Source organism: Actinomycetota bacterium (assembly GCA_023488435.1).
GTDB lineage: Bacteria > Actinomycetota > Coriobacteriia > Anaerosomatales > UBA912 > UBA912.
This window is the reverse complement of sequence record JAMDCK010000059.1, coordinates 1-88,814: the sequence shown is the minus strand read 5'-3', so window position 1 is coordinate 88,814 and position 88,814 is coordinate 1. Positions and strand designations below refer to the sequence as shown.

Below are 88,814 nucleotides of genomic sequence, written 5' to 3'. Positions count from 1 at the left end.
GTAGAGGGTTTAGAAAATCTGAGAGCTGCTCGAGGCCGGAGCGTTAGAAGGCAACCATAGCGAAATCGTCGGTCCAAGTCCGAGCGACGCAGACTTAGAGCTCGTCCCTGATAGTGCATATGGTGGAGCCTAGGGGGATCGAACCCCTGACCTCTTGGCTGCCAGCCAAGCGCTCTCCCAGCTGAGCTAAGGCCCCATCATCTAAAATGCAACGTGCGCTAGTATACCAAGCTTTATCGCCAGGTCAAATCATCCTCCCGTATGGCCCGCTGGCTGAAACAATCGGCTCAAGTAATCGGTCACTCTGACTGTTTGAGCATAGCGACGCTTGGTCCCTCAATCCCTGATTGGTGGATGACCTCTCCCCTTCTTAGTTTTGCGATGGAGACAAACTCCGACGAGATCATCCCCAGAAGAATTAGACCGGCCCCGAGGATTCCAATGCTGGTGAAAGTGTCACCAGCGAACCACCCGAAAAGACCCCCCAGTGCGGGTTCACAGATAAGGATAAGGGCCGTTCTGGCAGGTGAAATATGTCTCTGGGCGTATGTTTGCACTGCGAACGCCACAGCGGAGGCCAGAATGCCTGTAAACAGGATCGCTACCCAAACGGATGTACCACTAGGAATGGAAAGAGGATCGACAGCAAGGGCTAGCACGGAACAGATAGCGGCAGTGGTTACCAGTTGTACGAGAGTTAGTGGTGCTACCTCGTGCCGCCTCCCAAGACCACCTAGAACAATCATGTGACCGGAGTACGCGAAGGCTGAGAGCAGCACACGAGTGTCCCCTGAACCCCACTGCCCCGTACCGCCTCCTGACAAGAGCCACAACCCGCCGACAGCGAGTAAGGCTCCAACAATGACCATGAAGCCTGGAATCCTTCGGAGAATGAGGGCTTGCAGTATTGGGGTAATTATCACGAACATCCCAGTGATGAACGCGGCTCTGCTAGCAGTGGTCTGCTCTAGGCCCCATGTCTGGAAAATGAATCCCAAGCAGAGGAATATACCCGCAAGAACCCCAACCCCCAAGGTATCACGCCGCAATGTAGTGATAGCTTTGGGGAATATCAGCGCAAAGACTGCGACGGCAATCCAAAATCTCCAACTGAGGAACGAAAAGGTCGGGTATGTCGCAATGGCATCTTTGACAATGACAAAGGTGCCGGCCCAAATAGCGGCCACGGCTACCAATCCGATGGTTGGGACGATTCGAGGGTGAGTAAGTGTCACTGATCGATTTGCTCGGGAACCGCGTTGCTTTGGGGAACCTCAACTCTTTCTGCGTCGCCCCACAACTTCTCGAGACGATAGAATTCGCGCTCATCCGGCTGGAAGATATGAACAACGACCTCGGCGAAGTCCAAGAGGATCCATCGCCCTTCGGCTTCGCCCTCTCTGCCGATGGGCTTCATGCGCACCTCGGTGAGCAGGGCCTTCTCGATTTCCTCGGCGATCACTTTGACCTGTCGATCATTGCGGCCAGTGCAGATGACGAAGTAGTCGGTGATCACGAGCTGCTCGGCAACGCGCATCACTACGATATCTTCTGCCTTCTTTTCGCCTGCAGCTTGTGCAGCGAGTACGGCTATCTCTCTTGTGTCCAGTTGTAGCTCCTATTCTTTGGGACCGAGGCGCAAAGCTATTCGGTAATCGAACATTATGGAGTCGATTCTGTGGGCGGATTGTAGTCCTGACCGATGATGATAATCACATCTGCGATACGCTGATCGGCCCTCTGGTCGACAACCTGTCCGACACCAAGGACGGAAGCGATCTCCTCTCCTGCCGTTAGCGGGCCGGACTGTACGATTATCTTCGTAAGCTCGTAGTCGAATCGATCTGCGTTCTTGGTGTCGATGACACGGAACCCCTCGCGGATGAGTTGCTGCGCCGCCTCCCCGCCAATACCCGGGAGGCCAGCACCATTGTAGATGATGACTCTGGTAGGAGCATCTTCCTCGGTGAAGGCGACTCCCCACCAGGTCTGGACTAGATCTGCAATCTCGTCTCTCTGAGGCTCGAAGTAAGTGTCTTGCCCAAGTGTGATCGGCTTGACGGGCATCGGGACCACGGCGACGTTCTCAGTCGGGGTTGCCTCGAAAGTGGAAAGGAGTGCACCCAGCGCCTGTTCGTCGAAATTCTCTTCCTTGATTGCCCCCACAGCACCCGAGAAGGATTGATCACGAACGATGGATTGGTACGTGCCTTCGTCAACGGTGATGTAGTACATGAAAGGCACGCCGAAAAAGTTCGAGAAGGCGTCAAGGGTGACATCGGAGCCTGTATCCCACGAAGCCGCCACTTTGTCGAAGCCTACACCTGGGATCTCTATGAAAGTTGCATCTGGGATAGCAATCGCATATATCGATTCCCTTGGGTGGTCAATCCTGACTGCCAGAAATCCGATTGCGACACCGGATTGGTCTTTTGCCACGACGAGGATGTTGTCGCGAGCCTTGTCCTGGCGCGACTCGGGAGTTTGGGCGGTGCCCGCCGCATGAATCGCCAGCTGTCGAGCTGCAGCATTAATGCCGACCGCAACCACCCACAAGGCCCCGATCGCAAACACTGCGACGAGCGCAATTACGGCGGAAGCACTGATGAGGCCGGTTACCCGACGCTTGGCGGCTGTCGTAGCTGCGCTTATGCTGCGACGAACACGGTGATTTCGAATCGCTGTTCTTGCTTTCTTATTGTTTCCGGTCGCTCGCCTAGAAGTGCGCCATCCGGAGGGCATGGTGGGTTCGGTGTGGGATTCTGTTGAGCGGCGCACCTTCCGATTTCTTCGGCTATTGTTCATGAGCGTATGACTCCGCCGAAATCCGATCCACAATGCTGTTCCACGAGTCTACAGTCACAGGATGCAGGTGTTGTTTGCGCTCAATGAGCTCGAAGAATGTTGCAGCGTACGCCGAAGAATACAGTTCGAAAAGAGTCCCCCTGCCGACCGATTCACGCAGGCGTTGGGCGCGCTGGCATCGTCGGCCAGGTTCGATCATGTCTGCTACGTAGACGATCATGTCAGCATCTGTCATCTCTGGTGATCCCAAAGTGTGCGCTTGAATAGAACGCAAAACGTCCTCGCCAATCCAAGGAAAGGTGGCCCGCAACTCCACCACGCCTACCTGAGCGTGCAGCAGATGTGGGGCCATCAGGTCCACAGCGTCTACGGGAATGCCGCACTCCTTTGCACGCGCTAGAAGCGTCGTGTCATCGACGGCCCTGGACCAATCATGCAAAAGTCCTGCAAGCATCACTGGCTCTGGATCAACCCCGTAAACAAGTGCAAGATCCTTTGCGCAGCTCGATGTGCCTGCGCAGTGAGCGTAGATGCCTGCTGGCATGTGCCCCTGCGCGATTTCTCGCACTGTCTGCCAGTCCACTCCGGTCATTTCAGTATACCCTCTGATAGAGTCCGTATTTGTGGATGTAGGCTACGACAGGCTCAGGAGTCAGGTAACGTATCGGCCTGCGGGAACCTACTCGTTCGCGGATATCAGTTGAGCTGATGGCCAAGGCCGGTACCTCGATAAACTCAACCGACAGGTGGGCTAATGACTCCGCATGCTCCTCGATAGCCGCACTGATGTCATATCCGGGCCTGGTCGCCGATATGAAGGTACACAGACCCCGGAATCGATCTGCATCCTTCCAAGTTGCTATCTCCCAGACTGCATCGGCTCCAGTAATGAAGTAGATCTCGACTTTAGGCCCGAATGAATCTTTCAGAGCCAGGATGGTATCGATGGTGTACGTGAGCCCAGCCCGATCGATCTCAAGTCTCGAAACGTCGAAGTCAGGATTGGCGGAGGTCGCTATGACGGTCATGAGGTAGCGATGCTCCGCCGAGGTCACGCTGACTTCGGTTTTGCGAGCAGGACTACCCGTGGGCATGAAGATTACTTTGTCGAGGTTGTACTGTACCAAAGCTTCGTCGGCGGTCACCAGGTGCCCAAAGTGTATCGGATCGAAAGTGCCGCCCATTATGCCCAGGCGCATCGGCTTTCTCACTGTCTTATCTGCCCGCTGCCATAGCCCACGTACTTAGCAGAGGTCAGGGCTGCAAGACCCATCGGACCTCTGGCATGGAGCTTCTGGGTTGATATCCCGATCTCCGCCCCAAGCCCGAATTCTCCCCCATCAGTGAACCTCGTTGAGGCATTGACGTACACGGCGGCTGCATCCACCTCGCTCACGAACCGTTGGGCTGCAGCATAGTCCTCAGTAACGATGGCTTCAGAGTGTCGAGTGCCGTAGGTGTTGATGTGGGAGATGGCCTCCCCCAGTCCAGACACCACCTTAACCGACAGCTTCAAGTCTAGGTATTCAGTTCCCCAGTCAGCCTCTGATGCTGGCTCTATCCGCATGACTGCACCCAGCGCACGCGATTGCTCATCGGCAAATATCGTGACGCCGTGCTCTTCGAGCTCCTTTAGGATCGGCGGGAGAACCGCTTTATAGCAGGACTCATCGACTAGCAGGGATTCGGCTGCATTACATACTCCAGGCCTCTGGACCTTTGCATTCAGGACAATTCTTTTGGCCATCTCGGCATCAGCGGTTCCGTGAATGTAGATGTGGCAATTTCCGGTTCCCGTCTCAATTACAGGAATCTGGGAGTTCTCCACTACGCTACGTATGAGACCAGCGCCACCACGTGGTATCAGCACGTCGATGTAATCATGCAAAGTCATCAGCTCTTCGGCGGCTTCTCTCTCCACCGACTCGATGGACGAAATGGCGCCCTGAGGCAAACCGAGGGCCATTGCTGCATTGGCAAGAATCTTGGTTAGCGCCATGTTGGAGTTGTGCGCAAGAGAACCGCCACGCAAAATGACCGCGTTGCCAGTCTTGATGCATAATCCAGCTGCGTCGGCGGTGACGTTGGGGCGGGCCTCGTAGATCATCGCCACGACACCGAGAGGCACTCTGAGCTTGACCAAGCGAATTCCATTGGGAAGCGTGCTGCCCTCCAGAACCTCACCAATCGGGTCTGGCAAAAGAGACAGGGCTTTGAGCGATTCGGATACGGACTTTAGGCGAACGGCATTGAGCTCGAGCCGGTCCAGCAGTGCTGGCGGCGTACCCTTGATCCGGGCGGCGTCGAGATCAAGCGCATTGGCGGCCAGGATCTCGTCTTGGTTGTGGGTCAGAGCGTGGGCCATGCCTAGCAAGGCATGGTTTCTAAGTTCCGACGATGTGGTTGCCAGGAAACGTGCGGCCTTTTGCGCCTGTATCGCCTGTGCGGTGATCTCCGACATTCTGCTTGGTTCCTTCCTCGACGGCTGTGCTACTGTCAGAAAACTACCAGATGATCCCTGTGTACGACTTCTTTTCCGGCAACCGATGGTCGTGCATGGAGTATCTCGGCTGACTTCAAACCCTTGACCGCATCGAGATCCACCGACGACATTCGAGTCAACCCTTGGGCGAGCAAGTTGCCTAGGCTGTCCTTCAATATTACCGTATCCCCTACCGAGAAACTTCCCTCAATGCTCACAACCCCAGCCGGTAGGAGCGATGATCCCTTGCCAACTATCGCCTGTCGGGCTCCGTCATCGATGATGATGGCTCCTGAAGGGGAGCCGGCCATAGCGATCCAGAGCTTGCGTGCACTGATCGTTTCCCCATCCGCTGCGAACCGCGTTCCTACTGCCTCGCCTTGAGCAGCCGCAACGATGACTCCGGGCCTGCGGCCATCGCACACCACCAGGGGTATACCCGCTCGCATGAGTAACTTCGCGGCCTTGACCTTGGTCGCCATTCCTCCGGAACCGATTGAGGTTCCTGCCCCTCCCGCACACTCAAGTACAGAATCAGTGATCTCATCGACATCAGTGAGTAATTCCGCCTCCGAATCAGTGCGTGGATCGGATGTGTACAATCCCTCTATGTCAGTGAGGAACAGGACCAGCTCGGCCTTGATCATGACGGCTACTAGAGCGGCAAGTGTGTCATTGTCGCCGAAGCGGATCTCCTCGACAGCGATCGAATCGTTCTCGTTGACTACGGGAACAACCCCCAGGGAGATGAGTCGGTCGAACGTGTTCTTGGCATTCAGGTATGAAGGCCTATGCGCTGTATCCCGGCGGGTCAGAAGAATCTGCCCGATCGGCATGTCGTAGGACTCGAACATATCGGAGTATTGTTGAAGGATGCGCACCTGACCGATGCTGGCGGCCGCCTGCAAAGAGGGCATATCTGAGGGCCGGGAATCCAGGCCGAGCGCCTCTATGCCGGCGGCAATCGCACCGCTCGAGACCAGCACCGGACTCCATCCAGATCCTACTAACGATGCGAGTGCATCAACTAGGGTCCGGATGTAGTCGACATCCAATCCTCCTGTGGGCGAGGTCAATGTCGATGAGCCTACCTTGATTACGATCCGCCTAGTCTCAGTCACTCACATCGCCCCCGATGTCCGAGAATTCGAACACAGCCCCAGCGATGTAGATCTCATCTCCCTCAACGGCTCCGGCCTCTTTGAGGGCCGCCTCAACACCCGCTTTGACAAGTCGTCTTTGCAGGAAGGCAAGAGCTTCGGCGTTGTTGAGTTCCGTCATGATGACCATGCGTTCGATGCCTTTACCCTCGACACGGAATCCTTCGTTCTCTCGGCGCACTTGGTACCTATAGTCAGTATTGGGTTCGAAGACATATCTAGCCTGCGATTCCGCCGTCAACTCGATAGAAGCTGTACGAATCTGATGAATTCGCTCACCCAAATGCAATATCAGGGACTCTATACCGCTGCCGGTGAGAGCCGATATCTCGAAATACCGAACGTCTCTTTGTTCGGCGAGTCGGCGTAGAGCTTCGGCCCTTGAAGCAGTTTCAGGCATGTCGGCCTTATTCCCGATCAAGATGTAGGGGCGCTCCGACAGCTCCGGACAGTGCGCAGCAAGCTCGTTTTCAATTATCCGGACGTCATCGATTGGATCACGGTCCTCATAGCCACCCGTTAGGTCGACTACATGAAGCAGAAAGGCAGCGCGCTCCACATGCCGTAGAAATTTGTGACCTAGGCCCTTTCCGTCACTGGCGCCCTCAATCAATCCGGGGACATCGGCAACCACGAAAGAATGGTCTCCGGCGCTGACAACGCCAAGGTTCGGGACAATTGTAGTGAAGGGGTAGTCAGCGATTTTGGGCCTAGCAGCACTCATCTTGGAGATGATGGAGGACTTCCCGACATTGGGTAATCCGATTAGGGCCGCATCCGCCATGAGCTTGAGCTCTAGCTCAATCCATCTCTCTTCACCTGGTTCACCAAGCTCCGCAAAAGCGGGTGCCCGCTTGGTCGGAGTGACGAAGCATGTGTTGCCTCTGCCACCTTTCCCACCTCGGGCGACCACTATTCGACTTCCATGTACTGCCAAGTCTTTGACGAGTTCACCGGAGGCAACGTCCCTTACTACCGTACCGACCGGAACCCTAAGGACCAGATCATCGCCGGACGCTCCATCCAGGTTAGAGCCCTTACCGTGTCGTCCGCGGGTAGCTTTGTGATGACGGCGAAAGTGATACTCGAGCAGAGTGGTGATGGCGGCATCGGCTTGGACGATTACGTCGCCTCCCATTCCTCCATCGCCACCGTCTGGCCCGCCCTTAGGGACATGGGCCTCTCGGCGAAAAGAGCAGCAACCCGCACCCCCATTCCCGGCGGTCACCTGGATCTTTACCTGGTCGACGAACATGTTATCTGGCAACTCACTCAACCTTTCGCAAGAAACAAAGGAGGCCCCCCGTTTGAAAGATGGCGGAGGGCCCCTGGTCCTTCATCGATTATCGGTTCTTATGTCTATCCCGCAACAGGGTCGATATGAACTCGACGCTTGAGGCCGCGGGAGAAGCGAACGACGCCGTCTGTCCTTGCGAAAAGCGTGTCATCACTGCCACGCCCGACGTTTTCGCCTGGATGGATACGGGTTCCACGCTGGCGTACGAGAATCGATCCAGCCGTGACCACCTGCCCGTCGAAACGCTTGACACCGAGGCGCTTCGCCTTGGAGTCACGACCATTCTTCGTGCTTCCCATTCCCTTTTTATGTGCCATGGATTCTCAGCCTACTTTCAATAATTCGACAGACCAATGCTTGAATGGTTGCTTTATCAGCCAGAGGCCTTCTTCGAGTGCACGCCGCAGAAGTCCGATCCGTCCTTCGCCTTGTTCGAGCAAGGTTCGCCGCTGGACTTTTGGGCCTTACATGGAGCAGGAGTGGTAGCGTCTACCGACGCAGTTTCAACCGCAACGGACACGACCTCTGTGGGCGACTCGGAAACCTTCTCGACCTTGGCCTTCGCCTTTGGCTTCGATGCTGGCGCCCCTATACTGATGTCAGTAATGAGGAGACGCGACTGAAGCTGCCTATGGCCCTTGAGGCGCTTATACCCTTTGCGCTTCTTGAACTTGAATACGACTACTTTGTCACCGGCGAAGTGCTCGATGACCTGAGCTGTGACGGTTGCCGAGGACAGCGCCTGCGCTCCAGTACAAATGCTCTCGCCGTCAACGGCGAACAATACCTCTAGGTCGACGGCCTCTCCAACAGGTGCGTCAATCTTCTCGACGACAACCTGGGCGCCTTCGGTGACCTTGACTTGCTTCCCACCAGTAGAAACTACAGCATACATACTTGTAGGCCTTTCTTATTAGCTAAATGCACAAGAGGTGATGGTACCAGCCGAGATCGAAGTAGTCAAACAGAAGCTGCTCACAATCTTGGAGGAATTCACGCATCACGTCGACTCCCCTCGAGCAGGATCTTGACGTCCACTGGCCCACAGGATTCATCGGGTACAACTGTAACATAGCGACCCGTAGTCGACCGCATTCTTGGGACAAGGTTGGTGCCAGGTGCCATCAGCATTCGATATGTCTCGGGATTTACAGCGACCAGATACGCGGTGGCCTTGCCTTGGCGGATAGCGGATTTGATCGCTCTTTCGACGGAGATGCGTCGGGTTAGCGTCGAGGGGATCCTTCCTCGGCCATCACAGCACGAACACTGCTCGGTGAGGGAGGTATTGGCCCCCTCTGAAAAGGGCCTTCGAGTGACCTCGAGTAAGCCGAATCTGCTGAGTTCTCCAATCTTGTGGCGAGCCCGATCCCGCTCCATCGCTTCGGCGAACCTTCGGACGATTTCATTACGGTGGTAGGATTCGCCCATATCGATGAAATCGATTACCACGATTCCACCTATGTCGCGCAGCCTCAATTGACGGGCGATCTCCAATGTCGCCTCGGAGTTGGTCTGGAAGACGGTTTCTTCAAGATCATGTCTGCCAACGAATTTGCCGGTGTTCACGTCAATGACAGTGAGTGCCTCAGTGTGGTCTATGCAAATGTACCCTCCGCTCGGAAGATCGATAGATCTAGCAAGCATATTCTGGAGTTCAAATTCGATACCGAACGATTCGAACAGAGTTCGACGACCGTCCTTGTGTAGGTGTACCTTGCCGATAGGCTTGGAGGATGATCTTTTGAGGAATGAGACGACTTTTGCATGTACCGACTTGTCATCTACCACAAGCCTCTTGAAGTCGTCGCTGAAGACGTCGCGAACCAACCTGAGTGCGAGATCGATTTCTGTGTAGATGACCTCAGGCGCCAGTCCTTCTTCTGCCTGACGACTGACCCGTTTCCACAGCCTGAGCAAGAACTCAAGGTCAGAGAGAATATCCTTCTCGCTGATGTCTTGAGCGGCAGTTCTGATGATTGCCCCAACATCCGCAGAAAGATGCGGAGCGATAACCTCTTGGAGTCGAGCACACTCTTCCTTGTCAAGCTTCTTCGAGACGCCGATGGTGGCCGCGAATGGAGTCAGAACGAGGAATCGCCCAGGAAAGGTGATCTCTGCAGTAACGCGACAGCCTTTGGTACCAATCGGGTCTTTCGTGACCTGGACCATGATCGGCTGGTCTAACCTGAGCAGCGATTGAATCTCACGCTTTGCCCCAACGGTGCCAATCAGTTGTGCAGGGATGTCGTCAACGTGAAGAAAGGCATTCTTCTCCAAGCCTATATCGATGAAAGCGGATTGCATCCCTGGCAGCACATCACGCACCAGCCCGAGATAAACATTCCCTACCACCGAGCGCTTGGGTCTTTCGAAGTAGACCTCGGCAAGTGATCCGTTTTCAAGAATGGCGACGCGGGACTCGAGCGCGTCGTATGAGATCAACATCTCGCGAACTATTTCCCCCATGTCAGGGCACTCCTGTCAAATTGGGCGCTTTAGCAGACCTGACTTCGATTCAACCAGGGTATCTAAGCGCATCACCGATTTGACGGCGGCAGAGCGATCGTGACGATGTAGGGCTTCAGCTATCAGAGCCTCGGGCCTCAATGAACCTGCGGACCCCATACGAATCGAGAGTCCGACAGAAACCGAGTCCTGCGAATCTTGCCTGACTACGGCCTCCTTCGGGAGGCATGTCATCAGGTCGTAAACCTTTGTCCTGCCTTTTTGCTTGATAGTGACGCTACCCTCATCGATAAGTTCGTCTAGCGCCGTACGGACCAGCTCCTCTGTTGCTCCACCTCCAGTCACAAGAACCTCGTATACGCCGATAGTGCATTGAGCCGAAAGCGAAGAGTCCTTCATGTGGACATACTTAGCCTCCGATGGACTCAATTCTTCAGCCAAGCTGGATTGTACGACATCCAGGGCAGTGTCGGTGGGTACATATCGCCGAAGCCATACATCCACATACTCGCGCATCCCGCCTGTGCCCACAGGCAATGCCGGACCAAAAGCAAGCTTCATCCTTGGGTTGTAGCCCTGGGTCAAGCTGAACTCGATGCCGGATCGCCGGATTCCACGTTCAATTGCATGGGCATACTCCAAATGCGACAAGAACCTAAGCCTGTTTCTCTTGCCGCAACAGAGTCGAAGACGAAATTCACCGGAGGCCATCGCGGCTCCCCGCCAATAAGATCGACCAGCCGGGACGATTCGATGAACAAACCCCGCAGCCTGTGCAACTTACGAAAGAGCAATCTGCAGTGGTGGTTGCCTCACCGCAGCGCATCCACTCAGCCCACAGATAGTCGTCACTTACTCCGGATGAAATATGGGCCCACGGCAAGAGTTCGTCTTTTTCGAAATTCAGCTGCGCTGAAGCATCCAAGGAGGTCCCATGGTGCTCAAAAGCCTCGACCCAGGGCGTCAGTGTGAATCGCTCGCTCCAAGTGTCGAAGAGTGACCCGTTGGCCCATGCGCGCTCAATGACTTTAGACATCCCGGCATCGCCACGAGCTAATGCGGCCTCGAGAGTCGAGACATCGGCGTCGTGCCAAGATAGATCTACGCCCTTTCTGGGCATCGCTTCCCTCAGGACTTGTTGTCTGCGAACGATCTCCGAACGAGATATTTGGCCGATCCACTGGAATGGAGTATGAGCCTTGCTCACGAGTACCGAGACCGAGACCGCGATGATGATGGATCCTCGCTGCTGTGGTGGAGTCGAAGCACGTGCCTTGGCAAGCACCTTTGCCACCAGTTCCCCGATTCCGACAATGTCATCATCGGTCTCGAAGGGCAGACCGATCATGAAGTACAGCTTGACCCGCCGCTTCCCGCCGAGAAAAGCTCGCTCCACTGCCTCGAGGAGGGAGTGTTCCGTGACGTTCTTGTTGATGACATCACGCATACGCTGTGTGCCGGCCTCCGGAGCCAGAGTCAGTCCCGTCGATCTGCCCGATGTGGCCGTGAGAAGGGATTGTCTAACCGCATCTGCATCAGCTCGCAGGCTGGGCAAGGAGATTGACGTGCCCGAGTCTTTGAAGATGCGTATCAGCCGTCTGATTATCTGGTCAATCTGTGAGTGGTCCGTAGTGGAGAGAGAGGTGAGTGAGACTTCATCGTATCCGGTGCATCGAATAGCTTCTGCGACTTCTCTAACTATCGAGTCCTGATCCCGCTCTCTTACCGGGCGATAAACCATGCCGGCTTGGCAAAAGCGACATCCTCTAGTGCAACCGCGCATGACCTCTACAGTAACGCGATCGTGCACTGCATCCATGTACGGAACAATCCTGCAACCCGAGGAGCGCGGAAATTCCTCCACGGGTGCAATTCGTTTACGGATTCGTGGGCCGTCATCAGATGCCGGTTCTCGATGAGAGGATCCTGCTCCCGCCGACTGCCGTCGTGGGCTGTGGATGCCGGGTACATAGACTCCCGGGATTCCAGCAAGCATCACAAGAATGGTCTGGCGGGAAGCTTTCTCGGACAAAGCGGCTCTATGTGCCGCTATTAGCTCTCCTATGGCTTCCTCGGCTTCGCCAATCACGAAGGCGTCGAAGAACTCGGCCATCGGTTCAGGGTTATACGCACATGGGCCGCCGCCGATGACAATCGGGTGCCGAGCCCCGCGCTCAGCTGCCCTTAGCGGGATGCGCGCAAGGTCGAGGATCTCGAGGATGTTGGTATAGGTCAACTCGTACTGCAGTGTGATGCCGATCAGGTCGAAATCGATGAGCGGCTTGAATGACTCTAGCGAAAACAACGGAATATCGGCTGCTCGCATAGCCTGGATCATATCCACCCATGGCAAATAGGCGCGTTCGGCTACACAATCTGGGAGTGAGTTGATCCGTTCGTACAAGATGGCCAGCGCCTGGTTCGCAATCCCGATTTCATAGACGTCCGGGTACACGAGAGCACATCTATAGTCAGCATCCGGATGATGGACCGCACCGAATTCCGAATCGATGTAGCGTGACGGTCTTTCAACATTAGCAAGTAACGGCTGAATCCTAGATTCCAGGTCACTCACCGGAATTTGGCCCCTTAGCAGGACCGGCGGTGCGAGTCAATATCTCATCGACTCGGCGACTTACGCTCGGATTGTCGCTCGTGCCTTCGAAGTAGCGAATAGCGGCGTACCCTATAGCCAACGTGCCCGCATACGCAATGCCACTCTTCATGGCCCATCCAAGTGCGGGAATCAAACCAACGACCTGTCTGGCAGCTGCACGCATCACTACTGCGCCACCAAGGACACCAAGGATCTCTCTGACCCTTGCTAGTCCGATGTCCTCACCATATGTCGCAGCGATTTGCAATACCATTTTGGCCTGATTAGCGGTCATCACCGGCATGTCGGCGCCCGGGATGATCACCACGCCGCCGACAATAGCATTCTGGACCGCAGTACTACGGATGTACTCCGTTGCAACGGCCCTCCGAGCGAAGGGTAGATTGTGAGCGAGCACCAGCCTCTTGGCTGGTAGCGCGTCTGAGAGCCACCCGGCGAGCTCTTGGTCGAACAGCGCAGCTGGGTCGTCACCCAGAACAAGGATATCGCTATCGATTCCCTGGACATCTTTGGTGGTCACAAGACAGGTGGCAGAATCCGAGAGGCGGACATGTGGAATCCCCCTTGATTGGGCAGCCCCTAGTAGGGATTGCATTTCTTCGGACCCGGATCCAACAATTGCGACAAGGGCGTCAGCCTGAGAATGAAGGACAGGCAACTGGCCAGGTTCAACTACTTGAATCACCACCTGCGCCGACGCCGTCGGGACGAAGAGTCTTTGTGCCTCACTAATGAGTATGTCTGCGGCATCGTAATCGATCGCGACCTGGAGAGTCAGATCCCTCCTGCGCTCCCTTTGAAGGTCGAGACCGCTTCGCGAAACATCAAGAATCTTACCGGGCAATCCCATGAAGGCCCCCTTCGGCCAAGATCAAGCACCATACCTGCGCGACCATATCGATAACAGCATACCAACAGCAGCGAAATTCACTATCATGAAGGAAGAACCGAAGCTCATGAATGGCAACGGCAGTCCGGTAATCGGCATCAGGCCGATCGACATGCCGATGTTCTGAAGGATCTGGAACGTCCACATGCTGACTATTCCTGCAGCTATAAGTGTGCCGAACAGGTCTCTGGACTGGCTTGCGATGTTGAGGGCAGTTAGCAGAAGCATGAGATACAGGAGCAGCAAACCAATCGCGCCGATGAATCCGAGTTCCTCGCCGAGCACGGCGAATATGAAGTCGGTGTGCCGCTCTGGAAGGAAATTAAGGTTGCCCTGGGTTCCTGTACCCAACCCGTTTCCTGCAATTCCGCCAGAGCCCACCGCGATCTTTGATTGAGCAAGATTGTACCCTGCTCCTCGGGGATCCAACTCGGGATTAACGAACACCAACAATCGATTCTTCTGATACTCCTGGAGTAGCCCGGCCTGCAAAACACCCGCTACCGCAACGATTCCCACCAATGCGATGACCAAGAAGAGTCTCGGCTTGAGACCTCCGACCATCAGCATACCTAGAGTTATCGCCACAAATACGAGCCCGGTCCCCAAGTCCGGCTGAAGCATGATCGCAGCCAGCGGGACAAGCAAAAATGCGAACACTTTGACCATGTCCTTCGATTTGTCGATCACGCCAGCATAGCGGCCAATGACTATCGCCATGATCACGATAGTGACCAATTTCGCTGGTTCAGAGGGCTGAAAGAGTCTGAAGCCTGCGACTTGAAGCCACGCTGTAGCTCCGCCGGCCTCGGCTCCAATCCCTGGAATCCTGGGGGAGATGATCAATAATAGATTGAACAGCATCAACGGCCCAAGCCACCCATGCAGGCTGCGATAGTCGAAACGCATAGCCACCACTAGGAAAACAAGCCCCAGAAGAACGCCGACAAGATGTCTTTGAATCATGGCGTCACCAGCAGTCATGCCCGACGTCGCCGAGCGCACCACGATTGCGCCGTAGATAGTCAGGGAAACAACAGCGGCTAGCAGGGGCCAATTGAAGTACCGGGTGATGTGCATCTTCTCACTGCGGACCATGTGTCACCTCGACTGATCGACTGCGGTGACGCGTTCAATTGGTATGTCGAATGCTGCCGAGAAAATCTCTCTAGCAGCTGGGGCGGCTATTGCACCGCCACCGCCGGCCTGCTCTACCACGATCGAAAGCGCATATCGCGGTTGATCCGCGGGGGCAAAGGCAGCGAACCAAGAGAAGTTGTCTTTGTTCGCAACCTGCGCGGTACCGGTCTTCCCCGCAACAGTAATGGGAAAGTTTCGGAAAGCCCCTTTTGCGGTTCCCTCAACGGTCACATCCAGTAGCATCCTAGATAGATTCTCCAGGTGCACGTCGGATGTGCTCGCCTCGAAGGCCACTGCTTGCTCCCCTTGGACAACGGACTCTCCGCGAGAATCGAGGACTTCCCTGAGTATGGTTGGACGCATCACGACCCCGCCATTTGCGATTCCGGCGTACAGCGATGCAATCTGCAAGGGGGTGGCAAGGACATCACCCTGTCCGATAGAGAGATCGACCGCTTCTCCAGGTAGCCACGTCTGGAACTCTGGGAAGTCCCGGTTCATCTCGGCTTTCCATTCAGGGTCAGGAATTCTGCCTGCAACCTCACCAGGAAGATTGATTCCCGTGAGCTGACCAAGTCCCCACTGGCGAGCATACTCTTGGAGGGAGTTGTCATCGCGCTTGTAAAACTCATATCCGATGTTGTAGAAGACCACATTGCAGCTGTCGATCATGCCTCCCGCAAGAGTGCGCACGCCATGCCCCGAGCGATCCCAACAGAATTTGGGCCACCGCTCACCCATTCCAATCCATCTTCCTTGGCAAACGTACCGTCGACTGTAATCGGTTACCTCATTAGCCAGGCCGGCCATTGCGGTGATGACCTTGAACGTCGAAGCTGGTGGGTACAACCCTGACAAGGCTCGGTTCGTGAGGGGATATCCACTACCCTCAGCGGTCAACATGCGCCAATTCTCCTTAGATATGCCACCAATGAACAGGGTTGGGTCGTAGGAAGGCAGGCTTGCCATTGCCACAACCTCGCCCGTCTCCACGTCGAGAACCACCGCAGAAGCGGCTGAAGCCGCGGTGTAGCCGTCCGACCTGGCCACTTCCATCGCGCGCACTAGCGCATCCTCGGCGGCTCTTTGGACATCCAAATCAAGCGATAGGACAACATCACGGCCCGGTACAGGCGGAACTTCCTTGAGTACAGTGCTGATCCGGCCAGAGGCATCGACTTCTACTCGTCTGTATCCCTTGTCGCCACGGAGCACCGACTCAAATTGGAATTCGGCGCCGCTCTTTCCAACCAGATCTCCGAAAACGTACTCGCCCTCAGGAGCAGCAGCGAGTCGCTCTTCTGAGATCTCACCGGTATACCCCAGCACATGTGCAGCAAGTACACCACCCGGATAGGCCCGGACTGGAATCACCTGTACGTCAACCCCGGGGTAACTGGCTTGGTTCTCAGACAGGTAAGCCACAGTCTCCCGACTTACGTCGACTGCAAGGACACGGGGTGTCAATGGAGCTTCCCTAACAGATTCAACCCGATCCTTGAGCTCCTGGACGGGGATACCGAGCACTCTTGAGAGGGACGCCAAAAGCTCGTCGTCGGACCGAATCGAACGATTTCCGACAACCGCCAACGACGGGCGGTTCGTCACGAGCGGCCTACCGTCACGATCGAGTATGCGGCCTCTAGGTGCAGCGATAGGTATCTCTCTGATGCGATTGCTCTCAGCGCGTGCCGCGTACTCCTCGCCCGACAGAACCTGCAAGCTCCAGAGTCTAAGCGAGAGTACCACCACAATTGCGACTATTAACGCCGAGAACAGCGTCAGTCGTCCGCTGGTATCCTTGAATCTATATGCCATCAAGTCGATCTCTCTAGAATCGGTCGTAGTCGAATGCCTCGCACAATGACGACATCGCAATCAAGCCCAGGTGTCGCCCCCGGCTCATCTTCCGATCCTGCGAAATGTCTGCACTGTGCGATCCTGCCGCAAGAAGTGGGCCAATATCGGAAATATGCCGACAGCGATAGCCCCGTTATACGCCGCTGTCGGCAGAACGACATCCGTCAAAGTTGGCAGGAAAGCAATCCCCTCGCCGAGCAGGAGCAAGGTGACTGCATAGAGCAACTCGGCGACGAGACTGGAGACCGCAACTATTACTACAGGCAGCTTCCACCCTTCAGCAAAAGTATTATGCCGCAAAGCACCAGCCATGGCACCGGCAACACAGAATGACAGCGCGGACACCCCAATCGGACCGCTGCCGATAAAGTCAAATATCAATCCGCACGTGAATCCGATGATGGCGCCTTGTCGCGACCCTCGAAGCAAAGCGATAGCCGCCATGAGGACAAAAACGATATTCGGAACGATCCCGAAGATACCCAGCTGTGGAGCGATGGCGATCTGGAGGAGGAAAGCGACTACGAGCACGCCGACTGTTCCGGCGTTTTGACTCATTGGGCAGCCCCCTCTTGAATCGGAACGCCCCGGCTCATCAAGACGACGACATTCTCAACGGCGCGAACGTCTACCAAAGGCTCGACTGTAATCGACTGGAACAGGTCTCCGCGCCTCACTTCGAACTCACCTACAGATCCAATCAGCAGACCTTTCGGGTACATCCCGCCTATACCAGAAGTGAGTACGGGCTCACCGGCAGTGACCGTGGTGTCTAGACTCACAAAGTCCATTGTGAGTCGTCCATCGGTAGACCCTGCGACAATACCCTCTTGCCGCGTGGACTGGAGGATCGCTGCAACACCACTTTTCTGGTCAGTGATGAGGCGGACCCGGGAGCTTCTGTCATTGACCTCGAATACATGCCCGAGAAGACCTTCGGGCGCCAGAACAGGCATCCCTGCTTCCAGGCCATCTTCACTACCCCGATCGATAGTCAGCACAGCTTCCCAAGTACTGACCTGCCTTCCGATGATTCGGGCCCCAATCGTATCCAGGTCCTCTTTTGCAACAAATTCCAAAAGTCGTGTAAGACGTTGATTCTCCCTCCGCTCCTCCTCGAGTAAGGCGACCTGGGCGCGCAATGCGGTGTTCTGTGCCTCCAGGGCCGCAAGGTCCGCCGGCCTTGAGGTTAGGCCAGAGAACCATCGAGAAGCAGACCGGACGGGCGAGAACATCCAGCTACCGGCAGCCGCAATAGGAGTAACTACAACTTGGACGCCTTGCCGAATCGATCCGAATGCGCTTTCTTCTCCGCCGCGATGATCGATAGAGGTGATGAGCATGGAAGCGATGATAAGGCCACCGATAAGAACCTTGTCGGTGATTCTAGGCTTGGTGCTGGAAATCTTCACGGACCGACTTGGCTTCCTAACGTGTGGTGGTCAAGACCTTCTTGAGGGCGTCTATCTCCTCAAGTGCCATGGCCGATCCATCAACAACATTGGTGAGTGCGTTTTCAGATACATGAACTGGCATACCTGTTTCGCTGCGAAGGCGCTCATCGAGGCCTTTTAGTAACGAGCCTCCGCCGGTCAGGACGATACCGTATTCCATGAGATCACTGGCAAGCTCAGGAGGAGTTCGCTCTAAAGTGCCTTTGACAGCATCTATGATCGCAACAACCGGTTCTTCCAGCGCCTCTCTGATCTCCTCTGACTCCATGGTGACATTCTTTGGGAGACCTGTGAGAAGATCACGACCGCGAATCTCGACATCGATCTCCTCAAGCATCGGCCAGGCGCTTCCGATCTCAAACTTGATCTCTTCTGCTGTTCTCTCCCCTATAAGCACGTTGTAAGTGCGCTTGACGTGGTTGATTATGGCCTCATCAAATTCATCGCCCGCTATGCGAATCGACCGGGCAACAACTATTCCCCCCAGTGAGATGACGGCGACCTCAGTTGTGCCGCCGCCAATATCGACAACCATATTGCCGGTCGGCTCCTGAATCGGCAGTCCTGCACCGATGGCCGCAGCCATCGGCTCTTCGATAAGAAAGGCTTGTCTTGCGCCCGCTTGCATGGTTGCCTCAAAAACCGCTCGTTTCTCAACTTCGGTGACACCAGATGGAACACACACAACCACGCGGGGCTTGGGTTGCCATGGGAATCTCTTCACCCTGGTCTGGTTGATGAAATACCGCAACATCGCTTCAGTGACATCGAAGTCTGCAATGACGCCATCTTTGAGTGGGCGGATAGCTACGATACTGCCGGGGGTGCGACCCAGCATTCGCTTGGCCTCCATTCCGACTGCCAGCACCCTTTTAGTATCCTTTTCTACAGCGACAACAGAGGGTTCCGTGAGAACGATTCCTTTGCCTCTGACCGATACCAAAGTGTTCGCTGTACCGAGGTCGACGGCCATATCGCAGCCGATGGAGTTGAAGAGTATATCGATAAGCGACACAGTCGCTTTCACTTCCTTTCGTTGCCCAGCAATAAAATGCGCTCCCCCGTCCGAAAAACGTCGTCGGAGAAGAGAGTCGCATCAGCAATAACGCCTCATGGGGATGCGTCGCGAACCTAGTTTAGCACAGCGTCGACCAACTTCATCAACGATAGGACAACATCTAGCAGCCAGAATCCGCTGTGGCTATATGAGGCCAGACTCCTTGAGGCTTGCGAACTCGCCCCCATCACCGATGCATCAAATTCATCGCCCGCTATGCGAATCGACCGGGCAACAACTATTCCCCCCAGTGAGATGACGGCGACCTCAGTTGTGCCGCCGCCAATATCGACAACCATATTGCCGGTCGGCTCCTGAATCGGCAGTCCTGCACCGATGGCCGCAGCCATCGGCTCTTCGATAAGAAAGGCTTGTCTTGCGCCCGCTTGCATGGTTGCCTCAAAAACCGCTCGTTTCTCAACTTCGGTGACACCAGATGGAACACACACAACCACGCGGGGCTTGGGTTGCCATGGGAATCTCTTCACCCTGGTCTGGTTGATGAAATACCGCAACATCGCTTCAGTGACATCGAAGTCTGCAATGACGCCATCTTTGAGTGGGCGGATAGCTACGATACTGCCGGGGGTGCGACCCAGCATTCGCTTGGCCTCCATTCCGACTGCCAGCACCCTTTTAGTATCCTTTTCTACAGCGACAACAGAGGGTTCCGTGAGAACGATTCCTTTGCCTCTGACCGATACCAAAGTGTTCGCTGTACCGAGGTCGACGGCCATATCGCAGCCGATGGAGTTGAAGAGTATATCGATAAGCGACACAGTCGCTTTCACTTCCTTTCGTTGCCCAGCAATAAAATGCGCTCCCCCGTCCGAAAAACGTCGTCGGAGAAGAGAGTCGCATCAGCAATAACGCCTCATGGGGATGCGTCGCGAACCTAGTTTAGCACAGCGTCGACCAACTTCATCAACGATAGGACAACATCTAGCAGCCAGAATCCGCTGTGGCTATATGAGGCCAGACTCCTTGAGGCTTGCGAACTCGCCCCCATCACCGATGATGACATGGTCAAGAAGCTCGATACCTAGCAAATCGCCTGCCTTCGTCAATCGATGTGTCAGTTGAATGTCTGCGCCTGAGGGAGTTGGGTCTCCGCTTGGATGGTTGTGTACGACTACGATTGATGCAGCCGAAGCCCGCACAGCGAACTTGAACAACTCTCTTGGATGGACGATGGATGCGTTCAAACTACCGACGGAAACCTCCTGCATCTTGAGCAAATGGTTCTTTGTTCCCAGCGCCAAGGTGCAGAATCGTTCACGATCGCTACCCCGAAGAAGCGGCCAGCAGTAGTCGAAGACGTCCCGTGGGGTCGAGATCACTGGCTTGTTTCCCTGTCTCCAGGCCCCTGTCCGGCGACTCATTTCCAAGCAAGCCAAGAATCTTGCTGCCTTCGCAGGTCCGATTCCCGGCAAGCAAGTCAGGTCTTCTGCACATATCTGCCAGAGTAAATCCGGTGTAGGGTATGCGCTAATCAATGTGTCGACAACATTGGGATCAGTGCTCCCTAGCATCACTGAAATCAGTCCAGCGTCGCTGACCGCCCCTGGATACCCCTCTACCAGATGAGACTCAGCCGATCCTTCTCCCCAAATCAAACGTAGCGTCACTCCACATCCTCCTACCTTGCGATAAATCTACCGACATTGCCTGTGAGGGGATGTGCCTTAGGAGAGAGCGAGCAATCAGAGCAGTGATGAAACCTGTAGCTAACGATGCTCCCAGCAAGTAGGGCATAAACATGAAGGCAACGGGATTGCCGATCAGAAGTCCGACAGCACCCAGTTGGCCCAGTACATGAGCGGCAGATCCAGCAACGGAGCAGCCCACTATCGAGAATCGATCATTCAGTGACCACATGACGGCCATCGAAAGATATGCCGCAAGACCGCCTACTGCAGCAAGGTAAAGTCCGGGGCCAAAAACGGATCCAGTGGCCATGGCGACCAACAGAATTTTCCCGACAGTCACAATTCCCGCACCGGTCCGCCCGATCAACGGAAAAGCCAACAATATCGCCACATTTGCGATACCGAGTCGAAATCCTGGTACTCCTGCGGATGGCAACACGGTTGATTCAACCAACCCAAGACAGAGGGCAAACGCTACGAGCGCACCGGCCATTACGAGGGTGTGGGGTCGACTACCGAGAGACAGCATCAAAACCACCCTGCGAATCTACGAGAAATGCGGCGACACCATTGGGGGCGCATACGATTGGATTGGCGGCAGACAGCACGCCCACTTCGAGGCAAAGTTGGTCACCACAGCTTGAGGACACTACCCTGATGCCCTCATCGGTGGCCTCCAATACAACTGCGCCTATGCTTCCCTGGATATCGACACGTCGACCGGGGTCCCATGGAAGCTCAAGGGAATCATTGCCGTAAGGCGATGTCAGTGCGACGACGTCGCCGGACATCTGACCCGCCATAACATGAGTCATCGGAATTGAGACAACAGTGAGAGTAGCTAGCAAAATGATTAACATCATATCGGCTCGCGTCATGATCGAATCGAGCTCCCGGGACCATCCGCATAGCTTTCCGAAGCTACCGGTCCCAATCCATCGAACATGAGCCAATCGGTCGGCGAGTTCCTGTTCGCATGATCGATGCACCTCCGAGGACACACTTGTACGCAATCCTCGCAGCCGTTGCACAGCCGATAGTCAATAGCGGCCAACCCCTGACGAACTTCGATTGCATTCGTTGTGCAGACCTTCGCACACTTGCCACACCCAATGCAGCACTTGCTGCATTGGTCCTTTCTCTCCCGCACATTGTCCGTAGCACAGCATCTGATTACTACAGCGTTTTCGGCGTCCATCATCTTCAGTAAACCACTATGCGAGCGGGGGCACTCAGCAATGCAGACTCCACAACCGGTGCACTTTTGGGGGTCTACGACCGGAAGTCCTCGATGATCGAGTACGATTGCATCGAAGGGGCAGGCCTTTACACAATCTCCACGCCCAAGACATCCCGAGACACAATGCAGGTCTCCGCCAGCCACACGAACAACCGCGTTACAAGAAGACAGTCCAGCGTAAGAAAAACGGCGCTTCGCGTTTGTGCCTCCCCCACACGAGCGTGCACTGACTTGCACTGCGACCTCACATTTCTCGACACCAAGCGCGCTTGCTAGGGCGTCAGCAACCCCTTGACCCCCAGCAGTGCACAAGGTGATGGGCGCCTTTGAATCGACAACCTGTTCGGCGGCGAGAAAACAGGATGGATTTCCACATGCGCCGCAGTTGGCCCCCGGCAATACCGAAAGCACCTTCTCAATCCGCGGATCCGCTTCTACCGAAAACCGCTTCGATGCAATCACAAGCATTCCTGATGCCAGTAGGCCTACAAAACTGAGTGCGCCTGCCGCTTTCAGTATGAGCGAGTAGTCCACGGGTGCCCCAATCACAAGCCGAAAAGTCCTGCCAAGCCCACATACCCGAAGGATAGGAGGCCGGCGGTAATGAACGATATTGGTGCCCCCTTCATGAAAAGCGGGACTGGCGCAACATCTAGCCGCTCACGTAGGGCGGCGAAGGAAATGAGAGCGAACCCGAAACCCAATGCTACCCCAAACGTATAAACCACTGTTTCGGGAAAGGTGAAAGTGTAGTCAATATTCATCTTGAAGAATCCGGGCCTCACCGATTCTGTGGCTGTCGCAAGCACAGCACAGTTAGTGGTTATGAGGGGAAGGTAGATTCCCAGGGCCCTGTGTAGGGCAGGAATCGTTTTCTTCAAATAGAGCTCAACGAATTGAACCAGCGAGGCAATCACCAAGATGAACACTGGGATATACAGAAAGTTGCCAACACCCAGCGGAACCAGAAGCCAGTTCCAAAAGATCCATGTAGCGATCGAGGCGAGCATCATCACGAAGATCACCGCACTGGCCATTCCAACCGAAGCCTTCATCGAACCAGACACACCAAAAAACGGACAGAGACCGACAAAGCGTGTAAGAAGGATGTTATTGACCAGTGCGCCGCCCACAATGAGTAACGCGAAATGAGTGAACATCTCAGTCATCTCGCTCCACCGCCTTCGGACATCGTGCACGACGGTACAGGGTGAGTGGTCCGCGAGTTTAGCTTACGATTGATGGCTGATATACCGGCTATGATGAACCCAAAAACGATGAACGCTCCCGGAAACAACATCACCACACCTGGAGCACGATACCACTCGGGAAGCTCGATCAACGTCGCCTCCATGAAAACGATTTGTCCGCTCCCCACCAGCTCACGTATCCCAGCAAGCAGGAGAATGGCCGCTGCGAACCCCAGCCCCATCCCTAGACCATCTGCCAGCGCGAGCTTTGGAGGATTATGGTACGCAAAGGCCTCTGCTCGTCCAAGAATGAGACAGTTGACTACTATCAAGGGAATCCAAACACCGAGAAACCGATAGATATCCGGAAGGTACGCCTGAAGGGTCAGATCGACTATCGTTACGAACGAGGCGATTACCACTATGAAGACTGGGATTCGGACCAATTCAGGAATGGCGCTTCGCATCAATGAAATCAGGACACTTGAAGTAGTAAGTACGAACATAACGCTGAGTGCCAAGAAGAAGGTGCCGTCAAGTTTGGTGGATACTGCGAGTGTCGGACATAGCCCGATCATCAACACGACCAAGGGGTTATCCAAACTGAGGCCGCGCCTGAAAACCGCAACCCATTCGCTCATCTTCCTTCACCCCCTTCATCTTCAACTCCCTGCAAAACGCCATCGTAGACATTGATCGCAGCGACGATGCCGTCTCGGACTGCATCCGCCGACTTGGTCGCCCCCGTAATCGTGTCGTAAGCATCGAGATCTGCCGACAATTCTGCTGGACTCCAACCAATGAACTGCTCTCCGAACCACTGCTCCGTGATGATCTTGGTCCCCAATCCCGGTGTTTCTCTATGTTGAACGATATTGACGCCAGCGACTTTCCCATCTCTATCCAGTCCTACCACCATATGTACGGGGCCACCATACCCTCTCGGTGACAAGCGAATGGCGAACCCGACGAACGCGTCATCGGCGCCATACGCCCTCCAAGCCCCAGTTACCGGAGTCTTGTCTGCGTGTTCTTCGGCTTTAGCCAAGATGTCGTCCTCGAGTCTCTCGAATCTCTCACCAGAAGCGAGTACAGCTGAGAGGGCCCTCTGTTCCGCGATTCGCTCCTGGGCTGCGATCCTGTCCCTAGTCGCCTCATAAGTGAAAGCGAGAGCAGTGGCGGAAAGCAGGCAGGTGATGAAAACGGTTGCTACCATTCTTATGGGCGTCGAAGGTGCCCTACCCATTCCTTTTCCTCCATCCGAAGACGCGCGGGGCAGTCAATCTGTCAATGAGTGGGACCAAGCCGTTCATGAAGAGTATCGCCCATGTGGTCGCTTCGGGCCCGGGACCATAGAGTCGGGCTACTATATTGATCAGGCCACAGCCGCATCCGAAGAGTAATCGTCCGAGTTTGGTCATCGGCGATGTGACATAGTCTGTGGCCATAAAGAAGGCTCCAAGGAGAAGTCCTCCGGCCAACACATGGAATATCGGATCGACTCCGAGCACCCAGGACAAGAGCGCCGCCGTTCCTATGTAGCCCGTTGGAATGCGCCAGTCGATAATCCTCATGGCAATAAGGACAAAGCCACCTAAAATCAATAGGGCTGCCGATATCTCCCCAAGCGAGCCCTCAAGGTTGCGAAAGAGAAGCGGTGCGTAGTGTTGACTCGATTCGAAGCCATAGGCCCCTGATGCGGCTTTGTCGGCGGCCGCAATTGCGAGTCTGGTCGCGCCGGTGATGGCGTCATGACCTTCAGGGGCAGGGACGTCGATACCCCTATACCAACCCCCGGGCACAGTCTGTTCAGACAAGACGCCGGTCCACGATATCGCGACGAACGCCTTGCCCACCAGCGCAGGATTGAACAGATTCCACCCCAAGCCCCCGAACAGCATCTTTCCAAGACAGATTGCGACGATACCGCCCGCGACGGCAATCCAGAGGGGGGTACGTGGGGGCATCGTCAGAGCCAGAAGCAAGCCTGTGAGTAGGGCGCTCCCGTCCGTGATAGTCTGCGGTTTTCGGGCAATCCAGTTCCATAACGCCTCACTGCCAACCGAAGAGGCTATACACGCAACCAGTACACCAACTGCCAACATCCCCATGTTCATGACAACCCATATGGTGACCGGCAAAAGCGTTGCAATGACTATGAACATGATCTTAGGACACGAAACCGCTTGCGCGACATGTGGAGACGAAGCGACGTGCCAGGTCCGAATACCTGGATCGGCACTCATGCTTCCACTCCCTTGGCTAGCAAGACCTGCTTGGCTCGCCGAATCAGCTGAATCAGAGGCCTTCGAGTAGGACAAACCGTCTCGCAGCAGCCGCACTCGATGCAGCTCAACGGCACGAATCGTTGGATCCCGTCCCAGTCTGCCCGGTTGGCATGGATGCCGATGGCGTAGGGCTGCAGACGCATCGGACAAGCATCGACACACCTAGAGCACCTGATGCATGGTTGATCCGAATGAATCGCGGGTGGAAGATCGGCCTGCGTCAGCGCGACTAGACCGGATGTTCCTTTGACCACCGGAAGATCAAGGTCGGCCACCGCAGTCCCAGTCATAGGGCCGCCAGCGATGATGCGGCAGACCCCCGCGCTCAAGCCGCCCGCTTCGGAAAGTAGATGGCTTATGGGGGTGCCGACGAGGGCTAGGAAGTTGGACGGGTTGGCGACTTGACCGGAAATGGTTACAACGCGCTCGATTAACGGTTTCCCAAGTTGTACCGCATCAGCAATCGCAGCGGCTGTACCAACGTTATGGACCAAAACGCCCACCGACGCAGGTAGCCTGCCATGAGGAACCTCTTCGCGGGTGATCGAGTAGATCAATTGCTTCTCCGCACCCTGAGGGTACCTCGCGGGGAAGACAATTATCTCGACGTCGGGCTGATTATGTTGCGCTAGTGCCTCACGAGCCTCGGGCTTGTCGTCCTCTAAGGCGATGACGACCCTCTGCGCACCCATCGCCTTGCCCAGTATCCGCGCCCCCGCCAAAATGCGAGCTGGCGATTCACGCATCAGCCGATCATCGCAAGTGAGGTAGGGCTCGCACTCGCACCCGTTGACGATGACTGTGTGGATGGGCTTTCCATGTGAGCGGTGCAATTTGACGCTCGATGGAAACGCGCCGCCACCCATACCGACTATCCCTGCCATGCGAACCGTCTCCGAGACATCGTCTGAAGGGTCGATCCTGACGAAGGATGTCCAGTCCTGCTCAGCACGTGGGGCGATCTCACATACCGCCCCTCGTGCACCTGACACCAGACGCATGTCATACACACCTGTGACCTCGCCGTCCACAGGCGAGTGCACAGGTGCAGAGATCGAACCCTGGGCTTCGCCGATGACCTGCCCGCGTAGGACGGTATCTCCCGAGGAAACCACTGGGATCGCCTGGGCACCAACGTGCTGACTTAGGGGCACGTGGAGTCTTGGGGGCAAAGCGGGTCGCCTGATACCCGACTCCCGCGACCCAGTCTTTTTACTGGATGGGTGTATCCCGCCGAAGAAGCCTCTGTTTCGCATTATGACCCTACCCGATCATCAGGACAGCCCATACCGATAATCACTAAGGTTCTATCAGGTCAGGGGTAATTCCTGCACGCATCAGAGAACGGTTTGGCAACCCCTCCGACATCGTAGCCCCAATCAGCGACAGCTTCCGGCGAAAAATATATCGATCTCCCTCGCAGCGGCCTCAGGTGAGTCCGATCCGTGAACCACGTTTGCGTCGACTTCGAGTCCGAAATCACCGCGAATTGTTCCAGGGGCTGCATCCCGAGGATTGGTTGCGCCCATGAGTTTACGACATACCATTACCGCATCAGGTCCCGACAACACCATCTTCACAACTGGGCCGGACATGATGTACTCGATCAAGCCGGGATAGAATGACTTGCCCTTATGCTCCTCGTAGTTCGCTTCGGCCTGAGCCAGTTCGAGGCGGCCTAGCTCAAGTCTCTCGATTACGAGCCCTGTATTCTCAAAGCGCTGGATGATTGGGGCGATAAGACCCCTCGCTACAGCGTCCGGCTTTATCATGATGTATGTCCTCTGGTTCAACACTACTCCTCTCGTCAGTGAGTCCACTATGTCCGAAACCTGCCTGCGGCCTACTGCCGATCAGCAGGGGTACTCCACCTGTTTGCGATACCGCTGACCCTCCAGCCGACACCCTCTCTGAGCATCGTGATCTCGTACCTCAGGGGCTCCCCACTCCGAGGAGTGACCGTGATCTTGACGTACGACCGAGCGGCTGAGCGTTCAAGCTCCTGGATCGTATGCCCCTGAATAGGAGGCAGCTTCGCCATCTCTTCAGCTACATCAGCCGATGGTACCGCAACCCAATAGCCTTCAACAGGGAGTCCCTCGGCGTGAGCCTCCAACATCCCACCCACCGTCATTATCTGAGTCGGAAAGCCATATCCAGCAAAGTAGAGAGCTGCAGCAAGTCCGGCGACAACAACGATGATGCTGACAATCGTGACCACTCTTCGCCAAGGTCCGTTCTCACCTGCCTTCTCATTTCGCTTGCGCTTCGACTCCGCTCTGTCCATCAACTTCATCTCTTCGTCTGTTCGAGCGAAAAAGGCCGAAACGTCGCCTTCGGCGGTCTCGGCGCCATCCTCCTCATCGCCGACGATCGGTAGTGAATCGAGGGGTGCAGAACCAGCTTGGGAGGGTAGGTCAGCCGCATCGAGGGGCCCCGTGACTTGAGCGGAGGCAGCCACGGGATCGAGCTCACCAGTTCGCCAGCCCTCAACTATCTCTCGCTTGGGGATCGCATCTTCTTCGAGGACGGCTCTACTGTTCTCCATGGCAGCGAGCGCAGCAGGCCCCAGCTTGAACGAGTGTAGCTCAACGGCCTTTTCGAACGACTTGAGGGCGTCTTTGTGCTCACCAAGCGCTGAGAAGGCCATTCCTAGATTTGCTAACGCTTTGCCGCGGCTTGAGTAAGTGTCGAAGCCTAGTGCCGCCTTATATGCTTCTGCAGCATCAGCGGGTCGACCGAGCGCCATGAAGCACAAGCCGAGGTTGTTGAGCGCCTTACCTGGATCAGGATTATCGGCATCCAAGGCAGCCTGGCGATAAGAGACTGCCGCCTCCTCAACCTTGCCCATTTGCAACAATGCGGCAGCCATTCCTTGGAGGGCCCGATACTGCTGCGTGTAGCCAACGTCCGCCAGTGCCTCGCGGAAACATGTCACAGCCTGCTGGTAGTCTCCTTGGGCAGAGTGCGCCGTGGCCAGATTAGCGTGGACAGCCCCGGTCTTCATGTAGGTCTCGTCACGCAGCGCATGGCCATAGACTGTAATGGCGTCGGTGTAGCGGCGAAGTTTAAGGAGCGAGTTGCCTGCCATGTGATAGGCGAGGCCATTTCCTTCAATCCCTCTGCCTGCTGCGGCCAAGAATCCCTTGGCTGCCGCACGGTAGTCCTTCTCGTTATAGTGCTTCAGCGCTTCGTTGTAGCGGACTTCATCCACAGATGCTCCCAGTTCACTTGGTGGCATTCTCGATGACTACGGAGCGCATGACATCGCCCTTTGTGATAGCACGAACGACTTCCATACCCTCGATAACCTGCCCAAAGACCGTATACTGCCCGTCGAGGAACGATTGGGGGCCCAAGCAGATGAAGAACTGGGACCCAGCGGAATCAACATCCTGTGACCTGGCCATCGACAAAGTGCCGTCAAGGTGGGGCAGCTCATTGAACTCCGCCGCCACTCTGTAGCCGGGTCCACCTGTGCCGACTCTGGGATCGTCGGTCCTGGAGAGCGGATCCCCTCCCTGAATCACGAATCCGGGTTCCACCCTGTGAAACTTCGTGCCGTCATAAAAACCACTCTGGGCGAGCTCTATGAAGGACGCGACGTGGTTTGGAGCATGCTCGGAGTGCAGGTCTATTCTGATGACGCCCTTGTCCGTGGTGATCACGGCTATCTCTGTGCCGTTTGGAATGTACGTTGGAGTGAACAACGGTGTCTCCTCTACTTGGGTCGGGACTTCCTCTGCCGGAGTCTGGGCTTGCTGGTTGGCTGATGTGTCGGTTGAATCGGTCGGACCACTTGCGCAACCTTGAAGCAATAGAACCATCGCTACAAGCACCATCGTCAATGCGATCGGTAGAATCCGCCTTGCATTCATCTTCATGTCTGCTCCGATTTCGTCTTACGACTCAACACCACACCACTGGCCACGCCTAGGCGGGGACTTGAGCCATTCTAACAGTGTGAACCTGTTCAGATAAGGAGTATGCTGACGTTGTCTGCATTTTGTTCGGTTTTCGGTCGACCGCAAGCTCGCCGAAGGCGTGCTTGCCGCCACTACGCTCTGAGGAGGAGATGCAGTTGAAAGCGGTAGACACCGACATGATCCGAAATGTTGTCTTGCTTGGCCATGGGGGGGCAGGAAAGACTTCTCTTGCAGAAGCCATGCTTCATCTCGCAGGAACCACGAAGCGACTGGGTAGCGTCTCGGACGGCAACTCATGTCTCGATTTCGAAGCCGAAGAGATCAAACGTAAGATTTCCATCAACCTTTCGCTTGCCCAACTGGTGCACAAAGGCATCAAGATCAATGTGATAGACACGCCGGGATACGCGGACTTCATCGGAGATGCGATTGCCGGCATAGAAGCCGCCGAAATGGCATTGTTCGTAGTTGATGCGGTCGCCGGGCCACAAGTCCAGACCGAACGTCTCTGGCAGATAGCCGAAGATATGGGAATCGCCAAAGCGGTCTTCATCAACCGCCTGGACAAGGAGAACGCAGACTTCGATTCAGCAATGGACGCTATCAGGACCAAGTTCGGCCACCGTGTCGGTCCTGTTCAGATACCCATTGGTCATGCAGCTGAATTCTATGGGGTCATCGATATCATAAGGATGAAGTCCTACCATCACTCCGCCGAAGCCGAGGAAGTCACCGACATCCCCGCCGAATATATCGAGGCCGCTGAGGCAGCCCGCGACACACTGTGCGAGCTCGTAGCCGAAGCCGATGACGAACTCATGGAGAAGTACCTCGAGGGGGATCGTCTCTCGCAACAGGAGCTGGAGAGCCTACTGGACAAGGCGATCGCAAAGGGCATATTCATCCCTGTCTTCATCGGTTCTGCAATCACCCTCCAAGGCATAGAGGACTTGATGGATGAGATCGTCACGTTCTTCCCCAAGCCCACCGCACACGGACCACTACACACTTCCGATGGTGCGCAGATCCCTATCTGCGCGGACGGTGAAGTCACCGCTCATGTGTTCAAGTCACTCTCCGACCCTTACGTGGGGCGCCTCTCTTTGCTCAAAATCGTCTCGGGCAAGCTGGTCCCTGGAATGGAGTTGCTGAACTCGAGAACCGGCAAGAAGGAGCGCGTCGCCCACGTATTCAGGATGACCGGCAAGGAAACCGTGGATGTTGATGCGGCGTTCGCAGGCGATGTCGCGGTTCTAGCCAAGCTCTCTGACACCAGGACCAACGACACTCTGTCTCTATCCGGCACGATCGCCTTCAACCCGCTGCCTCTCCCCGACCCACTGTATCCAGTGGCACTTGTCGCCAAAACCAAAGCCGACGAAGACAAACTCGGCACCGCTTTGAGAGCGGTCGCGGATGAAGATCCGTCGCTCACACTTGTCAGGGACGAGGAGACCCATCAGACAGTGATGTATTCTCTTGGCGCAACCGCGATCGATGTACTGCTTTGTCGACTCCATGACAGATACCATGTTGACGCGGAGGTAGCCGACCTCAGATTGCCCTACAGAGAGACGATCCTCAAGACCTCCCAGGCCCAAGGCCGCCACAAGAAGCAGACCGGCGGCTCCGGACAGTTCGCTGACTGCTGGCTCAGGCTCGAGCCCAACCCCGGCGGGGGCTACGAATTCATCGACGAAATCGTCGGCGGGCGAATTCCTCGGCAGTTCATACCAGCCGTAGATAAGGGCGTCCAATCGACGATGGCCGAAGGGGTGCTCGCTGGATACCCCGTGGTCGATGTCAAAGTGGCAGTCTTCGACGGCAGCTATCACAGCGTCGACTCGAACGAGATGGCGTTTCGCACAGCCGCTCGCATCGGATTCCGGGCCGCCGCCGCGAAGGCCGACATGGTGTTGCTCGAGCCCATCGCGACAATGACCATAACCGTACCCGACGAGTATTCAGGGGCGGTGATGGGCGACATCTCTTCTATCCGAGGAAGAATCTTGGGAATGGACTCCCCAAGGCCCGGCTACCAAGCGATCAAGGCGCAGGCTCCATACGCCGAGGTCGTCCACTACTCGCAGACACTGAGGTCGATCACCAGCGGTACGGGTCAGTATTCGATCACCGTCGACACGTATGAGCAGGTCCCACACGAGATCGCATCCAAGATCATTGAGAAGTACAACAAGGAGCGAGCGGAAGGTCACTGACGACCTAGCTGGGCCTGCACAAGGCCGGTCGCGAAAGGAAATGAGAAATCGATGGTGCCCTCTGCAGGACTCGAACCTGCGGCCTTCTGCTCCGGAGGCAGACGCTCTATCCGCTGAGCTAAGAGGGCTCATTGATGCGAAACGCTCACGCAGAGTATCATACTCATCGAGTGCGTTCTAGTTGCGGTGTGTCCGTCAGTTCGTCGGTGCAGTCACAGGAGTCATCTGCTTGAATCCGGGCCGGATGTTGCTCATACTCAATCCAGCTGCCAATCATGGCAGGGGTCTCAAACTGCTGCCTGTAATCGAGCGCCTGCTTCACGATCAGGATTTTTCGGTTCAACTCACCACCGGAGTCGGACACGCGAAGACTCTCGCTGCACAAGCCGCCGGTCACGACATCGTCGTCGCAGTAGGCGGTGACGGTACCGTCCATGAGGTCGTCAATGGACTCATGCAAATCGATGCGCCGACACGGCCGGCGCTGGGAATCCTTCCGATCGGTTCAGGTAACGACACATGTCGTACCCTAGGCATCCCCAAGGGGCTCACTTCGGCAATCATGGTGCTACGCTCCGGAGTCCGCAGGCGATACGATCTAGGTCGCTGTAACGACATGTACTTCAACAACAGCTTCGCGATAGGGCTGGATGCCGAGGTGACCGCAAAAGCCGTCGAGTTCAAGGCCACTACTCCCCTATCTGGCCTCCCCTTGTACCTATTATCGCTGGTCTACATCCTCTTCAAGCAACTCAAAAGTTATCGGTTCACATTGACTGTGGATTCCCGGGAGTCAAGTGAAGTCGAGATCCTCCTGATGGCCGTGACCAACGGTCCTACTTACGGCGGCGGTTTTGCAATCACGCCCGACTCCATACCCGATGACGGCCTCTTCGACACCTGCACCATCGCCCCTCTGTCGCTTCTTCAGACCCTGATCAGACTACCATTCGTGGTTGTGGGCAAGCACACCAAGATGGCTCCCGTGACGATGAGTCGGCATCAGTCCATTGTCATAGATAGCCCGACGCCTTTGCCGGCTCAGATCGATGGCGAAGTGTTCTTGCGGCGCAGCTACACAATCACCATGCTGCCTTCAGCGATTGAATACATCGTTCCCCTGGCAGGCGTAGAGTGACCGACTACGTGGCTTGGCTACCTTTCATTCTATTGCTGACACTCGTGGCCTCCTACATGATCGGCAGTATCCCGTTCGCATATATCATCGTCCGTCGAGTCACAGGGCAAGACGTCTCAGAGCGGGGATCGGGTAACGTCGGAGCGATGAACGTACGTCGCTCAACCGGATCATGGGGGTGGTTCTCTGCCGCTATGATCTCAGACGCGCTCAAGGGATTCGCTCCTGTGGCTCTCGCCAAACTGGTGGCCATCAGTCTTGCCGGAAGCACAGGCTCTTTCTTCGCCCCATGGACGCAGCACATGGAGGCGATTAATCCGGGTGTCTCGGAAGGTGTTGTCTGGGCCTTGATTGGGCTGGTGGCGTTGCCGATGCTTGCTGTTGCGGGATCGGTGCTAGGCCACAACTACTCGCTTTGGTTCGCGCTCATCAAGCGGCGTTTCGGGCGTACCGGCAAGGGGCTTGCGACCGGCGGCGGCGCGTTACTCGCCTATGACTGGCGTTACTTCGCCTTGGTGTTGGTTGTGGGCTTACTGACTATCGCTGTGACGCGCTACATGATGGCAGGCCAAGTTGCTGCTGCAGTGACTCTGCCCGCCTCGGCTCTCCTCCTAGGTTCGGCGGACTGGGTCTTTGCGGCTAGCATGGGGGCCGTAGTCTACGCTGCACATCATCGCCGGTTCATCGGACTGCTCAGCGGAAATGAACCTAGGCTCTACGTGAACGATGACTCCGGCCCCCGAGGCTAACCCTAAAATATCAACTACATGGAGATTGCGCCTGCTGGGCAAGCGTCGACGCAGATTCCACATTCTGTACAGTCATCCTCGCGGGCCAGAACTGCAACCGCGTCCATGTCATAGCAGCCCATCGGGCAATCATCGACACAGATACCACAGGAGGTACATAGGCTCGCATCAACCACGGGTAGCGCCATCTACATCAGCTCCATTCAATAGTCCGGACCAAGATCGGAAGTATCATAACACGGCTCTATCGAACATTCGCGAGTACTCGCGGGGATCAAAGAAGCAGTACGGATAGCGCCGGTCACTGAGGATTGCTGCCTTCGTCGCTCTTGCGCGAAGACCAGCCAGCTGATCTTCGACTGCGGTTACCTCATCTTGCAATGACGCCCGGAGTAGCTCATTTATGTGACGGATACGTTCCCCGAGCAAAGCCTTGTCGGCACCTGGCTTCGCTATCTCACTAACCATGCGGAGTTTCTGGCTGACCAGCTCCAATGCGGCGGTCCCGGGTACGTGATCGGGGTCGAGGAGCATGGCGGACAGCGCTCTCTCGGGACGGCGCGTTAGCGTCTTCAGACGGTCTTCGGCAGCGGAGATCTTCTGTTCCAGTTCTGGCTCGCCACAGACGAAAGGCGAGGGTGCGGGGACGCTGGTCACAGCAAAGTGCGGTGAATCCACTCCGTAGAATCGCCGAATGATCGCATTAGTCACTGAGTCGTAGCGAGCACCGCCGGTGCCGTGGATGAACATGTCGGCAAGGAGGAGACGAGTGTACATGGTGATGATGAGGGCTTTGGGCACAAGTTTCACGTGCTCCAGTTGGAGTTTGAGCACATCGGTAGCGATGGGCATCACGTGGGCGCCGCCCTCCTCCTGTGTGAAAAGCTCGATCGCTCCCCCGCTCCGGCGGACGAACGTGCGTTGGCGCACCCCGCCCACCAGAAGCCAAAACGGCAGCTCTACCCCATTCTCATCTCGCCGAAGATCGGGTACTGGCTGTGCGGCGGAGCGAACCTTGTGAGTGCCGCGAAATACCGCGAGCTCTTGGTTGTACACCGCGGCGAACTCGTCCGCTCGGGTGAGTATGTCAGCCGCGAAGCTCCTGAAGGAAAGCGTCTCCGAGAGCGCGGTCACCGGTAGCTGAAGATAGTTCAGTCCGGCCGACGTCTCAAAGTGGCGTCTCGTGAATGACATCAACTCCGCAAGGTTTTCGGCAAGTGGTAAAGCGATCATAAGCGCCGATAGGAAGGCCTCGAAGTTCAACCGGGCTTCCGAGTGCGGCAGCTCTCCCAGAGCCGAAAGAACCTCAGCGCCGAAGGATTCGACCTGTACATGGGCGGGAGTTGGAACCGCAGCGAAGTACCCATTTGGATTACCAGGTGACAGGACGACGGATTCGATACTCGGCCGCCCGCCTAACGATGGGACGTCGACAGCGATGGGTCCGGCTCGGTCCGAATCGATGACCAAGTCGATGCCAGTGCCGCCGGTGCGCTTCGCAAAGTGCGATAGGGCGAAGTACTTCGACCAGACCCCAGTGCTGCACAGGATCGGCTGGTGACCAGTGACGACCAAGGGGCCCTCGGGATTTTCGTGGTGCGCTGCGACGGATGGTAGCCCGGCGCGCGCGGTGAAGGCTCGCGCAAGGTCCAACGCTTCTCGGCGAGCGAGGGCGCGTAGGCGATCCAAGGGCTGACCCGCAACCACACATTCGCCGTCTGCGAGGAGTCGGCTGTTCTCGGCGGCGATTGTGGGCCACTCGGTCACCGGTGGCTCGACAATGAGCGATGAATGGCCTGGGCGGACACTTTGACGCTCACTCATGGAGGCCCCTCCCTATATCAGGGCACCCAGATCGGATACACCGAGGGTCTCTAGCGCGAATATCGGCTCACCAGCCACGGCTCCGATGGTGCCACCCCACATCCGAGTTGAAGCCTCAATCGCATCGATGAGGTGCCTGTTCGCTGGATTGGATTCGAACTGGGATCGGTAGCAGCGTACAGCGCGCATCTTCACATCAAGGTGTTCGGTGATGTCGTGAACGAAGGACGGCGGCCTGATGATCTTCAGATGGACTGCCATGTGCCGATACACCCGTGCCGGATAGTGCGGCTCTCCGCGCATGTCAGTCTTGGTTAGCTTCGACCAGAAACGAGCTGCAAGAGCAATCTGCGAAGCAGCGATGTGATCCGGATGCGCGTCCTCGGGATATGGGATGAAGAGAGCATCGGGCCGTGTGTCCCTCAGAACTTCGGCGAGCTCACGGCGCGCCTCGGGGGTATCCGCCAACTCTCGGTTGGGAAGACTCAGTGTCACTCGCTCTGCCCCTAGGACTGCCGCAGCCTCAGCCGCTTCTCGTGCTCGAATCTCTCGCGTGCCGAAGGGGGTGGGCTCGCCGTCGGTCAGATCGACAATCGTCACGCTTGTCCCCGCTTGGACCAGTCTGGCGATCGTTCCGCCCAATCCGATCTCAACGTCATCGGGATGCGCTCCGATGCAAACCACTCTTCTCACTGGATGCCCTCCTCTGAAAGCGTCGCATTCCACACACGCATGTAATAGTCGTATCGGACCTCTGGATTATCAAGGACGGCGCCGAAGCTACGGGTGCGATCACAGTATATCCGCGCAACAGGCATCTCTCGTACGCTGAGATGTCTAGCATATGCTCGGGCCCAGAGTTCGAGCGGGAAACCGTACCCAGACTCCTGCCACTCGACACCCGCTATCGAGGCCATCCTGTAGGCCTTGAATCCGCAAAATGCATCCGAGAGGCTCCAGCCCGTCCGATCGTTTATGACTGCTGTGACCTTCGCATTGATCTCTTGCCTGCTTGTGGGGGCCTCTCCAGTTGCCACGCTCTCGGGTAGATACCTGCTACCAGAGATGATGTCGGCACCCTGGGACAGCTCAGCTAAGAACTCTGGAATTCGTGCGGGCTCGTGTTGCCCGTCGCAATCCATGGTAACCACTGAGTCGAGACCCTTCTCGGCCGCCCAGGCAAAAGCAGTAGCCAGAGCCTTGCCGTATCCCAGGTTATTTGAGTGACGGATGACATCGACCCATTCGAAGCACGAAAGAATCTGGGAAGTGCTATCCGTGGAGCCGTCGTCTATGACGAGAACCGGTCCCCCGAAGTGACCGCGAACCGAATCGAGCACAAACGCTAACGTTGCTGCCTCGTTGTGTACCGGGATCAGGACCGCCGAGTAAGATGCGATACCCGAGGAATCCTCACCCATCGGTGTCTATGGGACTCTCCGCCGCATCCAACACCGTGAAGCGAGTCTCCAGCGAGACTTGCGGGCCTAACATCCCAGAAACCGAACAGTACTTCTCCATCGAGAGCTCAATCGCACGCCGTACGGCTTCCTCGGAGACATCGATTCCGGTGACGCGGAACTCCAACTCGACCCACTCGTATATCCGAGGAAAATCGTCCTCACGCTGACGGGCGTTGACATGGACTTCGAGCCCAGAAACCTGTTGGCGCTTTTTCTCGAGGATCGATATGACATCCATCCCACTGCAGCCGGCGAGTCCCGCCAATAGGACCTGCAGAGGTCGCATTCCCGCACCTTCGCCGCCAAATTCTTGAGTGGCATCCATCACCACCGTATGTCCAGGAGAATCCCAGGCGACGAACTGCCTCTTATCGGTCCACCTTACCTTCACGAAGTCCATATATCTCTGCTTTCTAGCCGAAGGGATCCTAGTTCAGTTATACCCTGACAGTCGGTTCTGCCTACAACTTGCGACCGACCATCGCTGCGAGTTCACGCGGGTTCTGAGCTTTACCCACTGCCTCCTCGAAGGTGATTTTCCCGCTTTGAAGCAAAGACTTGAGGTTCTGATCCAAAGTCTGCATGCCCATTGCTCCGCCACCCTGGATGATGGTGGCCATCTGGTGGGTCTTGCCCTCACGGATCAGATTTCGGATCGCAGGGATTCCTAGCATGATCTCCATCGCCATGACCCTGCTGCGACCATCGGTGTGCCTCAACAGAACCTGAGACAGGACGCCTTCAAGAGTATTGGACAGCTGCATACGAACCTGTTGCTGCTGGTGTGGCGGGAAGACGTCGATAATGCGGTCGATCGTCTCAGGACCACCGGTTGTGTGAAGCGTGGCAAGGACCAGGTGTCCGGTCTCAGCAGCGGTTATCGCTGCGGCGATTGTCTCGAGGTCTCGCATCTCACCAACAAGGATCACATCAGGGTCCTGTCGGAGGACTCGCTTCAGTGCTGCGGTAAAGGAGTGGCTGTCCGATCCGATTTCGCGCTGATTGACGTATGCTCTCTTGTTGCGGTGCATGAACTCGATTGGGTCCTCCATGGTGATGATGTGTAGAGGCCTGGTTGCGTTGATATGATCAATCATGGCCGCAAGCGTGGTCGATTTTCCGGAGCCCGTTGGACCGGTGACGAGCACCAATCCCCGGGGCCGCTCGGCAAGGAACTTGGCTACCTTAGGAAGCGCAAGGTCCTCAAGTGAAGGTATGGATAGCGGAATCACCCTGAAGACAGCACCGATAGAGTTTCTTTGCTGGAACACATTGGTTCTGAATCGAGAAACACCAGGGATACTGTAAGCAAAGTCCAGTTCGAGCTCCATGTCGAACTTCTTGCGTTGCTCCTCTGATAACAGGCTCAATATCATTGCCTGGACGTCTTTTGGCGTAAGCGGCCTACTGTTCTCCACAGGCACGATCTCGCCCCGCATGCGGATACCAGGGGGGCTTCCAACGGTGACATGCAGGTCGGATCCGTTTCTTTCCAGCATCAGGCGTAGTAAGTCGTCAACGTGAGGAATGTCTGTTGCAGGCTGGGATGCGGTCGTAGTGGGCGATGGAGCGGGAGCCGGCGCGGGGCTCCTTTCGGGAGCCGGCTGTATCGGCGAGACCGCTGGAGGGACAGCGGAAGGCTGTGCCGAAGGAGCCGGTGACGGACTTGGACTCAGCGAGGCCGGTTCACGCACCTGAGTAGCCGGGGCAGAGTGTGGGGCAGCAGCGGGGGTGTCAGCAGGGAGTGGTGTGCCAGTCACGACTGACGGAGATGTGCTGTTAGACATGGCTGCCGCCGGGGTCCCCGCAAGGGCAATAATTCGAGCGACGATCATGTCTACAGAACCCTGCGAACTCATATGCGCCGATGCTCCGGCCTGTCTGGCCATCAGGGCCGAGGCTTCGCTGCTCTGCTTACTGACAACGATGACTGGCGCTTCGGCGTAGGCGCTTCCCTTGATCTGTTTGGTAAGGGCGAATCCATCCATTCCCTCAAGTTCGGCGTCGATCAGCACGCACTTGGGTCTCTGTGCCTCAACTATGCCCAAGGCTCTGGGCCCTGACAGAACGGAGACAACCTCAAGGGCTGCCCCAGAGGTTGCCAATCCGGCTTTGATATCCTCAATCAGCTTTATGTCCTCGTGGACTATCAGAATCTTATCGGCCACTGATCCCGCTCCCCTTTCGCCGAGGTGTTACTCGTCTTGTTTGCTGTACTCTGACTCTATCGGTATCGGGTCATCAGATGGTTAACTGTATCAGTTTCAACAAGATTATCATTCCCGGCTCATTGAGATGGCCTGGAAGTGACACTCTGGCCACCGAAGTAGGCGCATTGTGAGCCTGATGGACACAGTCAAGGAGATCGTTGGATGCACCAATTCACGGATGTTGGCCAGAAACGCCCTCGATGTAGGCATTTCGGGCAGTGTGGAGTCTGCACCCTACAACATTTTGAGTATCCCCAACAATTGACCCTGAAGACCAATGAATCGAAAAGTTTCATAAGCCGGACTCTTCATGTCGATCCAGTCATGGTCGAGGAGTGTGTCCCCTCGCCTGACGAATTCTCTTACCTCACATCGCTCGACCTCATTTCTTCGCTCGGCGACTCACAGTTCACACTGGGCCTGCCCTCCCAAGACCTCAGCACTGTCCTGCCGATCGTTCGTTGCGAACTTCTGTCCGCAGACGCCCAAGGGCTTCCCAAATCAATCTCGGGAGCCCTGCGCTACTTATCGAACGCCCGTGACGACCTTGCGGTAGAAATGGCAAGGATCAGGACATCGAGCGCTGGGGTTATCGAACTGTCGCTGTGGACCCATCCTGGCCCATTTCCTCGGCAGATAGCGAGCGCCACATTGGTCTCCGCTACGGACTGCAAGGGATTGAAACGTGTCATATTCAGAGGAACTCCTGCCGATGAGGACATCGTGGTTGTTGAAGACCTCGTGTCGAAGACCCCCTGGACTACGCAAGTGGCCGGCTACCGATTGCAGGCCTCTGCAGTGTCACCTATACCGCCAAACGCAAAGGTTGCCGAGGCGATGATCGAGCGAGTCCTTGATCTTGGGTGGCTTGGGGATCGCTCCAGGGTCTTGGAGCTGTATCCCGGAGTGGGCTTCTTCACGATTCCCCTAGCCAAACAGGTCAAGAGCGTAACGGCTTCAGAGCCGTTCGCATTCGCATATCACGATCTGGTTGCGAATCTCGCGCGAACAAGATCAGCTGCGATTCCTATGCCTGGAAGCATCACTCGAGCATTACCACAGGTTCCTGGGATTGACTCGATCATCGTGCATGCAGATAGGGTCAACCTGAACACCTCGGATTGGAAGGCTCTGGCAGCACTAGGGACGAGCACTTTGCTCTTGTTCGCCGAAAACCATGATGGCTTCGGGCGATCTGCGCCAGAAATCACTAAGATTGGCTTCATGCCCACCGAGGTGATTCCATTCGACCTCCGGCCACAGACCCGGGATACCGCACTCGTAGCCCGATTCTTGAAGCGTTAGCCGATAATGTAGAGTTGTGGCGTGTCGGACCTATCGGGCCCTAAATCAAGCGACCCACAACAGGGTAGTCTTTGATGTATGCGTCATGCGGGGCGTCCTCCTGCTCCACCGTCAGATCCCTTCCGGCAGCATGCATGCCGACGTGTTCCCCATCAGCCCACATCTCACTATCGCTCACGTCGTAGACGACTCCTTCGTAAGCCACGTAGGCAGGTCGACCCTCCAAGCCATCGAAGGTGGCAAGCTTCTCTGCACTGAACTCCAGCATCAATCCTCCTATCAGCGTACGCTGCAACTACAACCAGTATCTTCCCAAAAGCTTGAAAATTGAAGCTACCGAAATAAAAGTGTCGACCAGTGCCCCTTACCTCGACTCCATTCGCTCCCTCAAAGCAATGATGTCGACGATTATCTTCCTGCCCTTGGTCGCTACTATCCCGTCCCTCGCCATCGCAGAGGCAACTCTGCTTGCTGTTTCTCGCGAAACGCCTGACAGGGCCGCTATATCCGCATGCGTTATTCCTTCGATGATCGGAATACCTCTGGTCTCACAGTTCGCCGTTGCAATGTTCAACATGGTTCGCATAACTCGATGAGTCGCGTCACTGAACGCCAGGTCATCGAGAAGCACCAGTGTGTGAGCTAAGAGGCTCGACATGCAGTCGGCCATGAGGGTGGCAAGATATGGATTAACGCCTACCGCATCGGCGAGTGCCGACCGTTCGAAGACGAGGACCTCTACAGTGGTCAGAGCAGTAGACGCAAAGGGAACGTGCGTATCAGGCAGAATATCCATCCCGCCGATGCACACGGGCGCATCCAAATAATCTACAACCAACTCTTTGCTGCCACTCGAAACAACCGAAACCTTGATGCTGCCAGACAGTATCAGGTAGACCTGGCATCCGATTGGTACGGCCTCAAGGAGTCGTTGGCCTTCGGTGAGCCTCGCGTACGTTCCTAGAGATGCGAACTCTGCCAGCTGTGAGTCGCTCAGATGGGCAAAGTCGGAAACTCCCCGCAACAACGAGTCCTGCATACGGTTATCATTGGGTGGCAGTGTAGAGTCCATGATGGATTCATCGGCAGAGTGCATTTGTGACTTTAGACACATTACCACCGAAAATCGGTTGTTCGCAGCCAATGAGGCTTGACGCCTAGGAGACCCAGTGAACCTGAAAGCAGTTTTGTTCGATCTTGACGGAACCTTGCTCGACATCGATATCGACAACTTCATATCGCAGTACTTCGAAGGCTTGTCGGCGGTGATCGCTCGGGTCACCGAGTGTCCAGATCATCGCTCTCAGCTGTTGTCGTCCATACACGCAGCTGCTGCTGCGATGATGAAGGCGCACGATGGTGAGACCAATCAGGAAGTCTTCACGCGGGTGTTCGCCGAAGAATCGGGATTGGACCTTGCAGACATTTGGTCGGCGTTTGATGATTTCTACGCTCAAGAATTCCCAACATTGATTGCGCATTCTGGTCCGATGGAAGGGGCGCCTGAGGTCGTTAGGCTGGCGCGAGACTTATCACTGAGGACGGCTATCGCAACCAACCCTATGTTTCCGAGGATCGCCGTTTTACACCGAATGAACTGGGCCCAAATCTCGCCCGAGCAGGTGGATCTCATAACCACTTTCGAGACCATGAAAGCCTGCAAGCCGCACCCGGGATACTTCATACAAACTGCTCAGATGCTGGGAGTCGAACCACAACAGTGCATCATGGTGGGAGACGACCCGCGCCTCGACTTAGCCGCTGCGGATGTCGGCATGACGACGTTCTTCGTTGGGGATTCGCCTTCGGCCGTGGCGGACTATCGCGGAGATCTCATCGACCTCCAAAGACTGCTTGTACGCCTAAGCGACTGACGGCGCTTAGTTGTTCCGCCTCCTGATGAGTGCAACCCACGCACCATCGAGCCGCTGGTCGTAGTAGTATTCGAACATGCCGCGTGACTCTTTGCGAAGATCAAGCTGATAGCCGAGGCCGGCCGGTTCGTGGTCACATATCACAACGAGACTATCTTCGCTGCCGAGTTGAACCATGCGGTCGATTATCGTAAAGACCATGGGTCTCCTCAGACCAGGACTGAATCCTCTTATGTCGATCACTAGGCTGCTGCTGCTAGGATGACTGCCTGTTCGCATATCCCGGACCCCTTTGACGATTGACCGGCAATTGAATCTACATTCTCCGGCTGACGACAAACTCCTTGATATTGGTGGGCCAAATTAGGCTTACTGCATGTGAGAACTTAGATGTGGCAGGAAGAACCGTCGTGCTATAGAATACATTCACAAAGGTCTTGAGCTTGAAAAATCTGGTGCTTGAGACTCGATGATTGACTTCAAGAAAGGGGGGCGCCCATAAGAACACCTCGTACGCAGGTTTGCGTGGATGCTGTTTGTCCGCTAACACGCAAGCTACAAACGTGAAGGCACTACTCACGCATTATTCGAGGAGGTGTATAGCATGGCAAATGAGGACCACGACGCGCTCCGATCCCAACTGGAATTCCACGGAGTCTCCCGTCGCGATTTCCTCAAGTTTTGTGGCTCAGTAGCTGCGATTCTTGGAATGTCTGAGTCTATGATCCCCCAGATTGCCGCAGCTGTAGAGAAGGGTGCGCGGTTGAAGCCGACACTCTGGCTCCATGGAGGAATCTGCACAGGTTGTACCGTAGCTATTGCCCAGGTAGACACGCCTGATATAGCGACCATCGTGCTTGATATCCTTTCCCTCAAGAACATGACCATCAATATGGCTTCGGGTGACGACCTAGAGAGGATCGTTGCCGATACCCTGGAGGATGCCGAGAACGACATCGGCTTCATTTTGATCTATGAGGGTTCTATCATGCGCGGCCAGGGCGGGAACGCCCTAAGGGAATTCGGCGAGCCTCAAATCGATCGCCTGAAGAAGAAGGCCGAAGCCGCTGAAGCGATCGTCGCCGTTGGATCTTGTGCAGTTGACGGCGGATTCGTCGCTGCCAAGCCAAATCCAGCTGATGCTATTGGAATGAAGCAGTTCTTGGACGAAGCTGGCATAGATACTCCTCTGATTAACCTGCCAACCTGTCCGGTGAACCCCGAATGGATTGTTGCAACCGTCATCAATGTATTGATTCTTGGTCGACTCCCTGAAATGGACTCGTTCAATCGCCCCTCATTGATCTTTGGACACCCGATTCACGATCTGTGTCCGCGACGGGGCCACTTCGAGAACGCTCAGTTCGTCTACGAGTTCGGAAGCAAGGAAGAGGAGCTGGGTTACTGTCTGTACCCGGTAGGATGCAAGGGTCCGCAGACCTTCACCAACTGTCCCATCGTTAGGTGGAACAGAAGGGCCTCATGGTGCGTCGAATCGGGAGCTCCGTGTATCGGTTGCGGCATCACCAGCCCTAAAGCCGGTGGTAACTGGGTAGATGTGAATGCTCCGTTCCTCAAGCGCCATCGTGATCTCAAGATTGGCGATATGCGGATCCAACCATCGACAGCCGGTGTTATCGTTGGTGCCGCAGCTGCGGCTGCCCTGGTTGCCCATGGACTCGGCATGAAGGCAGCCGGAAGAATGGATGGCGAGGGCGCTCCATACGAAGAGATGAAGGAATGCGATCGCAAGAAGGGAGGCGGTAAATAGTGGCACGCGCGGTTATTGATCCATTGACCCGTATCGAGGGTCACATGCGAGTCGAAGTCGAAGTCGATGGCGGCGTTGTAAAGGACGCTTGGATTTCTGGTTCTCTCTTCCGCGGATTGGAAGCAATCATCAAGAACAGAGCACCACAGGATGCGTTCTTCATCTCCCAGCGGATCTGCGGGGTGTGTCCCGTCTCCCACGGCCACGCATCGAGCATGTCAGCCGAGGCAGCAATGGGAGTCCAGATTCCCGAAGGCGCTAGACTCGTTCGTAACATACTGGAAGGTGCACAGTACCTCCATAGCCACATTCTGTGGTTCTACACATTGGCTGCACTCGATTACGTCGATCCAGTAAAGGCGCTTCAGGCAAACATCGCTGACACCTATGCACTCGCACATGCTGCCGGGACTCGGGTGGCAGACTTTGGCGCCATCGCAAAGAGGCTGTCGGCGTTCGTTGAGCGCGGACAGCTTTCCATCTTCGCGAATGGCTGGTTCGGACATCCTGAGTACCCAGCTGATATGCCGGCCGAGCTTCACCTGATCGGCGTCGCGCACTATCTCGAAGCTCTGGAGATGCAGGCCGAGGCGGCTACTATCATCGCAGTCATGGGTGGAAAGTTCCCCCACTTCATGAGCTCCATTAATGGTGGTACTTCTTGGGTCCCGACCGAAGAAAAGCTCGATGACGTAAAGTTCCGCCTAGCGAAGGTTAACGCTTTTGTGAGAGAGGCCATGATTCCAGACACCCTGGCAATCGCGCCTTTCTACCTCGATGCACTGAAGTTCGGTGGCGGAGGCGGCAACTTTCTCTCCTTCGGAGTCTTCGATGACCCGTCGTTCGAGATCGATAATCGCTATATGCCACCCGGCTTCTCCGAGGGTGCCTCGTTGGGCCTGGATACAGTGGATATCGACAACGTCAAGGAGTACACGGAGCACGCATGGTACTCCTCCCCTTCTGGACTTAACCCGAAGGTCGGAGAAACCGTCCCTGCGTTCACCGAGTACAACACCGACGACAAGTACTCTTGGGGCAAGGCAGTTCGGTACAAAGACTTGCCTGCCGAGGTCGGTCCCCTAGCTAGAATGGTCGTTGCTTACGTAAAGGGCGACGAGGCGGTCCAGGATCTGATCGATAGCACTCTTGCCAAGCTAGGTGCCGCCGGTAAGCCTGAGGTTCTGGTCTCTCTGCTGGGCCGAGTGGCTGCTCGTAACCTCGAGACAGCCCACACAGCAACTCTCACCGAGCAATTCTTAAACGATCTCATTGCGGCGGTCAAAGCGGGTCCTCTGGAACTGTTCACCCCTCATGACATCACTGACGGTGAAGGTTATGGAATGTGGGAAGCACCACGGGGTGCTCTTGCCCACTACATGACTGTGAAGAATCGCAAGGTTGATCGCTACAACGTAGTCACGCCCTCCACATGGACATGCGCTCCTCGCGATGCTGCTGGCCGACGTGGCCCTATGGAGGAAGCTTTGATCGGCACTCCCGTTGCTGACATCGAAAGGCCCCTCAATGTTGTCCGTGTAGCCAGAAGCTTCGACCCTTGAGTGGGTTGTGCGGTTCACGTGATTGAACCAAAAACTGGCAAGAAGGCAGTAGTCCACACCAAGCCGATGGGGGTGAAGTAAGATGGCGCACCTCGCCCACTATCGTGAGGCACATCCACTGGTCTTCGTAGTTACACACTGGATCAATGCAGTGGCTATGGTCCTCCTCGCTCTGTCGGGGTTCTATATCCACTATCCGCTGTTCGCTGCGCCAGGTGCGATGGGTCTCGCTAGAGGCATTCACTTCTTCTTCATGTATGTGCTGATCATCAACCTGACCTTCAGGATCATAGCGGCGTTCTTCGTCAAGACTTCTTGTGCCCTCGGTACCCGTACCCAGGACACCGACATCAAGAACTGGCTACCCCAGAAGGCGAATCGGCATCAGTTGCTGCCGTGGTTGAAGTACTACCTGTTCCTGAAGAAGGAGAAGCCGATTGGTGCCAAGTACGGCGTCCTTCAGAAGATCGCCTACTTGGCGACTGTGCCCCTGACCTACCTCATGGCCTACACGGGTTTTGCAATCTACGCCCCGGTCATGGATTGGGCCATCTTTGAAGCAGGCCTGAACTTGGTGAATGGCGCGATGAATATGCGGATCATCCACTACTTCATGATGTGGGTGTTCATCATCTTCACAGCTATCCATATCTACCTTGCCAACGTCGCTGGGTTCGCTCCCTCCAAGCTGATCTTTGCATGGAAGGAATGCGACGGTCTTCAGTGTGACCCCGAGACAGGAAAGGTGATTGGCGGCGGCCACAGCCACTAGCCGATGACTGTTTGAAGGATTATGCTGACCAAGACAGGGTCCCGGACTTCCTTGCGGGACCCTGTCTTCATGCCGGAATAGTGGGTCGATCCAGCCATTGGAGAAGCGATGCTGTCAGAGCGTTTAGTTACCGCCGCACTTCGAATACTGAACCGTAGTTACCTATCCCAGGACTCCTCTGACGATCTCTTGCTCCCCCCACCTGGTCTAGACAGGGGTTATGTTCTCTACTTGCACGTTCCATTCTGCGAAAGACTCTGCCTTTACTGTTCATTCAACCGCTTTATCTTCGACGATCGACGTTGTCGCGAATACTTCAAGGACCTTCGTGAAGAGATGCGGATGCTAGCGGGACTCGGCTACTCCTTTCCCTCCCTCTATATCGGAGGTGGAACGCCGACTGTAATGCTTGATGAGTTGACGAAGACCATCGATTTAGCCAGGTCACTTTTCGACATCAAAGAGGTTTCTTGTGAGACATCTCCAAATCACCTAGATGAAAGGCTTGTTGATGAACTCGCCGGCCGAGTCCACCGCCTTTCCGTTGGAGTGCAGAGTTTCGATGAGAAGCTACTTAGGCAGATGGACAGATTCGAGAAGTACGGAGACGGACACACTCTGCTGGAAAGGGTCTCGGGTGTGTCGGGCAAGTTTAATTCGCTCAATGTGGACATGATGTTCAACTTTCCTAGCCAGACTGAAGAAATCCTTAGCAAGGACATCGAGCTACTGAAGGCCACCGGTGCCAATCAGACTACCTTCTACCCGCTCATGGCATCCCCACTCAATCGCCTTGAGCTCGCCCGCGCCGTGGGTCGGATCGATTACAAAAGAGAAGCTCATTACTATCGAGTTATTGCTGACAAGCTATCGGACCAGTACATTCCCACTTCGGCATGGACATACTCGAAAGACACGAACTCGATGATCGACGAGTACATTGTTGACTACGAGGAATATGTTGGGATTGGATCTGGAGCCCTTTCCTTTCTTGGCGGGACGATATACAGCAATACATTCTCATTAACCGAATACTCACGGGCAATTCGCTCAGGCAGGATGTCCGTCGCCAAGCGTGGAAGGCCCTACGGCACTAAAGCTCTCATGAGATATCGCTTTGTGACCGATCTGTTCGGCCTGAGGCTGGACAAGAAACGTTTTCTTGCGGACTTTGGCATCCCGGTTGAGCGAGGCCTAGCTCCGGAGCTAGCATTCATGCATGTATCCGGTGGCATCGCAAAACACGATGACGAAGAGATCACACTGACTGAAACCGGGCGGTACCTGCTCATGGTGATGATGCGAGAAACCCTTGCGTCAAGCAATGACGCACGTGACAAAGCACGTGCGGGGCTCCCTCCGGAGGACAAGATGTTACTGACCGATTCTTCGACAGAGAGAGTCCTCGTCGACGACGCAGTCGGCTCGAGCCAGAGACTCAGCCACGAGGCTTGTCAGTAGGAACCGACGGTCTCGATAATGCAATCGACGACGTCGTACACCAGCAGCGGATCGCTGTTCGGTGCGGGAGAGCGAGCAAATTCCCCGTTCCGACTGATTACGAGGTCCGCAAGTTCAACATCCAGATCGTACAAAGTCTCCATGTTGTCCAACGCAAAGCCTACCGGACACACGACGATTGTGTCGTAGTCATCCGTAAGGGCAGCATTTGAGATCTCCTCAGCGGAGGGTCCCAACCATTGACCTGGACGCTGTCCCTTCGACTGAAATGCCAACATCCACGGATAGGTGCCCTCGGTTGACCCATGGGAGTGGTGACCAGCAAAGTTTACAGAGCCACCAATAGGCAGCGATATGCGGCTTGCCACTCCGTCACAGGCAAGCTTGAGCCCGTCCAAATAGCCGATGCTGGTTGAGTCAGCCACTTCGCCCATTGGAAGGCTATGTGCGCTGAACAAAATCAGCGTCCTTCCATCTCTCCCACCTTCGACCTCTTCAAGAACTAAAGAGAGTCGAGCTGCATGGGCATCAAGAAAGCCTTCCAGGCCGCCCAACAACGGAATTTCCAGGACAGACATGTCGAGAAGTCCACTGACTGCGGAAGTGACCATCTTTCTGTAGGTCACTGTGGTGATTTCAGCTTCAAAAGGCGAAAGAGGAACCGTAATCAACCTTCGAACACCGGAAGCATAGAGTTCTCGAATCGAGTTCGCCACAGACGGATCAGAATAGCTGTACCCGATTCGAACAGGAACATCCCATCCTTTATCGCCCAGGGTTGCCGACAGGGCATGAGCGAGCTCCTCGGCTAGAGGAAGCAGAGGGGACGATCCTCCGAGAGCAAGATACCTGTTGCGGACGCTATGTACTAGCTCCTCAGAAGGGGGCCGGGCCATGACAGCTGCGAGGAATCCCTCTACAGCGTCCAAGTTTCGCGGGCCCCCGTATCCAACGAGCAGCACGCCGACTTCGGAAGTCTGGGCAGTCGACACTACTCGGCCGATCGAGACCGTATGCGATCAGAATGATGGTGAACCATCTGGATCATAGCCTTCGCCTTCTCTGGATCGCTCGTCTTGTGGATACCGTGTCCGAGGTTGAAGATGTGGCCCGGCCTAGTTCCAACAGCCTCCAGAATCTCAACGACCATGGACTCGAGGATGTCCTCGGGGGCGAACAGTGCGACTGGGTCGATGTTGCCTTGAATCCCAAAGCGAGCATCGATCATCTTGACTGCGGTGCGCATGTCGAGCCTCCAGTCGATACCGATGACGTCGCCACCCGCCTGCATGGCGAGGTCCAACATGGAGGTGGCACCATTTGGGAAGTGGATCAACGGGACCCCACCCTCAACGGTGGCATCGCCGTGGGCTTTCACCTCACTGATGACACGGGTGGTGTATGGAAGGATGTATCTCTGGTAGTCCCTCGGAGCGATGTATCCGACCCAGCTGTCAAAGAGCTGGACTACCTGGGCGCCGGCGTCTATCTGGGCGTTGAGATAAGCAATTGTGGTATCAGCGAACTTGGTCAGCAGGCGATCCCATGCCGGGGTATCCCCCCACATGAGAGCCTTAGTGTATTCATAGTCACGGGTGCCATGACCCTCGATGGCATAGCTCGCCAATGTGAACGGCGCGCCCGCAAATCCAATAAGCGGCACCTTGTTGGCTAGTTCATGCCTAAGTATCTTGATGGCTTCCATCACGTAGCCAGTGGCCTCATACGGATCGGCGACTATCAGTTTATCGACATCGGCCGAAGACCGCACTGGATTGTGGATTACCGGACCCTCGCCTTTGGCGAACTCAAGATCGAGCCCCATTCCAGTGAAGGAAACCAGAATGTCTGAGAACAATATAGCGGCGTCCACGCCGATAAGATCGACCGGCTGAAGGGTTATTTCTACCGCCAGCTCGGGATTGCGACACATGTCCAAGAAGCCATGCTTTTCTCTGATAGCGCGATATTCGGGCATATAACGCCCAGCCTGTCTCATCATCCAAACGGGGGTTCGCTCGGTAGGCTGTAGTCTGGCTGCGCGCAAGAACAAGTCGTTGTAGGGCATCTGGTGGGTGTCCTCTCATGATGACAGCGAAATCGGAAATCAGTCTACCACGAAAGAGCTCTCCCGTACCCCGGCTCGAGGATACGGGAGAGCCGCCTTCTCACGATGTGCGATGTTACCTAGGATCCGGGTCGGGTATCCACAATGGTCTGGACAATCGACGGATCCGCCAGTGTCGATATGTCACCGAATACCTGCATGTCGGTCTCGCCTGCCGCAATCTTACGCAGAATCCGGCGCATGATCTTACCGGAACGGGTCTTGGGCAGCTCAGGGACGAAGTGTATGCGATCTGGAGTAGCTATCGGACCGATCTCCTTGCGAACATGCGAAACAAGATCTTTCATCAACGCATCTCCGGATTCGTGTCCCGCCTTCAAGATGACGTAGGCGTAGATTGCCTCACCCTTTATGTCATGCGGGAAACCAACCACGGCTGCTTCAGCAACCGCCGGATGCGATACCAGAGCGCTCTCGACCTCGGCCGTTCCCATCCGATGTCCTGAGACGTTGATGACATCATCGACTCTGCCGAGTAACCAGTAGTAGCCGTCCTCGTCCTGGCGGGCTCCGTCACCAGTGAAGTAGTTCCCAGGAAACGTGGAAAAGTAGACTTCCTTGACGCGCGCATTCTCTGGGTCGCCCCATGTTCCGCGCAGCATCCCTGGCCACGGGTACTTGATGCACAATCTGCCGCCCTCGCCCACTGGTGTCTCGGTCTTGTCCTCATTTAGAACGACCGGCTGAATTCCAAAGAAGGGCCTAGTGGCTGAACCGGGCTTCATTGGTGTTGCACCGGGCAGGTTTGTGATGATGTGGCCACCGGTCTCTGTCTGCCAATAGGTGTCCACAATCGGAATCCGCTCCCCGCCCACATTACGGAAGTACCACATCCACGCTTCGGGGTTGATCGGCTCTCCAACTGTCCCCAATACCCGCAAGGTCGATAAATCGTACTTGGCTGGCCACTCTTCTCCGAGCTTCATCAAGGCACGAATAGCGGTAGGTGCAGTGTAGAATTGGTTGACCCCATACTTCTCGACGATTTCCCAGAAACGTCCGGCGTCGGGATAGGTAGGAACGCCCTCGAACATGAGGGTGGTGGCACCAAGGGCCAGTGGCCCATAGACAACATAGCTATGACCCGTGACCCAGCCGATGTCGGCTGTGCAGAAGAAGATGTCTTCATCATGGTAGTCGAAAGTGTACTTGAAGGTCATGGTGGCATAGAGGAGGTATCCGGCGGTTGTGTGCAATACGCCCTTAGGCTTGCCCGTTGAGCCAGACGTATAGAGGATGAACAGCGGATGCTCTGAGTCTACCCACTCGATGTCACAATGCTGGGAGATGTCCTCGGCATCGACTTCCTCGTGATACCAGTGATCGCGCCCTGCCACCATCGGCACTTCTGCACCGGTGCGCTGAACTACGATTACACTTGAGATCGAAGGGCACTCAACGAGAGCATCATCTGCCATCGACTTGAGGGCCACTCCCCTTCCGCCCCGAACACCTTCATCTGCAGTGACTAGGAGCTTCGCCTCGCAATCCTGGATGCGATCACGAAGGGCCTGCGCCGAAAATCCGCCGAAGACGACCGAGTGGATGGCTCCGATACGCGCACAAGCCAGCATTACAACTGGGAGCTCAGGGATCATCGGCAGGTAGATGGCAACCCTGTCACCCTTCTTGATACCGTGCTTCTTGAGAACGTTAGCGAACTTGCAGACCTTGAAATAGAGCGATTGATAGGAGTACGAGCCCGTCGTGCCGTCGTCGGCCTCCCAGATGATGGCAGTCTTATTGCGACGAGCGGTCGTGAGATGACGGTCGATACAGTTGTATGAGACGTTGGTCTGGCCGCCGACAAACCACTCCACAGAGGGAGTGTCGAACTCCCACTCAACAACCTTGTCCCACTTCTTGTGCCAGTGAAGGTATTCTTCGGCTTGGTCGGCCCAAAAGCCTTCTGGATCATTGACTGACCGGTCGTACATCGCCTGATACTCATCCATGCTTGACAGATGCGCTTTGGCGCGCACCCATTCGGCGGGTTCGACGATTGGCAACTCGTTCATCATCGATTCAATCGAGCTTGATTTGTCACTCATGTGTCCTCCTCCATGTAGTGGCTTACGGTGGGCGGATATCGGTAAGCGCGAATCCATGCGTCCGAGTATCCGGCCGCCCACAACGATGCGTATCGCCTAGCTTACCGCAAACCCCCGGTCGAGTATCCATGCGTATGGCAGGCGGCATGTATCATCGGTAGACGGTGACCGGGAAATCTGAAGGAAGATTATCTTGTAACAATGGTGACAACTCGTGCAGATAGTGTTATCGTTTGCTACAGAAGTTTCCCTTCCCAGCAAAGTGCCGATTCTGGAGAATCCGGACGGCAAAATAGCGGGGCATAGCGGCCGGCAGCGCAATGTTATGCAGGCCACCTGGCAAGCCTGCAGTAACCCGCGAGAGACTCAGGGGTAGCTACGGGGAAGGAATATGAAAACCCTGGCCCGAAGGCCGGGGTTTTCGGTTTAAGGAGCAGAGGGTGGATTACCGTATCTGCGGTAATGACTTCATGGCAGCTCCATCATCCAGTACTCGGAGACAGCTTCATCGCTGCGATGTATTGAGCGGTGAACTCATCGGCCTGTGGTAGTTCGTGGTGCAGGGCCAACGCCCGCAGTGCATCAAGGCGAGTAATCGTCTGCGGAGCCTGCGCAATCCGCACTGCTCCGAGGAGCGCCGCATCGGCGATGACGTCCACCTGACGCAAGTCGGCTGGGACAACTCCAAGCTCTCGGAGCTCTTCTGCCGAGACTGCACCACCGAATGTGCCTGAAACAATCAAGCGATCGGGTTTATGGTCGGCAGCACTGAGCATTGTGCGGATGGCGGCAAGTATTGCAGCCTTGGCGGTCTGGAAGGCGCGCACATCAGATTGAGTGAGCCAAGGGCCCAACCCGCTGGGCGCAATCGAAAAAACAGGCTGCCCATCGACGTCGGCGAAATGACTGCGCAGTGGCCCACTGGCCCACATTCGGCCGGATTCGTCTATGTGGCCGGAGGACCGCAAAGCGAGGATCAGGGAGATAAGACCCGAACCGCAAAATCTGTCCGGATCCCCATCACCTTCGACGTCGACTTCAATCCTGCCGTCCTTCAGCCCGACCTTAGTGATCGCACCGGGCCCGAAGGGTCCACCGCTTGAGATCCCCGCTCCTTCGAACACAGGGCCGGCCGGAACCGATGCGACGTGAATGTGTGAGGAGTCGTGCACAGCAATTTCACTGTTGGTTCCGATGTCGACATATATGAAAGGCTCCGAAAGAGTCGGGCCCAACATCAGTAACCCCGCCAACAAGTCTCCCCCTACATGCCCTGCCACGCCAGGAATGAAAATAGTTTCAGCCTTATCACCAAAGGGATTACACTGGACCCCCAGCTCGGATGGCCCCGATTGTTTGTTGGTTACCAGCGGCTGGGGAGGTCGGCTTGAGCCAGTGTGGGACGGTTTCTGCCCGCAATACAACGAAAGCATCACTGGATTGCCAACGACAACCACTCTGTGGATCCTATCGGCTAGGCCGTTTTCGCTTGCTGAAAGCGACTGGTAAGCCTCGGAAACCGACTGTTGTATATCAAGTCGCAATTGGGCGGCGTGTCCCTCGTTCGCTGCGCTAAGTCGCGACAAAACATCGGCCCCGTACCGTGATTGGCGGTTACGCACTGCAGCCGTGATGTGCTGACTTCCAGGAGCAGCGGATGCCAGAGCCACCTTTACGGTGGTTGTTCCAAGATCGACTGCGAGAACCGATGCTAACGCCTCAGGTGCGTGAGCTAGAGGACGTGGAGATGACGGGGGCGCAAAAGGCAGACGCAAAGTCACCGGACCTGTGACGCGCGCACGACAGGCAAGGCGGATACCCTGCGGGGCTCGAACGAGCTTCGCCTGCTCTACTACGTCTGGTGGAGACAGAGAGCCGGTGATGACCTTGACCGCACATCCACCGCAGGTCCCTCGCCCGCCGCATGGGAGCCCGAATGGAAGTTTGGCGGCAATGATCGCCTCTGCGACGGTAATCCCAGGAACAACGCTTAGCACGATGTTCGCAGGTTCGATGGTTACAGGTACCTTTGAGCTCACCCGATCACGCTATTCGTCGAAACACACCATACCGTGTGACATTCTACGACCGCCCATGACGTGAGCATGTAGATGTCCCACCGTCTGATTGGCGTCGCTGCCATTGTTGATGATAACCCGATATCCCGACTCGGATATCCCTGTATGCTTGGCAACCATTGCGACCACCGAAAATAGGTTGCACAACACTTCCCGCGGTACATCGTCACTGAGATCGACATAGTGCTTCTTCGGAATTACGAGGATGTGCGTAGGTGCCTGAGGGGCGATATCGTCAAAAGCGATGACGTCGTCATCCTCATATATCTTATTGGACGGAATGGCACCGTCGACGATCATGCAAAATACACAGTTTGTCATCGCTACTCTCCTCGACTAGTCGTACCAGCGAATAATGGTGGCAGTGGCTACATATTACTCGGATGGGCCTGAAGTCAAATCGCCCTCTGCTTCCGACTCCAGTTCTCCGACAAGCATCGTCACGCGTTGTTGGGCCTGCGAGAGACTTGTCTGGACGAAGCGCACGAGAGCCACCCCCCTCTCGTAACGTTCTAAACTTTCTTCGAGCTCGAGCCGACCACTCTCCAGTGCGGCGACTATTGTTTCGATCTCGCTGATTGCTTCACCAAAGGTCAAGCCCTGAACTTCATCATTTGGTTGCAACATCAGGCCCTTTCGACATCATCCACCATACATCTCATCTGACCATCCGTTACTCGTACCAGAACCTCTTGTCCGCTGTCGACATCTTCGACTGAACGTATAAGACGACCAGTGGCCGATGATGTACACACGGAGTATCCTCTTCCGAGGGTAGCTAATGGCGAAAGGTCATGCAACCTAGCAACCGCACTCTCCAATCGGCTTGCTGGAATCATAGTGACGAATGCCCCAACGTGAAGCAGTCTATCTTGGACCCGGAGAAACGCTGCCTCCTTGGCCTCGAGTCCCCTCGGCAAGGCTTGGGCCAGGCTGGCTTGCAGCGAATCCGCTTTGAGTAGGTGGTGCGCAAGCAGGCTCATGGGGTCGCGGAAAGGCGTCCTTTGCTTCAGCATCTGTACTCTGTGCCCAGCGCGGTCTACGCCATGGGTCAATGCCCTAGACAGCATGCGGGTCTTCTTCAGCATCAAGCGGGATATCTCCTCGGTGGACGGAGAGACGGCCTCGGCCGCGGCTGTAGGGGTAGATGCCGAGACATCTGCAACCATGTCTGCAATCGACGTATCAGGCTCATGTCCGATCCCAGTAACGATCGGCACCGGAGATGTAGCTACCGCTCTGACCACGACCTCTTCGCTGAATGGGAGCAAATCCTCGTAGCTCCCTCCGCCTCGAACCAGAAGAATGACGTCAGGCTTGGATCGGATGGCCTCTGTCAGACCGGTGACGATCGAGGTCACCGCGTGCGGCCCTTCGACATTTATTCCGGCAATCAGGAGTTCGGCGACAGGATAGCGCCTTTGAAGGGTGCGAATGACATCGTGGACGGCCTTGCCTCGAGGTGACGTGACGAGTGCGATCCTCTTTGGGAAGGTCGGCACGGGGCGCTTGCGTGCGGGATCCATGAGTCCCTCTGCCTGAAGCATCCTGGCTCTTTCAGCGACCCTAAGCCGAAGCTCCCCTTCGCCAGCCGGCGTGATTCGAGAAACAACGAACTGAAGGCGCCCTTTTGGCACATACGCCGAAAAGTTGCCATCGAGGACCACGAGCATTCCGCTGCGAAGTTGTATACCGCATGCACGGTATGGGTCGCACCACATCAAGCACGGCATGGTGCTCTCTTTGTCACGAATGGAGAAGTAAACCGCCTTATAGCCGGCCTTATCGGCGAGATCAGAGACTTCTCCAATAACCCGAAGTCGAATGGCCTCCAGGGAACGCCGCGCCTGCGTCAGGGCCTCACTGACTGACACTGGCGCTCTCTGCGACACAGACCCTCCCTGAACACGACCCACTAGGTCAACCGACGAATGTATTGTCGCATACGAGCCCCGAGTTGTCGGCCTTGTCCTAGCGTCGGGCCAAGCTCAAGAAGTACAGAAGCTGAAGGACTGCCACTAATGTTGCCGCTAGATAAGTAAGCGCGGCTGCGGTCAGCACCGTCCGAGCACCGCTAACCTGGTCGGCTGGTAGCATGTTGCCTGTGGACAGGGCGACCAAAGCCCTACGTGAGGCATCGAACTCCACGGGGAGTGTGACCAACTGGAATAGAACTGCCGCCGCGAATACGATCACTCCCAACATTATGAGGTCTGCGAAGTTGAGAATGATACCGCCGAACACCAAAGGCATCGCCAAGGAAGAGCCTAGCTGTGCGGTTGGAACGAGTGCCGAGCGAATCCTAGCGAAAGCGAACGCCCTCGCATCCTGAACGGCATGACCAGCCTCGTGAGCGGCAACACCTGCTGCGGCGACTGTGGTTCCGTCGTGAACGGCTGCCGACAGTCGAATGACCTTTGTACGGGGATCGTAGTGATCGGTGAGGTCTCCGGCCACACGTTCAATTGCCACATTGTGGAGCCCCTCGGCATTGAGCATATGTCTGGCTACCTGTGCACCAGTCTGACCTGTTGCCAAGGGAACCTGGCTATAACGCTTGAAGGATCGCTTCACCCATAGCTGAGTAAGCCCACCCAATGCTATAGCAACGATCATCAGTAACATCCAACTCATCTGGAGTGCCCTTTCCCGAATTCTCTAAGTATTGTCGGTCTGATCGATTTCCAGCCTATCAAGCGAGATGTGTGCCATCCTCTATATCCCCAATGACGTCCTCGTATGTACGCGTCATGCAAAGCCTATCGTCGACAACCGATAGCGACAGCTTCCCCTCTAGCAAGCGAAGCAGATCATCTCCCACAAGACGACGCCGCCATCCTTCCAGCAACGGGGACCCATCTCGGCCGCCAGCAGCCAGGGATTCGATATCTTCACGAGTGGCCAGGACCGGCTGTGCTACGCCATGCTGTTTGGCGCGAACCCGGATCAGTGCAGCCATTAGGTCTGCCACGCCGTCTGCCTCTGCTGGAGTTTTTCGGCGTTTAGGAAACGAAGGCAAGTCGGAGTCTGGGAGCTGGAGTCCCGCCGAGACCGCCGCCAGAAGTGCATCTCGTGCAGTATTGGATAGCTTGCTGTCCACTCCCCTGATCTCGTCCAGTGCATGAGCATCTTGAGGGGCATGGCGTGCAATCTCCACCAGAGTCTCGTCTCCCAACAGCCACCGCCTGGGGATGTCCCGGCGCTGAGCTTCAACCTCTCGCCATGCCGTCACCTTCTGCAAGACACCAAGGGCCCTGCGGCTGAGGGAGGATGCGCGTTTGACCCGCCGCCACATCGAATCTGGATCGACGGTGAAAGCCGAGGGGTCTGACAAACGTTCAAAATCAGCCGAGAGCCATTCTAGGCGACCTGTAGAGGTCAGCTTAGCGTGGAGCATTGAATAGAGACGGGGAAGATATCTCACATCATTGAGTGCATACTCGATTTGCGCGTCACTTAAGGGTCGTCGGGCCCAATCGGTATAAGTACTCGACTTGTCCAGGTTGACGCCAAGAACCTGAGAGACGAGGCTCTGGTAGCTCATTTGGCTGTCGAAGCCGACGATGGTCGCGGCAACCTGCGTATCGAATATCGGTCTGGTGACGGCTCCGGTTGTCTGAAAGAGTATCTCTAAGTCCTGCTGGCCAGAGTGAACCACCTTTTGTACCCGATGGTCGGCCAGTAAGGAAACCAGTGGGCTCAGGTCATCTACGACGAAGGGATCGACGAGGGCGACCTCGTCCTCTGCAGCTATCTGCATCAAACACAGCTTGGCGTAATAGGTGCGCTCACGCATGAATTCTGTATCGATGGCTAGTACTTTGGCGCCGATCAATCGGCTACAAAAGTTTTCCAGCGTTCGAGCGTCTGCTATGTACACACTGACTCCCCTGATAGGTTTGGGCTAACATGATACGGTGACACACTATGAGCCTTCATCGCCATCGTTCTGTTGGTTGACGAGCAATAGCAAAGCACGCCTCCGCGATCGGAGAACCAGATGCGCATACTATGCATAATAAACGACCGCGCCGGACAAAGTGACATAAGTATCTACGAGTGCATCCGCGCGATTGGGAAGTCTGGCAGCGAGACCGTGGTTCGTTATCTCCACGGCGGCACGTCCCTACGCGAAGTGACTAGGGATGCTTCCCAATTCGATCGGGTCATCGCCTGCGGCGGTGACGGCACGGTGACCGGTGTTTGCTACGCAATGAGAGGGACCGGAGCTCCAGTACTCGCGTATCCAGCGGGAACCGCAAATCTACTCGCCATGAATTTGCGTATGCCCTACGATCCGCGGGAGTTGGCTGCCATCACTCTTGGCAATGAAACCACCCCTATCGATATTTGCGAGCTTTCCGTTGGAGAAGTCGGAACGCCCGAAAGACGGACGGAAGGTTTCATGATTGCCGCAGGAGCAGGCTTCGATGCATCAATAATGCTAGCCGCTCAGGAGCTGAAGCCTTCCATCGGGGTTTCCGCATACCTCGTTGGTGCGCTGGCAAATCTGATGCCTACCATTTCCAAGTTCCGGCTCACCCTGGATGGCAAGACCGTTGAGACCGAAGGGATCGCCGTGTTGGTCGCAAACGTTGCCAGACTGCAGTTCGATCTTCCGCTCATCCACGCCAGCGACCCCCGAGATGGGCTATTCGAAGTCATCGTGCTGCGCACTCGCAACGCTTTCGAGTTGATACCTGCGGTTTGGGCGGCAATCATAGACCGGACCACAGGTCAGCATGCAGACCGAACAGCGGGGGTGGAAACGTACGTAGCGTCGCATGTCCGCATTGAAGCAGACCCTGCGCTTCCCGTTCAGTTCGATGGTGAACTGTTGGCCTCTTCCACGCCCTTCGAAGCTCGCGTGCTGCCTGAAAACGCCCTTTTACTTGTTTCGGACAAGTATTTCCTGGTGCCCTGATGTAGCTATCTCTCTGCCAGGAAGTCCAATATGACCTGGAACTCTTCGTCAGTGACCACCAGTCCTAGTGATTGCATCCTCTCCATGGTCTCTTGCCACCCGGCGCGATCGAAATCCGCCTCATACACCCGATCGAGAGAGTGACACATCGAACATCTCCGGTCAGTCAAAGCTTGGGGGCTGTTCGGATCCTCAGGCATCGGATCAGGCGCATACGCCCCACCCGTCGATTGTCCTTGTCCGTCGGATTCTTGAGCGGCGCATCCTGCGGCAAATAGAGCGAAGGCTAGGAGTAGTCCCACAAACAAAAGATTAGAGAGTCGGTTGCTCTTCATGTTCAACCCCTTTCGACATAGGCGGACTGACTATCTGACTACGGTCCGGACGGGCTGCTCACATACCAACAGTGGCACATGACCTGCTATGCTGACAGTGTGGCAATACGGGATGGTCTATAGAAACGTATACTTCGTCAAACGAGGACGCCTGTGCTGCGAGAAGAAGACCGTGATCTCAAGATATTCCACCGTCGCCTAGTGGTATTCATCACTGTGTCGACACTCTTATTGTATGTCGGAGTGTGGCACTTTGCACGTAACGCCCATCTAGAATCTATAAGAGCCAAAGCGCAAACCTATATGGATCTCGTTCTGACTGTGCGCGAGTGGAACAGCGAAAACAAGGGCGCATGGGTTTCTGGGAGGTACGATTCAGAGGAAAGTCGCTACCTTAGGGCTCGAGGCATCAGCGACGTGACCCGAACGGTCGATGGCCAGGCTCTTGTACTCGTAGACCCTTACACCATGATAGGCGAGATAGCGGACCTCAGTACCGGGAACGACAGTGTCCGGTTCCGGCTGATCAGCAACACTCCGATAAATCCGGATAATTACCCCGATGCATGGGAAAGTACAGCCCTGGAGGACATCGATCGTGGTGAAGAGTGGGTCGAGTCTTTTGTCGATCGGTGCCGCGGCAGGCCAAGAGTACCGATTCGTTACCCCGCTTTCCGCACAGCGATCCTGCCTTGATTGTCACACTACGCCGCCGACTGAAACGGGCAACAGCCGATATATCGGCGCTTTCAGCATCGCTATGCCCGCCGAGCCGCTGCAGCTGACACTGCGGAATCTAACGTTGTTGCTGCTTCTCGCCTGGCTAGCGACCACCGGGGCAACCTTGCTTGTTGTGCGGACAATGATGAGACGGTTGATGGCTGAGCTGCAAACCGTCAACAAGGACCTTCGGCGAGCTGCAACGATTGACCAGTTGACCGGCCTTGCGAATCGCCAAATGACACTGGCTAGGCTCAACGAGGAATTCGAACGATCCAAGCGCTCCGGAGGTCATCTCAGTATTGTTGAGTTCGACCTAGACCATTTCAAGTCGGTCAACGACACTCACGGGCATCTTGTCGGAGATAGAGTACTGCGCCACTTTGCCGAAAGGGCGAGCTCGGTCATCCGACCCTACGACCTCCTCGGCAGGATCGGCGGTGAGGAATTCCTTCTTGTTGCCCCAAACAGTGACCTTGAAGCGGCATCGTCTTTAGCCGAGAGGGTTCTCCACGCATTCAGGTCGGACCACTTGACGCATGAAGGAGCGCCGCTTCGGACTACCGCCAGTGCTGGAGTCGCCACCATTGCTGAATCGGACGCTGAGCCTGAATTCCTTCTCGAACGTGCGGACCAGGCTCTCTACCAGGCAAAACAGGATGGTAGGGACAGGATCGGCAAGTCAGAGGTTTGATTCCCTACCGCTCAGCTCTCTCGGCCAGAATGGTTACAGAAGCGCGAGCACCAACGCCAGCAACAGTAGCCCGACGACTAGAATCGAAGCTACGGGCCAACTCAGAAGATAAGATTCTGCAAGAGTTGCACGGTGTAACGCTGTCATTGGTCCGTCGTCTACCGGCTCTGCCCTTGCTTCAGCGACCTCGGGTTTACGGATCAGCAGGAAGGAATCGACAATTTCTGTCAACCTTACCCAAGGGTCGACAATCGGAAAGCGTACCAACGATCGGATATCCGTCCGTCGTACGGAGTACGCCATAACCAGTGCGAAAGCTACAACGCCAATCAGGATCGGAAGCGCTAGGTCTGCCGCTCCGTAGAATCCGAGAGCTTTCTCGGCTGCAGCTTGTATAACTTGGTCAGGCATTATCCATAAGAACATGCCCGTGAAGAGCGCGAGTACCGCCATCGAGATGATGCCCAGCCCTGAAGGTGTGTCTGAGCGAATTGCCTGGTCTGAACTCCCCTTCCACGAAAGATGCAGGAATCTAGCCATCAACAAGGTTGTGCCGACTGCGCTCACTGAGAGCATCACACCCAAGAATGTCTCCCATTGACCGGGAAGGGCCACTAGAGTGTCCTTGAGTGCCAATTTGGCAATGGCCCCGCTAGTAAACGGCATGCCCGCCAGAGTCAGTCCGGCAAATGCGATGATCGGCAGTGCCCAGCGCTTGGTAGCTGCATGAGCTACGCTCTCGTCGCTAGCGAAAAGAGCGGCTTTCGCAAATCCATGATGAACCACATAGATCGCAACCGCGGTGACAGCGATAGGCCAAACCTCAGAGCTAGCCAGGCCAGCCCCTATGCCGACGGCCATGATGCCGAACTGGCTCATGCTCGAATAGGCCAGGACGCGTCGGGGTCTGACCTGTGTGCAACCCACTAGGGCGGCAAACATAGCAACGATGAGACCTGCGACTATGGCCACCGAACCCCAACCAGGAAGATCGATGACGCCTCCCGGAAGGAACCTGACCAATCCAATGATCCCCGCCGAAGATGCCACTCCCGCAAGCGCTGCACCCACTCCGGGTGCGGCGGAATCGTAAGCAGACGGCATCCAGGCATGAACGCCGATTGCGCCTATCTTGATGCCGAAGGCTACAAGCAGCAGTCCAATGCCTATGTCGCGCCAGAGTGAATCGATTAGTACAGCTGTGAAGGTATCGGTGCCGAAAGACCCTATCATCAACGCCGCAAGCAAAAGCGCCTCACCGAATACCGTGTAGCTCATGTAAATTCGGCCTGCGCGGCGGTTTTGGGCCCTGTTCGAGTGTGTGATCAAGCCATATGCCGACAACGCCATCATCGCATAGAACGTGTAGAACATGGCCGGATCATGAGCGAAGGCTACGCCTATCGAACCGCTGGCTGCCATGAGTAGAAATATTCGGAATCGCCACTTGTGGTGACCTTCGGCGCGCCACGCGGACAACGCTGACACCAGCCAAACTACCCCAGCCAAGACCAGGAACAGGGTCCCCGTGAAGTCCAGATGGAATGGCTCCGCTCGCCACGGAACAGACATCACGCTCGATGCGTCTGAAACCATGGAGGCCCATCGAGTCGGCGAGAGCTCCAGGAAAGCAAGTGGGCCCATAAGGGCACCAAGGCAAGCTGTGACGAGCAGTGGCAACACGAGAAGCCGCTCCCCTTCAAATCGCTTGTAGCCTTGCTTGGCTAGGTTCATCCACTCAGGCTTGGGGGCACCAAACCAAGCGCGGCCGATCATTGGGAGCAGATATATGGCATTGAGCACGCTACTTACGCCGAGCACGGCCAGCGGCCAGACAAGGCCGTCTTCGAGCGCACCGAGCCCCAGTCCCCACTTGGAGACGAAGCCGGCGATGGGCGGAATTCCGATGATCCCCAATGCTGCAAGTGAAAACGCCAGCATGGTCAACGGCATCCTTCGGCCTACTCCATCCATCTCGCTGACTCGAGTGATCTTGACCTCCTCAGCCAGTACGCCAGCGGTGAAGAACATCGTGATCTTGAGGAACGCATGATGCACGAGATGGGCAAGTGCGGCCGCAATTGCAATCGGAGTCCCTATGGCAAGCCCCAGCACCATGTAGGAGAGTTGTCCTATCGTCGAATATGCGAGGCGCTTCTTGATGTCGTCCTGCTTGAGAGCCTTGACCGAGGCGTAGATGATGGTGAATCCTGCCAGCAAGGCCAGTGGGTCGAGCACCCCGAGGAGCGAGGCTGCCTCGATTCCAAAGACATCGAGGATCACGCGGGCGATTCCGAAGACGCCCGCCTTGACCACCGCAACCGCATGCAACAGAGCACTGACAGGAGCAGGTGCCACCATCGCGGCAGGGAGCCACCCGTGCGCTGGGAACAACGCAGCTTTGACGCCGAAGCCGGCGATGAGCATCGCAAAGATCACGGTCAGCTGCACCGAGTGAGTACCTAAGAGCCCTTCGGGAATAGAGCCCGAGGAAACGAAGGCTCCACCGCCGAGTGCATGAAGCCATACAACCCCTACAAGAAGCACTGCTCCGCCTGTAAGTGCGTACGTTAGGTAAGTTCGGCCTCCCTTGATCGCCGCTTGCGACCCCTTGTGAGCAACCAGCGGGTACGTGGCCAGAGTGAGCGCCTCATAGAAGATGAAGAGGCTCAACAAGTTCGACGAAAAAGCGATGCCGACCGCGGAGCCGACGCATATCGCAAAGAATCCGAAGAATCGCGCCTTGTCTTTCAGGTGCGCCATGTAGCCCGTTGCAAAGAAAGTCGTTACGAACCACAAGGTGGCTGCTAGAAGTGCGAATGTGACACCAAGTCGATCAACGGTCAATCCAAATGTGAGCCCTAAAAGGGGGACCCCAAGAGTGGCGGCAGCACCGCCTTGGGCAAGATGCACTCCCAGAAAGCCGGCTGCCCCGGTTGTGACAGCAGATCCTATGATGCCCACGGCGAAGCGAGCTTGATGCCGCTTCTCACCAAGCAAGAAGATGACGACCGCAGAAAACCACGGAGCCAAAACGGCTGTCAGTAAGGCGATTTGGACAAGACTCATCTCATCATCCCCGAAGCCAAAGACTCAACCGCCGGATACAGGAGATCCAGAATCGGTTGACCGAAAACGCCAATCACCAACGACATCAAGGCCAGAACCAAGGGCGCAACCGTGATCGTCCTGTTGGAGACAGTGACTTGGGCGGGCGGCTGGCCAGACCCCATGAACAAGGCGATGACCTTGAATATGTATAGAGCAGCCAATAGTCCGCCCACGACCACAGCGGCGGCCCACCACCATGCACCGGTTTCGATTGCCGAAGTCACATACAACCACTTGGACGCAAAACCGCCGGATGGCGGAAGTCCCACCATCGACACTCCAGCAATGGCGAAAGTGAAGGCCGGTATCGGAGCGAACCGTGAAAGTCCGGCCATATCCTCTAGGTGATCACTTCCCAATGTTTTGACTATGGTCCCGGCCGTCAGGAACATAGCCCCTTTCGCCAGTCCGTGAGCCACAGCGTGAAACAGTCCTGCGCTGGCCGCAAGAACAGCGGTTTGAACGTCATCGGCAGCGGCCACCAGCGGAAACAATAGAAAGAGGTATCCGATCTGAGCAACCGTCGAATAGGCGACCAACATCTTCAAGCGCTTCTGCATCAGGGCCATCGCGGATCCCCAGATGATTGCGCAGACTCCGAGAATTCCCAAAACCTCGGCAAGGCCAGGAATCATTTCATGTCCTACAAAAACGTGCATGATCTTGAATATGATGTAGAAGGAGCCTTTGACAACGAGTGCTGAGAGTACCGCGCTAACAGGCGCGACCGCATTCGCATGTGCGGGGGGGAGCCAAAAGTGCATCGGGAAGAGAGCTGTCTTCAGGAGGAGCCCTATGACCATTAGAGCTAGACCCGCCTGCGTTGTCGGATCGACGCTGACCTGTGCGGCAAGAAGATCGAAATCAAGGACGCCAGTGGATGCATACACCAGGGCCACACCAAACAGATAGATAAGAGATCCGGCCAGTGCGGAAAGAATGTAGCGCATGCCGGCGAACAAAGCCGCCCTCTCACCCGATATCGCTACGAGTCCCACTGCCGAAATCGTCAGCAGCTCCAGGCAAACATACAAGTTGAATAGATCATTGGATGCGAAAAGCGCGAACATAGCGGCCCACAAGAACAACCACAGGGACCAAAAAAGTCGGTAGCTATCTTTGGGCGGAAAGTAGCCCGCCGAATAGATGGTCACCACGCATCCCACAACGGCAGTCAGAAGCATCATCACCGCTGACGTGCCGTCGATGGTGAGGTCGATTCCCAGCGGTGCCCCCCATCCCCCGACGGTGTACACCCATACAGCCTCTTGACCGACAACGATCCATGTCATCCATGAAACCATTAGGAGCTGCAAGATAGCGGCTACCAGAGCTATCGCTCTTGCACTTTCGAATCGAACCAAGAACGCTCCAGAGGCGGCGAACAGCAATACCGCTATGGTGATGGCCGGCAATTGGGACTGGATGACATCAAACATCGTCATCTGTCTCCCGCAAGGTAACGGCACCTGTCTCGGTATATATTCGCTTGATCAATGCGAGGGAGTACGCGGTAGCCGCCACGGAAACGACGATTCCGGTCAACACCATCGCATGGGGAAGCGCGTCGGGAGTGGGCCCCGGAACTCTGCGTGCAATCGCTATAAGCACTAAGAAAACTGCCACTGCCATCACGTTCAGCCCCATCACTTTGTGTAGCAGGTGCGGCCGAACGACGAGTCCGTAGAGCCCAATGCAGAACATCGCAGCCCCGGCGAGAAGATATATCTCTATCTGAGTCACAGCGGATCGCTCCCATCGAACTCATCCCTAAGTGGAGCTGCTGAGGATAGGAACATTGTGACCAAGATCATTCCAATCGATAGCGTTAGCCAGGTCTCAATGACGATGATCAGTGTCTTGGCTAGATTGAGCGGGTACTCGAGTAGGTTCTTGTCGAAGAACATGGGGATTACAGCGGCTACTAGGAAAACAACGAACCCGACTGCGATGATCACCTTCACTATCAATGGAGAAAGCCACCCGGGACGGACGTGGCCCGAGAGACTGATAAGAACCCCTGCAGCTCCAAGTATGGACCCAGCCTGGAAAGCACCGCCGGGAGCCTTCTCTCCCGCCCACAGCAGGTATCCCGCGACCAGGATCATCAGCGGAACGAGGATCCTGGTGAGTAGCGAAAGAACCGGATCCGCCTTCGGAGCCATCCGAGCCGACACAAGAACTCCATCGCGCTGGAGGGAAAGAACTCCGATGATGGCCAGGACCAAAACTGCAATCTCCAAAAGAGTGTCCCAAGCCCGGAAGTTCAACAGGACAGCAGTGACAGGATTGATAACACCACTGACGTCAATGTTGTCTTGAATTGCAGCAGAAACCCCAGTTTCGGCCATAGGTATGGACAATACCGCTCGCGCAAGCAAGAGAAACACAGTCCCCAGTAGCCCTACGGCGATCAAGTGCTGCGCCCTGGTTGGACGCTCGATGTTGTCAGGCATTCTGCGACGTCCTGTCTTCGGGACTCTGATGCTTTGAGTATGGAACACTGCGACCCCTCAGGTGTCCGACAGTGTCAAGCAAGAGAGCTCCGGTGATTCCCGCTCCTAACGCGGCCTCCGCAAGTGCAACGTCCGGTGCCGCCAGCTTGACCCATGCGAAGGAGACGAACAGCCCAAGCGCGATGAACAGTACGACGGATTTGAACAGACTTGCCTCCGAGAAAATGCGAATGGAAAGGAGGATGAGTATCACAACGACTAGGATGTCGAGCCACAGTACTGGACTATTCATGGCTTCACCCATGGATCAACGCCACTTTCACGAGCGGCCCGTGCAATGAGATGGCTCGTAGTTGCAGTGGCTACCAGAACCAAAACCCATGTGAGCATGAGACGTATGGAAACCAGTCCTGAGGCCGAATTGAGCGCCAGCGCCAAGATCAGAATTCCCAGACCAAGGTTGTCGGCTTTAGTCAATGCATGAAGTCTGGAATAGACATCGGGAAACCTGAGTAGACCGATAGTTCCAACGATGAAAAACGCAGTCGAAACAATTAGAAGCGCGATGACGAGGAAGTCCATCCAGCTCATGATACGGTCCCACCGGGTGTCTCTGAGCCCTGTATTTGATTAGCTCGCTTCACAAAAGCAATCCCGGTAACGGCGGCCAACAATGCTAAAACGAGCGCGACATCGCGAAGTGCGGGAACCTGAAACGCCTCAGCCAGAAGCAACATCAAAGCTACACCGGTTGTGCCGAACAGCTGCGCTGCGAGCATCCTATCGGCAGCAGTTGGCCCCCTCTCGACACGTATAAACCCGAGTAACATGGTAATGAATATGACGATAGCGAATCCGACAAAGACGCCCTCAGGCATTCAAGTCACCGTCTTGGGATGTTTTCTCAACAGAGGGAACAGCAGGAAGCTCTAGGAGCTCGATCCCCATGATGTCCGCTATCAGATTCTCGATTCTCCTAATCTCCACAAGAACTGGTTGCTCAGTGTCCAGAACATGAAGGGCGATCACCTCGTCCTCCAGCCCGGAACTCAAAGTACCCGGCAACAAGCTCACTGTGTATGCCAAAAGCGCACGAGTAGTAGGAGTTGGCAGCCGAAGACTGCAGACCACGATCCCGGGGGTCAGCGGCATGCTCGGCTGGAGTGCCCGCAAGGCCACATCAACGCCACCGACGACTGAGTTGCGTAGGAAGTAGGCGAGGAATCGAATCAATGCCAGCGGCCTTATAGGCAGCCGAGTAATCGGCGACATTGCTGAGGAAACCAGGGCTGCGAATGCAGTGAAAGGAATACCGAACATCCATGAGCTGGTGTGGCCATTCGTCAAAACAACCCAGATGGCACCGAACACAACGCAGTATATAGCGAATCCTATAGCGAGTCGCAGACGCGAAGGTGCTGCACCGGACACAGAGGTCACGCTGGAGTTCACTAGCCTGACCACTTCTTCAGATACTTCTTGAGCAACTTTGCTATCGTCTTTTTCAGCTTCTTGTCGATCGATTTCTTGATCAGCTTCTTTGGCATGCTACCTCACCCTTTCAGCCGATGCGATGGTGGGCGCTAGAGGATTTGAACCTCTGACCTCTTCCGTGTCAAGGAAGCGCTCTCCCCCTGAGCTAAGCGCCCGTCCGGTGCGACTAGAAGGCTACTAGAAAGCGACTAGAACGAACGCCATTGTACCAATCTTGCTGAAAATGCCAACAGGGAACATGAAATTCTATCCAGACGGCTCTCCAATCAATCCTTTCTCGGCAGGAAAGGATATCTGCATGGAGTTTCCCGAAGGACGGACTTGCACGGCATGATAGCCCCTTGCTACACTACCCTTCGCGTGCGGACGTGGCTCAGTTGGTAGAGCACAACCTTGCCAAGGTTGGGGTCGCGGGTTCGAATCCCGTCGTCCGCTCCATTTATTCTCACTTCCGCTCATGGTGCCCGCACGGGCTTTCTGGAGTGGTTCTGGCAGCAAGAGATGGCGACGTGGCCAAGTGGTAAGGCAGGGGCCTGCAAAGCCCTTATCCCCGGTTCGAATCCGGGCGTCGCCTCCATGCTAGCGCTCATTTGGTGAGTTTCGAACGCGGTCGACCCAACGGCGCGAGAGGATTCTCTAGACGTTAGTTGGGTTGTGTGATCCGACTATGAGCCCGAATACTTGATCTGCAAGCGTTTCGCCTGCTCGAGTCGATACAATCCACGTTCAACGTCGGTCAAATCTGGGATGTTCTCGAGGGCCCATCGGATGATCTCCGTGGGAACGAGCGGATAGCGCTTACGCGCTTGGGCTAGGGTCATTTCTGCAACCTCCTGCTACGACGATGGCTACGATTCAACTACGATTACTGTCGTGCGACTACAGACCCAACAGAATCATCCTCGCTTTTGCTCAATTCGTCAAGCACGGCTACACTTTGGCAGAACGCACCGGCTTGCTGCACGTTTTCAACAACTGGATTACCGAAGTGTAGAGGAGTTATTCGGCGCATGAAGATCGGGTTCTTTACTGATACATACACTCCGCAGATCAACGGCGTGGTCCACTCCATTCGGCTGTTCAAAGAGGCGCTCGAGCAACGTGGGCACGAGGTCTACGTCTTCGCGCCCGACCCAGACCACCATGAGGATGGCGAGGTTACAGTCCGCTTTCCCTCGATTCCTTTCATGTTCCAGAAAGAGATGCGCGTGGCGCTTCCAATATCGATGGATGCGCTGCGCGTATTGGATGAGGTCGACTTCGACATCGTGCATTCTCACGATCCGTTCAGCATCGGACTCTTTGGCCTCAATGTTGCCCGACGTCACCGCGTTCCATACGTCCACACCTATCACACTCTCTACCCGGAATATGTTCACTACATCTGGGAGACCAGGCTTACCCGCAAACTAGCAGAGGTGCTCTCTCGGGAGTTCTGTGATGCCTGCGACTCCATAATTGCGCCGTCAAGCAAAGTCGAGGGCTACCTATATGACTGGGGGGTTCGGCGCAGGATTGAGGTCATTTCGACAGGGGTCGACATCGACCGATACGCAAATCCTGATCCTTCAAGAGTGGTTGCCATAAAGGAAAGACTTGCCATTCCTGCCGACGAAAAGATCCTGATGTTCATGGGCCGATTGGGCCGGGAGAAGAACGTTGAACTGCTTCTTCATGCACTATGGCATACTCGGCTGCCTAAGGTCCGTCTCCTCATATGCGGCGACGGACCGTATCGCAGTGAACTGGAATCGCTGTCGAGGGAGCTCGGGATAGAGAGTCAGGTTACCTTCGCTGGCTACCTGCAAGGGGCTGATTCGGTTGCCGCCTACCACTTGGCAGACGCATTCGCATTCGCCTCCACCACCGAGACTCAGGGCTTGGTGATTGCCGAAGCGATGGCAGCCGGGTTACCCGTGATCGCGGTCAGGGATCCAGCCACTTGCGACTTCGTCACCCATGAAGTGAATGGCTTGATCACCCCGCATCGCGCTGAGTCCATTGCCGCTGCCTTCGATTCACTCTTGGCGGACGAAGCGATGCTTCGGCAGTATGCGCAAAGCGCATCTGAAGCAGTCGAGGCCTTCTCGATAGCACGTCAGGCGGAGCGCCTAGAGAATCACTACATGGCCACTATCGCGGCCTACACCCCCCGAAGGAAGATCCCAAGCCTTTCGGCGTTGCGTAGTGTTCTCAAAAGGCCGGGCAAACGCCGAGAAGGCAGCGTCGCCTACTCCCCCCACCTAGAGAAGAGTTCGTGATCGATCCCTAGCGAGTCAAGTACTTTTCCGACCACGAAGTTGACTGAATCATCCAGCGTCCTAGGGCGCTGATAGAATCCCGGCATGGCGGGCAGCACCACCGCGCCCGCCTCGGCCAAAGCAGTCAGATTCCTCAAGTGAACCAGTGAAAGCGGGGTCTCGCGCGGAACCACTATGAGAGGAGTCCTCTCCTTTAGAGCGACGTCTGCCGCCCTTGACGGCAGATCGCTTGAGAGGCCGTTCGCGACCTTGGATACGAAACCCATGCTAGCCGGACAGACCACCATCCCGTCGACACGATGGGAACCACTGGCTATCGGGTCGAACAGATCGGATGGAGAGACGCAGCGCAGCTTATGCGCTTCGGCCGGAATCTCCAGAAACCTCGAAATCGCCTTAGCTGCCTCTTTCTCTGGAAGATCGAAACCCGTCTCGTAAGCGCAAACATCGCGTCCGGCATCGGTGAAGCAAGCGGCAACCTCGTTATCGCGAATCAAAAGCTGCTCTATCAGTCGCAGGCCATAAACGGAGCCAGAAGCTCCCGTGATCACCACTGTATAGCGTGACATGATTCTCCAATCAAAGCAGTCTGTCCGCGATTGCTCCTACGCCCACAAGGATAGCAATCACTCCGTTGACCGTGAAGAAGGCTGCGTCGACTCTTGAGAGGTCCGAGGCAGTAACGATACTGTTCTCGTATGCGAGTAGCGCAGCTGAAGCGGCAACACCGATATACCACGGAGCGCCCGCATCAAGCAGCATCCCGCCAAGAACCAGAAGCAGGACCGTCGAAGCGTGTGCGATCCTAGTCTGAAGCAGCGCGGGTCCGATGCCGAGGTCAGCTGGCATTGAGCGAACACCATCGCGGCGATCGCATTGGACGTCCTGCGTGGCATAGATGATGTCGAATCCTGCAGTCCAGAGCATCACGGCGGCTCCTATGACCCAAGGCGCAGGGTCAGCGATATCCCCACCCACTGCAACCCATCCGCCCACAGGGGCCAGCCCGAGGCACATACCCAACCAATAGTGGCAGAGCGGCGTGAATCGCTTGGTGTACGGATAGACGATGAAGGCGATGAGCGGAATCGGCCAAAGCATCCTAGCCAGCGGATCGAGTTGCCATATGCCAAGAAAGTACAACACCAGCGCGACAATCCCGAAAAGCACAACTTCCCTTGTGCCGATGGATCCAGCCGGAATGGCCCTGGTGGCGGTGCGAGGATTGCGAGCGTCGATGTGCCTGTCAACGAAGCGATTAAGTAAAAACGCAAAGGCTCTGGCACTTACCATCACCACGGTTATCCAAAATAGCTGTGCCAAAGTAGGCCAAGAGGCACCCGCACCATATATCGCACCTATATATGCGTACGGAAGTGCGAAGACGGAATGCTCGAACTTGATCAACTCAAGGAAGATCCGGGCTTTAGCCAGGGCTGATTTCACAGGCCCAAGTCATCCCAGATCGAGTCGACCCTCTCTTTCACTTCGGGAGACATCCTAAGGGACTCCGGCCATTCGCGAAGATGGCCTTCGCCAGGCAACGGTCGCGTCGCATCGATTCCCATCTTGAATCCGAAGCTCTCATAGTTGCTGGCGTGATCGAGTTTATCCAGGGGACCCTTGCTTATCAGGATATCCCTGTCAGGGTCCACGTTGTTGAAGCATCGCCAGGCGACCTCGCTGTAATCATGGCAATCGACGTCCTCATCCACGACGATCACATACTTGGTCAACATCATCTGGCCCATGGACCATGCAAAGTTCATTACTCGGAACGCCTGGCCGGGAAACTCCTTCTTGATCCTGAAGATCGCACAGTTATGAAACACGCCCTCCAGCGGCAGGTCGTAATCGATGACCTCGGGCAGCATCGCGCGGATTACCGGAAGGAATATCCGCTCAGTGGCCTTGGCCATGTAGCAGTCCTCCATCGGGGGCTTACCGACGATTGTGGTCGGGTAGATGGCGTCCTTGCGCATCGTAATCGCTTCGACGTGGAAGACCGGGAAGTAGTCCGCGAGAGAATAGTACCCCGTGTGGTCGCCAAAGGGGCCCTCCCAACGAGTTTCAGCTGGGTCGCACCAGCCCTCAAGAACGATCTCAGCATGGGCGGGAACAAGCAGATCGTTGGTGACGCACTTGACTACCTCGACCGGCTCCTTGCGCAATATACCGGAGAACAGGTATTCGTCGATCATTGGGGGAACAGGGGCGGTCGCCGAGAAGATCGTCACTGGGTCCCCGCCAAGGACTGCTGCTACAGGTACACGCGAATGTCCGGCATCAGCCCACTCCTTGAGGTTCTTTGCTCCATCATGGTGTTCGTGAATGTGAAGTCCGGTGGTGTTCTTGTCGAAGACCTGCAAGCGGTACATCCCTAGATTCATCCTGTGCTTGAGATTGCTTGTCACCACTAACGGCAGCGTGATGAACGGCCCGCCATCGTTAGGCCAAGTCGTGAGTACTGGGAGCCTCCTCAGGTCGACATCATCGCCCCGGATGACCACTTGTTGGACAGGTGCCTTGTTCGCCTTGACTTCTTTAGCCCCGGCTGTAGCAAGACTCTTGAGTCCCATGACCGCATCGAGCTTTCCCTTCATACCTCCAGGCATGTCAAGGGGAATCAGCTCCATCAGCTCACGTGCCTTCGCATCGAGGTCACTCCATGACCCGGTCTGAGCATCGACTCCCAAGGCCCAAGCCATTCGCTCATAGCTTCCCATAAGATTGATTGCCACCGGCATGTCGTAGGGAGTGCCGCTATTTCGATCCACGGGGTTCTCGAACAGTAGTCCAGGGCCCCCACTTTTGCTGACTCTATCTGCTATTTCACCAATCTCGAGGTAAGGATCGACATCCGCGGTAATGCGCTTCAAGTGATTCCTTGACTCGAGCAACGAAATGAACTCACGCAGATCAGTTATCGCCATCGAGCTACACTCCTTCACCTAGTGACAGATGCAAAATCACGGCTTGGTTGCCGAAGGTTTTCGGCGTCCGGTATCTGCTGATGACCGGATATAGCCTACTCCCTTGCAGGCGCTAAGGCGATCCGCCCAAATGCGCCTCAAGACAATCCAGTGATGTTATGCGAGACTGCGTACGATGAGTGCCAGTGCGGTCTATCAACACCGGGCGCAGTCCGGCCGAAGAAGCTCCCACCACATCAGCATAATGATGATCTCCAACGTGAGCGACTTCCTTCGACGCAACCCCAAGTCTATCGCATGCTAGCTCGAAGATGCGGGGATCCGGCTTACAAAGCCCCACGACTGCAGAAGAAATGACCGTCTCGAAGTAGCGTGTTAGTCCCATGGTCTGGAGTAGTCCTTCGAGTCTCGAATCCCAATTGGAGATCACTGCCATTCTCACGCCACGGGATGCAAGTCTATCAAGAGCGGGGAGTACATCTTCGAAAGGCTCCCATCTGCCCTCGAGGCCAAACTCATCAAAGACTTTCTTGGCAAAAACGTCCGACTCGGACCCTAGGCCGAGCCGGCGCCCTAGCATCGAGTACATTCCGGTCCATATCTCCACGGTTGCGGCTTCATCGGCCCAGAAGCTGTCATCACGAGAGTAGGCATCCTCGTAGTGCGCGTCGACCAAGGGCATCATGGCTTCGATGTCGTCCAGCTCACAGGAGTGTCCCATGCTTGTGATTACCTCGTGGCACACAGAAGCTACTCCAGGGAACGGACGGAGAAGTGTATTTCCGACATCGAAACAGACCGCGCTACAGTTCATCAATCGCGATAAATCGCAATCGATTCGATTTCCCTAGCGGGCGCTACCGGATCCTCTTTGGGGTACCCCAGTGCGATGAGTGCAACGACTGTGCGATCCTCGGGAACTTCCAACATCTTCGCAATCTCATCACTGACCCAGTAGGAGAAGGTAAGATAGCAAGAGCCGAGACCTAGGTCTGTGGCGGCAAGAAGCATGTTCTGTATGGAGGAGCCGACCGCCAGATAGCCGTTCAGGGTTTGGAGCTCATCGTCTGTCACCGGCAAGGTGCATGCAATGACCACCGGAGCCTGGCCGAGCTCGCTGTACCACTTGAGAACCCACTCGTTCATCTCATGGCCGATGACGTGTAGGTAGTCCTCCAAGAAATGGGTTCCCTGGACCATGATCTCACCGAGCTTGCGTCTGCTCTCTCCGGTCGCGATATAGTACCGCCAGGGTTGATTGTTGAAAGCCGATGGCGCAAAGGATGCCGCCTCCATCAGCTTCTCAATCAACTCGACCGGAACCGGGTCCGAGCTGTAAGCCCTTATCGAATGCCTGCGTGCCATCAGATCAATCGCGCTCATGTTTCCTGCCCCCAACGGTAGTAGAGTTGAATGTCTATAAGCCTAGTAATACCCCATTTTGGAAGTATCGGCACCTAGGATTGCAACGACTCGATCAAGTTCCATTGATTGTTCGCCGTTTCTCAAGCGTGACCATGGTTCCACCGGTGGCTCCGGGAGCGAAGGACACCGAATCCATCAGCGCATTCATAAACATTATACCCCTTCCCCCGGGCGAATACAGGTCATCACTCAATTCAACAGCGCCGTCGAATCCGACTCCAACATCAGTAACTTCGATGACGACCCTGTCCTCGTACACCCTGATCGCAATTCCAATGCGCTCGTGATTCTCCGCCGAGCCATGTCGCACAGCATTTGCGAGGGCTTCACCACTAGCTACCTTGATATCGAAAAGGACATCTTCAGCAAGCTCCAAAGGCTCGAGTATCGCACCTATCCGGCTGCGGATTTCAGGCAGCGCCTCGGTTTTGGCCGGCATATCGAGTCGCTCTTCCCAAAGCGGATCCGACGCACTTGAAACTGGCTCCAGCGACTCTAAGACTCTTTCGGCGTTATTTGCTTTGGTGAGAGTCTTCGCGCCGCTGTAGATACCCGAAAGATCGAGCACTCTTCCGACGTTCTTATTCACTCCTGTGAGAACTACACTCCCCTCCCGATCTGCCAGCATCCTGTCCAAATAGACAAGGAGCCCAAGTGCCGAGGAATCAATGAACTGAACTTCTGATAGGTCGAGAACGAAATTCGATGTCCCTGTATCGACAAGGGAGACAAACGACTGGGTCATCTGAGGAACCACGGAGATGTCGATGTCGCATGTGATGCGGACTGTGGCCGCCCTGATGTCATCGAAACGCTCTACCCAGAAGGGCTCGCTCGGTTTCGTGTCCGCCGATTTCCGGCTGTCTGGTCGGCCCATCGATCCTCTCAAGCGTCTCTCAGCCGGACCACTACGGCCGCAGCATCATCTCTTAGTTCGCCACGTGTAAACGTTCTCAGGGAGGATTCAAGTGCCACAATAACAGCGGATGGGGTGTCACCTTTGGAAAGAGCCCTTCTAACCCGGCCTTCTCCAAAGAATCTATTCCCATTCCTGGATTCGGTCACACCGTCGGTATAGAGCAGCACCGAGTCCCCTGGATCGAGTTTTGTTGATAGCTCCTCGTACTCTGGATCCGGGAAGGCCCCAAGTAGTGGACCCGTCGTACAAAGACGCTCGGATTTACGCACGGCCGCCCGCCAAACCAGGGCAGGCGGATGACCGCCATTCGCGTACTCTAGCAACCCACTCTTGGGATCAAGCCTCCCGATCCAAAGGGTAACGATGTCACAGTGGATGCCCGGCTCGATCATCAGTCTGTTGAGATGCGCGAGAATCTCCCTCGGAGAGAGCCCTGCGGCAATCAGCGCTCTGGCGGAGTATTTGATCATCGAGGTCTTCGTGGCGGCCTCGACGCCCTTTCCACACACATCGCCGATGACGATCACTATGCGGCCCTCAGGGTCCTTCATCAAGTCATAGTAATCACCACCGATATCTGAATCTTTACCGGCAGGAAGGTACAGGCTGTCAGCTTCGACTTCTTCGAATTCCGGCAAGACATCCGGCAAGATACTGGCCTTCAAAACGGTGGCTACATGGTGTTCGCGGCCATACATGTTCGCTGTATCAATTGCTAATGCCGCCTGGGATGCGAAGGTCGAGAGTAGCTCCATGTCGTCCTCACTAAAAGCATCCACTCTTGCCGAGAAGATCGCCAGTACACCCACCGTTCGTCCACGAGCGATCAAGGGGGCGGCGAGAAGAGATTCGAGGTCTAGGCCCAGCCAGGCGGTCTCTTCTTCTTCGCACTCAGTGAGGTAACCTGTTCTAATCGGAAGCCCTCTACTGAAGACCGCTCCCAATAATCCCTCGTCGGCACGTCGTTCGTACCGGAGAAGCTGAGCAGAAACCGATCCTCGCGCCATGACCGTGCTTATCGATTGACGGAAATCATCGTGCTTGAGTAGTGCAACCGCATCTGCACCGAAAATCTTCTGGACTACATCTAGTACCCGATTCAGCACGACATTGGGTTGTAGTGAAGAACCTACCACTTGAGATATACGGAAAATCGTCTCAAGGTTGTCTGAATGAGTGGTGGCTTCGGCGAAATAGTAGGCGTTGTCAAGGACCAAAGAAAGCTGGCTGGACAGGGCTGATGCGCGTACTGCGACGCGTGCACCGGAGAGATCCCTCCACCTGTCATACTTCAGGGCGACGAAGGCAACGAAGGCATCTCCCCGCAATACCCCTAGAAATGCTATGCGCTCCGCTCCTATCTCAACGAATAGCTCGTCATGCTGAGTATCCTGACCACGATCGAGGATTATGAGTGGCTCGCTGGAGGATCGGTTCGCGCTCTCCCATACCTGATTCAAGCGACCGTTTATCTCCGCTTGATTGGCGACAGGGAGCCCGTACTTTCCGCGATCAACAATAACGAAGTGTGCATCATCGGCGTCGAACATCTGGGCCAAGATATTGGTGACGCGGCGATAGGATTCATCGAATGCCCTGGGGCTTGTAAGCAAGGCGGCAATCTCCCTAAGACTCTCAGCTTCTTGCCGAAGTTGGATCTCATTCTCGAAGAGACGCGAGTTATGTACCGCTACCGAAGCATGGGCTGTAAACGTTCTGAATATCTCAATCTCTGCATCTGTGAACTCCCTTTCGCCAGTTTCGAATGCGACCACGACACCCATGATGTCTGCACCCACCTTCAGGGGTGCCGCCATGCCAGCTGGGAATTCTGATTCGGATGACTCCCTTGCCTGACCGTCGCTCTGAGCATTGTGTCCCTGTATGAACGATACAGGTCGATCAGCCTCGATGACTTTGGTCAGCCATGCTGCCTCGCTGACGATCATGGTTGATGGCTCTGGCAGATCAACGCCAACACTGACGACCTTTGCCACTTGGGACTTGGAGTCATCCAACAAGAACACAGCCACACTCTCGCTGCGAACAATGTCCCTCAGTGCGGTCAGGATGGCGTCTAGGACTTGATCGAGGTTAGCGGATGATGCCAAGAGCTGTCCAAGATGATTCAGTGAATTGACCCTGGCGGCCATGGCATCGAAGGCATCCGCCATGCTCCCGAGCTCGTCCTTGCGGTCCGAGTCGATGTAAGCCACATGTGCACCGATAACTGCTTGGCGAGCCCTTACCTCAAGGGCCCTGATTGGGGAAACCTGCCTTCGGAGGAAAACAAACGAGGCAAGGGTCGATACCAGGCCAGCCAGCAGAAGCATCATCGTCGCCGGAGCAAGTGCCTGCCACGTCTCATACAAGATGTCGCCTTGCGGCTCCATGACTATCACAGTCCACCCTATGCCATCGTAGCCGGACACCAGTGCATAGTGGCCAACCAGGTGCCCTAACGAGGATGAAATCCCACTGACTGATCCGGTGCCCTGTGTGTCACCAGGCTCGAGCATAAGTTCATCGGCAGAAAGATCGAAAGCTGGTGGTGCTGCGACATAAGCTCCTGTCTCGGGATCGAGCAGAAGCGCCACTCTACCCTCCTCGGCTGCGGAAAACTCGTCAACGAGACGTTGGATGAATGCGGTTCGAACCCTCGCCATCAACACCAATTGCTCGGGACCGACGTCGACCAGTCGGGAAATCCAAAGGGAGTTTGTGGCCGAATCGAAGTGAAATCCGATTCCCTCAAGGTCGGTCTCGGGAAAGTAAGGAGCCGCAGCAACTGACCTAGGTGCCTTGAAGGTGGGGTGGGCGCTAAGTACACGGCCTTCGATGTCCGCAACGATGAGCGTATCCACGAATTCGATTCCCGCATCGAACTGCATGGCGAGTGCCACTCGGTTGACCTGCCCCACACCGCCGCCCTCGATAATCGTGGACACGCGGGAAACAACTCCCTGGGCGGCTTCGATTCTTGCATGCATCTCTGCAATAAGTGCCTGTTGATATGCTATCTGACGAGCGCTGGCCTGTCGGGTAGCTAAGTCCACCACACCGGCTATCGCGGTGACAGAGACTAGAACCAAGGAAAGCGATGTCACCATGAAGAGTAGCAGCGCTAGATTGGATGCTAGTGACTCATTCCTCTTCTTTCGGGTCATCCCGAAGCCCCAATCACAACTTGGTAGGTCTGTAACATCGTACACTTAGTACAGATGAGCTACCACCAAGAAGCGTACGCGATCTCCGAGATCACAACAGAGCCGTCAGCCAGCCGGTGACTGAACCAAGCCGACCCGAGACCATGAGTAGTCCGACCGCGATAAGGAGTATCCCGGATACCCTGTTGATGGTAGCGCCGTGTCGACTCAACCAACTGACAGAGGAGCCCACCTTCCCCAGCAATAGCGAGATTGCCACGAATGGCACTCCCAAGCCAAGTGAGTAGACGAACAGCAGGGAGGCGCCTTGACCGACGCTTCCGGTGGTGCCTGCTAGAGCGAGAATCGATCCGAGAATCGGTCCCACGCAAGGCGTCCAACCAAATGCGAAAGCCATGCCCGTCACCAGTGCGGTGGCCGAGCCGAATACCCGCGCCTTGCCCATGTCGGCGCGTGCTTCGCCGTACAGCCAGGGCACCTTCACCACTCCCAGAAGGAGGATTCCTAGCAGGATGATCATGGCCCCGCCGATGTAGCGCAAGACATCGCGATAGGCCAGCAGGGCCGAGCCGATGACCGAGGCAGTGGCACCAAGAGCCATGAAGACAATAGTGAACCCTGCGACGAAAAGCAGGCTCGACAGAAGGATCCTCGATAGCTTGGCGCCGCGAGAGAGCTCGCTAAGTGAGTACCCCGTGATGAATGAGACGTATCCTGGGATCAACGGAAGAACGCATGGCGAAGCGAACGAGAACAGCCCTGCGACGAAAGCGGCAACATACCCGACCGGATCACTCATCAATTCGGCTCAACTTCGAATCCCGCCCGCTCTATGGCCGCGACGATCTCTTCGGTCTGTCCGTCACGCTCGCAGGGAACGGTGACAACAATCTGCCCGGTTACATGGTCTGAGCAGACATCTTGTACGTCGGCTACATCCCTGACCATCATGTCTACCAGCATCGTGCAGGAACGACAGTGCATTCCTGTTGCTTGGAACGTCTTGTCCACAAGTTCTCCCTATCGACTCCGAGAGCAGCGCCGAGCCTCGCCAGCGAGGTCGTCAATTGTCGCATGCGACAGCGGATTACTCTCCTCTTTCTTCGTCAGGCAGCCGCAGTGTGGGCACAATCTCCACTCACTGAAGATTCCTTGTCCGCAGCTGGGGCACTCCGCAGACCTGGAATCGGCATCCACTCGCACCATTCTCCGGAATGCTCCTGCTAGTCCAGCAAAGATGTTGTTGCCCATGATAGAAGCCTTCTGCTCGATTGCCACGTCGTATATGGCGCAAGTGTTATGCCAACGCGGCGAGCTAGCCCACTAATCCAATCCGAGCTTGCTCATCCGGGTCTCGAGTGCCTTTCTGGGCAGACCTAGGAGCTTTGCGGCCTTCGAAGTATTGCTGCCCGATCGCTCGAGCGCCTGTGAGATGAGATCGAACTCGACTTCAGCCAAGTCCAGTCCGTCGTCGGGAAGGACGAAGCCGGACTTAGGACACTGGATGACTCCTCCGGCCCTGACCTCGGCGGGTAGATCAGCGACACCGATCTCGGTGCCTTGTGAGAGGATGACAATCCGCTCAATAGTGTTCTCCAGCTCCCGGATGTTTCCCGGCCATTGGTAGGAGACCAGTGCTTCCATCGCCTCCTGCGACAGGACTTTGTCGCCGGCCTTGAACTTCTCTAGAAAGTGAGCGACGAGCATCGGAATATCCCCCATGCGAGCGCGCAAGGGTGGAAGGTGCACGGGTACAACAGATAGTCGGTAGAACAGGTCCTCTCGGAAGATACCGTCCGCAATCAGCTGCTGAAGGTCTCTGTTGGTGGCTGCGATGACGCGGACATCGACTTCAATAGTTCGTGTACCGCCGAGACGTTCGAACTGTCGTTCCTGGAGTACGCGAAGCAGTCTGACCTGCACGGCTGGGGAGATGTCGCCGATCTCGTCAAGGAACAGCGTTCCCCCATTGGCCATCTCGAAGCGTCCTGGCTTCGCAGCGACTGCGCCAGTGAAGGCACCTTTCTCGTAGCCGAATAGTTCGCTCTCGAGCAGGGTCTCAGGGAGAGCTCCGGCACTGACCGAGACGAATGGGCGCGACGCCCTGTCCGAGAGTGCGTGCACCGCCCGCGCTATGAGCTCCTTGCCTGTCCCGGACTCGCCGTAGACCATGACCGTCGCGCTCGTCGGGGCAACTCGATGGACTTGATCCAAGACTTCCATCATCTTGGGCTCAGCAGCGATGATCCCCTCGATACTGTACTCGCGATCCAACTCTGTACGCAGACGTTGCACCTCGGCAACGAGGCCGCTCATCCTGAGCGACTTGTCGATGGCCAGCTTGAGTTCATCGAGATCGAAGGGCTTGGTGAGATACTCGGTGGCACCGGTTTTGATTGCTTCGACAGCCTGTGTCACGTTGCCGTGTGCTGTCAGCATGATCACGGGGAAGCTGTGGTCCTTGGCCCTCAGCCGACGCAACACCTCCATGCCATCGGGCGCAGGCATCTTATAGTCGAGGATCATCACATCCGGAGGGTTCTCTGCGACCATCGAGAGCGCTTCCTTACCGTCAGTGGCCTCGACGACCTCGAAGCCCTCTTTAGAAAGGGCCTCGCTCAGAACCCACCTCATGTTCTTCTCGTCATCAGCGATCAGTACTGTTCGCTTCATCTTTCCTCCCATGCTCCTCTTCGACTGCGATAGGAATCCTAACCCGGAATGTCGTAGCGCCGGGCGAACTCACTACATCGATATGGCCATTATGCTGGTCGATGATTCTATGAACTATCGTCAATCCAAGTCCCGTCCCCTCGTCGCGAGTCGAATAGAACGGATCGAATATCCTGCCCACTTCCGAGGGCGGGATCCCCGGCCCCGTGTCGGTGATGAAGATGTGTATGAATTCATTCGCATGGAGGGTTCTAATCTCGATGGTCCCGCCACGGCCCTCCATAGCCTGGACGGAGTTCGTGACCAGATTCAGGAAGACTTGTTTGAGCTGGTCGGGATCAGCGAGCACTTTGGGCATGTCGCCTTGGAAGTCTTCGGCTATGCGGACTTCGGCCTCGCGCGCGAACCGCGAAGTGAAGAGGACCACATTCCGAAGAACATCCTCTATGTCGACTGAAACGAACGTCGGTCGATTGGGTCTCCCAAAATCTAGTAGTGCCTTGATCACTCGATCCAAACGGTCTATCTCCTGCTTGATCACATGACCGATCTCTTGCGTCTGATCGATGTCACCCTTGCGATCCTCGAGAAGCTGCACTGAGGCCCTGATGATCCCAAGCGGATTACGAATCTCGTGTGCAACCCCCGCGGTTAGCTGACCCATCGCTGCAAGCCGATCTGCCTTGATCAGCTGTTCGGTCAGTGCGGTAATCTCCGACACGTCCTCCATCGTGACGACAGCGCCTAAAATTCGTCCACCGACAGCCCGCATCCTAGATGTCACCGCCTGAACGTGGACCGTTCGGCCCGACCTTGTCACGAGTTCCGCCTCGTTCAGCACAAGGGGAATCCTGCCAGCGAGCACCTTCCCGACATCGTCGGTCAAGCCGCCGTCATCCTCGAAGACTGAGCTTAGCGGTTTGGGCACCGTGTCATCTTCTGTGATTCCCAGCATGCGCTCGGCAGCCGGGTTGATTGTCGTGATTGAGCCATCGGGGCCAACGGTGACCACCCCGGAGGTTATCGAACGAAGGATCGATTGTGTGTAATCCTGCACGTTGATCAATTGTATTGCGCGCTCCTCGAGCTTGGCGTAAGCATCCTCCAGACGGACTCCAAGCTGCTGGAGATCGCGTGTGCGCTGGTCCTGCACGTCCCGCAGCGCACCAAAAAACCCGCCGATCACGAAGTACATCAGCACTTCGATCGTATGATTCGGGTCAATGCCCGAAGTGGTCGGCGACAAGATATACGAATGCACTGTATGGGGAATCGATGCGACGGCGGCTGCGATAAGGCCACCACGTCTTCCGAAGATGAAAGCCGCGTAGAGTATCGGTGCGTAGTAGAGGTGCTGGAACACAAGATAGGGCCACTCGGTAACCTCCATCTTGGCGGTGTAGAGCAAGGATGCCGACAAGAACACAAACATCCCTGCGATGATGAAGGCTGCTCGGCCCGGCACGCCATGAGCACGGCCGTCATTTGGGGAGCCCTGCTCTCTAGGCGTAGCGTTGCTCACTGGTTCTTCCGAGCCCACGATGGATCGATCCTCAGCTCTTCTCGGTACTTCGCGACGGTCCTTCGGGCAACAGTGATGCCCTCTGAACCGAGCAACTCGACAAGTTTCTGGTCAGAGTACGGTCTAGCGCGGTCCTCATCGGCGATGATCTGACGGATCCGCTGCTTGATTGATGTCGAGGCCACGTCCATTCCCGTGTTCGTTCGGTATCCCCCGGAAAAGAAGTATTTGATCTCGAAAAGGCCGTACGGAGTCATCATGTACTTGCCTGTTGCTCCCCTGCTAACAGTCGAAAGATGCACTCCGAGCTCGAGCGCCACATCTTCGAGCTTGAGGGGCTTTAGGGGCCCCTTGCCGTTCTCAAAGAAATCGTTTTGGACCTCGACGACAACCTCAGCGATCCGTCCTACTGTGCTCTTTCTGCGGTCAAGATTGCGTATGAAGGTTTCCGCCGATCGAATCTTGTCCTTCAGGTATCGCCTGGTCTCCTCATCCGCGCTAGATCCAGCACGGAGCAGACTGCGATAGCGGGACGAGACCCTGAGAGAAGGCACCGACTCGTTGTTCGACAACACAAGCCACTGATCGTCAAAGCGACGAACGACCACATCCGGAACAACGAAGCCGGGGCTCGGTCCCGGAGAAAACTCGCCAGCGGGCCTTGGATTGAGTTTCTTCAAAGCTTGGACGCGATCGCGGACCTGATCCTCGGTTACCCGGAGCGCTCGACTGATCTTGCGAAACCTTCGAAAGGCGACGTCCTCCAAATGATGAGCGATGATCGCATCAAGCACAGGGTCATCCAGCTGCAAAAATCTGACTTGAGCCTGAAGAGCTTCAATCAGACTGGACGCCCCCACGCCGGGAGGATCCAACTGCTGAACATGGGCGATGGCCTGCCTAGCGATCGGCTCATCCACTCCTGCGATGGCGGCGACTTCATCAGAATCACCAGTGAAGTAACCATCCGAATCGAGTAGGCCGACAACCACTTCGCAAGCGCGCCGCACCTCGTCTTCAAGGGTCATGAGGCCTAGCTGCCCGAGAAGGTACTCGGAGAAGGTCTCGGTCGATCCAACATACGTCTCGATACTTGCAATTTCCGCATCGGGGTCGCGCAAGCGAGGTACCTCAGTCGAGTCGATCTCCTCGTAGGAGTCTAGCCACTCCTCCCAGGCGCGGTCCTCTTCTGTAGGAGGGGCCTCCGTGTCTGAATCCCGGTCATCGAAGGGTGATTCGGGCTCTTCGACTTCTAGGGTGGGATTCTCCACGAGTTCGGCAGATATCAGGTTTTGAAGTTCCACGGCCGGCATGGCAAGCATGCTCAGCCCTTGGTACACCTGTGGCGAGAGGGTGATTCGCTGTTTGAGTTCAGGTTTTTGAGTAAGTTCCACGGTCAGCCCTTGGAATGCTCGGCGCTAAGAGCAGCAGGAAGGAGCCGCCCACAGCAAATAGCATACCACATTATTGCCCCCGAGCGAAGCTAGGTAGCCGGCGGTATCTCAGAGTGTTGCGAGGCTACGGCAGGAGGACCGCTCTGAATAACCATGATGGCGATGATCACCATTGCAGCACCCACAAGCTGTGAGGGAGTGAGGGTTTCGACGAACAAGAAGTAGGCGGCCATCCCGGCGATGACAGGCTCCAGCGTCGAAGTGACGATGGCCTTGGTAGCTTCGATGTAATGAAGGGCGCTCAGAAATGCCGCGAATGGGATAATAGTTGCGAAGATCGCAAGGTACCCCACCGAGATTGACCCTCTCTCACTGGCAACAACGCTAACGACCCCGGAGATTCCTCCAAGATATACGATCCAGAATATCGATGCGAAGATCAATCCATAGGCCATCAGCGTCCAGGGGTTGAATCGACTGACAGCATATCTTCCCATCAGAGAGTAGGTCGCAAAGAATACGGCCGAGGTCAGCCCCCAGAACAGACCAGAGTCGCTCACCTTCAGCCCTCCGGCAGCGAAGGCACCCACGACCAAAGCACAACCGAGGATAGAAAAGGCGACGCCAACCGGAAGCGACCACCGAAACCTTTCCCCCAGCAGCGCAACGGAGAGTACCAATACGATGACCGGCGACAAGTACTGGAGAAGGATGGCGGTGGAAACGTTGGTCTGGTCGATTGCCTTGAAGTATGTGAAGTGAACTCCTGCAAGCCCGATGATTCCAAAGGCCGCAAGAAACCACAGGTCACGAAGGCGGACTTTCATCAGCGAAGGTTTGAGGATCAACAGGATGGGGGCAAGGATCCCGGCAGCCACGATTGCTCGCGAGCCGGCGAGCACCACAGGATCGATCTCTCCTCCGGTCGGCGGAACAAGCCACATCGCAGTTTCCGAGCCGTATGGCGTCATCAACCACTTGGCCATCAGTCCGCCACTCGCCCACAGTAGTGCGGCAAGGATTGCAAATAGGTATCCGCGCCGCTTCATGCGCGATGGGTCATCTGCCACCTTCACGCAACTCCTCTAACGACTTTGCCCGCTGATACTCATCCATAGGCTCAAGATGGACGATGACATCAGCGACATTTGAGAAAGCAGCCGATATCTTCCGCTCTACATCCTCGGCTACAGCGTGTCCGACTGCCACCGTCATATCTGCATCGACCTGGACATGTAGATCCACATGGATTGCCGAAGCGACGCCCCGCGTCCTAATGTGATGCGACCCGAGTACTCCTTCGACCGAAGCGACTATCGCGGCGATCTCGGTCTCGTCGATACGTGCTACGTCCGAGAGGGTGTCGGTGGCCTGCCTGACGATTGCAAAAGCGGTCTTTGCAATGATGGCTGCAACCACTAAAGCAATCAGGGGGTCTGCTAGCGGAAACCCGAGGGCAACGGCGATCAGGCCGCAGATGACGCCGATACTTACGTAAACATCGCTCGCAGTGTGACTCGAATCGGCTTGCAATAGATCGCTGCTCAACCTAACAGCTGCCCGTCGCTCATAAAGAGTCACCAGGATGTTGATCGTCAGAGTGATGAGCATGATTGCGAACGATATTTTGCTCACTTCCGGAGGCTCGCCCCCGGTCCAGATGCGCTCAATTGCACTTGTCGCAATGTGCCAAGCGGCCAAAGCGAGCATCGCACCGATAGCAACAGAGGCCCAGGTCTCGTACTTGCTGTGCCCATAGGGGTGGTTACGGTCGGCGGGACGAGAGGCCACGGCAATCCCAACCAGACCGACCACGTTGGATACCCCATCGAACATGGAGTGCCAGCCATCCGCCACCATCGCGAGACTACCAGACAGGTAGCCCCACGCCAGCTTGGCGATTGCCACACATAGGTTGAAGGCAAGGACAGTCAACAGGACTTTTCGGATGCTGTCCGCCCGCGAGTGACCAAGTGCAGCTTCTTCTTCTCGAGTGTACCCCATCAGCGTTCCTAGATTGTATGATACCCCCTGGGGGTATAAAATAATGCCGACCACACATCATAAACCTTTGCTGTGAACGGAGCCACCTATGCCACACGCCTCTACCACGTCTGGTCCTGACGCCGAGGACATCCAAAAGATCATGAATCGCTTGAAGCGACTTGAGGGGCAGGTCAGAGGCTTGCAGAATATGATCAGCTCCGACAAGAACTGCGATGAGGTACTCACCCAGGTCATGGCGGTAAAGTCAGCAATCAATCAAGTCGGGCTTCATGTAATCGGACATGCGATGAAGCGCTGTCTGTTGGATGATGAGAATCGCAAACCCGATGAGTTGGTGGACGACGCCATCGCCATGTTCCTGAAGTATTCGGCATGCATGAAATGATCTCACCTGACCCCATCACGAGTCGAAGCGATGTTGAGGACGCATGATCGGCTGGCTTGCGATGGTTCTCTTCGGTGGGCTGCTGTCCGGACTCGCTATGGTCGGCTTCATGGTGCTGAAGAAGGCGGCCGAGCCCCTGATGGTGTCACTTTGGGTCCTCGGCGCGGTACTAGCCGGATGGGGCATCTTCCAGCTTGCTGCATATCCGCCGAGGACTGAGGTTCTTGTCGTCACCGCAATGATAGGGGTGGCGGCTTTCATCGGCGGCTATGGACTCGGGTCTGCGATCCTAACGACCATCGGAACCAGGAGCTTCCAGGCCACCAGAGTACCTGTTTGGCCTGCGAGTTCAGCGGATCCTCGGACGGCGGCACTCCTCATAGCCGCAGTTGATGCAGTGGAGTATGAGCCCGAAGTGGTTCATGAGGAGCTAGAGAGGTGGGGCTCATTGGTGTCATCGCGGATTGGACTTCTTGTAACACCACTGCTCTACGCTACTCACAAGGCCAGGTACCGTACCCTGGGAGGCGAGAGCCCCGGATATGCCCAGGCTAAGGCGCTGGTCGAGAATGTAGAAGCCATCCTTCGGCGTGAGTCGGAGATCGACACCGTGGTCATGGCCACCTGTACCCGCACCCAGTCACCGGACAAAGTGATTGCCGGACTAGCGAAGGAAGGAGTCAGCAGATTCGTAGTCTCAGGCTTGTCGGTTGGCGAGTCCTACTCAATCGACCAAGCGAAGTCACAAATCGATCAGATGGACCTCCCATCAGAGGGAGTGCAAGTCGCCTACACCCCGTCGCTTTTCGGCGTTGACCGGCTGGCATCCGTCATCGCAGACCGGATATTGTCGCGCATGCCGACGCAGGATGGGCTTGGGGTGGCCCTCCTCATGAGCGGACAGCCAGAGCATCACCGTCGAACCCACGAGATCTTCGACATCCAGGAGGCGACCTTCTGCAGCAGGATTCGACTCCTTCTCACGGAGGCTGGACTTGCCTCTGAGTTCGTCCGAGTCTGCTCGCTGGAGTGGCGCGACCCAGATCTGACTGAAACGGTCAGGCATCTAGCCGCTTACGGTTGCGAGAACATTCTTGTGGCGCCGGTTTGCATGCCCTTCGACACGCTCTCTGCAAGAATCGATATCCAGCTTGCCATCCGAAGGGCAAGGGTTGCCGATACCTCGGCGGTACATGTGCTCAACAGCTGGGGTACTGAACCTGAGGTGCCCAAAATCATAGCTGAGACGATAGTGGATGCGCACACCAAGCTAGTCCGAGTGACAGCATCAGCCAATGGCGACCACTAACGAGCGTGGCACCTATCCCAATTCCAGGCCTGTTGCTGACGAATCTTCCGGATGCTCTTTGTGTACTGCAGGGCTACGCCGATACCACCAGGAGCACTCTCCGCCGTTGTCTCTAGCGCCTCAATGCTGCTCTTGAGCTCCTCGGCCGAGGTTCCCCTGAATCGCGTGTAGCCGGTTCCTATCCCACAAAGCACGTGTGCATCAGAGCCACCAGTGGCGGCTATTCCCTGTCCGCCGTTGAAGACCTTTGCTGCCATGCGGTTGGCCCAGCCCAGATGCGGGATGGAGTTGCACACCTCGAGTGCCTGGAATGCGAACTCATTCGCTGCGTTCAGGAAGGCGCTTTGCCCCAAGGGTCCGAAGATGCCGCGCTGGGAGAACGGATGCGGGATTATTGCAATTCCGCCCTGATCGTTGATCTCGGCAATGGTATCAATGACGCTTAGGCCAGGCTGAACGTGCTCGGTAAGGTACAAACCGATGATGTGCCCCGATGCCGAGGATATTTCCTCGCCCACGATGACCTGGAAGTCGTAGAGCTCTTCGAGGGACTTGGCGAACAAAGCGCCCTCGATGGTGTTGTGATCAGTTATGGCGATGACGTCCAGGTCGGTTTGATTCTGGACGTACTCCATGATCTCAGGAATCTTAGCCAGGCCATCGCTGTGATTCGAATGGATGTGAAGATCCGCCTTGCCCCACTGTTCTGTCACAAACTCATCTACCTCTCGTCGTTCGGTCGCTAGGTATGACCCTGCTCTTGCACCGATACGCAAATGGCATGCCCAGCCGACATTCTACACCCATTGGAGAGCGATTGCGATTAGAAATCTCCCCGACCACTGTTGTTTGGGCTCACTAATCTCTATCGAGGGAATGCAGCTGTCCCGTGAGGACTTTCCGACGAACGGCACTCAGAGCACTGCCTTGTAAGCTTGCGTCAGTGCCAATCCGAAC

General features: G+C 55.9%; 86 protein-coding genes, 5 tRNA genes and 2 pseudogenes. 16 read left to right on the top strand and 77 right to left on the bottom strand.

What is annotated here, in order from left to right; all coding sequences use genetic code 11:
• Window positions 1-120: 120 nt before the first annotated feature.
• The 31 genes and pseudogenes from M1617_08455 to M1617_08305 form a co-directional block, all read right to left on the bottom strand.
• Window positions 121-196 (bottom strand) — tRNA-Ala (locus M1617_08455).
• A gap of 103 nt (window positions 197-299) precedes the next feature.
• A complete protein-coding gene (locus M1617_08450; protein ID MCL5888295.1) occupies window positions 300-1,235 on the bottom strand; it encodes a DMT family transporter in 936 nt (311 codons plus the stop codon).
• The gene (rsfS, locus tag M1617_08445) at window positions 1,232-1,537 is read right to left on the bottom strand and encodes a ribosome silencing factor (GenBank protein MCL5888294.1); all 306 of its coding nucleotides are present in this window, start codon (window positions 1,535-1,537) and stop codon (window positions 1,232-1,234) included. Before rsfS ends, M1617_08450 begins: the two co-directional genes overlap by 4 nt.
• A gap of 125 nt (window positions 1,538-1,662) precedes the next feature.
• Entirely contained in the window at window positions 1,663-2,778 is a 1,116-nt protein-coding gene (locus tag M1617_08440) for an LCP family protein (GenBank protein MCL5888293.1), read from the bottom strand.
• Window positions 2,779-2,794: 16 nt separating this feature from the next.
• Window positions 2,795-3,397 carry a bis(5'-nucleosyl)-tetraphosphatase (symmetrical) YqeK gene (gene yqeK, locus M1617_08435; protein ID MCL5888292.1) on the bottom strand — a complete coding sequence of 201 codons (603 nt, stop codon included), beginning with the start codon at window positions 3,395-3,397 and terminating at the stop codon, window positions 2,795-2,797.
• Window position 3,398: 1 nt separating this feature from the next.
• Window positions 3,399-4,016 (bottom strand): nicotinate-nucleotide adenylyltransferase, encoded by a 618-nt coding sequence (gene nadD, locus M1617_08430; GenBank protein ID MCL5888291.1) that lies wholly within the window; start codon window positions 4,014-4,016, stop codon window positions 3,399-3,401.
• Entirely contained in the window at window positions 4,013-5,266 is a 1,254-nt protein-coding gene (locus M1617_08425; protein ID MCL5888290.1) for a glutamate-5-semialdehyde dehydrogenase, read from the bottom strand. Before M1617_08425 ends, nadD begins: the two co-directional genes overlap by 4 nt.
• 35 nt (window positions 5,267-5,301) lie before the next feature.
• Complete coding sequence (proB, locus tag M1617_08420; protein ID MCL5888289.1) at window positions 5,302-6,408, bottom strand: glutamate 5-kinase; 1,107 nt, start codon at window positions 6,406-6,408, stop codon at window positions 5,302-5,304.
• Complete coding sequence (gene obgE, locus M1617_08415) at window positions 6,401-7,714, bottom strand: GTPase ObgE (protein MCL5888288.1); 1,314 nt, start codon at window positions 7,712-7,714, stop codon at window positions 6,401-6,403. The genes proB and obgE overlap by 8 nt, the downstream gene beginning before the upstream one ends.
• A 92-nt stretch (window positions 7,715-7,806) precedes the next feature.
• Entirely contained in the window at window positions 7,807-8,061 is a 255-nt protein-coding gene (rpmA, locus tag M1617_08410) for a 50S ribosomal protein L27 (GenBank protein ID MCL5888287.1), read from the bottom strand.
• Between the two features lie 56 nt (window positions 8,062-8,117).
• Window positions 8,118-8,639, bottom strand: a complete 522-nt coding sequence (rplU, locus tag M1617_08405) for a 50S ribosomal protein L21 (GenBank protein MCL5888286.1) — start codon at window positions 8,637-8,639, stop codon at window positions 8,118-8,120.
• Between the two features lie 98 nt (window positions 8,640-8,737).
• Complete coding sequence (locus M1617_08400) at window positions 8,738-10,213, bottom strand: Rne/Rng family ribonuclease (GenBank protein MCL5888285.1); 1,476 nt, start codon at window positions 10,211-10,213, stop codon at window positions 8,738-8,740.
• A gap of 15 nt (window positions 10,214-10,228) precedes the next feature.
• The gene (locus M1617_08395; GenBank protein ID MCL5888284.1) at window positions 10,229-10,924 is read right to left on the bottom strand and encodes a TIGR03936 family radical SAM-associated protein; all 696 of its coding nucleotides are present in this window, start codon (window positions 10,922-10,924) and stop codon (window positions 10,229-10,231) included.
• Window positions 10,911-12,788, bottom strand: coding sequence for a TIGR03960 family B12-binding radical SAM protein (locus M1617_08390; GenBank protein MCL5888283.1), 1,878 nt, complete (start codon window positions 12,786-12,788; stop codon window positions 10,911-10,913). The genes M1617_08395 and M1617_08390 overlap by 14 nt, the downstream gene beginning before the upstream one ends.
• Window positions 12,781-13,680 (bottom strand): hypothetical protein, encoded by a 900-nt coding sequence (locus M1617_08385; GenBank protein ID MCL5888282.1) that lies wholly within the window; start codon window positions 13,678-13,680, stop codon window positions 12,781-12,783. The genes M1617_08390 and M1617_08385 overlap by 8 nt, the downstream gene beginning before the upstream one ends.
• Window positions 13,681-13,701: 21 nt before the next feature.
• Window positions 13,702-14,817 carry a rod shape-determining protein RodA gene (gene rodA, locus M1617_08380; GenBank protein MCL5888281.1) on the bottom strand — a complete coding sequence of 372 codons (1,116 nt, stop codon included), beginning with the start codon at window positions 14,815-14,817 and terminating at the stop codon, window positions 13,702-13,704.
• Between the two features lie 3 nt (window positions 14,818-14,820).
• Window positions 14,821-16,677 (bottom strand): penicillin-binding protein 2, encoded by a 1,857-nt coding sequence (mrdA, locus tag M1617_08375; GenBank protein ID MCL5888280.1) that lies wholly within the window; start codon window positions 16,675-16,677, stop codon window positions 14,821-14,823.
• Between the two features lie 84 nt (window positions 16,678-16,761).
• A complete protein-coding gene (mreD, locus tag M1617_08370; GenBank protein ID MCL5888279.1) occupies window positions 16,762-17,277 on the bottom strand; it encodes a rod shape-determining protein MreD in 516 nt (171 codons plus the stop codon).
• Window positions 17,274-18,131 carry a rod shape-determining protein MreC gene (mreC, locus tag M1617_08365; GenBank protein MCL5888278.1) on the bottom strand — a complete coding sequence of 286 codons (858 nt, stop codon included), beginning with the start codon at window positions 18,129-18,131 and terminating at the stop codon, window positions 17,274-17,276. Before mreC ends, mreD begins: the two co-directional genes overlap by 4 nt.
• A 16-nt stretch (window positions 18,132-18,147) precedes the next feature.
• Window positions 18,148-19,146 (bottom strand): rod shape-determining protein, encoded by a 999-nt coding sequence (locus M1617_08360; GenBank protein ID MCL5888277.1) that lies wholly within the window; start codon window positions 19,144-19,146, stop codon window positions 18,148-18,150.
• Window positions 19,147-19,415: 269 nt separating this feature from the next.
• A pseudogene (mreB, locus tag M1617_08355) lies at window positions 19,416-19,967 on the bottom strand (rod shape-determining protein MreB).
• A gap of 228 nt (window positions 19,968-20,195) precedes the next feature.
• Entirely contained in the window at window positions 20,196-20,762 is a 567-nt protein-coding gene (radC, locus tag M1617_08350; protein ID MCL5888276.1) for a DNA repair protein RadC, read from the bottom strand.
• 629 nt (window positions 20,763-21,391) lie between these two features.
• Window positions 21,392-21,670, bottom strand: a complete 279-nt coding sequence (locus tag M1617_08345) for a NusG domain II-containing protein (protein ID MCL5888275.1) — start codon at window positions 21,668-21,670, stop codon at window positions 21,392-21,394.
• 994 nt (window positions 21,671-22,664) lie between these two features.
• Window positions 22,665-23,279, bottom strand: a complete 615-nt coding sequence (locus M1617_08340; GenBank protein ID MCL5888274.1) for an electron transport complex subunit RsxA — start codon at window positions 23,277-23,279, stop codon at window positions 22,665-22,667.
• Between the two features lie 5 nt (window positions 23,280-23,284).
• On the bottom strand, window positions 23,285-23,950 hold the full coding sequence (rsxE, locus tag M1617_08335) for an electron transport complex subunit RsxE (protein MCL5888273.1): 666 nt from the start codon (window positions 23,948-23,950) through the stop codon (window positions 23,285-23,287).
• Window positions 23,947-24,555: an FMN-binding protein gene (locus M1617_08330; GenBank protein ID MCL5888272.1), complete on the bottom strand. Its 609-nt coding sequence runs from the start codon at window positions 24,553-24,555 to the stop codon at window positions 23,947-23,949. The genes rsxE and M1617_08330 overlap by 4 nt, the downstream gene beginning before the upstream one ends.
• A complete protein-coding gene (locus M1617_08325) occupies window positions 24,548-25,555 on the bottom strand; it encodes an RnfABCDGE type electron transport complex subunit D (protein MCL5888271.1) in 1,008 nt (335 codons plus the stop codon). Before M1617_08325 ends, M1617_08330 begins: the two co-directional genes overlap by 8 nt.
• Window positions 25,552-26,853, bottom strand: coding sequence for an electron transport complex subunit RsxC (rsxC, locus tag M1617_08320; protein MCL5888270.1), 1,302 nt, complete (start codon window positions 26,851-26,853; stop codon window positions 25,552-25,554). Before rsxC ends, M1617_08325 begins: the two co-directional genes overlap by 4 nt.
• A 123-nt stretch (window positions 26,854-26,976) precedes the next feature.
• A complete protein-coding gene (gene ndk / locus M1617_08315; GenBank protein ID MCL5888269.1) occupies window positions 26,977-27,393 on the bottom strand; it encodes a nucleoside-diphosphate kinase in 417 nt (138 codons plus the stop codon).
• Between the two features lie 47 nt (window positions 27,394-27,440).
• Window positions 27,441-28,811, bottom strand: coding sequence for a tetratricopeptide repeat protein (locus M1617_08310; protein MCL5888268.1), 1,371 nt, complete (start codon window positions 28,809-28,811; stop codon window positions 27,441-27,443).
• Window positions 28,812-28,824: 13 nt separating this feature from the next.
• Window positions 28,825-29,307, bottom strand: coding sequence for a peptidylprolyl isomerase (locus tag M1617_08305; GenBank protein ID MCL5888267.1), 483 nt, complete (start codon window positions 29,305-29,307; stop codon window positions 28,825-28,827).
• Window positions 29,308-29,678: 371 nt separating this feature from the next.
• Here M1617_08305 and fusA point away from each other — a divergent pair, with 371 nt between their 5' ends.
• The gene (gene fusA / locus M1617_08300) at window positions 29,679-31,742 is read left to right on the top strand and encodes an elongation factor G (GenBank protein ID MCL5888266.1); all 2,064 of its coding nucleotides are present in this window, start codon (window positions 29,679-29,681) and stop codon (window positions 31,740-31,742) included.
• 52 nt (window positions 31,743-31,794) lie between these two features.
• On the opposite strand, the gene M1617_08295 is transcribed toward fusA, so the two are convergent.
• A tRNA-Arg gene (locus tag M1617_08295) sits at window positions 31,795-31,870 on the bottom strand.
• Between the two features lie 53 nt (window positions 31,871-31,923).
• Between M1617_08295 and M1617_08290 the strand changes: the two genes are divergently transcribed.
• A complete protein-coding gene (locus tag M1617_08290; protein ID MCL5888265.1) occupies window positions 31,924-32,880 on the top strand; it encodes a diacylglycerol kinase family lipid kinase in 957 nt (318 codons plus the stop codon).
• Window positions 32,877-33,629 (top strand): glycerol-3-phosphate acyltransferase, encoded by a 753-nt coding sequence (locus M1617_08285; GenBank protein ID MCL5888264.1) that lies wholly within the window; start codon window positions 32,877-32,879, stop codon window positions 33,627-33,629. The genes M1617_08290 and M1617_08285 overlap by 4 nt, the downstream gene beginning before the upstream one ends.
• A 14-nt stretch (window positions 33,630-33,643) precedes the next feature.
• Here M1617_08285 and M1617_08280 read toward each other — a convergent pair whose 3' ends face one another.
• The 7 genes and pseudogenes from M1617_08280 to M1617_08250 form a co-directional block, all read right to left on the bottom strand.
• Window positions 33,644-33,817, bottom strand: coding sequence for a 4Fe-4S binding protein (locus M1617_08280; protein ID MCL5888263.1), 174 nt, complete (start codon window positions 33,815-33,817; stop codon window positions 33,644-33,646).
• Window positions 33,818-33,860: 43 nt separating this feature from the next.
• Window positions 33,861-35,453: a hypothetical protein gene (locus M1617_08275; protein MCL5888262.1), complete on the bottom strand. Its 1,593-nt coding sequence runs from the start codon at window positions 35,451-35,453 to the stop codon at window positions 33,861-33,863.
• Between the two features lie 12 nt (window positions 35,454-35,465).
• Window positions 35,466-36,146: a bacillithiol biosynthesis deacetylase BshB1 gene (gene bshB1, locus M1617_08270; protein MCL5888261.1), complete on the bottom strand. Its 681-nt coding sequence runs from the start codon at window positions 36,144-36,146 to the stop codon at window positions 35,466-35,468.
• The gene (locus tag M1617_08265) at window positions 36,143-36,874 is read right to left on the bottom strand and encodes a glycosyltransferase family 2 protein (GenBank protein ID MCL5888260.1); all 732 of its coding nucleotides are present in this window, start codon (window positions 36,872-36,874) and stop codon (window positions 36,143-36,145) included. The genes bshB1 and M1617_08265 overlap by 4 nt, the downstream gene beginning before the upstream one ends.
• Window positions 36,867-37,316 (bottom strand): OsmC family protein, encoded by a 450-nt coding sequence (locus M1617_08260; GenBank protein ID MCL5888259.1) that lies wholly within the window; start codon window positions 37,314-37,316, stop codon window positions 36,867-36,869. The genes M1617_08265 and M1617_08260 overlap by 8 nt, the downstream gene beginning before the upstream one ends.
• A 61-nt stretch (window positions 37,317-37,377) precedes the next feature.
• Entirely contained in the window at window positions 37,378-38,415 is a 1,038-nt protein-coding gene (locus M1617_08255) for a type IV pilus twitching motility protein PilT (protein MCL5888258.1), read from the bottom strand.
• A 381-nt stretch (window positions 38,416-38,796) separates the two neighbouring features.
• Window positions 38,797-39,084, bottom strand: a pseudogene (locus M1617_08250) (response regulator).
• A gap of 366 nt (window positions 39,085-39,450) precedes the next feature.
• Between M1617_08250 and M1617_08245 the strand changes: the two are divergent.
• The gene (locus M1617_08245; protein ID MCL5888257.1) at window positions 39,451-40,431 is read left to right on the top strand and encodes a hypothetical protein; all 981 of its coding nucleotides are present in this window, start codon (window positions 39,451-39,453) and stop codon (window positions 40,429-40,431) included.
• 40 nt (window positions 40,432-40,471) lie between these two features.
• Here M1617_08245 and M1617_08240 read toward each other — a convergent pair whose 3' ends face one another.
• Window positions 40,472-40,699 carry a cytochrome B5 gene (locus M1617_08240; protein MCL5888256.1) on the bottom strand — a complete coding sequence of 76 codons (228 nt, stop codon included), beginning with the start codon at window positions 40,697-40,699 and terminating at the stop codon, window positions 40,472-40,474.
• A 96-nt stretch (window positions 40,700-40,795) separates the two neighbouring features.
• Window positions 40,796-41,455, bottom strand: a complete 660-nt coding sequence (locus M1617_08235; protein MCL5888255.1) for a Crp/Fnr family transcriptional regulator — start codon at window positions 41,453-41,455, stop codon at window positions 40,796-40,798.
• Between the two features lie 145 nt (window positions 41,456-41,600).
• Between M1617_08235 and M1617_08230 the strand changes: the two genes are divergently transcribed.
• Entirely contained in the window at window positions 41,601-42,305 is a 705-nt protein-coding gene (locus M1617_08230; GenBank protein MCL5888254.1) for an HAD family hydrolase, read from the top strand.
• Window positions 42,306-42,311: 6 nt separating this feature from the next.
• On the opposite strand, the gene M1617_08225 is transcribed toward M1617_08230, so the two are convergent.
• Complete coding sequence (locus M1617_08225) at window positions 42,312-42,506, bottom strand: DUF2249 domain-containing protein (GenBank protein MCL5888253.1); 195 nt, start codon at window positions 42,504-42,506, stop codon at window positions 42,312-42,314.
• A 403-nt stretch (window positions 42,507-42,909) separates the two neighbouring features.
• Between M1617_08225 and M1617_08220 the strand changes: the two genes are divergently transcribed.
• The 4 genes from M1617_08220 (at window position 42,910) to M1617_08205 (ending at window position 47,871) form a co-directional block, all read left to right on the top strand.
• Window positions 42,910-44,076, top strand: a complete 1,167-nt coding sequence (locus tag M1617_08220; GenBank protein MCL5888252.1) for a hydrogenase small subunit — start codon at window positions 42,910-42,912, stop codon at window positions 44,074-44,076.
• A 44-nt stretch (window positions 44,077-44,120) separates the two neighbouring features.
• On the top strand, window positions 44,121-45,638 hold the full coding sequence (locus tag M1617_08215; GenBank protein MCL5888251.1) for a nickel-dependent hydrogenase large subunit: 1,518 nt from the start codon (window positions 44,121-44,123) through the stop codon (window positions 45,636-45,638).
• Window positions 45,639-45,720: 82 nt separating this feature from the next.
• Window positions 45,721-46,410: a cytochrome b/b6 domain-containing protein gene (locus tag M1617_08210; GenBank protein ID MCL5888250.1), complete on the top strand. Its 690-nt coding sequence runs from the start codon at window positions 45,721-45,723 to the stop codon at window positions 46,408-46,410.
• A gap of 108 nt (window positions 46,411-46,518) precedes the next feature.
• Window positions 46,519-47,871, top strand: a complete 1,353-nt coding sequence (locus tag M1617_08205) for a coproporphyrinogen III oxidase family protein (protein ID MCL5888249.1) — start codon at window positions 46,519-46,521, stop codon at window positions 47,869-47,871.
• Here the strand turns inward: M1617_08205 and M1617_08200 are convergent.
• The 9 genes from M1617_08200 to rnd all read right to left on the bottom strand — a co-directional run bounded on the left by M1617_08200 (window position 47,865) and on the right by rnd (window position 58,008).
• Complete coding sequence (locus tag M1617_08200) at window positions 47,865-48,800, bottom strand: ferrochelatase (protein ID MCL5888248.1); 936 nt, start codon at window positions 48,798-48,800, stop codon at window positions 47,865-47,867. The genes M1617_08205 and M1617_08200 overlap by 7 nt on opposite strands.
• 62 nt (window positions 48,801-48,862) lie before the next feature.
• Complete coding sequence (gene hemE / locus M1617_08195) at window positions 48,863-49,939, bottom strand: uroporphyrinogen decarboxylase (GenBank protein ID MCL5888247.1); 1,077 nt, start codon at window positions 49,937-49,939, stop codon at window positions 48,863-48,865.
• 119 nt (window positions 49,940-50,058) lie between these two features.
• The gene (gene acs / locus M1617_08190; GenBank protein ID MCL5888246.1) at window positions 50,059-52,050 is read right to left on the bottom strand and encodes an acetate--CoA ligase; all 1,992 of its coding nucleotides are present in this window, start codon (window positions 52,048-52,050) and stop codon (window positions 50,059-50,061) included.
• A 482-nt stretch (window positions 52,051-52,532) separates the two neighbouring features.
• Window positions 52,533-53,288: an ATP-binding protein gene (locus M1617_08185; protein ID MCL5888245.1), complete on the bottom strand. Its 756-nt coding sequence runs from the start codon at window positions 53,286-53,288 to the stop codon at window positions 52,533-52,535.
• An 810-nt stretch (window positions 53,289-54,098) separates the two neighbouring features.
• Window positions 54,099-54,449, bottom strand: a complete 351-nt coding sequence (locus M1617_08180; protein MCL5888244.1) for a histidine triad nucleotide-binding protein — start codon at window positions 54,447-54,449, stop codon at window positions 54,099-54,101.
• Between the two features lie 54 nt (window positions 54,450-54,503).
• Window positions 54,504-54,755 carry an exodeoxyribonuclease VII small subunit gene (xseB, locus tag M1617_08175; protein ID MCL5888243.1) on the bottom strand — a complete coding sequence of 84 codons (252 nt, stop codon included), beginning with the start codon at window positions 54,753-54,755 and terminating at the stop codon, window positions 54,504-54,506.
• Complete coding sequence (gene xseA / locus M1617_08170) at window positions 54,755-56,020, bottom strand: exodeoxyribonuclease VII large subunit (GenBank protein MCL5888242.1); 1,266 nt, start codon at window positions 56,018-56,020, stop codon at window positions 54,755-54,757. The genes xseB and xseA overlap by 1 nt, the downstream gene beginning before the upstream one ends.
• Window positions 56,021-56,099: 79 nt before the next feature.
• The gene (locus tag M1617_08165) at window positions 56,100-56,762 is read right to left on the bottom strand and encodes a zinc metallopeptidase (protein MCL5888241.1); all 663 of its coding nucleotides are present in this window, start codon (window positions 56,760-56,762) and stop codon (window positions 56,100-56,102) included.
• 58 nt (window positions 56,763-56,820) lie between these two features.
• Window positions 56,821-58,008 (bottom strand): ribonuclease D, encoded by a 1,188-nt coding sequence (rnd, locus tag M1617_08160; GenBank protein ID MCL5888240.1) that lies wholly within the window; start codon window positions 58,006-58,008, stop codon window positions 56,821-56,823.
• A 120-nt stretch (window positions 58,009-58,128) separates the two neighbouring features.
• On the opposite strand from rnd, the gene M1617_08155 reads away from it, so the two are divergent.
• Entirely contained in the window at window positions 58,129-59,052 is a 924-nt protein-coding gene (locus M1617_08155) for a diacylglycerol kinase (protein ID MCL5888239.1), read from the top strand.
• Between the two features lie 5 nt (window positions 59,053-59,057).
• Here the strand turns inward: M1617_08155 and M1617_08150 are convergent, their stop codons facing one another.
• Window positions 59,058-59,387, bottom strand: a complete 330-nt coding sequence (locus M1617_08150) for a hypothetical protein (protein MCL5888238.1) — start codon at window positions 59,385-59,387, stop codon at window positions 59,058-59,060.
• A gap of 877 nt (window positions 59,388-60,264) precedes the next feature.
• Between M1617_08150 and M1617_08145 the strand changes: the two genes are divergently transcribed.
• Complete coding sequence (locus M1617_08145; GenBank protein MCL5888237.1) at window positions 60,265-60,801, top strand: GGDEF domain-containing protein; 537 nt, start codon at window positions 60,265-60,267, stop codon at window positions 60,799-60,801.
• 33 nt (window positions 60,802-60,834) lie between these two features.
• Here M1617_08145 and M1617_08140 read toward each other — a convergent pair whose 3' ends face one another.
• From M1617_08140 to M1617_08100, 9 genes are all read right to left on the bottom strand, one after another.
• Window positions 60,835-63,870: a sodium:proton antiporter gene (locus M1617_08140; GenBank protein ID MCL5888236.1), complete on the bottom strand. Its 3,036-nt coding sequence runs from the start codon at window positions 63,868-63,870 to the stop codon at window positions 60,835-60,837.
• On the bottom strand, window positions 63,867-65,357 hold the full coding sequence (locus M1617_08135; GenBank protein ID MCL5888235.1) for an oxidoreductase: 1,491 nt from the start codon (window positions 65,355-65,357) through the stop codon (window positions 63,867-63,869). Before M1617_08135 ends, M1617_08140 begins: the two co-directional genes overlap by 4 nt.
• Window positions 65,344-65,655, bottom strand: coding sequence for a sodium:proton antiporter (locus M1617_08130; protein ID MCL5888234.1), 312 nt, complete (start codon window positions 65,653-65,655; stop codon window positions 65,344-65,346). Before M1617_08130 ends, M1617_08135 begins: the two co-directional genes overlap by 14 nt.
• A complete protein-coding gene (locus M1617_08125) occupies window positions 65,652-66,368 on the bottom strand; it encodes a sodium:proton antiporter (protein ID MCL5888233.1) in 717 nt (238 codons plus the stop codon). Before M1617_08125 ends, M1617_08130 begins: the two co-directional genes overlap by 4 nt.
• Window positions 66,361-66,660: a DUF4040 domain-containing protein gene (locus tag M1617_08120; protein ID MCL5888232.1), complete on the bottom strand. Its 300-nt coding sequence runs from the start codon at window positions 66,658-66,660 to the stop codon at window positions 66,361-66,363. Before M1617_08120 ends, M1617_08125 begins: the two co-directional genes overlap by 8 nt.
• Window positions 66,657-66,959: a monovalent cation/H(+) antiporter subunit G gene (mnhG, locus tag M1617_08115; protein ID MCL5888231.1), complete on the bottom strand. Its 303-nt coding sequence runs from the start codon at window positions 66,957-66,959 to the stop codon at window positions 66,657-66,659. The genes M1617_08120 and mnhG overlap by 4 nt, the downstream gene beginning before the upstream one ends.
• Window positions 66,956-67,246 carry a monovalent cation/H+ antiporter complex subunit F gene (locus tag M1617_08110; protein ID MCL5888230.1) on the bottom strand — a complete coding sequence of 97 codons (291 nt, stop codon included), beginning with the start codon at window positions 67,244-67,246 and terminating at the stop codon, window positions 66,956-66,958. The genes mnhG and M1617_08110 overlap by 4 nt, the downstream gene beginning before the upstream one ends.
• Window positions 67,239-67,832 (bottom strand): Na+/H+ antiporter subunit E, encoded by a 594-nt coding sequence (locus M1617_08105; GenBank protein ID MCL5888229.1) that lies wholly within the window; start codon window positions 67,830-67,832, stop codon window positions 67,239-67,241. Before M1617_08105 ends, M1617_08110 begins: the two co-directional genes overlap by 8 nt.
• Before the next feature lie 110 nt (window positions 67,833-67,942).
• Window positions 67,943-68,017, bottom strand: a tRNA-Val gene (locus M1617_08100).
• A 207-nt stretch (window positions 68,018-68,224) separates the two neighbouring features.
• Between M1617_08100 and M1617_08095 the strand changes: the two genes are divergently transcribed.
• Together M1617_08095 and M1617_08090 are read left to right on the top strand one after the other, a co-directional pair.
• Window positions 68,225-68,300 (top strand) — tRNA-Gly (locus M1617_08095).
• Between the two features lie 65 nt (window positions 68,301-68,365).
• Window positions 68,366-68,439, top strand: a tRNA-Cys gene (locus M1617_08090).
• Between the two features lie 88 nt (window positions 68,440-68,527).
• Here the strand turns inward: M1617_08090 and M1617_08085 are convergent.
• On the bottom strand, window positions 68,528-68,683 hold the full coding sequence (locus M1617_08085) for a hypothetical protein (protein ID MCL5888228.1): 156 nt from the start codon (window positions 68,681-68,683) through the stop codon (window positions 68,528-68,530).
• 189 nt (window positions 68,684-68,872) lie between these two features.
• Here M1617_08085 and M1617_08080 point away from each other — a divergent pair, with 189 nt between their 5' ends.
• Complete coding sequence (locus M1617_08080) at window positions 68,873-70,123, top strand: glycosyltransferase family 4 protein (protein MCL5888227.1); 1,251 nt, start codon at window positions 68,873-68,875, stop codon at window positions 70,121-70,123.
• Here M1617_08080 and M1617_08075 read toward each other — a convergent pair.
• The 14 genes from M1617_08075 to M1617_08010 form a co-directional block, all read right to left on the bottom strand.
• On the bottom strand, window positions 70,093-70,692 hold the full coding sequence (locus M1617_08075; protein MCL5888226.1) for a UbiX family flavin prenyltransferase: 600 nt from the start codon (window positions 70,690-70,692) through the stop codon (window positions 70,093-70,095). The genes M1617_08080 and M1617_08075 overlap by 31 nt on opposite strands.
• 10 nt (window positions 70,693-70,702) lie before the next feature.
• On the bottom strand, window positions 70,703-71,569 hold the full coding sequence (ubiA, locus tag M1617_08070; GenBank protein ID MCL5888225.1) for a putative 4-hydroxybenzoate polyprenyltransferase: 867 nt from the start codon (window positions 71,567-71,569) through the stop codon (window positions 70,703-70,705).
• The gene (locus tag M1617_08065; protein ID MCL5888224.1) at window positions 71,566-73,056 is read right to left on the bottom strand and encodes a menaquinone biosynthesis decarboxylase; all 1,491 of its coding nucleotides are present in this window, start codon (window positions 73,054-73,056) and stop codon (window positions 71,566-71,568) included. Before M1617_08065 ends, ubiA begins: the two co-directional genes overlap by 4 nt.
• Window positions 73,057-73,168: 112 nt before the next feature.
• Window positions 73,169-73,870, bottom strand: a complete 702-nt coding sequence (locus M1617_08060) for an HAD-IA family hydrolase (GenBank protein MCL5888223.1) — start codon at window positions 73,868-73,870, stop codon at window positions 73,169-73,171.
• A complete protein-coding gene (locus M1617_08055; GenBank protein ID MCL5888222.1) occupies window positions 73,870-74,439 on the bottom strand; it encodes a nitroreductase in 570 nt (189 codons plus the stop codon). Before M1617_08055 ends, M1617_08060 begins: the two co-directional genes overlap by 1 nt.
• A gap of 94 nt (window positions 74,440-74,533) precedes the next feature.
• Window positions 74,534-75,358, bottom strand: coding sequence for an anti-sigma factor antagonist (locus M1617_08050; protein ID MCL5888221.1), 825 nt, complete (start codon window positions 75,356-75,358; stop codon window positions 74,534-74,536).
• A gap of 8 nt (window positions 75,359-75,366) precedes the next feature.
• Window positions 75,367-78,567: a SpoIIE family protein phosphatase gene (locus M1617_08045; GenBank protein MCL5888220.1), complete on the bottom strand. Its 3,201-nt coding sequence runs from the start codon at window positions 78,565-78,567 to the stop codon at window positions 75,367-75,369.
• A gap of 91 nt (window positions 78,568-78,658) precedes the next feature.
• Window positions 78,659-79,366 carry a cytochrome c biogenesis protein CcdA gene (locus M1617_08040; GenBank protein MCL5888219.1) on the bottom strand — a complete coding sequence of 236 codons (708 nt, stop codon included), beginning with the start codon at window positions 79,364-79,366 and terminating at the stop codon, window positions 78,659-78,661.
• Window positions 79,366-79,578 carry a cation transporter gene (locus M1617_08035; GenBank protein ID MCL5888218.1) on the bottom strand — a complete coding sequence of 71 codons (213 nt, stop codon included), beginning with the start codon at window positions 79,576-79,578 and terminating at the stop codon, window positions 79,366-79,368. Before M1617_08035 ends, M1617_08040 begins: the two co-directional genes overlap by 1 nt.
• A gap of 312 nt (window positions 79,579-79,890) precedes the next feature.
• Window positions 79,891-81,240: a sigma-54 dependent transcriptional regulator gene (locus tag M1617_08030; GenBank protein MCL5888217.1), complete on the bottom strand. Its 1,350-nt coding sequence runs from the start codon at window positions 81,238-81,240 to the stop codon at window positions 79,891-79,893.
• A complete protein-coding gene (locus tag M1617_08025) occupies window positions 81,215-82,780 on the bottom strand; it encodes an ATP-binding protein (GenBank protein ID MCL5888216.1) in 1,566 nt (521 codons plus the stop codon). Before M1617_08025 ends, M1617_08030 begins: the two co-directional genes overlap by 26 nt.
• The gene (gene rpoN / locus M1617_08020) at window positions 82,759-84,084 is read right to left on the bottom strand and encodes an RNA polymerase factor sigma-54 (GenBank protein MCL5888215.1); all 1,326 of its coding nucleotides are present in this window, start codon (window positions 84,082-84,084) and stop codon (window positions 82,759-82,761) included. The genes M1617_08025 and rpoN overlap by 22 nt, the downstream gene beginning before the upstream one ends.
• A gap of 161 nt (window positions 84,085-84,245) precedes the next feature.
• Window positions 84,246-85,232 (bottom strand): EamA family transporter, encoded by a 987-nt coding sequence (locus M1617_08015; protein ID MCL5888214.1) that lies wholly within the window; start codon window positions 85,230-85,232, stop codon window positions 84,246-84,248.
• Window positions 85,216-86,160: a cation diffusion facilitator family transporter gene (locus tag M1617_08010; GenBank protein MCL5888213.1), complete on the bottom strand. Its 945-nt coding sequence runs from the start codon at window positions 86,158-86,160 to the stop codon at window positions 85,216-85,218. The genes M1617_08015 and M1617_08010 overlap by 17 nt, the downstream gene beginning before the upstream one ends.
• 88 nt (window positions 86,161-86,248) lie before the next feature.
• Here M1617_08010 and M1617_08005 point away from each other — a divergent pair, with 88 nt between their 5' ends.
• The gene (locus tag M1617_08005) at window positions 86,249-86,548 is read left to right on the top strand and encodes a metal-sensitive transcriptional regulator (GenBank protein ID MCL5888212.1); all 300 of its coding nucleotides are present in this window, start codon (window positions 86,249-86,251) and stop codon (window positions 86,546-86,548) included.
• Window positions 86,549-86,591: 43 nt separating this feature from the next.
• A complete protein-coding gene (locus M1617_08000) occupies window positions 86,592-87,857 on the top strand; it encodes a ferrochelatase (protein MCL5888211.1) in 1,266 nt (421 codons plus the stop codon).
• Here the strand turns inward: M1617_08000 and M1617_07995 are convergent.
• A complete protein-coding gene (locus M1617_07995; protein ID MCL5888210.1) occupies window positions 87,854-88,570 on the bottom strand; it encodes a CehA/McbA family metallohydrolase in 717 nt (238 codons plus the stop codon). The two genes, M1617_08000 and M1617_07995, sit on opposite strands and share 4 nt — an antisense overlap.
• Window positions 88,571-88,814 lie beyond the last annotated feature (244 nt).

What these genes read in the sequence shown, in the direction of transcription:
- rsfS (MCL5888294.1), bottom strand. Translation starts at nt 1,537, where the DNA reads ATGCGCGTTGCCGAGCAGCTCGTGATCACCGACTACTTCGTCATCTGC.
- yqeK (MCL5888292.1), bottom strand. Translation starts at nt 3,397, where the DNA reads ATGACCGGAGTGGACTGGCAGACAGTGCGAGAAATCGCGCAGGGGCAC.
- M1617_08425 (MCL5888290.1), bottom strand. Translation starts at nt 5,266, where the DNA reads ATGTCGGAGATCACCGCACAGGCGATACAGGCGCAAAAGGCCGCACGT.
- rpmA (MCL5888287.1), bottom strand. Translation starts at nt 8,061, where the DNA reads ATGGCACATAAAAAGGGAATGGGAAGCACGAAGAATGGTCGTGACTCC.
- rplU (MCL5888286.1), bottom strand. Translation starts at nt 8,639, where the DNA reads ATGTATGCTGTAGTTTCTACTGGTGGGAAGCAAGTCAAGGTCACCGAA.
- M1617_08400 (MCL5888285.1), bottom strand. Translation starts at nt 10,213, where the DNA reads ATGGGGGAAATAGTTCGCGAGATGTTGATCTCATACGACGCGCTCGAG.
- M1617_08395 (MCL5888284.1), bottom strand. Translation starts at nt 10,924, where the DNA reads ATGGCCTCCGGTGAATTTCGTCTTCGACTCTGTTGCGGCAAGAGAAAC.
- M1617_08385 (MCL5888282.1), bottom strand. Translation starts at nt 13,680, where the DNA reads ATGGGATTGCCCGGTAAGATTCTTGATGTTTCGCGAAGCGGTCTCGAC.
- rodA (MCL5888281.1), bottom strand. Translation starts at nt 14,817, where the DNA reads ATGGTCCGCAGTGAGAAGATGCACATCACCCGGTACTTCAATTGGCCC.
- mrdA (MCL5888280.1), bottom strand. Translation starts at nt 16,677, where the DNA reads ATGGCATATAGATTCAAGGATACCAGCGGACGACTGACGCTGTTCTCG.
- mreD (MCL5888279.1), bottom strand. Translation starts at nt 17,277, where the DNA reads ATGAGTCAAAACGCCGGAACAGTCGGCGTGCTCGTAGTCGCTTTCCTC.
- M1617_08360 (MCL5888277.1), bottom strand. Translation starts at nt 19,146, where the DNA reads ATGGCCGTCGACCTCGGTACAGCGAACACTTTGGTATCGGTCAGAGGC.
- radC (MCL5888276.1), bottom strand. Translation starts at nt 20,762, where the DNA reads ATGCTAGGGAGCACTGATCCCAATGTTGTCGACACATTGATTAGCGCA.
- M1617_08345 (MCL5888275.1), bottom strand. Translation starts at nt 21,670, where the DNA reads ATGTCCGGCGACGTCGTCGCACTGACATCGCCTTACGGCAATGATTCC.
- M1617_08340 (MCL5888274.1), bottom strand. Translation starts at nt 23,279, where the DNA reads ATGTTCACTCATTTCGCGTTACTCATTGTGGGCGGCGCACTGGTCAAT.
- rsxE (MCL5888273.1), bottom strand. Translation starts at nt 23,950, where the DNA reads ATGAGCGAATGGGTTGCGGTTTTCAGGCGCGGCCTCAGTTTGGATAAC.
- M1617_08330 (MCL5888272.1), bottom strand. Translation starts at nt 24,555, where the DNA reads ATGGGTAGGGCACCTTCGACGCCCATAAGAATGGTAGCAACCGTTTTC.
- M1617_08325 (MCL5888271.1), bottom strand. Translation starts at nt 25,555, where the DNA reads ATGAGTGCCGATCCAGGTATTCGGACCTGGCACGTCGCTTCGTCTCCA.
- rsxC (MCL5888270.1), bottom strand. Translation starts at nt 26,853, where the DNA reads ATGCGAAACAGAGGCTTCTTCGGCGGGATACACCCATCCAGTAAAAAG.
- M1617_08280 (MCL5888263.1), bottom strand. Translation starts at nt 33,817, where the DNA reads ATGGCGCTACCCGTGGTTGATGCGAGCCTATGTACCTCCTGTGGTATC.
- M1617_08275 (MCL5888262.1), bottom strand. Translation starts at nt 35,453, where the DNA reads ATGAGTGAGCGTCAAAGTGTCCGCCCAGGCCATTCATCGCTCATTGTC.
- M1617_08265 (MCL5888260.1), bottom strand. Translation starts at nt 36,874, where the DNA reads ATGGGTGAGGATTCCTCGGGTATCGCATCTTACTCGGCGGTCCTGATC.
- M1617_08260 (MCL5888259.1), bottom strand. Translation starts at nt 37,316, where the DNA reads ATGGACTTCGTGAAGGTAAGGTGGACCGATAAGAGGCAGTTCGTCGCC.
- M1617_08255 (MCL5888258.1), bottom strand. Translation starts at nt 38,415, where the DNA reads ATGCTGGAAAGAAACGGATCCGACCTGCATGTCACCGTTGGAAGCCCC.
- M1617_08245 (MCL5888257.1), top strand. Translation starts at nt 39,451, where the DNA reads ATGGTCGAGGAGTGTGTCCCCTCGCCTGACGAATTCTCTTACCTCACA.
- M1617_08240 (MCL5888256.1), bottom strand. Translation starts at nt 40,699, where the DNA reads ATGCTGGAGTTCAGTGCAGAGAAGCTTGCCACCTTCGATGGCTTGGAG.
- M1617_08225 (MCL5888253.1), bottom strand. Translation starts at nt 42,506, where the DNA reads ATGGTCTTTACGATAATCGACCGCATGGTTCAACTCGGCAGCGAAGAT.
- M1617_08220 (MCL5888252.1), top strand. Translation starts at nt 42,910, where the DNA reads ATGGCAAATGAGGACCACGACGCGCTCCGATCCCAACTGGAATTCCAC.
- M1617_08215 (MCL5888251.1), top strand. Translation starts at nt 44,121, where the DNA reads ATGCGAGTCGAAGTCGAAGTCGATGGCGGCGTTGTAAAGGACGCTTGG.
- M1617_08210 (MCL5888250.1), top strand. Translation starts at nt 45,721, where the DNA reads ATGGCGCACCTCGCCCACTATCGTGAGGCACATCCACTGGTCTTCGTA.
- M1617_08205 (MCL5888249.1), top strand. Translation starts at nt 46,519, where the DNA reads ATGCTGTCAGAGCGTTTAGTTACCGCCGCACTTCGAATACTGAACCGT.
- hemE (MCL5888247.1), bottom strand. Translation starts at nt 49,939, where the DNA reads ATGCCCTACAACGACTTGTTCTTGCGCGCAGCCAGACTACAGCCTACC.
- acs (MCL5888246.1), bottom strand. Translation starts at nt 52,050, where the DNA reads ATGAGTGACAAATCAAGCTCGATTGAATCGATGATGAACGAGTTGCCA.
- M1617_08185 (MCL5888245.1), bottom strand. Translation starts at nt 53,288, where the DNA reads ATGTTGGGCCCGACTCTTTCGGAGCCTTTCATATATGTCGACATCGGA.
- M1617_08180 (MCL5888244.1), bottom strand. Translation starts at nt 54,449, where the DNA reads ATGACAAACTGTGTATTTTGCATGATCGTCGACGGTGCCATTCCGTCC.
- xseB (MCL5888243.1), bottom strand. Translation starts at nt 54,755, where the DNA reads ATGTTGCAACCAAATGATGAAGTTCAGGGCTTGACCTTTGGTGAAGCA.
- M1617_08165 (MCL5888241.1), bottom strand. Translation starts at nt 56,762, where the DNA reads ATGAGTTGGATGTTACTGATGATCGTTGCTATAGCATTGGGTGGGCTT.
- M1617_08155 (MCL5888239.1), top strand. Translation starts at nt 58,129, where the DNA reads ATGCGCATACTATGCATAATAAACGACCGCGCCGGACAAAGTGACATA.
- M1617_08150 (MCL5888238.1), bottom strand. Translation starts at nt 59,387, where the DNA reads ATGAAGAGCAACCGACTCTCTAATCTTTTGTTTGTGGGACTACTCCTA.
- M1617_08145 (MCL5888237.1), top strand. Translation starts at nt 60,265, where the DNA reads ATGGCTGAGCTGCAAACCGTCAACAAGGACCTTCGGCGAGCTGCAACG.
- M1617_08140 (MCL5888236.1), bottom strand. Translation starts at nt 63,870, where the DNA reads ATGAGTCTTGTCCAAATCGCCTTACTGACAGCCGTTTTGGCTCCGTGG.
- M1617_08135 (MCL5888235.1), bottom strand. Translation starts at nt 65,357, where the DNA reads ATGACGATGTTTGATGTCATCCAGTCCCAATTGCCGGCCATCACCATA.
- M1617_08125 (MCL5888233.1), bottom strand. Translation starts at nt 66,368, where the DNA reads ATGCCTGACAACATCGAGCGTCCAACCAGGGCGCAGCACTTGATCGCC.
- M1617_08120 (MCL5888232.1), bottom strand. Translation starts at nt 66,660, where the DNA reads ATGAATAGTCCAGTACTGTGGCTCGACATCCTAGTCGTTGTGATACTC.
- mnhG (MCL5888231.1), bottom strand. Translation starts at nt 66,959, where the DNA reads ATGAGCTGGATGGACTTCCTCGTCATCGCGCTTCTAATTGTTTCGACT.
- M1617_08110 (MCL5888230.1), bottom strand. Translation starts at nt 67,246, where the DNA reads ATGCCTGAGGGCGTCTTTGTCGGATTCGCTATCGTCATATTCATTACC.
- M1617_08085 (MCL5888228.1), bottom strand. Translation starts at nt 68,683, where the DNA reads ATGACCCTAGCCCAAGCGCGTAAGCGCTATCCGCTCGTTCCCACGGAG.
- M1617_08080 (MCL5888227.1), top strand. Translation starts at nt 68,873, where the DNA reads ATGAAGATCGGGTTCTTTACTGATACATACACTCCGCAGATCAACGGC.
- M1617_08075 (MCL5888226.1), bottom strand. Translation starts at nt 70,692, where the DNA reads ATGTCACGCTATACAGTGGTGATCACGGGAGCTTCTGGCTCCGTTTAT.
- M1617_08065 (MCL5888224.1), bottom strand. Translation starts at nt 73,056, where the DNA reads ATGGCGATAACTGATCTGCGTGAGTTCATTTCGTTGCTCGAGTCAAGG.
- M1617_08060 (MCL5888223.1), bottom strand. Translation starts at nt 73,870, where the DNA reads ATGAACTGTAGCGCGGTCTGTTTCGATGTCGGAAATACACTTCTCCGT.
- M1617_08055 (MCL5888222.1), bottom strand. Translation starts at nt 74,439, where the DNA reads ATGAGCGCGATTGATCTGATGGCACGCAGGCATTCGATAAGGGCTTAC.
- M1617_08050 (MCL5888221.1), bottom strand. Translation starts at nt 75,358, where the DNA reads ATGGGCCGACCAGACAGCCGGAAATCGGCGGACACGAAACCGAGCGAG.
- M1617_08045 (MCL5888220.1), bottom strand. Translation starts at nt 78,567, where the DNA reads ATGACCCGAAAGAAGAGGAATGAGTCACTAGCATCCAATCTAGCGCTG.
- M1617_08040 (MCL5888219.1), bottom strand. Translation starts at nt 79,366, where the DNA reads ATGAGTGATCCGGTCGGGTATGTTGCCGCTTTCGTCGCAGGGCTGTTC.
- M1617_08030 (MCL5888217.1), bottom strand. Translation starts at nt 81,240, where the DNA reads ATGAAGCGAACAGTACTGATCGCTGATGACGAGAAGAACATGAGGTGG.
- rpoN (MCL5888215.1), bottom strand. Translation starts at nt 84,084, where the DNA reads ATGCTTGCCATGCCGGCCGTGGAACTTCAAAACCTGATATCTGCCGAA.
- M1617_08010 (MCL5888213.1), bottom strand. Translation starts at nt 86,160, where the DNA reads ATGGGGTACACTCGAGAAGAAGAAGCTGCACTTGGTCACTCGCGGGCG.
- M1617_08005 (MCL5888212.1), top strand. Translation starts at nt 86,249, where the DNA reads ATGCCACACGCCTCTACCACGTCTGGTCCTGACGCCGAGGACATCCAA.
- M1617_08000 (MCL5888211.1), top strand. Translation starts at nt 86,592, where the DNA reads ATGATCGGCTGGCTTGCGATGGTTCTCTTCGGTGGGCTGCTGTCCGGA.